Source organism: Planococcus sp. 107-1 (genome assembly GCF_021513255.1).
Classification (GTDB): domain Bacteria; phylum Bacillota; class Bacilli; order Bacillales_A; family Planococcaceae; genus Planococcus.
Window position 1 is genome coordinate 2,130,947 of the sequence record NZ_CP090977.1, and the last position, 115,343, is coordinate 2,246,289.

Sequence of the window (115,343 nt, forward strand, 5' to 3'; positions counted from 1 at the left end):
CATCGTTTCCGCATCTTTCCGGGCTGTTTCAAGCGCCCGGTAATCGTGGATTAAATCGGCCATTTTAAATTCCGGCAATCCGCTTTGCTTACGGCCGAAGAAATCTCCAGGGCCCCGAAGCTGCAAATCTTTTTCAGCGAGCACGAAACCATCATTCGTTTCCGTCATGGAAGTCATCCGCTCTTTCCCGACTTCGGTCTTCGGATCTGCCAATAACACACAGAACGACTGGTCGCTGCCCCGTCCGACCCGTCCACGCAATTGGTGAAGCTGGGACAAGCCAAAACGCTCTGCATCATAGATTAGCATGAACGTAGCATTCGGGACGTTGACCCCGACTTCGACAACCGTGGTAGAAACAAGAACGGCAATTTCGCCTTCTGTAAAAGAGCGCATCGTCTCTTCTTTTTCATCAGCAGGCAAGCGCCCGTGCATCAACCCTACCGTATGCTTGCCATGGAAATAACTTGAGAGCTGCTGGAACAAATCGACCGCATTTTGGAAATCCAGTTTATCGGACTCTTCGATCAACGGACATATGACGTAAGCTTGCCGCCCGGCAGCCAGCTCTTTTTCCATCCGGCCGACAATTTTGCCGAACATATCCTTTTTCATCCAGAAGGTTTGGATTTCTTTTCGGCCGACCGGCATTTCATCAATCACCGACACATCCATTTCCCCGAACGCAGAAATCGCCAACGTTCTCGGAATCGGGGTGGCGGTCATAAACAGCACATCCGGATTATAGCCTTTATCTTTCAGGACTCTCCGTTGGTCAACGCCGAAACGATGCTGTTCATCCGTGATGACAAGACCTAACTTTCTAAAACGCACATCCGGTTGAATCAAAGCATGGGTGCCAATCAAAATATTGATCTCCCCGGAAGCAAGGCTCTCCAAGATCAATTGGCGTTTCTTCCCTTTCACCGATCCTGTCAACAGCGCAATATTCAATCCAAATGGTTCAAACCACTGGGCAAGCGTGTTGGCATGCTGTTCTGCAAGGATTTCAGTCGGCGCCATCAAGGCGCCTTGAAGTCCCGCCGTTACAGCCGCATATAAAGTAATGGCCGCAACGACTGTCTTCCCAGATCCTACATCTCCTTGCAGCAGCCGGTTCATGCGGAAAGGTTCTTTCATGTCTTTGCAGATTTCATTGACCACCCGCTTTTGAGCGTCTGTCAAGTCGAACGGCAACGTTTCAATAAACTGCTTGAGGCGATTTAAATCGTAATCGATAAACGAGCCGCCTTCTTCTTCCCGGTTCTTTTTTCGAAGTGCTTGCATCTTCAATTGGAACATTAATAATTCCTCGTAGACAAAGCGCCGCCTAGCTTGCTTTAATGCTTCGCCATCAACCGGAAAATGGATACATTCCAGCGCTTCGCCTACGGACATGAGGTGATAAGTTTGCCGCAGGCTTTCAGGCAAACAATCTTCCAAATCCGTTTTCGCTATATCCAATGCTTGCCGCATCAATTTCCGGAACGTTTTTTGATAGATGCTGCCTTTCAAGCTATAGACCGGTTCAAAATCCACTCCGTCCGTACGCGGCCCGATGGTATGGCTGGACACCGTGATCACTTGGCGGCCGCGGTCCCATTTGCCGGTTAACGTGATGATTTCCCCAATATGCAATTTTGCTTTGACGTATGGCTGGTTAAAGAAAATCGCCTTGATCAGATGCCTGCCGACCATGACTTGCACTTGCGTCCGGGATTTGTTCTTCCCTAAAAAAAGGACGGAAGGTTCACTTTCGACCCTTCCCTCCACTGTTACCCGTTCATTATGAGGCGTATCAGCCAAATCTTTCAGCTGAAAATCTTCATGGCGGTAAGGAAACGTCATGATGAGATCATGGATCGTTTCAATTTTCATTTCCTGAAGTGTTTCGGCAGCTTGTTTGCCGACCCCTTTTAACGTGGCGACAGAATCTTTACTGCCCACTGCCTACCACTGCTCCACCGAAAATTTTCGACTCCAGCCATTTGCCCGTAGGTGTCGCAGCTAGACCGCCTTTAGCAGTTTCCCCGCAAAGCGCTTGGCATCGATTGGCCAATTTCAAACATCGCGCCGATTACTTCGTCGCAAGGAATGCGGCTCGTCACTCCAGCTAGCGCCATATCGGCCGCTACGACGGAGTTTGCCGCTCCCATCGCATTTCGTTTCACGCATGGCACTTCCACTAATCCCGCCACTGGATCGCAGACAAGGCCTAGCATGTTCTTCATCGTAATGGCAAAAGCTTCGGATGATTGCTGCGGTGTACCGCCAGCCATTTCCACAATTGCAGCCGCAGCCATTGCTGCAGCCGAACCGACTTCTGCCTGGCAGCCTCCTGCCGCACCGGAAATCGAAGCATTGTTCGCTACGACAAAACCGAATGCGCCTGCCGTGAATAGGTAACGGATCATTTGTTCACGCGTCGGATTTAATTTATTCTTCACAGAAAACAATGTACCCGGAACAACGCCCGCTGAACCTGCAGTCGGAGTGGCACAGATAGTGCCCATCGCCGCGTTCACTTCGTTTGTTGCCACTGCTTTACTGACGGCATCTAATAACAAGTCGCCGGAAAGCGCATTTCCTTTTTTCATGTAATCCTGCAATAAGACGGCATCTCCGCCGGTTAATCCTGAAACCGAATGAACGCCGTTCAAACCTTTTTCGATCGCTTCTTCCATGACAGTCAAGTTACGGTCCATCTGTTTCATGATTTCTTCACGGGACCGATCCATCAACAGCATTTCTTGTTCAATCATGATTTCTGAAATCAATTTATTTTCTTGTTCCGCCCGTTCCACTAATTCTCTTACATTGCGAAATAATGCTTCCACAATTGAAACCCCCTTCTTAATCGGCAATTCTTGTGACTTGCATGATGTTCGGCAAGTCTGAAAGCTCGTCAAGTATTTGCCGGTCGACATTCTGGTCGATTTCGATGACCATTAATGCCATATGCCCTTTTTCTTTTCTTGAAACTTCCATATGCCCGATGTTGATATCGTATTTATATAAACAATTCGCTACGTTTGCAATACAGCCGGAACGGTCTTCATGAACCACCAGTATGGCCGGATGGTTGCCGGATAAACGCAAAGGAAACCCGTTCAATTCCGTAATTTCAATTTTTCCTCCGCCGATGGAAATTCCCATTAAAGACATTTCCGACTGCTCGTCGCCAATGACGATGCGCGCAGTATTCGGATGATCCACATGGCCTGTCTCCGGTATGAATTCAAAGCTCATCCCCAGCTTTTCCGCTTCTTCAAAAGAAGTTTTGATACGTTCATCAAACGTATCATAGTCCAATAATCCCCCTACAATTGCCACATCCGTGCTATGGCCTTTATAGGTTTCAGCAAATGAACCGTATAAATGGATTTTAGCCCATTTCGGCTGCCGCCCGAATAAATCTCTCGCCACTCTTCCAATTCGCGCAGCTCCGCTGTATGCGAAGAAGAAGGACCGATCATGACCGGTCCTATAATATCAAAAACAGATTTGAACTTCATTGCCCAAACCCCTTTCTATCGGTTACTTATAGCTTCAGTTTACATGATTTTGCGCTATTTAACAAAAATAAAAGGAATTGCCCCCAAAAGTGATATGGGAGAATTCCTTTTGCGGCAAATCTAGCGCAGTGAGGCAGGAGCCATAGTATTCTGCTGCGCATTATTAGAAATAAAGGGCTGTCCAATAAGTGATTGCTCAACTCATTGGACAGCCCTTCCTCGTTTCTATTCCACAGAAATAATATAGGGATATAACGGCTGTTTCCCATTATGGATTTCTACTTCAACATCTTCGTTAAGTGATTCGATAAAGGCGCCTAAAGATTCAGCTGCCTCTTCAGTTGTATCGTCCCCGTAAAGGATGGTGACGATTTCAGCATCTTCATCAATCAGTTTTTTCACCAATTCTTCAGCAACCTGCTCGAGGCTTGAATCCGAAATGACGATTTTGCCTTCTGATATGCCCATGAAGTCATCTTTTTTGATTTCGATGCCGTCAATCGACGTATCGCGGACCGCGAAAGTCACAGACCCTGACTTTACTTGCTTCGATGCGTTTTCCATCAATTGAAGGTTTTCTTGGACCGATGCCTCTGGATTGAAAGCCAGAAGCGCAGACATTCCTTGCGGCACATCTTTTGTCGGCACGACTGCTGCTTCGATATCAAGCAATTCTGCAGCTTGCTCCGCTGCCATGATAATGTTTTTATTGTTTGGCAAAATCAGTACGCGTTCAGCATTGATCGAACGGATGGCATTAACGATGTCTTCTGTAGAAGGATTCATCGTCTGCCCGCCTTCAATCACATACGAAGCACCGATGCTGCGAAGAAGTTCTGCTATCCCTTCGCCCATCGCTACTGTGACTACCGCATATGGATGCGAGCTCGGGGCAGCCGGCTGTGCTTTTTGGAAGCCTTCTCCGACGATATCGATATGCTGCTGGCGCATATTTTCGATTTTCATGCTGATCAAGCTGCCGTAGTTTTGTCCATATGTAAGAACTTTTCCAGGCTCTTCCGAATGGATATGGATTTTTGCAATTTCATCATCCGAAATGACAAGAAGCGAATCTCCGTATTCACTTAAATCTGTACGGAAAGCAGCTTCGTTGAATTCTTTTTTGCCTTCTTCGAATTTCACCATGAATTCTGTGCAATAACCGAATTTGATATCGGCCGTATCCATAAAGCCTGCAATGTTTTTATGGTGCTCCGCACTTACTAAATCATCCATCGTATTATGGGCATGCTTTTCTGGCAGCTGTTCGCCTTTCAGGCACGCCAAAAATCCTTCGTATACATAAACGAGCCCTTGGCCGCCGCTGTCGACAACGCCAACTTCTTTCAATACTGGAAGCAAGTCGGGTGTACGTTCTAGCGATGCTTTCGCTTCTGTTACTACTGCTTCAAACAAAACGACGATATCTTCTTCTTTGTTCGCGAGTTCCATTCCTTTAGCAGCCGCATCTTTTGCGACGGTTAAAATCGTTCCCTCAACCGGCTTCATCACTGCCTTATAAGCTGTTTCTACTCCATGTTGAAGCGCTTCTGCCAATTTCGCAGCAGAAAGTTCAGATTCATTAGCAATATATTTGCCGAATCCACGGAATAATTGCGAAAGGATAACGCCCGAGTTCCCCCGTGCGCCCATCAACAAGCCTTTTGACAAAGCTCCTGCTGTTTTGCCGATATGCTCTTCGGCATTCGCTTTTGTTTCTTTCGCGCCGGATGTCATCGACAAGTTCATATTTGTTCCGGTATCGCCGTCCGGCACCGGGAATACATTTAATGCATCTACATAGTCCGCATTCTGGAACAGATGGTGAGAACCCATCTGCACCATTTCCGCGAATTGAATTCCATTTAATGACTTCATAGCCGTTTTTTCCTCCTCTTACGGATTCGTGACGCGAACCCCTTGAACATAAATATTAACTGCCTTGACTGGCATGCCAAGCGTTTTTGTTATCGTATATTTGACTTTGGACTGCACTTGATATGCAACTTCGGAAATCTTTGTTCCGTAGCTGATGATGACATACATATCAATTAAGAGATCTCCATCTTCTTGGCGGACAATGACTCCTTTTGCAAAATTTTCTTTTCGCAGAATATCGGTTAATCCGTCGCGGATCTGATGTTTTGTCGCCATCCCTACAATTCCGTAGCATTCAATAGCTGCTCCGCCAGCGATTTGTGCAATCACATCATTGGAAATATCGATTTGTCCGTATTCATTCTTTAATTCAATCGACATGAGAATTCCTCCTTGAGTCCTATTTCACTTCTTCCATTCTACATGAAACCATTATACAAGAAAAGCCGTCGTTTAGGGTGTAAAGGTTTTTTTCTTGAAAGACCTTCAAAATTAGTTGCAAAGCAATAATGTGTGTGGTAAATTATTAAAGTATGTGAAACGAAAAACGAACTGAAATTCTATTATAATTTTCAGCTTCACTTGTGAGGAGGGACTTACATGCCTAAAGTATGTGCAGTTAGTGGACGCAAAGCCCGCGCCGGAAATGCCCGTTCACACGCGTTGAATTCGACAAAACGTACATGGGGAGCAAACCTTCAAAAAGTTCGTATCCTTGTAGACGGTAAACCGAAACGTGTATGGGTTTCTGCGAGAGCATTGAAATCAGGAAAAGTTGAGCGCGTATAATCGCTCATGAATAATGCCAGGTTGACTTTTGTCAGCCTGGCATTTTTTCATGCGTTCATTTCATCGCTTTGTTTCAAACCATTTCCTGCATCTGAACTTTCAATCATGACACAACTGCCTTTTGAAAATTTTATGATGCCTTCTGCATCCAGTTCATTGCTGATGAAGCGGGTCGATCCGAAAGGAATTGTTTCATTGTCCACTTCGTATTTAAAATGGGTCAATGAAAATCCTTCAACGGTTTCCGCAAACGGATAAAAGGAAATATAGCGATATTTTTCATTTGCCCAGATCCGGTGTGAACCGGGTGACAGAAAACGGATGCGGTTCTGCCGATTGACCAGCATAAATTCGGTATCCGGAAATTTCTGCTGAATCTGGTAGATGGCGTGAAGCGAACTCATATAATGGTCCAGCCTTCCGCCTGTCACTCCCGTAACAATCACTTGCACAGGTGAAAACTCCATCGCTTTCACGAGTGCAAGTTCCGTATCCGTCTCGTCTTTCTCAGAAGCTGCTCGGTCAAGAGACGGGAAAAGCGCTTCAATCCGCTTCATCTCAGAACCTGTCACCGAATCAAAATCGCCGACAGCCGCAACCGGGCGTATACCTTGATCCAATAACACAATCGTCCCCGCATCCACTCCAATAAACGCGGCTCCTGCCCATTCCGAGAAATCCGGCAACTCAGACGCTGGCCCTCCTGCTGTCACGACGACAATCACGAAATCGCCTCTTCTCCAGCCTTCTTAATTTTCTGCAATGCGCTAGCACGGTCCGGTTTGCTGTAAATCGCAGATCCAGCCACAAACACATTCGCTCCGGCTTTCGCACATGGAATAATGGTTTCTTCATTGATGCCGCCATCAATTTCGATGTCGATGGACAAGCCTTTATCACGGATAATTTTAGACAGCTGTTCCACTTTCGGCACGACCGATTCAATAAATTTCTGGCCGCCGAAGCCCGGGTTGACCGTCATGAACAACACCAAATCGATATCTTCCAAAATCGGCAAAATCGCTTCAACCGGCGTATGCGGATTTAATACCACTCCCGGTTTGACGCCGAAAGAACGGATTAATTGAATCGTACGGTGCAAATGAGGGCTCGCTTCTACATGGACCGTGATGTAATCGGCTCCAGCTTTTGCAAAATCCTCGATGTAGCGGTCTGCGTTTTCGATCATCAAATGGACGTCGAATGGCAGTTTCGTCAACGGCCGTATCGCATCCATTACAACTGCGCCAAATGAGATATTCGGCACAAAGTGGCCGTCCATCACATCAATGTGGATCCAGTCAGCTCCTGCTGCCTCGACTTCGCGGACTTCTTCGCCCAATTTAGAAAAATCTGCTGCTAGTATAGAAGGTGCAATTTTAATCATTTGAATACCTCGGCTTTCGGCTCATAATTTCTTCTAAAAACTTCAAATAATGCTTGTAGCGGTAATCCTTGATTTCTCCTGTTTCCACTGCTGCTTTTATGGCGCATTTAGGTTCATTCAGGTGAAGGCATTCCCGGAATTTGCAGTCATTCGACTTTTCCGCCATTTCAGGGAAACATGCAGAAAGCTCTTCTTTTTCCATCGTATCGAATTCAAATGAACTGAATCCCGGTGTATCTGCCAGCAAGCCCTTGTTCACTTCGATCAATTCCACATGGCCGGGTCGTGTGTTTCCCCCGGTTCAAGGCTTTTGAAATATCGTCGGTCTTCAGTTCCAGTGAAGGTAAAATCGTATTCAAAAGCGTTGATTTTCCAACGCCGGATTGGCCAGCCAAGACGCTGATTTTCCCTTCTAAAGTAGGCATAAGACGCTCTTGGAGCTCCAAATCGCCTTTATACGTCGGGATGACTTCATATCCGATCTTCTCATAATCCGCAATAAATTCGCTGATTTTTTCTTTTTCATCTTCTTTCAGCAAGTCCATTTTTGTTAAGCAAATGATCGGCTCGATGGAATGGTATTCGATTGCCGTCAAAAACCGATCCAATAGGAGGGGATGAAAATCCGGCTGTTTAGCAGAAAAAACGAGAAGTGCTTGATCCACGTTTGAAATAGGCGGACGGACAAGTTCATTTTTGCGTTCATAAACGTGCAAAATCGTCCCTTCTAAATCGTTGTCCGCTTTGTAATCGACGTAGTCTCCGACAAGCGGTGAAATTTGGCGGTTGCGGAATACTCCGCGGCCTCGGCATTGGATGTATCGTTCTCCATCCTCGTCCAAAACATAGTAAAATCCGCTTAACGCTTTTCTGATTTGACCTTTCGGCATGCTTTCACTCCTTTTGAATTGAAGTAAAGAAATTCCCTCTTTTTAAGAAAGAGGGTATTTCTTTAATTGGTTATTCCACTGAATTATAGGCAATCGTTTCTTCTTCAATGACGCGGTCGTCGCGGACGATTCGATAGACTGCAGTTTTCCCTTCGGCGATCTGCAGTTCGATGCGGCGCGATATGTCTTCTGTAATGGTAAATTCCTCAGCAGGTTCTGCCATGGTCGTATTCTCATCTTGAATATAGATAGCGACCTTTTGTTCGGCGGCCGGTTCCCCTTCAGCTGCAGGTTCAGCCGGCTCATACGGAATCTGGATCGTATGGATATAAGTCTTCATCGGCAAGGCAGCCGGCCCTGATGAAACGGTGACCATAATATCACTTCCTGCCTCAAGTTCTTCTCCTGCCGCAGGCGTTTGCGATAAAACGACTCCTGCAGCCACTGAATCGGAAGATGCTTCATCGACGATCCGGATATTGAATCCGGAAGAGCGGGCGTATTCATTAAGATCCGCTTCCGTATAGCCCGATAGATTTTCGACTTCTCGCATATCTTTGCCTTTGCTGACGGTAAACTCAATATCCGTTTCAGAAATGATGACTTCTGTTCCAGCTTCAGGATCTTGGCTTAAAATGGTTCCAACCGGTTCATCCGAGAATTCCTCTTCCTGGTCCACCGATTTGTAATTCTGCTGATCCAGCAATTCCATGGCTTGGTCAATATTGCGCCCGACATAATCGGCAAGTTCCGCTTTTTCTTTTCCCGTACTGATGAACAGCTGGATTTCAGATTCACGATTGCGCATTTTCCCTGCTTCCGGTATGGTCCTTACCACATTGCCTTCTGCCACTTCTTCAGAGGTCTGCTCTTTTTCTTCACCGATAACAAAACCAAGCGAACGCAATTCTTCAATCGCTTCGTCTCGTTCCATGTCTTTGACATCCGGCACTGCCACTTGGCGCGGTCCGAATAAGTCTGGGAATGCAACCGCGGCAACGAGTCCTGCCACCACTAAAAACAAAGCTATGCCCACAATCCAGGGCCATTTCTTTTTCTTTTTCTTTGCAGGCGGTGCTGCCGGTTTTTTTGCCGGTTCTTTTTTGCTGACAGGTGCCAATGTTTTTGTTTCTTCGACGCTGCCATATACGGCCGGATCTTTAATCGCAGGCATTGCCCGTGTTGCATCTTCATCAATTGGAGCTGAAAACTTCGGTTCATTCAAGCGTTCAGGCAACAAAACTGTTGATAAGTCCTCTTCCATTTCGTTGGCCGATTGATAGCGGTGCTGCGGATTTTTAGCCGTTGCCTTTAAAACAACGTTCTCCAAACTTTGAGGCATGCTTGGAACAATTTCACGCAAAGACGGTGTTTCTGTCTGAAGATGCTTCAACGCAATCGAGACGGCCGACTCTCCTGAAAAAGGCAATTTGCCTGTCAACAATTCAAACATCACAATCCCTAAAGAATAGATATCCGATTTTTTATTGGCGGTTCCGCCCCGCTTGTTCAGGCGATAAGTAATGAACCGTCCCAAGTACTGAATTGGTCTGAGTATAGGATGTGGCGCTCAATGCCATCGCGATTCCGAAATCAGAAATTTTCACATTGCCTTCCGCGTCCATCAATATGTTCTGTGGCTTGATGTCCCGATGTACAATTTGGTTTTGATGGGCATGTGCCAAAGCAGATGCCAGTTGTTTCATAATCTTGACCGCCTGTTCCGGCGCGACGGGGGAATTATCGATTATGTATTCTTTCAAGGTTTTTCCTGGAACATATTCCATCACTAAGTAATGCAAGGAACCTTCTTCGCCGACATCGAAGATGTTGACGATATGCGGATGTGCCAAACTGGTCGTAGACAAAGCTTCCCCGCTGGAAACGCCGGCGCAGCTCTTCTTCATTTGAAAAATCGTAGCGCAGAATTTTAATGGCAATATCGCGGTCTAAGATCATGTCGTGGGCCAAATATACGTTGGACATCCCGCCTCCGCCAATCAATTCTAAAATTTTATAGCGGCCATTTATGCTTCTGCCGATTAACATGGCTACACCTCCTCAACCTTTGAGGACAGAAGAACAAATGAAATATTGTCTTCTCCTCCTAAATCATTGGCGAGCTTCACCATTTCCTGCCCTTTACGTGAAAGCGGCATGGATGAACGGACAATTGATGCGATTTCATCTTTTGTGATTTTATTGCTCAAGCCATCTGAACAAATAAGCAAATATGAGGAGTTTTCCAGCGTGAAATGAAGAATTTCCCCATCAATATCCGGTTCCGTCCCTAGAGCTTTGACGATCCAGTTTTTCTTTGGGTGGTCTTCTGCTTCCTCTTCGCTGATTTCTCCGTTGTCGATTAACACATTTACATAGGAATGGTCTCGGGTGACCTGCTCAACCGATCCGTCGATCACATATGCGCGGCTATCGCCGATATGGCACATCACGCATTCTTCTTTATCCAAAATGGCCGCGATCAATGTGGTCCCCATCCCTTTGCAGTCCGGATGCGTTTCTGCATACTCATAGACAAGCCGGTTGACCGATTGGACATTCAGAGACAGCCAGGATTTCCGTTTTTCAATCGACATCAACGCTTCCGGCTGTTCTTCATTGAACATGCGGCTTAATGTGCTGACGGTCAATTCACTTGCTATATCTCCGGCATTATGGCCGCCCATGCCATCCGCTACCAACGCCAGCATGAGCCCCTCAGGCCTTTTCAAGACCGCTACCCGGTCCTCATTCACTTTTCTTTTCTTTCCAGTATCGCTTTCCATGACGTATTGATACAAATCCCGACACCCCATTTCTCATCAAATCAAATCTTTTCCTGCTTGAATTAACTTGTTTGCGTTTTGCGGAAAGCGGAAATGAAAAATCCATCTCCTCCAAAATCTTGCGGAAACACTTGGACAAATCCCGAATTCTTTAAACCGAGTGTTTCCGGCAAGGAAACTTCGATTTTTTCCATGTAGGGATGTTCTTTCAAGAAACGTTCAGCCGTCCCCCGGTTTTCAGTCGAATCGACTGTACAAGTGCTGTAGACGAGAATGCCGTCTTTCTTCAACAGTTGTGCAGCTTGGTCCAATAAATCAACTTGAATTTCCTGAAGCCGTGAAAAATCATCAGCAGTTTTGGAATATTTAATATCCGGTTTGCGTTTGATGACACCCAGCCCACTGCAAGGAGCATCTACCAATATCCGGTCAAATTGCTCTGTACCAAAACGCTCCACACTCTTTTTGCCGTCTCCGGCAGCCGTTTCAATAATGGAATGGCCGAGGCGTTTTGCCGTTTCATCAATCAACTTCACTTTATGCGGGTGAAGGTCCATGGCAAAAAGTTGTCCTTGATTGCCCATCTTTTCAGCAATATGCGTGGTTTTCCGCCTGGTGCGGCGCACATATCCAGAATTTTCATATTAGGGCCTGCTTGTAAGGCGTATGCCGGCAGCATGGAACTTTCGTCTTGAATCGTGATAAAACCTTTTTCAAAAGTCAAAGTTTTCGCCGGCTGTCCGTTTGATACGACGAGGCATTCCGGAACGAGCGGGCTCTGTACAGCTTCCAATCCTTCCGAAACGAGCATTTCAATCACTTCTTCGGGAGTCGCTTTTACGGTATTGACTCTTACGGTCTGCGGCGGTATTTTATTGTTCTCCAATGCCATTTCACGCGTTTTTTCAAGGCCGAACTGCTCAGCCCATCGTTTGATCATCCACTCAGGATGGCTTGTTTCAATGGAAATCTTTTTAACCGGATCACTGATGGCATTGAACGAACGGACGCCGTCCCGCTGAACAGAACGGAGAACGCCATTCACTAATGAGGCGACTCCACCATGGCCGCGGCGCTTTGCAATTTCCACGGCTTCATGGACGACTGCATGGGACGGGATCCGGTCCAGATAAACGATTTGGTAAAGGGATAGCCTTAACAGGATTTTCACCCAAGGTTCGATCTTCCCTTTCATAAACGGCTCCAAATAATAATCCAAAGTCATTTGATGCTGCAATGTACCGTATGTGATTTCCGTCAACAAGCCCCGATTTTTTGCTGAAATCCCGTAATTTTCAAGGGTTTGATGCAAAAGCAGGTTGCTGTATGCCTGTTTATTCTCGACCGCCCAAAGAATCGAAAAGGCAGCATCCCGGACATTGCCGTGAAGTTTTTTGTTTTTCATTCGAATAAATCTCCTACCTGGATTTTTGGTCCTTTTAAATAATCTTGCGCGGACATCCGCTTTTTGCCAGCTGGCTGGAGTTCCGTAAGGGCAAGAATCCCTTCGCCTGTCTGCACCAAAATCGCTTCATCAGTTAGTTCAACCACTTCGCCAGGTTTGCCTGTTTTCGAAGAATCGGCTTCTTCCGTCCACCAAATTTTCATGTTCGCATCTTTGAATGTCGTATAAGCGACCGGCCAAGGATGCAGTCCGCGGACTTGGTTGTAAATGGCCTGAGCCGATTTTGACCAGTCGATGCGTTCCTGTTCTCTTGAAATATTGCGTGCAAAGGTCACTTTTTCTTCATCTTGCGGAATTCGCTTATTCGTTCCTTCTACAATAGAAGGCAAAGTTTCTTTCAATAATTGTGTGCCGGCTGCACTGAGTTTTTCGAACATCGAACCGGTATGGTCCGTTTTTCCGATCTCTACAGCCGTTTGGGAAATGATATCGCCTGCATCCAGACGATCGACCATATACATGATTGTTACGCCCGTTTCCGTCTGGCCGTCAATGATTGCCTGGTGGATCGGTGCCCCGCCGCGGTATGCCGGAAGCAAAGAAGCATGGACATTGATCGATCCAAGTTTCGGGGCTTCCAAAATCGCCGTCGGCAAAATTTGGCCAAAAGCCGCTGTGACGATCAAATCCGGTTTCAAATCCAATACCACTTGCAATTCATCCGGATTTTTCAATTTTTCAGGCTGATAAACGGGTAAACCTAAGCGCAACGCCTCTTCTTTGACCGGCGTCGGCGTCAATACTTTTTTGCGCCCGACTGGACGGTCAGGCTGTGTCACGACTGAAATGACTTCATAACCTTCTTCTACGAGCATGCGCAGGATCGGGGCAGAGAATGCCGGAGTTCCCATAAAGACGATTTTCGTCAAATCTGCTCCTCCTCTTCAGCTGCCGCTTCTGCGATCATGGCGTCCAATTCTTCTTGAGTGACATATTTGGTGATTTTCGACGTAAACAAGATGCCGTCCAAATGGTCGATTTCATGCTGGATAGCCCGTGCTTCGTAGCCTTCCGCTTCTAATTCATACCATGAACCATCGCGTTCCTGTGCCTTAATCTTAATGTGGTCCGGACGCGATACTTCGCCGAAAACCCCTGGGAAACTAAGGCATCCTTCGACGTCAGTATCTTCCCCTTCAAATAAGACAAGTTTCGGGTTGATCATTTCAATCGGCTCTTGGCCTTCTGCAAAATCGACGATTGCTACGCGCAAATTAACGCCGACTTGTGGGGCTGCAATGCCCACACCATCGTTTTCAACCATCGTTTCATGCATATTGTCCAATAAAACCGCTAACTTCTTATCAAATTTAGTCACCGGCAAACATTTCTGTTCAAGGATTTCGTTCGGGTGCTTCACTATATCTAGGATTGCCATTCTGTTCTCTCCATTTCTTTACATGACGGAAGTCGGATTCATATCGATTGCTAAGGTAGCACCTTTTTTAATCCATTCTGAGCGATAGATTTTAATCAATTGCTGCATGACTTCAGCCAACTTCGGTTCTTTTTTGTATTTTATCAAACATTGATAGCGATATCTATTGTTGACACGGGCGATCAGTGAAGCTGAAGGGCCGATGATCAAAGTATTCGAAGAGAGCTGCTCTTTTAAATAACGGACAGATTGCTCCGCATAAGCAGCAGCTGTCATCAAATCTTCGTGCGTGAATTGGATATTCACGACATAATAATAAGGCGGATAGCCGCTTGCTCTGCGCATCGCCATTTCTCGGTCATAAAACGGTTCATACAATTGGTCTTTCGCCAATGTGATCGCATAATGCTCCGGCGTATAGGATTGCACAATGACCGTTCCCGGCAGGACATCCCGCCCCGCTCTCCCGCTGACTTGCGTCAAAAGCTGGTAAGTCTTCTCGGCGGCACGGAAATCAGGCAAATGAAGCGTCGTATCAGCGGATAACACGCCGACTAGCGTGATATTCGGGAAATCCAGCCCTTTTGCAATCATTTGCGTGCCAAGCAGAATATCCGCTTTCCCTTCACCAAATGCGGAAAGAATTTTTTCATGAGCGCCTTTATTCCGTGTCGTATCGACGTCCATCCGGAGAACCCGGGCTTCCGGCACTAAGCGGGCAAGTTCTTCTTCCACTTTTTGGGTTCCTGTTCCGAAAAATCGGATATGTTCGCTTTCACACTCCGGACAAGTATGCGGCACAGGCTCGTCGTAGCCGCAATAATGGCATTTCATCATTTCAGTCGAGCGGTGGTAAGTCAGCGAAATATCGCAATTCGGACATTGCATGACCGTTCCGCAGTCGCGGCAAAGAACGAATGACGAATAGCCTCTTTTGTTCAAGAATAAGACGATCTGCTCTTTCCGTTCCAGCCGCTCCCGGATCGCTTCTGCGAGCGGTATGGAAAACATTGAACGGTTGCCGCTTCGAAGCTCTTCACGCATATCAACAATTTGGACTTCGGGAAGAGGCTGGTTTTTGGCTCGCTGCTCGAGCACCAAAAGTTCGTAAACCCCTTTTTGCGCCCGTGCATAGGATTCCAAGGAAGGCGTCGCGCTTCCGAGAATCACCGGACAATTATGGTATTGACTCCGCCATATCGCCATATCGCGTGCATGGTACCTCGGCGAATCATCTTGTTTGTAACTGGATTCATGCTCTTCATCCAGAATAATTAATCCGAGGTTGCGGAAAGGCGCAAAGATAGCCGACCTTGCACCGACGACCACTTTCACTTCTCCGCGCTGGATTTTTCGCCATTCATCGTATTTTTCGCCAGCCGATAAGCCACTGTGCAGCACGGCGACCAGGTCTCCGAAACGTTCTTTAAAGCGCAGCGTCATTTGCGGCGTCAACGAAATTTCCGGCACCAGCATAATCGCTTCTTTTCCATCTTTCAGCACTTGATCAATCGTCTGAAGATAAATTTCCGTTTTTCCGCTTCCCGTAATGCCGTGCAGCAAGAACGTCTTAGAGGTATTGAGCGCCTCATCAATTGCATCAAATGCGATCTGCTGCGCTTCCGTCAATTGCAAAGAATGTTTCCGTTCAATTTCCGACTGTAATTTCGGATCCCGGTAAAGTTCTTCATTATCGATGAAGGCCGCCCCTTTTTCGACCAGGCTGTAAATTGTCGGCAAGGTTGTTCCTGCTTCTTTCTGCATCTGGGAGGACTCGATGGATTTTCCTAGATTCTGCTTCATGTATTCCATCAGCTTCAGCTGCTGCTTTGCATTGGGGCGCACTTCAATCGCCTCCAGCACATCCAGCGAATCGGTGATGTGAATCATCCGGACTTTTTTGACAGCGGTTTGCTGCGAAATATCGGTATCTGCAACCACCGTGCCTTTTTCTAATTCTTTTTTCAATAAACCATAGACCTCGACGGCATCTTGGGCACGCACAAAAGGCCGTTTGCCAAAATAGACACGAAGCGGCTCGGCAATTTCTTCAATAGGCGCGTCCAAAACAAAGCGCTTTTCATATTTGGCACGGAGCGCTGATGGAATCATCACTTGAAGGGCATCAATTTCAAAGCATACAGTCTGCTTTTTCATCCATTTTGCCATTTCCAATAATTCCTCATTCAGTACCGGCACAACGTCCATCAATTCATGGATCGGCTTTAGCCGCGCTGGATCGAATTCGGTCGTGTTTTTTATGGCAGTGATGAAGCCTAGGACTTTGCGGTTGCCAAAAGGCACTTTGACCCGCATACCGGGTTCAATCAAAACTTGCAAATGTTCAGGAATTGCATAATCGAAAGGCCGGTCAATGGGATGTGCGGCTACGTCGACAATGACTTCAGCGATCATGGCGCTCTTCCTGTTCATGGATCATTTCTAAAAGTTTGCGTGCCAGTTCCGCTTTCGGCATCATTTCAAAGGACTGTTCAAATCCATCCTTGCCGTAAACGGTCACCCGGTTGGTATCGGATTCAAAGCCCGCTTGCGCTTCACTGACATCGTTCGCAATAATGTAATCCGCATTCTTCCGCTGCAATTTGTCTTTAGCATATTTCGCCACATCGTTCGTTTCAGCCGCAAAACCGATCAATAATTGATGTGTTTTTTGTTCGCCCAAATAATGCAGGATATCGACTGTGCGCTCAAGTTCAATCGTTGAGCCGCCTTCCTGTTTCTTCATTTTTTGTTGATGTACGGTCATCGGGCGGTAGTCAGCGACCGCTGCCGTTTTAATGACCATATCCGAATCGTCGAAATGCCGCTTTACAGATTCCAGCATCTCTTCTGCACTTTCTACGAAAATACGGGTTACACCGCTTGGTACCGGCAGCGACACAGGACCGCTGATCAAAACCGTCTCCGCTCCCATTTCCGCTGCTGCTTGCGCCATGGCATAGCCCATTTTGCCGCTGGAGAAATTGGTTAAGAAGCGCACAGGATCAATCCGTTCTCTTGTCGGCCCTGCTGTCACAACCACTTTTTTGCCTGCCAATGGTTCTGGAGTTGCAAAAAAATCTGACACTAGCGCTGTAATTTTTTCAGGTTCCTCAAGACGCCCTTTTCCAACATAGCCGCATGCTAAAAAACCTTCAGAAGGTTCGATGAATCGCACACCGTCTTCATGAAGCTGTTGGATATTGCGTTTGACTGCCGGATGGTCATACATATGGACATTCATTGCCGGAGCCATCCAGATCGGCGCTGTAGCTGCAAGCAAAGTTGTCGTCACCATATCATCGCCGATTCCATTGGCCAATTTGCCAATGACATTCGCTGTCGCAGGAGCCACAAGAATCAAATCTGCCCAATCCGCTAAATCGATATGGGCGATTACTGATGAATCTTTCTCATCGAACGTATCAAAATAGACATCATTTCTCGACATTACTTGGAAAGACAAAGGCTGGACAAATTGGCGGGCTGATTCCGTCATGATCACTTTCACTGAAGCACCCGCTTGGGATAGCTTGCTGACAAGCGCAACCGCTTTATAAACGGCGATCCCTCCGCTTACACATAATAGAATTTTACGATTTGCCAACAATATAAACACCCTTTCTAAACAACAAACTCCCAAAGAACAAAGTTGCTCTGGGAGTCGTCGGTTACGATTAATCGTTAAATTTCATCTTCATAAATTGCAAATTCATCTTGGTGTTCCGGTTTTAATGCTCCGGCAGCGACTTCTTCAAGCGCTTTGCCGACAGACTTATGGGAAACGTATTTATCGAGCTTTTCGTCGCCGTGTTCGTGCAATTGGCGTGCCCGCTTAGAAGCAAGCGCAACCAGTGAATATTTTGAATCGATTTGAGTTTTAAGTTTATCAACGGATGGGTATAACATCAGGCATTCTCCTTTAGCATATCGAAATATCTTTTTTCTACACGTTCACGTTTGCAATGTTCTGCGATGATGATAGCATTGATGCGGTCACAGGCATGTTCAACTTCGTCATTTTCTACGACATAATCGTATAAGTTCATCATTTCAAGCTCTTGGCGGGCAGCTCCGAGACGGGAAGCGATCACTTCGTCTGTCTCAGTGCCCCGGCCGATCAGCCGCTCTTCCAATTCGGACAAACTTGGAGGCGCCAAGAAAATGAAGAGGCCATCCGGCACTTTCGAACGCACTTGCGCCGCGCCCTGCACTTCAATTTCAAGAAATACATCCCGGCCGGCATCCCGCATTTTATTGACGTATTCAAGCGGCGTGCCGTAGTAATTGCCGACGAACTCAGCCCATTCAAGCAGTTGATCCTGTTCGATCAATTCTTCAAACTCACTGCGGTCTTGAAGAAATAATCGACTTCATCCACTTCGCCTTCACGCGGCGCTCGCGTCGTCATCGAGATGGAGTATTCATAATTTGTATCCGGCTGTGAGAACAGCTCTTTTCTGACGGTGCCTTTGCCGACACCCGAAGGCCCTGATAATACAATCAGAAGTCCGCGTTGTTTTCTCATTTTATCCCTCATTCATCTCGTCATCGTTTTGTTCTGCGCGCTGCATTACGGTTTCTGCAGAGACTGCGGAAATCACCACATGATCGCTGTCCATAATCAATACAGACTTGGTCTTTTTCCGCCAGTGGCATCGACCAGCAACCCTTTGCTGCGCGCTTCTTGGATCAGCCGCTTCGACGGTGCAGAATCCGGCGTGACAATAGAGATTATGCGACTTGCCGAAACGGCGCTGCCGCCGCCTAGAGAAATGAACTTCACCATTTTCTTCACTCCATCACCGCCATTTGCAGCTGATCATTCTTCTTCGTTTTCTATCTAACTGTCTTATTATATCATAATATACCTTGAAAATGATAAGATAGAACAAAACGATTTGAAAGAGGGATTTTTCATGGCATTTGATGGATTATTTACAAAAGCGATGACAACAGAGCTTCAGCAACTGGTGTCGGGCAGGATTTCAAAAGTTCATCAGCCTAATCAGCTAGAACTATTATTGCAGATCCGTTCTCAACGGCAAAACCATAAATTATTAATTTCCATCCACCCTTCCTATTCGCGCATACATATGACGGGCATGGCGAATGTTAATCCGTCAGAGCCGCCGATGTTTTGCATGCTGCTGCGGAAACATATTGAAGGCGGTGTGATTACGGAAGTGGTCCAGCACGAAATGGACCGGCTGATTATTTTAAAGATCAAAGCGAAAAACGAAATCGGCGATGACATTGAACGGGAACTCCATGTGGAAATGATGGGGCGCCATTCAAATGTCATTTTAGTCGATGCCGAGCGCATGATGATTCTCGACAGTTTGAAGCATTTGCCGCCGAGCGTCAATACATTCCGAACCATTTTACCGGGACAGCCATACGTCTTTCCGCCGTCCCAGGAAAAAAAGGATCCATTCGGAGCAGCTGCGCAATTGGCCGCGCTTGACGAAAAAGAAATCGTCAGCCAGTACGCTGGATTTTCTCCATTAAATGCACGTGAACTGCATTACCGGATGGCGCAAGCAGACGATAAACAAAAAGCGGCTGAAGCGTTTTTGGCGGCTTTCTCCGCTGCTGATCCTCGGGGCTATTACGTGGAACATGAAGGGAAAAGTTATTTCTCCGCTTCCTCGCTTACACATATTAATGGAAACGAGCTTGGGTTTGATAATTTGGGTGAACTATTGGACCGGATGTATTTTGCCAAAGCGGAACGCGACCGGGTCAAACAGCAAGCTGGGGATCTGGAACGCTGGCTTCAAAACGAAATCGCCAAATTGAAATTGAAATTGAAGAAATTGAAAAAAGAACAAGACCAAGCGGAGAAACGCGATTTGCTGCAATTAAATGGAGAATTGATCATGGCGAATCTCCACCGGATCACGAAAGGCATGAAAGAAATTGAAGTGGACAATTACTATACGGATGAAAAAGTAATGGTCACTTTAGATCCGCGAAAAACGCCGATTGAAAATTCCCAGAAGTATTATTCGCGCTATCAAAAAGCTAAGACGGCGCTCGTCAAGACGCAAGAGCAGATTGAAAAAACGGTAGATGACATCAATTACTTTGAAACGCTGATGCAGCAAGTCCAACAAGCAGGCATTTCAGACATTGAAGAAATACGGGAAGAATTGGCGGAGCAAGGATTCATGAAGGCCCAGAAATCGAAGAAAAAGAAAAAACCGACCAAACCTTCTGTCGAACCCTATGTGTCTAGTACAGGCGTTCCGATTTCCGTCGGTAAAAATAATAAACAGAATGATTACGTGACATTCAAAGTCGCATCAAAATCCGATACATGGCTCCATACGAAAGACATCCCAGGTTCGCATGTCATTATCCACAGCAGCGATCCGGATGAAACAACGATTCTGGAAGCGGCGGCCATTGCTGCCTATTTCAGCAAAGCCCGTGAATCTTCTTCCGTACCGGTAGACTACACCGAAGTGCGACAAGTGAAGAAACCGAACGGGGCCAAACCTGGATTTGTTATTTATTTTGAACAAAAAACTGTTTTTGTGACACCTGATGAAGATCTGGTCATTAAATTAAAAAAATAAGTTTATGCTCCCGCAGACATTTTTATGTTTGCGGGATTTTTGCGGTTTACTGTGTGGTTTGACCACCGCTATTAATTGGGCAAACAGACAAATTGCCCAAACCCCTTTAACATGCTATCTTTTATAGGAATGAAAATTAGGAGGTATACATAATGTTGAAAGCGTTAACATGGAAGAACGGGATTGCCGCTGTAGGCATCCTCTCTCTTGGATTACTGGCAGGCTGCAGCAACGGGGACCAAGAGGAAGAAACTTCGGAAACGAAAAGTGCTTGGGATGAAATTCAGGAGAAAGGTTCGCTCAAAGTGGCCACTTCCGGGACCTTGCTTGCCACTTCTTTTAGAGATGCAGAATCCGATGAACTGACCGGATTTGAAGTGGAAGTCGTACGTGAACTTGGCGAACGGCTCGATTTGGAAATTGAATTTACAGAGCTTGGATTTGATGAAATGTTGACGAGCGTCAACACCGGGCAAATCGATATCGCAGCCAATGATATTGAAATCACCGAAGACCGCTTGGATAATTTCATTTTCTCCATACCGATTAAATATTCTTACGGCACGGCAGTAGTCCGGAAAGATGATCTTTCAGGCATTAAAACCTTGGAAGATTTAAAAGGAAAGAAAGCTGCGGGTGCTTCCACTTCAATTTATATGGAAATTGCACGTGATTACGGAGCGGAAGAAGTGACTTACGACAATGCAACAAATGAAGTTTATTTGCGCGACGTGTCAATCGGACGGACAGATGTCATCCTTAACGATTATTACCTTTCCACTTTCGGAGTTGCTGCATTCCCAGAACTGAATATCACCATTCACCCGGATATTAAATACAGCCCATCAGAAGTTGGACTGGTGATGAATAAAGACAACGAAGAGTTGGCGGACAATGTCAATCAGGTTCTGGAAGAAATGCTTGAAGACGGCACCATTTCCGAAATCTCCGCTGAATTTTTCGGCGGTGCAGATGTCTCCGTCAAACCCGATATTGAATAGGCACACGAGGAGGATTTTGAATGGCTGACATCGAATGGGGCTTGCTGTTTGACCCGCAGCTTGCAATCGAGTCTCTTCCTTATGTTTTGGAAGGAATCTGGTACACGCTTTTAATTTCACTGGTCAGCATGGGACTCGCCCTCATCATCGGATTTTTCCTGGCGCTTGCAAGAACTTCGAAATTCAAGATTCTTCAATGGCCAGCCCGCCTTTATATCTCTTTTATGCGCGGCGTTCCAATTTTGGTTATTTTGTTTTTGCTCTATTTTGCGTTGCCGGTCATCGGCATTGAATTTTCAGCATTGCAAGCAGCACTTATCGGTTTTACGATCAATTGCGCTGCTTATATCGCAGAAGTTTTCCGCTCTTCCCTCGCTTCAGTGGACAAAGGGCAATGGGAATCTTCCACAGCACTCGGCTTGAGCTATTGGCAAACGATGAGGCGCATCATTTTGCCTCAATCGGTGCGCATCGCGGTTCCACCGCTTTCCAATGTGTTTCTCGACCTCATCAAAGCATCTTCTCTGGCTGCAATGATTACAGTGCCTGAAGTTTTCCAGAAAGCGCGAATTGTCGGCGCACGTGAATACGATCTCCTGACTCTTTTAATCTTAGTTGCGTTAATCTACTGGGCCATCTGTTCAGTGATGACCATCTTCCAGAACTATATGGAAAAACGTTATGCAGACTATTTGTAAGAAATTTAAATGAAAGACAAAAAAATGCCTGAAACACCTGTTGTCCAACAGAATGTTTCGGGCATTTTCATTTTCAGCTTTCCGGCATATACATCACTTCCCAAAGGTGGCCGTCGACGTCCTGGAAACTCCAGCCGTACATATACTCATCGTCCATCTTGTCATTTGACGCTTTGCCGCCTGCTTCAATTGCCGTTTGAACCATCTCATCCACTTCCGCTTTACTGTCTGCCGAAATGGCCACGATGACTTCCGTAGCCGCCTTAGAATCCGTTAACTGTTTATTGGTGAATTTCAGAAAAAATCTTCAACCAAAAGCATTACGTAGATATGGTCCCCGACTATCATACAGGCTCCTTTTTCGTCGGTCATTTCATCATTAAAGCCAAAACCGAGTGCAGTAAAAAAGTCGATTGATTTCTGCAAATCCTTCACCGGCAAATTGACATAAATCTCTTTCGCTTTCCTGGCCATTTTATCCCTCCACTCCCATTTGATCAATTCACTCCTTTTATTCGCCGAAAATCATTCGATTCCTCTATTTTCACATCTGTTCAGGCGCACCAATTCCAAGCAGCCTTAACCCCTCTTTTAGAACGATGGCAGTTGATGAGACCAAGGCCAGTCTGCTTCCCAATTCCGCATCTACCTGCAGAATTTTCACTTGGCTATAATATTTATTGAAATCCTGAGCCAATTCAATCAAATATTTAGCGATTGCTGAAGGTTCGTTGTGATGGAAGCTTTTTTCAATGATGTCCGGGAATTCGAGCAGCTGTTTCACCACTTGCCAGCTAAACGGATCGTCCAGGCCTTCAACCGCTCCATGATCGCCTCCCGCTTTATGCAAGATCGAACAGGCCCGTGCGTACGTATATTGGACATATGGTCCTGTAGCGCCTTCAAAACGAAGCATATCTTGCAGCGAAAATTCCACATTCGTCATCCGTTCGTTGCGGAGATCATGGAAAATCACGGCACCGACGCCAACCATTTCAGCAACTTGCTGCTTGTCTTTCAGCTGGGGATTCTTCTCTTCAATATTTTGTTCAGCCAGTTGGATGGCTTCTTGCAGAACTTTTTCCAGAAGCACAAGGCCGCCTTTTCTGGTCGACATCTTCTTGCCGTTTTTCAAGATAAAGCCGAACGGAATATGCTCCATTTCTTCTGCAAAGGAGAAGCCCATCTTTTTCAAAGTGTAAAAAACTTGCTTGAAATGCAAAGTCTGTTCTTGGCCTACCACATATAAGGCTTTCGCGAATTGGTAGTTCTCTTGGCGGTATATAGCGGCTGTCAAATCCGCGTTGCATATAAAGTAGCGCCGTCTGATTTTCTGATTAACAGCGGAGGCATGCTCTCTTCCGACAAATCCACCACTTCAGCCCCTTCGGAAGCACTCAATAAATTCTTTTCGGCCAATAGCGCAATGGTGTGCTGCATTTTATCGTTGTAAAAAGCTTCACCGTTCAATGAATCAAATGATACGCCAAGCAATTGATAAATCGTATTGAATTCCTGAAGCGATTCGTCTTTGAACCATAGCCAAAGCCGTTTTGCCTCTTCGTCGCCGTCTTCTAATTTCTTAAACCAGCTTCTTGCTTCGTCGTTTAACGCGGATTCTTTTCTGCTTCCTGATGAAATTTCACATAAAGTTCCAGCAATTCCTTGATGGGCTGCTTTTGCACAGCATCTTCGTCGCCCCATTGTTTATAAGCCACGATCAATTTGCCGAATTTTGTGCCCCAGTCTCCCAGATGGTTGATTTTCACCGGTTGATAACCGCATTTTTCCGCTATTTTTGCCAGCGAATTCCCGATGACCGTTGACCGCAAATGCCCCATCGAAAAAGGTTTTGCAATATTGGGGGACGAAAAATCGATGACGATATTTTTCTGTTTGCCGAACTCATGCTGTCCGTAGGCGTTTCTCTTCATCTTAATTTCTTCGATCACGGCTTTACTTTCCACTTTCTTATGGAAAAACGCATTTATGTAGGCACCGTCTGCTACGACTTTTTCAAAGGCTGAATGGCTGATACGCGGTGCTAGCTCTTGTGCGATTTTGGGAGGTGCTTTTCTCATCATTTTTGCTAAAGCAAAACAAGGAAATGCCAAATCGCCTTGCCCTTCGAATTTCGGCTTTTCAATCAGTTGCTGGATTTCGGATAAATCCATTTTCCCTTCGATTTTTTCTTCAATGGCTTGTGCAAACTCTGCTAAATTTTTCATTTTCTCTCTCCTTTTTAAAAACAATAGAAAAATCCCGCCTCTAAATAAATTTAGAGACGGGATTCCCACGGTACCACTCTGATTGCCCTAACAGGCCAGCTTGAAAAAGATAACGGATTCCTCCGACTGCACCCTACTTTCATTTCAGGGAGTTTCTCAGAAGTGCGCTTCATTTTGAATTCAGCTATCAGGCTTCCACCATCCCCGACTCGCTAAAGCTTTCTTCAAAACTACTCTCTTCATCACAGAATTTTTGGTTATTTTTGTTATTCTAAGCGAAAACCGGAAAAGAGTCAAAGCTATTTTGAAATCTTTTCGATTTACGCCTTTAAAGAATCTACGTAATTTTTAGCATCCAACAAAGATAAGCCAAGGGACTCTCGCGCCATTTTGACTGCTTCGATGTTTTTCCCTTGAGCCAACAGCTCGCGAAGTTCTGAATCGACTTTCGGATCTTCAGCAGGCTCGCCTTTGCGTAAAGCATCGATGTTTTTTTGCATTGCGGCCATTCGCTTTTCCATCGCCTTAAACCGTTCATTCACGGAGGAATAAAGTAAAAGCATTGCTGCCAACACAACCCCTATTATCAGTAAGTTCATTTCCTATCCCCTTTCCTTTCTCTATAAGCTTATTTACAATAGTTTTTTGCCTTTTTCATAAAATTCCATCCGTTCATTTTCTGGCACGAGTGAGCCTCCAGTTGCCCAGACGATATGCACAGCTTTCGATTCGTCTATCCCGTGCTTCTGCAAATAATCGGTTTTCATCAATTCCGTTGGTCCCTTTAGCCCTGCAGCTGCTGAAGGTTCGATGAAAATCCCTTCGCTGTCCCATAAAAGAGCCAGCCATTTGAAGAGATCATCATCTTCGATTGTATAGACGCCACTGACGAGATGTTCACTAATGGAAGAAGCGAAACTGGATGGGCGCCCTACTGCTAAACCGTCCCCTTCTGTCCGGTTATCAATGCCGAAATCCTGAACGCTGACCTTTTCTTTTTCACCAGTGCCCAAGCCGATCAAAACTGCCGGCGAATGGGTCGGTTCAACAAAAAAGCAATGGGCTGCATCTCCAAAAACCTGTTTTAAGCCGAACGTAATGCCTCCAGGTGCTCCGCCTACGCCGCAAGGCAAATAGACGATTAAAGGATGCTCTTCGTCAATTTGTACATTCGCTTGTTCCAATTGCTCTTTTAAGCGGAAAGCCGCAACACTGTATCCGAGGAATAAAGGCTTTGACTTTTCATCATCCACAAAATAAGCATAGGGATTTTTTCGCGTCTGTTCCCTGCCTTCCGTAATGGCTTCACTAAAATCACCTAAAAATTCATGGACGATTGCGCCTTTTTGCCGAAGCAATTCTTTTTTCCAAGGCTTCGCATCTGCCGACATATACACAGAAGTCTGGAACCCAAGCTTTGCTCCCATGATGCCGATGCTCAACCCCAAATTTCCTGTTGAGCCGACGCCGATTGAGTACTGGCTAAAAAATTGATTAAACGCGTCACTCAGGAATTTTTCATACGAATCATTTTCAGCTAAAAGCCCGGCATCCATTGCTAAATTTTCTGCATGCTGCAAAACTTCAAAAATGCCGCCACGCGCTTTCACCGACCCGGCAATCGGCAGCTCACTGTCGCATTTCAAATATAAAGCGCCTCGCACTTCTGCTGTACTCCGCCCATTTAAAGCATTTTTCATTTCAGTTATCTCGCGAAGCGGCGATTCGATAATGCCATCTCCTGTTTCAGGAAAAGCTTTTGCAAGAAACGGTGCAAACCGTAGCCATAGTTGAGCAGCTTGCCCCATGTCTTCCTTGGATACAGCGAGTGGAGGAAGCTCCTCCATTTTTTTCAGTTTCGGATTTTGCCAGAAGAGCGGCTCTAATGACATCGCTTGGTCCAATACGGGAAAGCGCCGCTGCCACTCTTTGAGTTGATGCTCGGTAAAAGGCATGGTTTCATTCCTCCTTGTTGTTTAGACCATAACAAAAAACGGCTGAAAAATCATGGAATTCCAAGAATTCCTCTCAAATAAAACTCCGTTTCCCTATTACCGAAAAAAAGCGGGCCGCATGGGCCAGCTTTTAGTATTTCCTGCTTTTACTTTAAGGTGCCTGCCTTTAATCGTTCATGCCAATCGGCAAGCATCGGCAAATCCTTTTCCTGAATGGCGCCGTTTGCTCTCGCTTCCTCAACAAGCGCCGGAAAATCCGTCAGTGTATGGAACGTAAATCCAGCCGCCGTGATGGCTTCAATCGACTGCGGCAAATCGTATGTAAAAATAGCGGCAATCCCGAGCACTTCAAAACCAGCCGCTTTTAATCCTTCAGCTGCTTGAAGAACCGAGCCCCCTTTGGAAATCAAATCCTCGACAACAACCACTTTTTTGCCTGTCTCGATTTTCCCTTCGACCATATTGCCTTGGCCGTGCTCTTTTGGTTTGGAACGAACGTAGACCATCGGCAAATTGAGCCTGTCGCTGACCCAGGCAGCATGCGGAATCCCCGCTGTCGCTGTTCCCGCTACCACTTCACATTCCGGATAGAATTCCTCGATCAATTCGGCCAAGCCTTTGGCGATTTCTTTTCGCACTTCCGGATAAGACATGGTGAGGCGGTTGTCGCAATATATCGGTGATTGGACACCGGATGCCCAAGTGAACGGATTTTCCGGACGCAATTCAACGGCTCCGATAGTAAGTAATTGGCGTGCAATATGCTGTTTCATCATTCACCGCTCCATTCTTTTTTAATCTGGCTATAGGCTGCAGCGGAATTTCCCGCTTTTGTGACCGCTCTACCAACAACGATATGCGTTGATCCTTGTTCTTTCGCTGCTGTCGGCGTCGCCACCCGTTTTTGGTCATCTGCAGCCGACCCGGCTAAGCGGATCCCTGGCGTCACTTTTAAAAACGCATCTCCGCAGTCCCTTGCAATCGCCGATGACTCAAGCACGGAACAGACGACACCGTCTAATCCTGCGCGCTTCGCCTGTTTTGCATAATGCAGGACCGATTCTTCCAGGCTGACATAAATCAGCTGGTCTTCGTGCATCTGCGTTTCATCTGTTGACGTCAATTGCGTCACGGCGATCAATTGAGTGGCTGAACCGGCTAATCCCCGTTTCGCCGCTTTCATCATTTCCAAACCGCCTGCCGCGTGGACATTGGTCAAATCGACGCCCAGTTTTGCGAGTCCGCGCATTGCGGCTTCTACCGTATTTGGAATATCATGCAGTTTTAAATCGAGGAAGATCTGGTGGCCCATCGATTTAATCATTTTAACAAGTTCAGGTCCTTCCTGATAGAAAAGTTCCATGCCGACTTTCACGAAAAGCGGATCATCAAACTGTGCCAAAAATTTTTCGACTTGCTCTTTTGAAGAAAAATCTAACGCAATAATGGGTTTATTCACAAGCGATGGCTCCTTCCGATTAATTCTTCTGCCGAATCAAATCCGAGTTCATGCAGCCTTTCAGGCAGCTTTTCGATGATTTCCGTACAAACGAACGGATTGACGAAATTAGCCGTGCCCACAGCTACTGCGCTTGCACCTGCTGACAGGAAGTCGATGGCATCGTCGACATTCGTTATACCGCCCATGCCGATAATTGGCAGATCCGTATGCTGGCTCACTTCATAGACCATGCGAAGCGCGACCGGCTTGATGGCAGGGCCTGACAATCCCCCTGTGATATTCGCGATGACCGGCCGGCCGGTTTTCGTATCCATGCGCATGCCAAGCAAAGTATTGATCATCGTGATGCCATCCGCACCGCCTGCTTCGACCGCTTTGGCGATTGATACGATATTCGTGACATTCGGAGACAGTTTAATGTATACCGGCACAGAAGAGACAGCTTTTACCGCCTGTGTAAGTTCGCGCGCCACGTCCGGATCTGTGCCGAATGTAATGCCCCCTTGTTTGACGTTCGGACAGGAAATGTTGATTTCGAGCGCGTGAACATTCGGCGCTTTCGAAATTTCCTTTGCCACTTCCACATAGTCTTCCGTCGTCGTTCCGGCAACGTTGGCAATGATCGGCACGTCGAATTGTTCTAGCCATGGAAGTTCAGAACCGAGGACTCCTGCGAGCCCCGGATTTTGCAGCCCGATGGCATTCAGCATGCCGGAAGCAGTTTCTGCAACGCGTGGCGTCGGATTGCCAAGCCGTGTTTCAACTGTCGTCGCTTTGATCATGATCGCGCCAAGTTGGGACAAATCGTAGAGCTGCGCATATTCTTTCCCGAAGCCGAAGCAGCCGGATGCCGGCATGATCGGATTCTTTAACTCGAGTCCTGGAAGCTTTATCGCTAAATTCGTCATGAAATCACTACCCCCGCCTGAAATACCGGTCCATCTGAACAAACCTTGATGTAATCCGTTTCGCTTTTCGTCGTTCGGCAGACGCAGGCGAAGCAAGCGCCGATGCCGCAGCCCATCCGCTGTTCATATGACAAGAACCCTTTTTTCTCCGGATATGCCCATTGCACCGCTTCAAGCATCGCCGTCGGTCCGCAGCTGAAATAGGCATCAAAATCTTTCGGCAGCTCGTTCAAAATATGCGTCACAAAACCTTGGGTTCCGTGCGAGCCGTCGACCGTCGCAATATGGGTGTCGCCGAGACTTTTAAATTCTGCTTCATAAAAAACGGCGTCTTTGCTTTCAAAGCCTAGAATATGCACCGTTTCAATGCCGCGTTCATTGAGCGCTTTCGACAATTCGTATAAAGGCGGCACGCCGATTCCCCCACCGATCAAATAAGCTTTTTTCGCAGCTTCTTCGACCGGAAAGCCGTTGCCAAGCGGACCCAATACATCGAGGCCATCGCCGGGCTTTTTTCAGCCAATAAATTCGTGCCTCTTCCTTCCGCTCGGTAGATCATCGTGAATTGCTGCTTTTCCTTGTCGTAGGATGCGACAGATATCGGACGGCGGAGCAGCGGTTCATAGCTATCCGCTACCCGTATATGGACAAACTGTCCCGGAGCCATCATATCGTTTACGAGATCTCCTTCGACCGTCAGTTCAAAAATGCGCTTGGCGATTTCCTGTTGGCTGACGATCTTCATATGCTGTTGCCGAATCATACGCCTGCCCCCATTTCCTCCGCAGAGAAGGTCATCGATTCGATAACGCGGAGCATCGCTTCCGCTGTATCCAGTGAAGTCAGGCACGGAATGCCGTTTTCCACCGATTCCCGGCGAATCCGGAAGCCGTCGCGTTCCGGCTGCTTGCCTTTCGTCAATGTATTGATGACAAGCTGGGCACGGCCATTTTGGATGACATCGATCAAAGTTTGGCCATCTGAACCGATTTTTCCGACAGTCGACACATTGATTCCTGCGCTTTCCAGCGTGCTCGCTGTGCCTTCGGTCGCCATGATATGGTAGCCGATTGCTGTAAAACGCTTCGCTAAGCCAATTGCTTCCTCTTTATCTTTATCGGAAATGGTCATCAGCACCGTCCCGTGGTCTTTTATTTCCATACCAGCTGCCACTAGGCCTTTATAAAGCGCTTTTTCCAGCGTGGAATCTTTGCCCATGACTTCCCCGGTCGATTTCATCTCTGGCCCGAGTGTGATGTCGACGCGGCGCAGTTTTGCAAAAGAAAACACCGGCACCTTCACGTAGACGCCTTTTGAAAGCGGTGCAAGTCCTGGCGTGAATCCTTGTTCTTTGATGCCATGGCCGAGGATCGCTTTCATCGCAATATTGGCCATCGGAATGGCTGTAATTTTACTCATGAAAGGCACAGTCCGGCTTGAACGCGGATTGACTTCAATGACAAATACTTCGCCTTTCGAGATGACGTATTGGATATTCAGCAAGCCTACAATATTCAAGCCTTTCGCTAAGCGGGTCGTATAATCCACCAAGGTATCCAAAAGCACTTGCGAAATATTCTGCGTCGGGTAGACGGCAATCGAATCGCCCGAATGTACGCCTGCGCGTTCGATATGTTCCATAATGCCTGGGATCAGCACGTCTTCTCCGTCTGAAATGGCATCTACTTCGATTTCGATTCCCGTCAAGTAGCGGTCAACTAGTACAGGGTGTTCCGGGCTTGCTTCGACTGCATGTTCCATATAATGGCTCAAGTCATTTTCGTTGTAGACAATTTCCATCGCCCGTCCGCCGAGCACATAAGATGGCCGTACTAAGACCGGGTAGCCGATTTCATTGGCAATCACAATCGCTTCTTCAGCAGAAATCGCCGTTTTTCCAAGCGGCTGCGGAATGCCGATTTCGTGAAGGGCCGCTTCGAACTTATTGCGGTTTTCTGCACGGTCAAGATCTTCTAGCGAAGTACCCAGAATCTTCACTCCGTTTTGCTCCAGCTTTTCAGCAAGGTTAATTGCCGTCTGGCCACCGAATTGGACCACGACGCCTTTTGGCTGTTCGATTTCAATGATATGCATGACATCTTCAACCGTTAACGGTTCAAAGTATAATTTGTCTGAGATGGAGAAATCCGTCGAAACCGTCTCTGGGTTGTTATTGATGATGATTGCTTCATAGCCTGCTTCTTTGATCGCCCATACCGAGTGCACAGTGGCGTAGTCGAATTCAACTCCTTGGCCGATGCGGATCGGTCCGGATCCAAGGACGATGATGCTTTCTTTTTCCGTACGGATGGACTCATTTTCATCTTCGTATGTTCCGTAGAAATACGGCGTTTCCGATTCAAATTCAGCTGCGCACGTGTCCACCATTTTATAGACGGGCATCAGTTTTTGTTCTTTTCGCCAGTTGTAGACTTGTTGCTCCGGCACTTCCCACAGCTTCGCAATCGTCTTATCCGCAAAGCCCATGCGCTTCGCTTTCTTCGCTATGCCGAAATCAAAACGATTCGCTTGAAGCACATTTTCATACTGCACGATATTCGAGAACTTCTTCAGGAAGAATAAATCAATCTGGCTCCAGTCGTGGATTGTTTCGATTGAAACGCCGCGGCGCAGCGCTTCGCCGATAAAGAACAAACGCTCATCGCCTGCACGGCGGATGCGCTTCTCGATCCATTCGTCGCTCATCGCTTCCGCCTTTTTCAAGTCCAAGTGAAATTGGCCGGTTTCCAGTGAGCGAACCGCCTTTAAGATCGCTTCTTCAAACGAGCGGCCCATCGCCATGACTTCCCCTGTCGCTTTCATCTGAGTCCCTAGATTGCGTTTTGCCGACTCGAATTTATCAAATGGCCAACGTGGAATTTTCGCTACCACGTAGTCAAGCGCCGGTTCAAACGCTGCATAGGTGCGGCCCGTTACCGGGTTCATCATTTCATCAAGCGTCAGTCCGACCGCAATTTTTGCAGCAAGTTTCGCAATCGGGTAGCCGGTCGCTTTTGATGCAAGCGCCGATGAACGGCTGACACGCGGATTGACTTCAATGATGTAGTAATTGAAGCTATACGGGTCAAGCGCTAACTGGACATTGCAGCCGCCTTCTATTTTCAAGGCACGGATGATTTTCAGCGATACATTCCGAAGCATCTGGTATTCCCGGTCAGACAAGGTCTGGCTCGGTGCCACCACAATTGAATCGCCTGTATGGATACCGACCGGGTCGATATTTTCCATGTTGCAGACAACAATCGCTGTGTCATTTGCGTCGCGCATCACTTCGTATTCGATTTCCTTGAAGCCCGCAATCGATTTTTCCAATAGGCACTGGGTAACCGGGCTGTATTTCAACCCGCTCGTCACGATTTCCTGAAGGTCTTCATCGTTGTGGCAAATTCCGCCGCCTGTTCCACCGAGTGTAAATGCCGGGCGGACAATGACTGGATAGCCGATGCGTTCAACAAAGGTTTTTGCTTCCTCTAAGTTGTGGATAATATCGGAATCCGGAACCGGTTCGCCGAGTTCGTTCATCAAAGTACGGAACAAATCACGGTCTTCCGCTTTATGGATCGCTTCCAGCTTCGTCCCTAAAATTTCAATCCCCAGTTCATCAAGAATGCCCGACTCATCAAGTTCAATCGCCATGTTCAATCCTGTTTGGCCGCCCAATGTCGGCAGCAAGGCATCCGGCCGCTCTTTTCGGAGAATCCGGCTGACAAAATCCAATGTGATGGGTTCGATATAAACTTTATCCGCGATTTCCGTATCGGTCATGATGGTTGCCGGATTGGAATTGATCAAAATCACCCGGTATCCTTCTTCTTTCAGCGCGAGGCAGGCTTGCGTCCCTGCATAGTCAAATTCTGCTGCTTGGCCGATGACGATCGGACCCGATCCGATGACGAGTATACTTTGGATATCTTGTCTTTTAGGCATATTGCTGCTCCTTTCGAGTTGCGTTCATGATGTCGATGAAACGGTCGAACAAGTAATTGGAATCTTCCGGTCCAGGCGATGACTCCGGGTGGTACTGCACCGTGAAAGCCGGGTAGTCCATATGGCAAAGCCCTTCATTCGTGCCATCGTTGATGGCTTGGTGCGTCACTTTCAGACGCGTTCCTTGCAGCGTATTTTCATCTACTGCGTAGCCGTGGTTCTGGGAAGTGATTTCGATCCGTCCGGTAGTCAGATCTTTTACCGGGTGGTTGCCTCCCCGGTGGCCGAATTTCAATTTGAAGGTTTCAGCCCCACAAGCGCGGGCAAATAATTGATGCCCCAAACAGATTCCGAAAATCGGAACTTCACCAAGCAATTCGCGGACAACTTCCACGCATTCTTCTACGTTTTTCGGGTCTCCCGGTCCGTTTGACAGCATGACGCCGTCCGGGCCCCAAGCGAGAATTTCCCGAGATGTTGTATTATAAGGAACCACGATCACGTCGCAATCGCGTTTATTGAGTTCCCGCAATATGCCGTGTTTCATGCCGTAGTCGATCAGAACAACCCGTTTTCCGCGACCTGGGCTTGGATACGGCCGCGCTGTTGAAACCTTGGCCACCTGATCAGTCGGCAATTCCGTCTCTTGCAGTTTGGCGACAATTTCTACTGCGTCCACCGTCTCTACGGCTGCTGTCAAAATCCCTTTGATGGAGCCTTTTGAACGGATCAAACGCGTCAATTTCCGCGTATCGATTTCTGCGATCCCCGGAATTCCTTTTATCCGGAATAAGTCATCCAATGTCGTATTGCAGCGGAAGTTCGATGGAAATTCAGCCGCTTCCCGGACGACCATTCCTTTTACAGCCGGTTCGATCGATTCGAAATCATCGCTGTTGATGCCGTAATTGCCGATCAACGGATAGGTCATGGTGACGATTTGCCCGCAGTAAGATGGGTCTGAGAGGATTTCCTGATACCCGGTCATGCTCGTATTGAACACCACTTCGCCGACCGATGCCCCTTCACTGCCGAATGCTGTTCCTTCAAATACCGTTCCGTCTTCCAAGATTAAATAGCGTTTCATTATTTTTCCCCCTCCTGCCAAACGATTTGTCCTCCGAAAATGGTCATTGCCGGCCATCCCTTACAGGTCCATCCGTTAAATGGTGTGTTTTTGCCTTTCGACAGAAATGCCTCCGCGTCGATTTTCTGTTCTTTGTCAAGCTCGAGCAAAACCAGGTCTGCAATTCCGCCTTCTTCCATCGTTCCATACGGCAAGTTGAAAGTCCGGCTTGGCTTCACCGTCAGCCAATCGATCAATTGTGCGAGCGTCCATTTCCCGGTTTCGACAAATTGTGTATAAAGAAGCGGAAACGCTGTTTCAAATCCCACAATGCCGAATGGCGCTTTTTCCATGCCGTTCGATTTCTCTTGGACCGTATGCGGTGCGTGGTCCGTCGCAATAAAATCAATCGTGCCGTCGAGCAACCCTTCATGGAGCGCTTCTAAATCTTCTTTCGCGCGAAGCGGCGGATTCATTTTGTAATTCGCCTCGTTCCCTGGAATATCATCTTCAGTCATCAACAAATGGTGCGGCGTCACTTCAGCCGTCACTCGGATGCCTGCCCTGCTTTGCATCGCGGATCACTCTCACCGATTCTTTCGTCGAAACATGGCAAACATGGTAATGGGCGCCGGCTGCTTCAGCGAGCAGCACGTCCCGTGCAATATGTACAGATTCCGCGATTGAAGGAATGCCTTTTAGCCCTAGCTCTTTGTTTCGCTTCCCTTCATGCATCACCCCGTCGTATATGAGGCTATTGTCTTCGCAATGCGCGACAACCGCCATGTCAATCTTTGCTGCATCCTGCATCGTTTCGTACATCATGCCCGCTTCCTGGATTCCCACTCCGTCATCCGTGAAAGCAAAAGCACCGTGTTCTTTCAATTCTGCGAGATTCGTGCGCTCTTTGCCCGCTTCCCGGATCGTAATCGAAGCATAAGGCAATACCCGGATCACCGCGTTCTTTTCAATCAACCCATTCACATGCTGCAGATTTTCTTTCGTATCCGGCACTGGGCGTGTATTCGGCATCGCACTGATTGTCGTATAGCCGCCTTTTGCCGCTGATTGCGTGCCGCTTGCGATTGTCTCTTTTTGCTCGCCGCCCGGCTCCCGTAAATGCACATGTACATCCACAAATCCCGGAGCGATCAATCGGCCATGGCCGTCGATTTCGGGTTCTCCCTGTGCTGCCAGTTCAGTTCCGATTTCTTCAATCCGTCCATTCCTGATGCGGATAGCTGCAGGTGCCAATTCTCCATCTTTTAGCATGTTTACGTTTTTAATGAATAAGTTCATGGTTACACTCTCCCTTTCATTGCGTATTCAAGTACCGCCATCCGGATAAAGACGCCGTTTTCCATTTGTTTGAAGATCCGTGAACGGCTGCATTCAACAAGACAATCCGAGATTTCAACTCCTCTATTAATTGGAGCTGGGTGCATAATGATCGCCCCGTCTTTCATTTTCCGCTCACGCTCTAAGGTTAGCCCGTATTGCTCGTGGTAATGCTCTTTCGAAAATAAGGCCGATACGGCGTGGCGTTCGTGCTGGACGCGGAGCATCATCACCACATCCGTCGTTTCAATAAAGTCATCCAGCTGTTCAGATGTTTTGTATCCGCCACTCCATTCGTCCGGACAGACAAAGGAAACTCTTGCACCTAATTTTTCTAAAGCTGCTGCATTCGATTTGGCCACTCGACTATGGGCGATATCCCCGACAATCGTCACGTGGATGCCCCCGATTTTGCCGAACTCCTGGTAGATCGTGAAGAGGTCGAGCAAAGACTGCGTCGGGTGCTGGCCGGAGCCGTCTCCGCCGTTGATGACTGGAATCTTGCATCCGGCGAGCTGTTCGTAATACGCTTCTTCTTCGTGGCGGATTATGACTCCATCGACTCCGATCGCTTCAAAAGTTTTGACTGTATCGTAGAGCGTTTCTCCCTTCAACACGCTCGAGAAAGCTGTTTCAAATGGCAGGACCGTCAAACCCATTTTATGCTCCGCCATTTCAAAGCTCATTTTGGTCCGGGTGCTCGGTTCGAAAAACAAGTTCACGACCGTGCCGGTCATCGGCTGGCTTTTGCCGCTTTTGAATTCGCCTGCCCGCTCTAATAAATGCATGATGGTTTCATTGTCTAAGGTGTTCATTGTCAGTACGTCCGGCATGTCCATCCATCCTCTCTTCATTTCAGCTATAAAAAAACACCTTCCTGAGGCAAGGAAGGTGTGAGGAAATAAGGGCATAGCGAGCCCGTGATCCAAACCTTTCCATGCCTCTCTGGACATTCATTAAAAGGTGATTATTCAGTTCCGTCGTCAATTTCTTCTTTATTTCGTCCCGGCAAGATCAAGTTCAGCAAGACCCCGATGATGGCAGCCAATGCCATTCCTTCAACTGAGAACGCTTCGCTAAATTCAATTTTCGCGCCGCCGATCCCAATGACCAGGATGACCGATGAAATCACGAGATTTCGTTTGTCCCCGAAATCGATGCCGTTATCGACCAGCATGCGAAGGCCGGAAGAAGCGATGATCCCGAACAGCAAGATGGAAATGCCGCCAAGCACCGCTGTCGGAATAGTGTCGATCACCGCCATTACTTTCCCGAGGAAGGAAAAGATGATGGCGAAGACAGCAGCTCCTAAAATCACGTAGACGCTGTAGACGCGTGTGATGGCGAGTACGCCGATGTTCTCGCCGTAAGTGGTCTTCGGAGGTCCGCCGACCAGTGAAGAGATAAAAGTTCCAATGCCGTCACCCAGAATCGAGCGATGCAATCCCGGATCTTTTATGTAATTTCGTTTCACGATTTTTCCGAGCACAAGCTGATGCCCGATATGTTCTGATATGGTGACAATCGCAATCGGCACCATGACAAACAGCAAAGTCGGTGTCACTGTGAAGGAATAATCCGCTCCTGGAATCAGGAAGTCCGGCACTGCAAACCAGTTGGCTTCGGTGATTGCCGTGTAGTCGATGATTCCGATAATCGCTGAGTAAATATAGCCGACGATAATTCCGATTAAAATCGGCATCAAGCTGATGATGTTCTTGAAATAGATGTTGCTAATGATGGCAGTAATCAGGGTTACGAGCGCTGCTGAGAAATGCTTGAAGCTATACTGACTGACTTCGTTGACCGTGATGTTCATCGCCATGTCGACTGCTGTTCCAGACAAGGCCAGTCCGATCACGATAATGACCGGTCCGACAACAATCGGCGGAAGGAGTTGCATGAGCCAGTGGTAGCCGGTTTTCCAGATGACTAAGGCGACAATCGCGTAGACGAGTGACACAAACATGGCGCCGATCATCGCCGATCCGATGCCGCCAGTTTCAGTCGCAATCGTTATCGGGACAATAAATGCAAAGGAAGATCCCAGATAAGCGGGTACTTTAAATTGTGTGATGATGATGAAGATGATGGTCGCAATTCCACTTGTTAAGAGAGCAATCGCCGGGCTCAAGCCGACTAATTGCGGTACCAGGATGGTTGCGCCGAACATGGCGAACATATGCTGCAAGCTCAATGAAATCCATTGGCCTGCTTTTGGTTTGTCTTTTACATCTAAAATCGCGTCAGTCACAATCTGTTCTCCCCTATTCTTAAACGTGTATCGCGACGCGGTCATTGCCGTCGCTTTCCATCATTTGGACGACTATCCGTTCTTCACTTGAAGTCGGGATGTTCTTGCCGACAAAGTCTGCCCGGATCGGCAGTTCCCGGTGCCCCCGGTCAATCAAGACCGCGAGTTGAATCTGCGAAGGGCGGCCAAGATCCATTACGGCATCCATGGCCGCTCTCACCGTTCTTCCCGTGTAGAGCACATCGTCCACCAGCACGACTTTCTTACTCGAAATATTGTGTTCGATGTCGACTTGCTGGACGAGCGGTTCCTGATTCTTATGCTTCAGGCTTAAATCATCGCGGTAAAGCGTGATGTCGAGTTCCCCTTTTAAAATCGGCTTGCCTTCAATCTGCTCAATTTTTTCTGCGAGCCGCTGGGCGAGGAATGTTCCCCGTGTTTTGATGCCGACCAATATGCATTCGTCGATTCCTTTATTGCGTTCGATTATTTCATGCGCAATGCGGGTAATCGCTCGGGCAATGGCTTTCTCATCTAAAATTTCTGCTTTTTCAACCATGGTTTTCTCTCCTTTTCCAAATAAGAAAAGCGCAAGCGCCCGTCTAGACACCGGAAGCGCAATTCTAATTTCTATACTTTCTTATTCAACTAAAAAATCCTCTTGCCAGAAAGGCAAGAGGATAGATGCGCAGAAAAATTCAGCACGGAAGACAGTCTTCCGGCTTAGCGTATGTACCTTCTCAGCCTCTCTGGACTGTTATTAAAGGTGTTTCGTATTCGATTGGTTTTTTCAAGTATAAAGAACAACGTGGCGGTTTGTCAATCCTTCTCTCGAAGAGATTCCAAAAGCTCCGCAAATTCTGCCGGGGGTTCCGCCGAGAATTCCATGTATTCTCCAGTCTTCGGATGATTGAATCCGATCACTTCTGCATGAAGCGCCTGGCCTCCGATGTCCATCGTTTTCCGTGGTCCGTACTTCGGATCTCCGACAAGCGGGAAGCCGATATACTTCATATGGACGCGGATTTGATGGGTACGGCCTGTTTCCAGACGACATTCAACAAGCGTGAAATTGCCGAAGCGTTCAAGCACGCGGAAATGCGTGACAGCATGCTTGCCTTTATCGACAACTGACATGTTCTGGCGCTCTTTCGGGTCACGCGCAATCGGTGCGTCAATCGTGCCTTTGTCATGCGGTATATGGCCATGGACAAGCGCCACATATTTGCGCGTCACGGTCTTTTTCACCAATTGATCCACCAACGAGTGGTGGGATGCATCATTTTTAGCGACCATCAATAAGCCCGATGTATCTTTGTCGATGCGGTGGACGATTCCAGGGCGAACGACACCGTTAATGCCTGATAAATCGTTGCAATGATGCATCAATCCGTTAACTAGAGTTCCTTGGGAATGGCCTGGAGCCGGATGGACCACCATTCCTTTTGGTTTATTCACTACTAAAACGTCTGCGTCTTCATAGACAATCTCCAGATTCAAATCTTCCGGGACAACGTCCAGTTCTTCTAGAATCGGCGGAGTCGCTATAATGATATCTTCTAGCCGCACTTTGTAATTTGGTTTGACGATTTCGCCGTTGACTTTGATGGCACCGTCTTTGACCCAGTTCGCAATCTGCGAACGCGACCAGTCTTCATCCATAGCTGAAACCACTTTATCGATGCGTTCTCCAGCCATTTCTTCTGTAATTTCTAACGTTAAATCTTCCATTAAGACACCTTTTTCTTTTCTTGTTTTTCGTCATAAATGACAAATATAATCATCAGCACAACGCCGACGGTCAATGCGGCATCCGCTACATTGAATATCGGAAAATCATAATTGATGATCGGGATTAATACATCTACAAAATCGACAACTTCTCCACGGAGCATCCGGTCGATGAAATTTCCGACCGCTCCGCCAAGGATAATCATTAAACTCAATTGGAATAATGGCTGCCCTTTTGCGTGTTTATGGAAATAATAAAGAATGCCGATAATAACCGCTATCGTAATGATGGCGAAAAGCCACATTTTGCCTTCCAGCATGCCCCAGGCTGCCCCTCGGTTCCGGTGAGATAGCCACGCTAAATAAGGTTCAATTACCGGGATGCGCTCGCCTAACTCCATATGTTTCAATACTAGCCATTTTGTCCACTGATCGGCTGCAACGATCAGCAATGCAATTCCATAATAAATAAACATGTGTTTCCCCCGTCAATTCATCAGTCAGTTTATTTTAACACATCCCCCGATAAAAAAGTATGCGGGCGAAAGCATGCTTATTTTTTCTTACCAGAAGTGCGAGGTGGAAAGATCCTCATATGTTATCTAGTATTTTCATTTACTTCCCTTGAAGGTCGAAATACTTTCCACTCAATAATTTGGAAATAAAAACAGGAAGAACCTGATTCGGTTCTTCCTGCTCTCTACCTATTAAGCGTATTGCGTTTCTACAACGCTTGCGCAGCGTGGGCAAAGCGTCGGATGCGCTTCACTTTGGCCGATTTCTTTTGAAACCGTCCAGCAGCGTTCACATTTTTCGCCTTCCGCTTTTTCAACAACAACTGCCGCGTCGTTTAATTTCAATGCGTTTTCCGGTGCTTCTGCACCGCCAAATTCATACTGGGAAACGATGAACAATTGAGCTACATTGTCGTCTACGGAAGATAACAAGTTTTTCAATTCTTCATTGCCGAAAACGGTAACTTTCGCTTCCAACGACTTACCGATGACTTTCGCAGCACGGGCTTCTTCCAAAGCTTTCAAGACTGCATCGCGGACGTCCATGAACTGGGACCATTTTGCTTCCAAATCAGCGAATGCTGGATTTTCCTGGCTTTCTGGGAAGTCCGTAAGCTGAACGCTTTCTTCTTCCACGAAGCCTAGATAGCCCCACATTTCATCTGTTGTATGCGGAATGATCGGCGTTGCCAATTTCAAGATCGCCATCAACGAATCGAACATGACCGTTTGCATCGCACGGCGATGCGGATGGTCAGCTGCTTCGATATATACGACGTCTTTTGCAACATCCAGATAGAATGAACTCAAATCGTTTTGGCAATAGCCGTTCAATGCGTGGTAGATGGACGAGAACTCGTAAGTTTCATAGCCTTTCTTCACCGCATCAATCATTTTGTTCAGCTTCATGACCATGTATTGATCCATTTCGCGCATATCTTCAAATGCTACGCGATGCTCTTTTTCATTGAAATCCGCCAAGTTCCCGTGAAGGAATTTAAGCGTATTGCGGATTTTGCGGTAAACTTCCGATACTTGCTTGAAGTTTTCATCCGAAACGCGCACGTCCGCTGTGTAGTCGACAGATGCAACCCATAGGCGCAAGATATCGGCACCCATTTGGTTCATCACTTTCGCAGGTACGATGACGTTCCCTAGTGATTTACTCATCTTGCGGCCGTTGCCATCCAACGTGAAGCCATGGCTCAATACGCCTTTATAAGGTGCAATTCCGTTGATCGCGACACTCGTTGATAGAGATGAGTTGAACCAGCCCCGGTATTGGTCAGATCCTTCTAGATACAAATCAGCCGGATATTGAAGATCTTCGCGCTCATCCAATACGCCTTGGTGAGATGATCCAGAATCGAACCAAACATCCATGATGTCCGTTTCTTTTGTGAAAATGCCGTTCGGGCTGCTTGGATGCGTAAATCCAGCTGGCAGAAGTTCTGCTACTGAACGTTCGAACCATACGTTTGACCCGTGTTCACGGAATAAACCGGAAATGTGGGCAATCGTTTCATCTGTGATGATCGGGTCGCCATTTTCAGCGTAAAATACAGGAATCGGCACACCCCATACACGCTGGCGTGAAATATTCCAATCGCCGCGGTCACGCAGCATATTGAATAATCTTGTTTCGCCCCATGCGGGAGTAAACGTTGTTTCATTGATCGCTTTTAAAATCTGGTCACGGAAAGCTTCGATTGAAACGAACCATTGAGCCGTCGCGCGGTAGATAACCGGCTTTTTCGTACGCCAGTCATGCGGATACGAGTGCGTGATGAACGATAGTTTTTCCAGCGCTCCTGCTGCATCCAAAGCTTCTGTGATCGATTTATTGGCTTTGTCATAGAATTCGCCTTCGAATCCAGGAGCTTCAGCCGTCATGACTCCGCGCTCATCCACCGGGCACAGAACATCCAAGCCGTATTTTTTACCGACTAGGAAATCGTCTTCCCCGTGTCCAGGCGCAGTATGAACGCACCCTGTACCGGAATCTGTCGTAACGTGGTCGCCGAGCATCACAAGCGAAGTGCGGTCATACAATGGGTGTTTCGCCAAAATATGCTCCAGTTTTTCGCCTTTCATTTCGCGAACCACTTCATAATCAGTCCAGCCCAGTTCCTGAGCAACGTCTTCTAAAAGAGCACGGGCGATGACGTAAAGAGAGCCGTTCACTGAAACTTCCACATAGTCAAGATCCGCATGAACCGTAATTCCCAAGTTCGCCGGAATCGTCCAAGGAGTTGTTGTCCAGATGACTAATTTCGTGCCTTCTGCCAATACGCCTTTCCCGTCCGTCACGGGGAATGAAACATAAATGGATGGAGATTTTTTATCCTGATATTCGATTTCAGCTTCCGCTAAAGAAGATTCACTTGATGGGGACCAGTAAACCGGCTTCAAGCCTTTGTAGATATAGCCTTTGCTCGCCATTTTACCGAATACTTCGATTTGGCGGGCTTCATAAGCAGGCTTTAGCGTGACATATGGATTTTCCCAATCGCCGCGGACACCGATGCGCTTGAACTGTGAACGCTGGTTGTCGATTTGTTCATACGCATATTCTTCACAAAGCTTGCGGAATTCAGCAAGCGACATTTCTTTGCGGTTAACGCCTTTATTGGTCAATGCCTGTTCAATCGGCAAACCGTGCGTATCCCAGCCTGGAACATACGGCGCATGGAAGCCCATCATCGAACGGGAACGGACGATCATATCTTTTAACACTTTGTTCAACGCATGTCCCATATGAAGATCGCCATTTGCATACGGCGGGCCATCATGAAGGATGAAGAACGGACGCCCTTTGGTGCGCTCCAATGATTTCTGGTAAATGTTCATATCATCCCATTTTTTCTGCATTTCCGGTTCCCGGTTCGGCAAATTGCCACGCATCGGAAAATCGGTTTTCGGCATCAATAACGTATCTTTGTATTCCATCAAAATTCCTCCTATAGACATAATAAAAAGCCCCCCATCCCTGGAAAGGGACGAGGAGCTTAAACTCGCGGTACCACCCTTGTTGCAGCTGAATTTAAGCTGCCACTCGATCGCCGTAACGTGGCGTAGACGGTTTTGGCTACTCCAGTTCACCAAAACGGCTCAAGAGTGATTTCATCAGAACATCCTTCACCAGGCTCCCACTGTCCCTGGATCGCTTTGTCGAATTGAACTGAATACTGTCTCTATCAATGCGTTTGTATATAGTCGTTATAAAAACCATTTCATGTAATTATAAAAGCAAGCTGTGAAAGCGTCAAGTTCAGTATTCTTCTTTTTTCGCTTCAAGCTTATCCAGATTGGTTGTATCGATATCGTATTCCATCAAAGTTTCCCAGTCATCCGTATCAATCAGATCCAGCTGCGCTTCAACAAGCATTCTGAAACGATTGCGGAATACTTTGGATTGCTTTTTCAACTCATCGATTTCCATTGCGATGCGGCGGGCTTTCGTCAGAGACTCATTGACGATGCGGTCAGCGTTTTTCTCCGCTTCGCGGACAATCAACTTCGCTTCTTTCTGTGAATTGCGGCGCACTTCTTCTGCCGCTTCTTGAGCGACGACAATCGATTTCTGCAAAGTGGATTCGATGGTCGTGAAATGGCCGACGCGTTCATCCGTCTGTTTTAAACGCTCTTCCAATTCTTTTTTCTCTTTCAGCAAAAGCTCGTAGTCTTTGATGATCTGATCCAGGAATTCATTGACCTCGTCTTCCTGATATCCTCTGAACCCTCGGCTAAACTCTTTATTATGTATATCCAGCGGGGATAATGGCATTTCGTGCACCTCTCCTTAACATCTCGTCGTAATTTACATTATACAGTCCATTGGCATAAATATCAGTAATATTTCGTAATTTTTCAGAACCGCTTATTTGCTGCTTTCCAAACGGCCAATCTGGAGGCGGATTTTATCTTTTTTTGTACGCCCTTCCACCATCAGCACTTTCACGCGGCCAAGCCCTCTCGATGACAGCATATCAGATTCGTGCAATTCAAATGAAGGCTGTTCCTGAACCGTCCAATTCACTTTCACCTTGCCGCCCGTGATCAACGAAGACGCTTTTTGGCGCGAAATATTGTAGACAGAGCTCATCACGGTATCAAGTCTCATCGAGCTGACCGTGTGGCTTTCCTCAGACCATTCTTCTTTTACGGTGATAAACTCTTCTTCGTTTGTTATTTCCTCCAGATGCACCTTCACTTTTGAAGCAGACGTGAAATTCGCATGCAAATACGCGCTTACTTCATCAGCGACCGCTAACTGGATGGTTTGCCCATCAATTTGGATATCGCCAAATTTATTGCGGTCCAACCCGATAGCCATCATAGAGCCCAGCACTTCCGGGTGCTGCAGCGTTACAAATTTTGTCGGATACTTCAGTTCATAGACCGTAATTCGGAAATCTTCTTGCTGGACTTCATAATAAGACGGATACAAGAGCACGCGCTGCCGCTCAGCGTCTTCAAACAAACCGGAAGCGGCCATTTGAATATCGCTTGAACCAAGCACAGCCTGTACGATAAAGCGCTGGCGCGGATCAAGAAAATCCGTCAACTTGGGTGTATAACGGTCTTCTACATCAATCATCCAACCGGATACTTGTTCGATAAATTGCTGTTCATCTTTACGGAAATGCTGGAATAATGAATCCATGCCAATTGCCCCTTTCGCTTTCGAATGGTCTACCAACTAAAAAACCCCACAACTGTGAGGTAATTAATAAAAGTAATTAAATAAAACGACGATTCCACGGCTTGCCAAATTCAATGCAAAAATCGCAACGATCGGTGAAAAATCAATCATGCCTAGCGGCGGAATAAACCTTCTGAAAATATCCAGATAAGGATCTGTTATACTCGAAAGCATTCTTCCAAAACCAGATTCTTTTGCATTTGGCAGCCAGCTCATTAAGATACTCGCGATCAAAATGAACGAATAGATGTTTATTGCAACTAATAATAAATTTACGATAGCTATCATTGGTCCTTCATGCACCTCTTTTATTGTTGATCATCGTAGTAATAATCCGAAATGGCACCGTCGACTTCAACAGTGTCCGGCACACATAAGAAGATGTCGGTCCCTATGCGTTGGATGTCGCCGCCTAGCGCATAAACCGTTCCACTAAGGAAATCGATGATGCGTAGGCCTTGGTCTTTTTCAATGCGCTGCAGATTGACTACAACTGCTCTTTTGTTTTTCAAATTCTCTGCTATGTCCTGAGCTTCGGCATAGACTCTAGGTTCTGCCAAAATCACTTTCGAGGATTTCACAGCACTTTGCAAACTGACTAGATTAGGCGTTGCGGTTGCATTCTCCACTGCTTTTTGTCTCCGTTCTTTAGAAGGTTTTCTGATTTCCTGTTGGGTTGCAGCCGGCTTCTCATACCGCGGAGCCGGTTGCGGCTTCGGTTCTTGCTGAATCGGCTCATCATCTTCATATTCTTCTAAATAAAAGAAGTTCTTGAATTTGTTTTTAATGCTCATCCCGTTGCCTCACTTTCAGATCCTACCAATGCAGTTCCAATACGGACAAAAGTTGCTCCTTCTTCAGCAGCGATCAAATAGTCATTGGACATGCCCATTGAACATTCGGTACAAGGTGCATGCGCCCATCCTTTTGATGCAATTTCAAGCTGAAGTGATTTCAAGCCCTTAAACACATTGCGGATCACGGATTCATCTTCTGTGTTTGGTGCCATCGTCATTAAGCCCACTACTTCAATTTTCTCAAAAGACTGCAAGGATTCTATGAATGCCAAAGTTTCTTCAGGAAGCAGGCCGCTTTTCGTCTCTTCTTGGGAAACGTTCACTTGCACAAAACATTTGACCCGCTTGCTTGCACGTTTTTCAATTTCCTTTGCTAAGCTCATGCGGTCCAGTGAGTGCAGGTAATCGATCTGGTCAATCACATCGCGAACTTTTCGCGTCTGCAAATTCCCGATAAAATGCCAAGCTGCATCTGAAGTTATAGACTCTTGCTTTGTTTTCAAACCTTCCGGCCGGTTTTCCCCTAAATGCAGAATCCCCCGTCAATTGCTTCAAGCGTTCGCTGAACGCTCACTTGTTTCGTAACAGCGACAATTTCAACGCCTGGCCGGATGCCATTTAATTGGTTTTTTATCTCTTCATATACTGGTTTTATCGATTTCATCATTTCACAACTTTTCTATAGATGTTCAACTTATTGTACCAAGGACAGGCATATTTATCAATTAAGCCCTATTTGAAAAAAAACAGCCGCCCAGTAGGCGGCTGTTTAGGTTTTCAGGATTAACGTCTCTTTTGGCGATTGCGCAGGAACGTTGGAATATCTAGCGCATCATCGTGCTGCTTTTCCTGGCGCTGCGGCTGCGGCTCTTGCTGATATGCTGGAGCCTGTTCTTCGCGGCGCTGTTCTTCACGGCGCTGTTCACGAAGAGATGGCGGCGGAGTCTGCTGTTGGATCGATTGGACTCTGCTTGAATTCAATCCAGATCCTCTTGGCGTTCTCGGCTGCAATTGTTCTTCGTTGAATCCTGTAGCGATAACCGTAACAACAATTTCATCTTTCAAATTGTCATTGATGACAGATCCGAAAATCATATTAACGTCTTCATCAGATGCAGAGGCTACGATGTCTGCAGCTTCCTGCACTTCGTAAAGGCTCAGATTAGAGCCGCCCGTAATATTCATCAAGACTCCTTTAGCGCCATCGACTGATACTTCAAGCAATGGGCTGGAAACCGCTTTTTTCGCCGCTTCAGATGCACGGTTCTCTCCTGAAGAAACACCGATTCCCATTAGAGCGGAGCCTTTGTTCGACATAATTGTTTTAACGTCCGCAAAGTCAAGGTTGATTAGACCTGGTACTGCGATCAAATCCGAGATGCCTTGGACACCTTGGCGAAGGACATTATCAGCTTCGCGGAAAGCTTCAAGCATCGGTGTGCTCTTATCAACGATTTCAAGCAAACGGTCGTTAGGAATAACGATTAGCGTATCTACAGATTCTTTCATCGTGCTGATTCCGCTGATTGCTTGAGTAGAACGTTTACGGCCTTCAAAAGTGAATGGACGTGTAACCACGCCTACAGTCAAAGCGCCAAGTTCTTTAGCGATTCCAGCAATCACCGGGGCTGCACCAGTTCCGGTACCGCCGCCCATTCCTGCTGTTACGAAGACCATATCCGCTCCGCGCAATGCTTCTTCAATCTGCTCTTTGCTTTCTTCTGCAGCTTTTTTCCCGACTTCAGGATTAGCTCCTGCACCCAGTCCACGAGTCAATTTTCCGCCAATTTGAAGGCGAACTTCAGCTTGGGAAAGATTCAATGCCTGAGCATCCGTATTCACGGCGATGAAATCAACACCTTGAACACCGTGTTCGATCATGCGGTTTACCGCGTTGTTTCCGCCGCCGCCGACGCCGATTACTTTAATTACTGCCAATGCATCAACTGATGTATCAAATTCCAACATTCTTTTTCCTCCTAAAATTGCTCTGCCTTTTGAAAAGAGGCATGAACAATATTCATTTTATTCAAAAAATCGATCGAATATCTTTTTGGCTTTTGTGACTACGCCTTCACTTTCCGGTTTAGCCGGTTTTTGCTTTTTAGGCTGATGCTGCTCTTGTTCGATTTTAACGGACTCGGATAACGCGGCTCCACTACCTACGCGTCCATAGAACATATCTTCCATGTAAGCGTATTGGATCAATCCTACAGCAGTCGTGTATTGCGGTTCGCGCACCCCGATAAATTCAGGAACAAACAAACGCACACGAGTTTGAAGAATATGGCGAGCGAGTTCAGATAATCCCTCTAACTTCGCCATTCCGCCGGTTAAGACGATGCCTCCTGGAAGGTCCTGTACGCCAAGCCGGTAAAGCTCATCTAAAATCAGTTCGAAAAGTTCTTCCAGGCGAACTCCGATTATTTCAGATATGTATTTTTGGCTGTATTGCTCTTTTGTATCCGATCCGATAACAGGAACTTCAAAAAGTTCATCTTCCGATGCATCATCATAGAATGCATGGCCGTATTCCAGTTTGATTTTCTCTGCTTGTTCTGTTGGTGTTTTCAACACGATAGATAAATCTTTTGTGACATGGTCGCCTCCGACAGGAATGACCGATGAAGCTGTCAAATGACCGTCTTGGAAAATGGCGATTGAAGTTGAACCTCCGCCGATATCAATGCAGGCGGTGCCATGATTTTTTTCATCCTCAGTCAAAGCATAGTACCCGGCCACTAAAGGCTGGACATAAATGTCTCTGATCTGCAGACCTGCGCGTTCGACGCATCTTAAGACATTATGCAGAATCGTCTTGGAGGTTGTTACCATTGTACCATCCATTTCAAGACGGATCCCGATCATGCCTCTTGGATCTTTAATTTCATCCAGATGATCGACAATATATTGTTTAGGAATGATGTTGACAAGTTCGCGCTCTGGCGGAATTGAAATCACTTGTGCAGCATCCAGCACCCGATCTAAATCGTCATCTGAAATTTCCCGATTTTCACTATTGACCGCTACTACGCCTTTTACAGGCTGAAGCATCGCCTTATTTGCAGGAATTCCGAGTACGACTTCATGAATGGATTTGCCGATCATGCGCTCTGCTTGATCAACTGCTTTTTTTATCGATTGGACTGTAGCATCTATATCAACAATCGCACCTTTTTTTATACCACTGGATTTTACATTTCCTACGCCGATGACATGCAACGACTTATTGGCCATTTCTCCGATTAAAACTTTCACGGATGACGAACCGATATCTAAGCTTACATATAATTCTGATTGACTCAATTCGTGGCACCTCCTTAGTAAACTGCTGTTACCTACATTCTATTGTAAATTGTACGCCTTGTCTAAGTAAAATAGAGCAACTTTGTAAATTTTCCTTCAATTTAACTGTGTGTTTCGCTTACTTGCTTTTTTCAGCCCATTTTGCCAAGATGATTCGGCGAATGACCGCAATATTCTGGAATAATCGGACCCCGAAAGCGAATATAGCTGCCAAATACAAATCGACCCCTAAATGGACGCCTAAGAACGCGAGGCCGGCCGCAAGAATGATATTGAAGAAAAAGCCGGAAACAAAAACTTTATCATCATAGACCTGCTGCAAATGCGCCCGAATCCCACCGAACAAAGTGTCCAATGAAGCTAAAACAGCTATCGACAAATAATTCGCATACTCCGGAGGAATTTGGATATCAGTCAATAGGCCAAGCGAAATGCCCAAGATCAAACCTAAAATGGATAACCACATTGCTATTCCTCCTCCGCTATTTGTAAATGCCGATAATTGAGTTCTTTTGCATAAGGCTCAATCGTCACATGTTCTTGAGGCGCTGAAATTTCAACTGATAAATTATCGATGTAGAAATCGTCAAGGATCCTTGATGACAATAAATGATTATACAACTTTTCGGTGTCTTCCATCGAGTTGGAAGCGATCTTAATTTTAAAAGGGGGCGTTTGTATCGGAATTGCATTGACTGTCGTTAGGCCATTAATATCACGGATGGCAGTAGTATTGACTATCCGGTTTCCATCGACTGAGACATACAATCCATTATTGCGATTTATTTCATTTACCAATCGAATCAATAGATCGGGCGCAATATAATCGATTTCTTCTCCGAAAGCCACCGCTTCAGCCGAAGGTTCAATCGTCATTTCAATTCCTGTAGCGGTCATTTCGGTTAGGCCCGCTAACCCCCTGAGCTCTTCGACCGTGTCTTTCAAAGCTTGCTCTGGACTTTCAGATGATATCTCTTCGTATTTCGATAGTGTCGCATCAAGTAAGCCGACTTCTGATAATAATTCAGAGTGGAGTTGCTTTTCCCTTGAAAGCTCTTGCCTGATTTCCCAGACATCGCGGGTATCCCTGTCATCAGGTTCATTTATCGTATTATATTGAATAGCTGTCATTAACCCTATGACAAACAATATGATTGAAAACCGGGAAAAGATTTTTCTTTTCATGCAACTCCCCCCTCAATTATGATTCTGTTAATAGTGCAGGCATCGTGATTTCTTGCCCTGAATCCAGCGTTACAATAATATTGTCATTGACCAATTGGTCCATGACACCTCCCGCCAATTTCATCGATGATTCCAAAGCATCCGGTTCCCCGATGGCTTCAATCGTGAATGGCGCCGGATATTGAACGCCGTCTACTGTGATTACCGGCCCTGTGCAGACGATATAGGAATTCGCATGGATGCGCTGTCCGTTAATCGCTATCGCTTCGGCGCCGGAAATGTATAGCTCGTTGATGACTTGGAATACATGGCTTTCATGGACGATATAATCATTCGGATTAACCGAATCCGAATCGTATTCCCCATCTTGCAAAGTCACTTTCAGTCCATTTCCTTCAACTGGCAATACACCTAAATACAAACGCAGCGCTTCCGCTTCTTCCGCATAATCGGCAAAATGTTCTTCACCATCCGCAAAAGACTGTTCGAATTGCTGAACGATTTTTTGCTTTTCTTCAATTTCTGAACGAAGCTCTTTATTGCGTTCCTGCTGTTCGATCAACTCTTCTCTAACCCGTTCTTCCTCTTGAGAAAATGCCCCGCCTGTAAATTCCACGGCTTCTTGTTTCGCCTGCGAGAGACTGTAGGAGTAAGCCATAATAAATCCAAGGACAAGAAAAACAAGTGAAAAAACAATCGATTTGCTGAAACGATAGCGCTTATTCTTCTGGTTCTTCTGGTTGCTCTGGTTGTTCAATCTCGTCACCTTCCTTCGGAGGACCATAGACATCATCATAGGACCGGAAAAATATTCCGACTTCCATATCGATGACCCCTTTTTGCCCATCTTCCAGTTGTGCAATGACCGATGGATAATAATTCAACTTATCGGTAAGGCCTTGCAAGATCCCTCTTACTTCATTGCCATCAGACATATACAAGGTAACAAAGGCTGCATCTTTATCGCTCGGATCTAAAATCACTTGGGAGATCAAGTTAAAAACTTCCGAGTCGACTTCAGTAAGCTGAGAAACTAATTCTTCTCTCGTTTCTTGGCTTTCGAAATTCGAGAAAATGGGCCCGTCAACCACCGATATGGCTTTATCTAAAGCAAAACCGTTAGAAAGAAGCATTTGATAGCTATTGCCTTGATCCAAGTAACCAATTTTCTCGTATTCCTTAATTCGGATGGCCACGCCGGTCAGCCATTTTTTCTGAACCTCGGCCTGTTCCACCCATTCAAGTTCTTTCAATTTCTCTTCAGCTTCCTTTTCAGTAAACGACCACATTGAATCGCCTATCGAAAGTTCACTGATTTCCTGGTAATTCTTTTCGCCGTAAATTTCCGCGCCTTCGACCGTGATTGTTTGAATCTCACTATATTTAGTTTGGCTATAAATGAGAATGGCAAGCAATAGAAGAAAAAGTAACAGCAAGGCAACGAACTTGCGATTGGTTCTTTTTTTCCGCCGCTCACGAAGCGTCGGGATGCGTTCTTCGATATCAATCACTTTGTCCATATTTGCTGCTCCTTTCTCTTTAGTCGTTTGCTTCCGTCACTTTACGGACAGCATCGATAAACGCGTCTCCGCGAATTTCAAAACTTTCATATTGATCCCAGCTCGCACAAGCAGGCGACAGCAGAATCGTATCCCCATCTGCGGAGTGATCAACGGCTTCCCCAACTGCTTCATCCATACCCATCACTTTTTTGATTGCCGGCACACCGCAGTCTTTTGCAAACTCGGCAAAACGGTCTGCTGTTTCGCCGAAAGTTATTAACGCTTTTACTCGGCTCATATAAGGGCGCAATTCTTCAAGAGAATGTTTGCGTTCAAGTCCGCCAGCAAGCAAAATCACTTGGCCCGGGAAAGCTTCTAATGCACTTTTTGTTGCCAATGCATTTGTGGCCTTGGAATCATTGTAAAATTTGCGGCCTTTCCACGAAACGATGAATTGGGAACGGTGTTTAACACCTGTAAAGGACGATAGGACACGTATGATGGTTTCCTTCGTTCCTCCCCAAAGCAAAGTAGCAGCAGTTGCCGCTAAGATATTTTCAAGGTTATGTTGTCCGCCAAGCATGATTTTCGAACGTTCCATAATTTTTTCGCCTTGCCAGTAAATAAATTCGCTGTCGGCGCTGATGCTTTTTTCCGTTCTGCCTTTTAATGTGAAAGGCACAAGCTGCGCTTTACTCTTCGCAGCATATGCCGACAACACAGGCTGATCCGCGTTATAAATGAAATAATCATCCGCCGTCTGGTTTTGGGTGATTTTCATTTTGGAAGCATTATAATCTTCAATGGAACCGTGATAATCCAAATGCGCTTCATACAAATTGGTAATGATGGCGATACGCGGCCGGAAGTCTACTGTTCCTTTTAGTTGGAAGGAAGAAAGTTCTGTGACGATGACATTCTTTTCTACCGCTTTTTCAGCGACACCGCTTGCTACTGTCCCAATATTCCCGGCAATCAATGGCTTCTTCTCATCTTGGTTCAACATGTGGAAGAGCAATGTCGTTGTAGTCGTTTTGCCGTTTGATCCGGTAATGCCGATAAACGGCGCTTCACTGATCAAATAGGCCAGCTCTATTTCAGTCCACACCGGAATGCCTTTTTCCATGGCTGAACGGATCAACACGTTTGAATAAGGTATTCCCGGGTTCTTAACGACTAATTCAAATCCTTCATCAAGCAAATCTTCTGGATGCCGGCCGCAGATGACCGTTACGCCTAAATTCAGCAAATCCTGAGCTTCAGGGTTTTCTTCAAAGCGTTTAGAGTCATTGACCGTTACAAAAGCACCCAATCCGTGTAAAATACGAGCGGCAGTAAATCCGCTTTTAGCAAGTCCGAGCACCAATACTTTTTTATGATAAAGTTCCGGAATCTGTTTCATTTACAATACCTCCAAAGCAATTGCAATAACTGCTGCGATAAGCCCTACCAACCAAAAGACCGTAACCACTTTCCATTCCGACCATCCGCTCAATTCAAAATGATGATGAATCGGACTCATTTTGAAAATGCGTTTCTTTCTTAATTTAAAGCTTCCCACCTGCAAAATAACAGACAAGGTTTCAATGACAAACACAAGGCCGATTAGCAATAATAGCAATTCCTGTTTCAAGAGAATGGAAACCATCGCCAAAGCTCCGCCAAGTGCCAATGACCCGGTATCGCCCATGAATACTTTTGCAGGGTACTTGTTGAATACAAGGAATCCCAGTAATGCTCCAGTTACAGAAAAAGTGAAAATGGCAATTCCTGTTTCGTCTTGCATAATAGCAAGAACTCCATAAGCTGCAAAAGCGATCGATGCCGTACCCGCGACTAAACCATCCAAACCGTCTGTCAAGTTGACAGCGTTCGAGAAGCCGACAAGCCAGAAAATCATAAATAATACGTATACCATCGACAATTCAAGTGAAATGGAAGTGAACGGAATTGTCACAGCCGTATCAAATCCTACGCTGTTCAGCAAGAAAAAGGAGATGGCTGCGATGACGATTTGAGCGATCAATTTTTGGAGGGAAGTCAATCCCAAGTTTCTTTTCAAGACCACTTTGATAAAATCATCCAGGAATCCGATCAAACCGAATCCAAATAACACTAACAGTAAGACAAATACTTTAGCGGTCAAAACATCAGCAATCATTGCCACAATCAGTACAGTCGCAATAATGGCAATCAAATATACGAGGCCACCCATGGTAGGTGTCCCCGTTTTCTTCATATGGGATTCAGGTCCTTCTTCGCGGATGCTTTGCCCAAACTTCATACGTTTTAATAGCGGGATAAAGATCGGCATTAACACCACAGTTAAGAGCAACGCTAATCCAAGGCCCAGCAACATGTAAATATCCATTATAGAGCTCCTTTAAATAGTAAATTATTCCCCGGTTTCTTCGGTGATTGGTTCTTCTAAGTTTTCTTCGAGAATGCTGCCTTCTTCTATCACCGGTTCTTCAACCGATTCTTCATCAACGGCAGTTTCATCCATTTCCGCTTCCAGCCCGTCTTGCCCAAGTCCTTCTTCGGAAGAGTTTTCCGCGTCTGTCTCCGGTATTCCTTCAGGCCCGTCTGCCATTAGCTGATTGAACGATTCTTCAGGAGTCAGCAATTGGATGACAATCGGCTCTCTCGGAGCAACTTCTGCACCTTGCGACAAGCTTTGGCTGACTGCGAATCCTTGTCCGGCAATTTCTAATGACAAACCGCTTAGCGATTGGAAAGCAAGCAAATCTCGTTTTGACCAGCCGGTAAAATCAGGAAGCAGCGGTACGCCTTCAGTTTTCAGGATCACTTTCGCACCTTCTGCGACCGTCTCCCCTTTAGCCGGATATTGGACGATCACTTTGTCGCCTTTTCCAGCAGGCACTGCTTCAATGCCTTGTTCTGCAAGCTGCGAAGTAAGGTCTTTTACGGATTTCCCCGTATAATCGTCTACCTCGAAGGTTTTAGCCGTTTCGGAATTTTCAGGTTCAATATTCATATACTTCAATCCATTTTCCATCACTGAAGTGAATATCTTCGAAACTGGAATTGAACCATATTCATCCAAAGGCAGCTGCGGCTGCTGAACGCCAATATAAATCAGCAACTCCGGATTTTCGGCTGGCGCCATACCGAGGAAGGAATACAAGTAATTATTTCTTCCCACCATATAGCGGCCATCTTCTCCAGGAATTTGCGCTGTCCCAGTCTTGCCGGCTACCGTGTAATCCTGCAGAGCGAACGGCCGTCCTGAACCATGTTCTGAAGTGACAGTGGAAGCTAGAACTTCCCGTACTTTTTGGGCAGTCTCCGCAGAAATCGGATTTCCAGCTTTTTCCGGCTCGCTTTTAACGGAAACTTCTCCCGTATCCGGGTTTTTAATCTGATCAATAACGTAAGGCTTCATCATCGTTCCGTCATTCGCGATGGCGGAAGCAGCCTGGATCATTTGAATCGGCGTCACCGTAGATCCTTGCCCAAAGGCAGTAGTCAAACGTTCCATCGGATAATTGTTCAAGACAGTACCTGAAGCTTCATTCGGCAGATCGATTCCGGTTTTTTTGCCAAAGCCGAATGCATCCACGTATTTCATGAAGTTTTCCGGTCCGATCCGTTCAAGCAAATATGCCATTGAAACGTTAGAGGAGCGTTGGAAACCTTCCAAGAACGTTATGCTCCCCCACCCTCTCCTACCGTTATGGTCACCGATCGTCGTTCCAAGCAATGTATAAGAACCTGAATTGTAATAAGCATTCGGATCCCATTTTCCTTCTTGGATTGCCGATGCCAGTGTGAACATTTTCATCGGCGAGCCTGGCTCAATCGTCAATTCAATGCTTTCGTTCAGCCAATTATCCGATAAACCATCGCGCGTATTCGGGTTAAAAGTTGGACGTTGCGTCATGGCCAAGATTTCTCCTGTTTTCGGATCCGCAATTACCGCAATCATCCTTGTAGGCGAATATTCTTGCTGAACATTATTCATCGCATCTTCCAAAAAGTTCTGCAATGTTTTATCCAAAGTCAACTGCAAATTCGAACCGTCCACGGCTGGAGTTACGATCGAGTCGCTATTCGGCAACAAATATCCCCATTTATCCGTATCAAATTCCATTTTGCCGTTCTTTCCAGTTAACACCTCATCATGGATGGCTTCAAGCCCCATTTTCCCTTTTGTTACGATTTGCCCATCTTCCAATTCTTCCTTTAAAGCAAAACCGATTAAATGGGAGGCGAAACTGCCATTTGGATAAAGCCGTTTCAAGTCTCTTACGAATAAGATTCCCGGGAGGTCTTCTTCTTTCATTTCAAGCATTTTTGTATGGCTGATTTCCCGTCCGGCAGAACCGAATTCAACCTGATACCGATCTTTTTCAATCCCAGTCTCTAAAATTTTCAGTATCTCATTTTCTTCCATATCCAGATGTTCCGAGAGAACCTGTGCTGTCATTTCAGGGTCGACCACATGATTCGGGTCTTTGGGATTTTGTGTTGCGGATTCTTCGATCACTGCCACTAATTTGTATGACAATGTATCTTCCGCTATAACTTCTCCATTGCGGTCAAGTATTTTCCGCGTTCTGCGGAAAGTACTTCTTCCTGGCTGTATTTGGCTGCCGCTTTCGCTGCCAATTCCTGGCCTTCAACAGATCCTGTTGCCTGAATAGTGACAATTCTCAGCGCCAAAATGAAAAAGAGCCCTGCAAAAGTCAAAAACAGCAGAAAGGCTCCCCATTGAAATCGAAACTTTTTTTTCATTGTCCAGGCACTACCTTTACATTTTGCTCATTTAATTTAAGGCCAGATTCTTTTGCTTTTGACCAAATGCGCTCATATGTAGAAAGTTCACTGACTTGCACAGACAAATCTGTATTTTGTTTCACTTTTTCATCGATTGATTGTTCAATTGTTTGAATTTCTTGAGTAGATGCCTGAATTTCCGATTGATTTTGCAAAATCATCAATGCACAAAAGACAAAAGCCGCCAAGAAAGACAAATAAAGGACTTTCTCACCTTTTGTGATTAAACTTTTTTCTTGACCGGCTGCCGACTCGGGTTTTGAGGAACGGCCGGCTGTTGTATGTATGCTTCTTTTCTTGCATTCAACGCCATTTGAACACGCCCTTATTCTCTGATTTTTTCTGCTATCCGCAATTTCGCTGATCGCGAACGGTTATTTTGCTCTAATTCTTCTTCTGAAGGCAAGATCGGCTTTCGCGTAATCAGCTTCAGCATCGGTTCCATGCCTTCCGGAATGACCGGTAAATTCGGCGGCAGTTCTGGAAGAGAGGAAGCTTCTTTGAAAATCGTCTTGCATAAACGGTCTTCTAATGAATGGAAAGTGATTACACTAATCCGGCCGCCCACTGCTAACAACTCTAACGCATGCTGTAAGGATATTTCAGCTGCGCCCAATTCATCATTTACGGCAATGCGGATTGCTTGGAATACGCGTTTTGCCGGATGGCCGCCTTTTCGCCTCGCAAATGCCGGGATGCCGTCTTTGATGCATTCCACTAGCTGACCTGTCGTTTCTATCGGTTCAATTTCTCTGGCCGCTTCAATCTTACGGGCAATTTGCTTGGAGAATTTCTCTTCCCCGTATCGGTAGAAGATGCGGACCAAGTCTTCAAACGGCCATTCATTTACTACATGGTAGGCGCTTAATGGAGCTGATTGGTCCATTCGCATATCGAGCGGCGCGTCATTATGGTAACTGAATCCCCTTTCAGGCGTATCCAGTTGGGGGGATGAGACCCCTAAGTCATAAAGAATGCCATCGACTTTGCCGATTCCGCGCATTTCAAGTTCTTCTTTTATCAATTTAAAATTCGCATGGATGAAGGTGATTCGGTGCAGATAATCTGCCAATTTTTCTTTTGCATGCTCAATCGCTGTCGCGTCTTGGTCAAAACAAAACAAATGTCCTTCATCTGATAATTGCTGTACTAAATATTCACTGTGCCCTGCCCCGCCTAGCGTGCAGTCCACATAGATGCCATCAGGACGAATGTTCAGTCCATCGACAGTCTCTTGGAGTAAAACCGTGGTGTGGTTGAACAATCCATTCCCCCCGTTCAATTTTTCAGAAATCAAAGTCCGCTAAATTCTCTGCAATATCATTAAATGAATCTTCTGATGCTGTAAAGTATTCTTCCCATGCATCTTTCGCCCATATTTCAAAGCGGTTCGATACTCCGAGGATTATGCATTCTTTGTCCAGTTTTGCGTATGTTAGCAATGTTGAAGGAATATTGACGCGCCCTTGTTTATCGAGTTCGACTTCAGATGCACCCGAGAAAAAGAATCGTGTAAAAGCACGTGCGTCTTTTTTAGTGACCGGAAGCTCTTTCAGCTTTTCTTCGATCTTTTGCCATTCATCCATTGTGTAACCAAATAAGCATTGATCCAGGCCACGGGTAATCACAAAACTTTCGCCAAGCTGCTCGCGAAATTTTGCAGGCACGATTAAACGTCCCTTTGCATCAACGCTATGTTGATATTCTCCCATGAACATGCCCGTCACCCCACTTATTGATTTTAATGTACCACAATCCCCCACTTCTCACCACTTGTTTTTGAAATATTTCATGTATGTTACGAAAATAAATCTCAGTTCTACTTCTTGAGACAAAAAAAGTCTGCCGAGGCAGACTTTTTGGACTTACATATAGATGATTTTGTGATTTTTGTCATATTTGAAATTCAGCTTCATCATGTCCTGCACAAGCGTCTTCCCATATTCATTCATATAAGGAAAAGGACTATATACTCGCTCTTGCAGACTATTATTTGGAATTAACTCATTCTCTATCATTTCAAAATGATTAAATTGCGTGCTGTTTTGAAGCAATACTTCATCTTCCAATTTGTTTTTCAAAAAATCCAATTGCTTTAAATGGATTTTAAGGTTCTTTTCGACAATCGGAGTCAAGCCTTTGCTAACTGTAGAAAACTTTTCTTGAATAGCTTCATATTCTGCTTGAAGATTCATCTTCAATTCTTCAATAATCGCTTCGGCATCTTTTTCGCGAACCGAATCCATCAACTCGCTCTTTAGCTGGGCCACTTTTTTGTCATTGACGATTCCATTGAAACCCAGTCCGTATTTCTCCATTAAACTCTGCACTTGGCGGTTCACAAGCGTCATGCCAAGGCGCGGTAAAATGACCGGCATTTCCATGCCCATTAGCTTAAATGCCTCTTTTAAAGCAGCCCAATAGGAAATTTCACCAGGCCCCCCTACAAAAGCCAGTACCGGGAACACCATTTCTTGCATTAACGGTCTCGTCACCACATTATTGCTTAACCGTTCTGGATTTTTTGCAGCAATTTCTTTGAGCTCTTCTGCCGAAAAGGAAACGGCTCCGCCGTTACCGATAAACTGGCCTTCGCTTCTTTGCAGCAGAATGCGTTCGCCTTGGACGGTGATAAATAGATTTGCCGCATCAGCCTCCGCTTCAATTGCAGCCGAATAGCCTTGTTTAACCAAAGATTGCTCTGTCCGATAAACCGCTTCTGCAATGGCTGTCGACTTTTCGATCATTTCCAGGAAATAAGAAGATTCATATTGGCGCAATTCCGGAAACGCTGCATCGATGAATACCAAGCCTTCTTCCTGGAAAAAATAATTGATAAAGGCAGCAAAGAAATCCGTGAACGAATCCGATGCTTCTAAAAAGCGGAAAGCCGTTTGATGCAATTCTTTGGAATGGGCCGTCTCCGGCAAGCTCCGGAAATACTCTTCCAAAAACTCCGTGATTTTCTTTTTGTTTAATTTCGCAGCAGAAGCGGAACTTTTTCCGTACTCCACGTGTGGAAAGTTCAATTTATCCACCCGTCCGCTAACTTCCCGGTACAGATGGCTGATTTCAGCTAAATCATGGTCTTCTCCGGCAATCCAGAATACTGGGACCACTTTTCGGTTTAACCGGTCGCTTGCTTCTTTCGCCAAGACGATAACAGAAATCGCTTTATGCACCGTATAAAGCGGACCTGTCAAAAGGCCGGCTTGCTGGCCGGTCACAACGACTGGCGCACCGTCTTCAAACGCCTGCAAATGCTCCAATGCTTTGTCAGAGATGCCCTGGCGGCCCATATAATTCCTTAAAATTGAACTGAGCCGCTGCCGGTCTACCGGATGCTGCTTAAGAACTTCCATTCTTTCAGCGAACTTTTCTAAGGCCGGTTCATAGGAAAAATAGTTATAAATTCCGTTCTCGCCATTTATGTAATCATTCATTAATTTATTTGCCGGTGCGGCATATTGTTCTTCTAGCCTCATGAAAAAAAGTCCCCTTTTCCCTATACATTCAAACTTACTATATCAAAAGGCAGTGAGAAATAAAAAAAATCAGCTTCATATCCCTAAAAAATGCAAAAGGGAAAGAACAATTCCAATTGCCCAGACCAAAGCATAGGCAAGGGCAAGGAGCACGAAATACATGCGCCACGTTTGGCGGATGTATCTCATTATTTCTATTTCTTTTGTCTGCCGCCATTCAATGACAAGCAAGACGATCGCAATCAATATCGCTATCAAATAAATGAGTGCTGATATTTCAATATGCCAGATCGCTTTGATCGAAACGGGCACTGAAAGGAACAGCAGAAACGTAGTCAAATCAGCAGCAAGGCCGATTGATTGGTATTTCATTTTTTTGCGTGCAATCAGCACAACTAAAAGAAAGGCAAGAAATGGCGCAAAGATGAAGATTGCCCCAATCGTATATAGAATATCCATCGCTTATACCTCAGTCGCTTTTAATAGATTATATAAAGTCTTCAATAACGGCAGGTCAACTTTTGAACGCCGCAGCGTATACAGCAAGATCGTATCGAGCTCCATTTTCCTTTTGGCTAATTTATCAGCCAGCATGGAAGATGTGTTCGTTGATGTTGAAGCGCATAAAGCCGTGACTTCCTCGAAAGGAAGGAGCTTCTCGATTTCAGGAAATGCGAGATATAATTCCGTGTAAAGATTTCTCAATAATTCATAGGCATGGTAATTCGTCAACAACTCGCCATTTTGGATTTCCATTAAAGCAGTTAAAGGATTGATCAAGCAATTGAGTAGCACTTTGCGGAATAAAAGCTGATCAGCATCCTCCACCCATCCGCTCGTAAATCCCTGGATGTCAGCCAACGGTTTGAAAATGGAAGCTTCTCCTCTCGCTAGCGCAAATTTTATCGTTCCGAGACCTGTGTGCCTTATTTCTGTCGCACTCACTTTAAGCGCTCCGTGTTCAACGCTGCCTAATGCGATTTGCTGCTGCGGCAGCTCTTCGATCAATTCAAGGTGCAGCATGCCATTTTGAAGGAAAATAAGCGGGTTGTCCGGACATTCACGGCTGAGTTCAGGCAAAAGGCCTTGAAGTGCATCATATTTCACTGCCACTATAATATAGGTGTCCGGTGAAATCAGTTGAAACTTTGTAATGGCAGGTATCTGGTATAGTTTATGGTCTTTTAATATCCCTATTTCTTCGATTTCCTTCGCTTGCTTTTCAGTCTTTGGCATCAACTGAACATCTTCTCCCGCATCTTTTAACAGACAAGCGATCAGCATGCCGATCGCTCCAGCTCCGACCACTGCAAATTTCATCTGGTTCCCTCCCCTATCCAAACCGATTATACTCTCAAAAAAGAAGCCTGCCTTATAAAGGCAGACTTCAGGTTAGTTCTTATTATACAGGATTGATCGCATGTTTTCGATATGGCAACGGCAAATCTTTTGTTTCATAGAAAGAAAGGCGCTGCGATAGAACTTCGCGCAATTGGCTTGGCGCGATAATTTCATCGATGATCATTTCTGAAGCCAGTTTATAAATATCGATTTCTTCTTTATATTCCTGATGCTTCTCTTGAACAAATTTCAAACGTTCTTTCGGATCTTCGATCGCTTCGATTTTGTTTGAGTAAACGGCATTAACTGCTGCTTCCGGTCCCATTACTGCAATTTGGGCAGTCGGGAGCGCAATGCAGACATCCGGCTCAAAAGCAGGACCAGCCATCGCATAAAGTCCAGCACCGTAGGCTTTGCGGACAATGACAGAAATTTTAGGCACCGTCGCTGAACTCATCGCTGCGATAAATTTGGCGCCGTGGCGGATAATGCCAGCCCGCTCAACTTTCGTCCCGATCATAAATCCTGGAACATCCGCAAGGAACAATAACGGAATGGAGAATGCGTCGCAAAGATTGATGAATTTCGCGCCCTTATCCGCTGAATCGCCGAATAAGACCCCGCCTTTAACTTTCGGCTGGTTCGCTAAAATTCCGACTGCTTGTCCATCAATGCGGGCAAGCCCGGTGATCAGTTCACCTGCAAATAGCTTTTTGATATCGAAGAAACTGCCTTCATCCACTAATTGATCAATCAATTCATACATATCAAAAGGTGCATTCTGATTTTCCGGAATAATCGCTTCGAGTGAACGGCCAGCCTTTTGGGCTTTCGATTCAATTCTTTCCGGCTTCAAAGCGAAATTCGCCGGGAAGAATTGCAGGTAGCGGCGAGCTTCTGAAATCGCTTCTTCTTCCGTCGAAACCAATACGTCGCCGACTCCACTGACGGTGCAATGCATGCGGCTCCACCCATTTCTTCGAGCGTCACTTTTTCACCAATTACTTTTTCAGCCATACGCGGCGATCCTAAGTACATGGAAGCATTGCCTTCCACCATGATGACAATGTCACAAAACGCGGGTATGTAAGCGCCGCCTGCTGCAGACGGACCAAACAATAGGCAAATTTGCGGAACCATTCCGGACATTCTCACCTGGTTATGGAAGATCCGCCCTGCACCTCTGCGGTTCGGGAACATCGCGAGTTGGTCGGTAATGCGAGCGCCTGCCGAATCGACTAAATACAGCATCGGCACTTGCATCTTCTCTGCGGTTTCTTGGATGCGGATGATTTTCTCCACGGTTCTGAAGCCCCATGAACCGGCTTTAACAGTCGAGTCATTGGCCATGACACAGACTGTTTCGCCGTTCACTTTACCGATTGCCGTCACTACGCCATCGGCCGGGAGGTCTCCCGCTTCCACATTTGCAAAGCGTCCGTCTTCAGCATAGTTTTCATCGTCAAATAATAGTTTCAGCCGATCACGTACAAATAATTTATTGCTTTCCTTCATTTTTTCATGATATTTCTGCTGCCCCCCAGCAAAAATTGTAGCCAACTTCTGTTCTAAACGTTCGTTATACCCCGTTGTTTCGGTGGTTTTCGTCATTTCTGCATCCCCTTTGCACGGAAATCCGTTGTTATTCGCCGAATGTGATTAACGTATCTTCTTCGTTGACAAAGCCGCCGATTTCAACGTGGATTTTTTCCACTTTGCCGCCTGCTTCCGCTTCAACAGGAATCTCCATTTTCATGGATTCCAAAGTTAAAATTGCTTGGCCAGCAGAGACCGTTTCTCCTTCTGCCACCAAAATATTCAATACTGTACCTGCCATTGATGCTTTTACTTCTTTCATAATCCTGATTCCTCCTTTGATTTTTCCATCCAATTCGACAATGTCGATGTTGCATATTCTCCCGAAACGAATTCCTGGGATTCGATAAATTCATGGAATAGCGGGATGTTGGTTTTTACTCCCGTTATTGTAGCATGATTGAAAAAATTCTGTGATTTGCGAAGCGCATCAATCCGGTCTTCTCCTGTTACAATGATTTTTGAAATCATCGGATCATAGAATGGCGTTACTGCATTGCCTTGTTCATAACCGGATTCAATACGGGCATCCTGCCCCCAAATGATTTTCTCAAGTGTTCCTGGTGAAGGGAAAAAGGTTTTCGGATCTTCTGCATAAATTCGGTATTCGATGGCATGGCCAGTCGATTCGATTTCATTTTGCGCAGGCAAAACTTCTCCGTTGGATACTTTCAACTGCCATTCAACCAAATCGAGCCCTGTTACTTGTTCCGTTACCGGATGCTCTACTTGGAGACGAGTGTTCATTTCCAAAAAGTAGAACTCGTTATTTTCATCAACAATAAATTCCACTGTGCCTGCATTGGTATAGGCAACCGCTTTTGCTGCCTGTACAGCTGCTTCGCAAAGCTTTTGCCTTACGTCCTGCGGCAAGTTCGGCGAAGGCGATTCTTCAATCACTTTCTGGTTGCGGCGCTGAACGGAACAATTCCGCTCGAATAGATGGACGATATTGCCGTGCTGATCCCCAAAAATTTGAACTTCGATGTGGCGAGCATTCGGCAAGAATTTCTCTAAGAAAACGATATCATCGCCGAAGTAAGCTTTAGCACGATTTTTCACCGACAGGAACTGTTGACTGAGCGCTTGCTCACTATCACAGCGCACCATTCCGATGCCCCCGCCTCCGGCACTTGCCTTTAACATAATTGGATAGCCGATTGCTGCCGCTTCTTTTATCGCTTCTTCCAAAGTAGCCACACCGTTTTCAGTTCCTGGTACAACCGGAACATCTGCCTCAATCATCGTTCTGCGCGATTCGATCTTATCGCCCATTTTTTCGATTATATCAGCTGCTGGACCGATGAATGTCAATCCTGCTTTTTCAACTTTGCGCGCGAACTCCGCATTTTCAGACAACAGTCCATATCCGGGATGGATAGCCGATGCGCCGTGCGCTTTCGCTGCTTCAATAATTTTGTCCCCTTGTAAATAAGATTGGACAACTGGATTCGGCCCAATCAATACATGTTCAGTTGCTTCACTTACATAAGGCAGATCCCCATCAGCCTCAGAGTGGATGGCAACTGTTTCAATCCCCAGCTTGTTGCACGTACGTATAATTCGGCGTGCAATTTCACCGCGGTTGGCAATCAGGATTTTATTCATATAAGAAATACCCCCTGTGTTTTTCTCCCTTCTCTAGCATATACGAAATTTGTAAGCGATTTCAACTATTCTTATAAAAATTATCATTTTAGGCTTTTGCCGTAAGTTTGCCGGAAATTAAAAAGCACCTCTGAAGGCAGACTGATATTCCAGTATGTCTTCAAAGGCGCCGTATTAACAATAAAAATTATTATTCTTCAGCTTCAAAATAAACTTTTTCAAGGCCTGTAAAGTTTACTGTCGAATCTCCCAATTTCACTTTAGATAAAATCACCAGCACTTTTTCCTGCTCATTGTAAATCAGATGGTCAATGGCACCATACGATTCAAGCTGGCCAAGTGATTTTAAAGTTTTATAGTCGTAGGCCTGGATGTAATTTTTCTTATTGGACGTATAGACCTCTCCAAATTCCATATCAAATGCAATCGAATTGTAAGGGCGGTCCAATTTCCCATGGTATACCATATCTGCACTGTCGGTTGCAGAAGAACGGAATACATGTCCCGTACTGTTGAAAATGAATTTTCCATCCGGTGAAAGGAGGATATCTTTTTCCATCGGATATGTGCCATGGTAAGGAGAATAGACCTCACCTTTTATCTCCCCATCCGCAATAGCGAATGCCGAAATATTCCGAGGGGAAGTGTCAGTTGTAATGGTATAAATTTTGTTTTCAGCCGGATGCATATCCATAAAAGAAGCAGCCCGAATCTGTTGTGAACTGATGACTTCACCTGTCGCTCCATTATACCCGACCATCGGTGCAAATTGGCCAGACCCAGGTGTAATGTAAACGAATCCGTTGCTATCGGCTTCAATATCATACGGATCAATATCAATATTGATCGTTTTTTCTAAAACCATAGAATCTGCATCGACTATAGCATAAGCACCTTGCTGCTCTTTTTCAAACCAATACGGGCTGTGCTTGCCTTTCGACTGCGTCAAATACAGTTTGCCGCCTGCCATCGCTAAACGTTCAATCGGAAGCGATAATTTTACAGAATCCATTTCATACGTATCGTAATTGAACGAAACCACTTCATTTGTATTCCCGTCGAGCAAATAGAGGATCGGTTCTACAGGATCTGCGACATAATCAAGAACGGTAATTTCCACCAGCGCTTCTAATAGCGTGTCCGCAACAGATGGATTATCCGGTTGGAATGAAGGCTCAATTACGCGTGTCATGAACGCTGCAAATTGGGCACGGTCAATTGTCTGGGACGGACGGAACGTACCGTCTGGATAGCCCACAGTGATATTATTCGCTGCCATTGCCGAAATATGCCAATATGCTTTAGAGGACTGGGATACGTCTTTGAATCCTTTCGGATAGATGCCGCCAAGTTCATATGATCTTGAAAGAATGATAGCCATCTCAGCTCGCGTCAATTTTCCTCGAGGATCAAAAGTCTGGTTGCCCTTTCCGGAAATGATGCCGAGCGCAACTGCTTTCGCTACATCTTCATATCCTCTTTCTCCAGGTTTTATATCTTTGAATCCAGGGTTTGGAATAGCTTCCATCTCTGGTTGAATTTCTCTCATTAACATTTGTACTGCTTGGATACGCAGTATCGGCTCGTTTGGACGGAATGTCCCATCTTGGAAACCAAAGATGATTTCTTTGCCGGTCAAATACTCGATTTCCGATTTGAAACTGGATACGTCTTTAAAAGACGGTGTTGCTGCCAATGAATGTGACGGTAAAATAAAGCCTAATAGTAAGAAGACCATGAACCCTTTTGCAATAATCTTAAACACATCTAACTCCCTTTCTCTATTTCGTGCTTATTTATTATATTCGAAGGTCCTGGTGGCTACTCTAGTCAAATGTATTCATTTTATCTTGTATTTCTAGAACTTCTATTAAATGGCAATAAAATAAAAAAACAGCCTTAAAAAAAGCTGTTTCATTTCTTTATTTCTTCTTATTGAGGAATCTTTCAACCGCCTCGTGATGGGCATCCGCTTCCCACAGTTCTGCACAAATTCGGATTTCTTCATTTACCCGGTCTTTCAAGTTTGAACTTTGCCATTTGCGAATGGCAATTTCTTTGTAAGCCCGATGGACTTCCGGAAGTATTTTTTTCATGGAATGGAAAAATTCGTCCACGTCGGCATCCGAATCCACTACTTTCGTGGCCCAACCGTTCTCAAGCAAGTCATTGGCTGTATAGACTTTCGCTTCACTCAGCATTTTAAGCGCTTCGGCATGCGGCAAGGTTTCCATTGCGTACGTGCCCCCGCCCCAGCCGCTTGTAATGGCGAGCGTTCCTTGGATAAAGCCGCATTTCGCATGGCTGCGGACTAATCGGTAATCGCAGGTAGTCGCGATTTCACAGCCTCCACCGACTGCCATTCCATTGACTAGCGCAATCACCGGAACCGGCAACGTTTTCACTTGGTAGAGGACATCGCCCATTTTTTTTAACATCGGATAAGCTTCATTCCGTTTTCGTAAATTCTGATAAACCGACAAATCGCCTCCAGAACAAAAAGCTTGTTCCCCCGAACCGGTGATGACGACAAATTGCGGATTATCGCTATGTACTTGTGCTACTAATTCTTCAAGGCCTTGGATCACTTCATCGTTGATTGCGTTTCGGATATGGGGACGATCGATTGTAAAAGTCAATATGCCATCGGACAAATCTATTTTATAAGACATCAAACCACTCCTTGCTTAAATTTAGATAGAGAAAAAGGCTATCGAGAGCCATGGCCTCTCAATAGCCTTTTAGCAGCAAATACTGGTTTATTTGCTTGCTACAACTTCTTTCCCTTTGTATGATCCACATGCTTTGCAGACGTGGTGAGCCAATTTCGATTCGCCACAGCTAGGGCAAGTTACCATGCCCGGCACTGACAATTTGAAATGAGTACGGCGTTTTCTTTTAACGGTTTTGGACGTTCTTCTGAACGGTACAGCCATTGGTGACACCTCCTTACAATGATTCTATTCATCTGACTGATCAAAATACTTTGCTAAATCAGCAAGTCTTGGATCCGGTTTTGGTGGTGCTTCTGCTTTCTCGGCTTCCGCTTGCTCATCCGTTGAATACGACCAATCGTTGCCGCCAGTTATAACGGCTTCGTCGGCGTCTTCCTTAAAGACTTGTATCGGTATCTCAAGCAAAATAAGCTCTTCCAGTATCGGCTGAAGATCAATTGTTTCAGCGTCTACAAAATGAACATTATCTTCCCTGCTTTCCCGGTCTTTTTCAGACCAAGAAAAAATTTCAACCGATTCTACGTCAATCGGGAATTCAACGTCTTCCCAAGTTCGTGCACAAGGCAAGATCAACTTGCCTTCGAGATGGAGCTGGCACGTTATTTGTTGCGAACCAACTGTACAATGTCCGGTGACATGCATAGGGGAAACATCACGAATATCACTATTGCGATCTTTCACTGCATCTAAACGGATCGTTTCGTCAATTGGCATTCCGTCTTTGCGAAACTTTTGAAGCTGTTGAATCGCCATTTTCATAAGTATCACCTCTAAGACAACAAAGTTGATTATATAATGCACAGAAAAAGATGTCAAGATAAAATCTTGTCAGGGGTTTCAAAACATCGGTATACTGTAGATTAAGTTTACCAAAGGGGAGAGCCAAATGAAAGCTACAGGTATTATTGTTGAATACAATCCATTTCATAACGGACATCTTTACCATGCCGAGCAAGCAAGAAAAAAATCCGGGGCGGATGTCGTCATCGCTGTCATGAGTGGGCAATTTCTTCAACGCGGCGAACCGGCTTTTGTCGATAAATGGACGCGTTGCGAAATGGCGCTTCAGAACGGCATCGACCTTGTTATCGAACTTCCTTACGTCTACGCTACAGGACAGGCTTCCGATTTTGCAAAAGGCGCCATCCATCTTTTAGAAGCCATCGGCAGCGAATCTTTCTGTTTTGGCAGCGAGCAAGGCACCATCGAGCCATTTTTAAATTCCTATGCCTTATTATCCGCTCACCGCGCTGAATACGACCGTTTGATCCACGAAGCTATCCAAACCGGCATCAGCTACCCAAAAGCCTTAAACAACGCTTACAAAGCGCTTACGGACTCGGATACGGGTTTTGCAGATTTATCCCAACCCAATAACATCCTTGGCTACCATTACATAGAAGCGGCGAAAAATTCCCGATTGGCTATCCAGCCTTTGACCATACAGCGGATTGCTGCCAATTACCACGATCCGGTCAATAAAGATTTAACAATTGCCAGCGCAACAGGCATCCGCAAAGCATTTTTTGAAGAAGGGTCGCTTGAAGAGCTTTCACGGTTTATGCCTGCCGCTTCTATCGATTCCCTTGTTTCGTTTCACAGCCATCATGGCGTGTTTGGCAGCTGGGAATTATTTTACCCAGTGCTTCGCACCATTATCTTGCGGGAGCGGCCGGAAAATCTAAAACGATTTGCCGAAGTGACGGAAGGAATCGAAAATCTCATCTATGAAGCGGCAAAGAATGAACCCGGTTTCGAAGGATTCATTGGGCGGATCAAATCCAAACGTTTTACAAGAACCCGTGTCCAGCGCATGCTCACCCATATTTATACCGGCTTCACGTGGGAACAATTGCGTTCTTTTGAAAAGCCTTCCTATCTACGTTTGCTGGGCATGACAGAAGCCGGCCGGCAATACCTCAATGTACGAAAAAAGAATATCGAACTCCCCCTTATCAGCCGCGCCGCTGACCTTAGCGACCGTATGGGAGGAATCGATATTCATGCAAGCTACATGTATTTATCTGGTATGGGCATCGCCGATCTTCAAAAAGAATATTCCACGCCGCCTTATTATTTGGCTTCTAAATCCGCTAAATAATCAAGGGCATCTGTGACATTTTTAACCGGAACAATTTCCATTTCCGAATTGATTTTTTCAGCTGTTTCCACCGCAATGTCGTAATTGGTTTCATCCACGCCTTCGGCTTCATCATCTGGAGCAAAGAAAATTTCGATTCCTTCATTGTCGGCAGCGATGATTTTCTGGTCGATGCCGCCAATTCTTCCTACACTGCCATCACTGGCCATTGTGCCAGTGCCTGCTACATTATAGCCTTTTGTAATGTCTTCATCCAGCAGCTGATTGATGATTTCCAGTGTGAACATCAAGCCGGCAGAAGGGCCGCCAATCGAATCGGAATCAATCTCCACTTTCGGAGTTGTCATAATATCTTTATTTTCTACAAATGATATTCCGAGTCCGATGCGTTCCTTTTCACTTGGCAATGGAGCCAGTTCGATTTCATTGGTGATTTCCCGGTCGTCGCGTTCATAGGCAACTTCTACAGATTCCCCTTCTTTTTTGCTCGAAATGTAATCGACGAATTCCTGTTGGGCAGAAAATTCATTGCCATCCAATGACAGCACCTGATCCCCTGCCTGCAGCGTTCCATCTGCTGCTCCGCCTTCTAGCACATTCAAAACGAACACTCCGTTATTGGTCACTTCATAAGGTAATTCTGCTTGTTCAAAAGCCACCTGCAAAGCGTTGATCTGGGAATCCGACATCAGCTTTAGTTGGCGGACGTTGTATTCCTCATCGCTTTCATGCGGACTTCGGACTTGTTCCGGCTTTAAAATCTTATAGCCGTCTTTCACTTTTGCATATAGATAAAGGGAAGGCGTCGCATTCAACATCGAAACCGTCATAAGGCTCAATGTCCCTTCGTCGTCTTCATCTCCCCCTTCAACTTTCACTAGAGGGCTCAATTCGTAAGCGCCGCCTGGTCGGGTAATATAAAGGTCTAAGCGGTACGTCGAAACGAAAATAGCCAATGCGGCTACAAGTACCGCGATAATCAGTTTTTTGTTCTTCATACGCTGCTCCTTTCTTTTTAGCAGCTCAATTACAAAAAGCCACGCAAAACGTGACTTAAATGAATTTCTGCTTTAATGCATCTTCTACTGCTGCTGGCACTAATCCGCTGATATTGCCGCCGTATTTCGCTACTTCTTTGACAATGCTCGAACTTAAGAATGAATACTGATTGTTCGAAATCATAAACAAAGTCTCAATGTTTTCATTTAAGAACCGGTTCATGGAAGTAATTTGCATCTCGTATTCGAAATCCGAGACGGCACGCAGCCCTCGGACGATAGCATTCGCTTTTACTTCAATGGAATAATCGATCAACAGACCCGCAAATGAGTCGACTTGAACATTGGGAATCGAACGGGTGACTTCCGCAATCAAGTCCATTCGTTCATCGACATTGAAAAGCGGGTTCTTCGATGAATTGTTCATGACCACTACTTTGACTTCATCAAAGATAGTAGAAGCTCGTTTGATAATGTCTAAATGCCCCATTGTAATCGGATCGAAACTTCCTGGCACAACTGCAATTTTACTCAATCTCTTCTCCCTCTTCCCCTTTAAAACGGTAAATTGAAATGACGGTGCTGCCGTATGGCTCATGCTTGAACCGCTCAAAATACTTTGTCTCTGCTTCGAGCTCCACTTCTTTTGCGTGTTCGCAGACCACAATCGAATCTTCTGTCATGATGCCGATTTCTGCAGCTTTATCCATTAATTCATAGGATTTTTCCAAATGATACGGTGGATCCAAAAACATTAATCTTGCTTGGACACCGTTTTTTTTCATTGCTTTGATGGCTCGTTCCGCTTCCACTTTATAGACTTCCGCCTGCTCTTGCAACTTTGTCTTTTCAAGATTCGCTCGGATTGTCTCAATCGATTTCCGGTCTTTATCCGTAAAAATAACCCGATCAATCCCACGGCTTAATGCTTCAATGCCAAGCCCGCCGCTTCCTGCAAATAAATCGACAGCGGTGCCCCCATCAAAAAATGGGCCGATCATATTGAAGATGGATTCTTTCACTTTATCTGTAGTGGGCCTTGTGGAAGTCCCGGGCACCGCCTTTAATGGCAGCCCTTTTGCTGTTCCTGCTACAACACGCATACTATCGCCTCTTATTTGCTAAATTTCTTCTGGATAAGTTGTTTGGTAATGGTAAAATGGATTTTGGAAAGGACGTGCTATCATGATCCAACGTTTTATCGAACTTGGAGAAGGTTACGGAGATATATACGAGCTCCGGGAACTGATCGCCACAAATTCACACCGTTTTCTTCATGGATTCGTATTTATGTCCAAGGATAAGGACGGAAAAGCTGTTCTATCAATTGCAGCTGCTTTTAAACCTGCAGAAGAAGGCAATTTCATGCCAATCTACCTCTGCCGCGAAGGGATTCCGGAGGACTCCAAGCGCTTGGCTATTTTCGAGCAGGCTGTAACCGAACAAGGACACACGCCAATAAAAATGGAAGTTAAGCATTCTTCTGTCTATGTGGAAAAAACCATGTACTTCAGCCACTTGATTGCCATCTTGCGGTTAAATCACTACATTCCGCCAATGCAATAATCAGAGGCCGATCTTATAGTCGTATTCTTTCGCTTTGTCCGGTTTTGCATTTTCATACTCGGTTTTAATGAATGGCCGGTAGGATTCAAGCACTTGTTTGACATAAGGAAGCTTCGATAATTTCGCTTTCGTGTTTTCAATTGCTTCTTGGTCCATATAAAGTACGACATATTTCAGCTTTCTCGAGATAAAGTGAACATGTCCGAATTTGCGCAATGATTTAGCTTGCTTCAAATGATGTACGTAGACAATGAGGCCTTGACGATCTCGCATAAATTCCCCTCTTTTCTACCGATTCAACGGCATATCAATTCCGCACGCTTTAAAGCCCTGGCGCCTATGGATCTTAAATCCTGGGCTATTCAGCTCTCACTTAAGCGCAGATGAGTTTGCTCGTGTGTAGGTTCAATGTATTTAGTTTAGAATACCATAGGTAAGAAAAATGCCGCAACCACAACAATTCAGGCACTCCAGTTCCCATTTTCCGCGGAAAACCCGACAGCGTAGCCGAACTTTTTTTGTGGGGCGAATGAAATGGAATTTTTGGGGTATAGTGAACAAAACACTATCGGATTAAACTAACACTAAATCGGATAGTTCGCTATAATATCTATAGTTATATTTTTGAGGGGGTATTACATAAGATGGGGAAGAAAACGAAAATCAGCCTTGCTGCAGTAGCGGTTGGAGCAGCGGCATGGGCAGGGACTAAAGCAATAGCTAATCCACAAAAGCGGCCACATAAGGAAGCTTTGGATTATCAACAGCCTATCGTATTAGCTCATCGCGGCGGCTGTGGAATTGCCCCTGAGAATTCAATGGCCGCATTTAGTAAATCTGCGGAATTAGGCGTACAAGGATTTGAAATTGATATCCGATTAACAAAAGATGAAGAGATCCTGGTTTTTCATGACGAATACGTAGACCGGACCACGGATGGAGCTGGCCGCATCGCGGATATGTCTTTAGAAGAGCTGCGTGAGTTTGATCTAGGCTATCACTTTATTGATATAGACGGAAGACATTCCTACCGAGGAAAAGGCGAGAAAGTAGTATTGCTGAAAGAATTGTTCAAGAAATTCCCGCATATGCTCGTCAATATTGATATCAAAGACTCGCCAGAAACATATGAAGGCAGTTTGATCCCTTCTAAGTTATGGCGCTTAATCGAATCAATGGATGTCCAGGACCGCGTTGTCGTCACCAGTTTCTTTGACGAACAAATTGACCGGTTTAATCTTTATGCGCAAAACCGCGTAGCAATCGGCGCTGGTGAAAACGAAGTGCGGAAAGCCTACACGGCCTTCAACAGCCAATTTGGCCATCTTTACCAGCCAAGAGCTGATGTGTTCCAAATTCCAGTACGTTCTTCTATGTTCAGGCTCGATTCACACCGATTTATTTCATTCTTAATGAACTTGAACATTCCGGTGCATTATTGGACAATCGATGACGCTCAAGAAATAAAGGCTTTGGTCGCGGCTGGAGCGAAAGGCATCATTACCCGCCGCCCAGATATCGCGGTTCCTTTAATTGAAGAACTTCAAAACAAACAATAAAAAACTGTGCAGCGAAATGCTGCACAGTTTTTTTATAGATTTATAGCCATTTCCTTGCTGCGGATTAAGCGGAGCAAGAACAGCCGCCGCCAGTCCCGCAGCTTCCTCCGCAAGAAGACCCGGATGAGAAGAAAGGATTGCTCGATGGGATCTTAACCGCCTCTGAAACCGATCTTCCGATGATGAAGCTTACTTGGTCCATCAAGTCCTGAAGATCGTTTTCTGCAAGCCGCAAAGCCGCTATCTGCTCATTCAGATCCAGCCGGCGTTTATCGACACGGATTTGCTTCATCACCCGATGATATTCGGGATGGTATTTGCCAAACCGCTGGACTTCTTCATACTGCTCTTTCAATCTTGCAAAAGCTTGGATTTCCGCTGCAAGATCTTTATCGTTATAGACGGAATTATAAGCATCTCGGTAAATCTCTGCTTGTTCCGACTGCAATATCATTTCGCTCAACTCTTCTGCAGAGTCAGTTATTTCAACCCATTCATAGGTCATAAACATAGTGATCTCCTCCTCTACGCTATCATCATAGCAGAAAATCGGGCATTTTCCTATATTCAGAAATGCATGATTGGAAGTTAAATACACGATGAACGCTTGTTACTGTTTTTCTGCACTCGTCGGTTCTTGGTAAATAAAGTTTTGCGTGTAGTATTTTCCAAATACCCCTACACCGATTTGATTGAATTTATCGGAAAGCAAAGTTTCCCGGTGATCCGATGAATTAATCCACCCATGGACGGCTTCAGCTGCATCAAAATATTGTGTCGCAGTGTTCTCTCCAGCCTCATTAAATAGAATATTTGCTGCGGTTAATCGGTCATTTAAATTTTCCAGCTCGATTTCTTGAGAAGAAAAATCTTTTTTCGCTGTATTTTCACTATGTTCCCTTGCCAATAGATTGATGGAAGGATTTTCGTATAAAGGATTTCGCTGATGGTGCAAACGATAAACATTTGTCAAATCAACAATCTGTTTTGCATTCGCTTCATCAATTGATTGCTGCAAACCTGATGATGGAGTAATTGGCGGCAGCAAATCGCCGACAAACATCATATCGTACGGCTGGTGCCTGATGAGCGTTTCAGCATCCATAAAACGTACAGCTTCCAGCTTATCGTCTTCTACATCAATATAAAGCTGTGCATAGACTTCATCAAAACTCACTAACAATCGCCTGTTTATATCTTCTGCACCTAAATTGAAGGTGTAGATATTCGTTCCATATTTTACGGTTATTTCATTTTCAACAATCGTAAAGCGGTATAGCTCATCCAATGTTTGGCCGATTTCATACGGAGCTGCATTTGTAGCGGTTCCTGCCGTATATACTTGGACAGTCTTACTATTCTTTACACCTACCATCATATAGTTGGAGAAAGAGCTATTATAAATCCACCATTCGTAGCCGAAAGCGGAAGGTTCGATCCGGTCTGGCATGCCGTAGTCGTTCAGCCATTCATCTGTATCTTGGCCAATATAAGTGGAAATCCCTTCTGCCGGGCGTTCAACATCCATGTTTTTTTCGACAATATCTTTCGCTGGCAATGGATCCATTGTCGGTGGTGCTTCCAAAACCTCATTTTCTTCTGTCGGTGAATCAAAATAAAAGAACACGATTAGAATAATCGAGAGAAAAATCATGATCTTCAATAAGTCTTTCAATCGATCAGCTCCTTAACTCCACTAGTTTCATAATTATAACAGTCGTCTGTATTCTGACACAATCTAGCCATTGCAACAAGTTCGAATATGATCTATTATTAAAGAAGCATTTAGTCAGTTTTGATTTAGAGGAGGAGATCCTATGTATTTTGAGAATACAGGACTTGAAGGCATTCAAGTAGATTTCACATTGCTTGATGACATTATGAGAAAACACGGTTTAACTAAAGAAGGTCAATGGGATTACGAACGCGTAACTTTCGACCGCAAATTCAAAGTTCATGAAGGCACTTTTTATCTGCGCGTATTCGCATACGCAATTGATGGAGACATTGATGCTGGAGACGCAGTAGTCCATGTGTTAAAGCCAGTTCTAGGCAAACACTACTACCCGCACGGCGTTGAATACGGCGAAGATGAACACTTCCCCGAACACTTGATCAAATCATGCACAGAAGTGCTGAAATCGATTCAAGCTGATGTTGAATCGTTCAAAATCAAAGCATAATAAAACGGCCGCAGTTCAATGAACTGCGGTTTTTTTTATTTTTCCCCGCTCGTTTTAACTGGTTATTGGTATACTGTTATTAATCAATTATTAGGAGGTTCATCGTGCGGAAATGGCTAAATAAAAGAGTGCTTACAATAGCGCTTGTGCTCTTAGCGTTAATTTTGATATCCATATACATATTGCCGATTTCAATCCCTTTGATTATCGGTCTATTAACCGCTATTTTTTTGGAACCGTTTGTCGGATTTGTCCAAAAGCGGTTTAAATGGCGACGAAAAAATGCCGTATTGACGGTTTTTGTTTTATTTCTTCTTATCGTCTCGGCCGTTCTTTACTGGACAGTCACCCAATTGATCGGCAGGATCATCCAGTTTTCAAAAATGGTTCCAGATTACATCAATTCATTATCCGATATGTGGGAAGAAATTCAATCATTCTTTTTACGTTCTACAGAAGAGATGCCTGTAGAAGTGATTTCCTCATTTGAAACGGAGCTTGCTCAATTTTTGGACGGCATCCGGGACTGGGTGCTCACCATCGTCAATTACGATACGGTCACCAACTTGCTGACAGGCATCCCGTCGTTTTTAGTCAGCTTTATCGTCTTTTTGATTGCGCTGTTCCTGTTCATGCTTGAACTGCTGAATTTAAGAGAAATGCTTTTCAAGCGTCTGAAAGAATCCACCGCGGAAAAAGTACGCTTTATGGCTTCCCGCTTGAACAATGTCATTTTCGGATTTCTAAAAGCACAATTTTTAGTGTCCGTCATTATTTTCATCGTGTCTTTGATTGCTTTATTATTCATCGCGCCAGAATATGCACTGTTGATGTCCTTAGTGATTTGGATCATCGATTTCATCCCGATTCTCGGCTCTATCATCGTTTTGACGCCTTGGTTTATCTACCAATTCATCATTGGGGACGTTTATCAAGGAACCCAGCTCGCGATATTGGCTTTGGTTCTACTAATCATCCGCAGAACCGTCGAACCAAAAGTGATGGGTACCCAAATCGGACTCTCGCCTCTCGCCACGCTGATTGCCATGTATATCGGCCTCCAGCTTTTCGGGGTACTTGGTTTCTTCATCGGGCCTCTCATTGTCATCCTATTTACTTCTGCACGTGAAGCTGGAATGATTAAAATTGATTTTAAAGTATAAAAAGAGGCTTTGGGCTAAGTAGTATTTCACTTAGCCCAAAGCCTCTTCCTTTTCATGATCGATACACAGCAAAAAAGTCGTCCCGCATGACTTCTCGGGACGACTCTTTTTTTATCCGCCTAATATCGCTTTAAAGACTGAAGTCGTGTGTCCGCCTTCATAAATAACGTAAAGCAGTAAGTATACGACTACTCCTGTGATCGCTGTAGAAAACCAAATGATGCTTGTGATAGGACCCAATTTCCGGTGTTTGTCCAAGCGGTTTTTCCAGCCAAGCCAAATGGTGATCAGCCCCATAACTCCACCTGTCGTTGCCAAAGTGATATGGAAAATCAAAAAGATCGTATAGATCAATTTGTATTCATCAGGTCCTCCAAAGGCAGTATTGCCGATGAAAATCGTGCGGGACATGTATATGATGAAGAATGTCAATGCGGATACTCCTGCTGCCCACATGACTTTTTTATGCGCTTCAATTTTGCGGTTGACAACTAAATACCAGCCAATCGCTACCAAAATTGCGCTTAATACAATAAAAAATGTACTGATGGTCGGTAATACCGGCAAATTCATCTAGATTAATCCCCTTTTTAACTCATTAAGCATTGTGCCTGTGATAAGCCATATTTTTTCTGTCTTGAATTGATTTTGCTGTAATTTCATCAGCATTATCATTCTCATTTCTCAACCATTCATAGAATACCAACCATAGGAAAACAGTAAACACTAATTCCTGCAAGACTTTCATGACTATGCCGCCAGTTCGTTGGTCTTCTACAGTAGACATGTTTGTAAATAATTCCGGACCAGATAAGTTCAGCTGCGACAATGTTCCAGCAGGTACACATAGAGCCATCGCTTGAAGCCACGCTTCTCCATCTGAATAAGTGGCATAGAATGGGCTGCTGCTGAAAATAATCAGCGCACAAGCTGGTGTCATCAAGACACTCAAACCAAATAAATAACCCAGCTTTTTCAAACCGTGGAACTTGTAAGAGCCTTCCAAATTATTCACAACCGGCCACCAATAAAAAATTGCTGAGATAAACAAGATGCCGTTTACCGCTGCATGGATGGATGTACTCGTCTTAACAAAATCAAAAACGAGCGGAATGTGGTAAAAAGAAAATACCAGGCCGAATAAGATCAACGCTAGCATCGGCTTTGTGAAGAAATGAAAGAGCGGTTTAACTACTGGGAAGTTGATAAACTTTCTCCATACCCACGAAGGAACCCCCATAATAAGAAGCGGCGGAACCAAAAGCAATAGAAATGCCATCTGAACCATGTGCATCGAGAAGATGATATGGCCAAGAAGATCGGTCGGAGACCCTTTAATGATATAAAGCAACACCATACCTGAAACGAAAAGAATCGCTTCTTTCGTTTTTAGAGGCTCGCTATCTTTAAATTTGTCTTTCCATTTTATCGTAAGCATAAAATACAAAATTGTAATAAGAACGAGAACTGCTAAGTAATACGGACTCCATAACGCAGGAAATCCGAAAATACTAATCGGCATGCTTGCATACCTCCTTTATCATAAGTACCCTCATTATATAGTGTGGTGTGAACTATATCAATGAACGAACTATGACAATTCATGAAAGGAAACCCTCTTGAAAGTTCTTTTCGTCCTTATGGGTTCATGGACGATTCGTGCTTTTAAAGCACCTGTCGCGTCCGCTGCTCTTTTAGAAGATATTAACACTGCACGATTAAACAAAGCCCAAAAAAACCCTCTGTCAGTCGACAGAGGGCTTTCTCTTTCTTACCACCAAACGATTGTAACTAGCGCAAGAATCGTGATGAATGCTACGAACATTCCGCTGAACATAAAGAATGCAACCATGCCATGCCCTTTATTGCTCATATGCATGAAACCATAAAGTTGAAGCACGACTTGAACTGCAGCCAATAAAAGAATGATTGGCGTAATCAAGTATGGAGAAAAGTCAGCAGCTACCGCTGTAAAAGCAATCAATGTCAAGAAAATCATGATTGCGAAAGAGGTTAGCTGACCGCGCATTTCTTTTGATCTTTGACGGCGGATATATTCGTATTCAGTTTGTGATCTCACGTGTGTATGGGTTTCGTGTGCCATATTAACCGATCACTCCCATCAAATATACTACTGTAAAGATAAATACCCAAACTACGTCGATAAAATGCCAGTATAGTGAAACTAAATAGAATTTAGGCGCATTATACATATTCAATCCGCGTTTTGAGTTGCGGACCATCAAGGCGATAAACCAGCATAAACCGAACAATACGTGGGCTCCATGAGTACCAACAAGTGTATAGAAAGCGGCACTGAACGCACTATGCGTATAACCGAATCCTAAATGGACATAATGGTTGAACTCATAAATTTCCAATCCAAGGAAAGTAGCACCAAGCAATACGGTAATTCCAAGCCATGCCTGCATCGCTTTGAAATTATGGTTTTTCATATGATACATCGCATAAACACTTGTTAACGATGAAGTCAAAAGAATCATTGTCATCGCAAATACGAGTGGAAGCTCAAATAAATTAGAAGCGGCAAATTCCATTCCGCTTGGTCCTTTGTCTTTCAATGCAAGATAAGTTGCAAATAAAGAAGCGAAAGTCACAGTTTCCGCTGCTAGAAGCAGCCAGAAACCGATGAATTTATTTTTACCTTCCATAGTAGCCGTTTCAGGATGATCCGGCCATGATTGAGGGGTATATTTTTTATTTAAGTCCATCCGATTTACCCCCTTTAACGTCTCTCATTAACTCTTCTTTTGAGATATGGAATCCTAAATCATCTTTAAGCGAACGGAACAGCATTGAGCCGAAAGTGATCGCTAGTCCAATGATAATGACTGGGATCGTCCATCCTTTATCTCCGTCCATATTGTATAGAGCACCGAATGAAGCGACAAACAAACCAAATGACATTACGACCGGCACGAAAGAACCGTTCGGCATGTGGATTTCTTCTAATGGCTCAGCATAGACCATTCCTTCTTTATTGCCTTCCATCTTCTCGATCCAGAATGTATCAAGACCGCGAACTAGAGGAGTTTGAGCAAAGTTATAGAATGGCGGCGGTGATGCAATCGCCCATTCAAGTGTACGGCCATCTCCCCATGGATCATTGCCGACGCGCTCGTTTTTAATGCTCGTCATAACAACGTTAACCAATAGGATAATTACGCCAGCCGCCATGAACACGGCACCAACAGAACTGATTGCGTTGAACAAGTCCCAGCCCTGGTCTGCGCCGAACGTATAAACGCGGCGCGGCATTCCCATAAGACCAAGGAAATGCTGGATAAAGAATGTTAAATGGAATCCGATAAAGAACAACCAGAAAGTCCATTTCCCTAATTTTTCGCTAAGCATTGTACCGAACATTTTCGGCCAGTATAAATGAGTAGCAGCTAAAATCGCAAGCACTACCCCACCAACAATTACGTAGTGGAAATGGGCAACGATAAAGTAAGAATCGTGAAGCTGGTAATCTAGTGGTGCGATGGCTTGCATAACACCTGTTACCCCACCTGCAACGAATGAAGGAATAAATCCAATCGCATACATCATAGGAGTGGTGAACGAAATGCTTCCTCCCCAAATGGTCAATAGCCAGTTGAAGATTTTAACACCAGTTGGAACCGCGATGATCATTGTTGCTAATGCGAAGACCGCGTTAGCAGTTGGCCCTAAACCTACAGTAAACATGTGGTGAGCCCAAACCATGAATCCGTAGAAACCGATCAGAATTGTTGCGAATACTAATGCAGTGTATCCGAACAAACGCTTGCGAGAGAAAATCGCAAAGATTTCAGAGAAGATACCGAATGCCGGCAAGATTAAGATGTAAACTTCCGGGTGACCGAAGATCCAGAACAAATGCTCCCAGATAATCGTATTTCCTCCCATTGTTACATCGAAGAAATTAGCTCCGAACATACGGTCGAATACCATAAAGAATACTCCAACAGTAAGTGGAGGGAACGCTAATAAGATTAACGCAGAAGCTACGAAAGTCGTCCAAGTGAATAACGGCATTCTCATGTACGTCATCCCTGGCGCTCTCATATTAATGATTGTAACTAAGAAGTTGATACCCGAGATCAACGTACCGAAACCGGAAATCGTTAATCCAAGTGCATAGAAATCAATCCCATGCCCTTCAGATGCAATGGCGAGTGATGCGTAGTTCGTCCATCCGGCATCCGGTGCGCCGCCTAAAAACCATGAAAGGTTTAGGAAAACTCCACCAAAGAAAAACAGCCAAAATCCTAAAGAGTTCAGGAATGGGAATGCTACGTCACGTGCGCCGATCTGCAAAGGCATGATCGCGTTCATAAACGCTAGCAATATTGGCATGGCTGCCAAGAAAATCATGGTCGTTCCGTGCATTGTCAATACTTCGTTATACGTTCCAGCACTAAGGAAATCGTTTCCGGCTTTCATTAACTGGATTCGGATTAACATCGCTTCTATCCCGCCGATTAGGAAGAAAATTCCTCCGGAAGCAAGATATAGATGTGCGATTTTCTTATGGTCTACTGTTGTCAAGTAGTCCCACATGGCAGCACCGAAGCCCTTTTTCTGAGCAATAGAACTCACAATGTAAACCTCCCTTTTTTAAGCTCCGATTCTTCTACTCTTCAACGGATAAAGACATCAAGTAAGCAGCAAGCGCATCAAGCTCTTGCTCAGTGAAATCTTTTCCATCGTTCAAAGATTTAGGATCAGGCATCAAGTTGCCTGGTTTGTATTCTTGTGGATCAGCAATCCATTTTTTAATATTTTCTTCGTTATGTTCTAAGTAACTCCGCTACACGGTTGCGGTCGCCGAATGTTGCTACGTTCGGTCCAACGCCGCCAGACGCTCCAGATCCAGAAACAGCGTGACAAGCGATACAGCCAGCTCCGTCAGCTCCGAAAATCTGTTCCCCTTCTTGTGCTAGTGCACCTTCAGCAGGAGTTGCTTCTTCTTGCATTGCAGCTACCCATTGGTCGAAGCTTTCACGATCCATTGATTTCACTTTGAAATCCATCAATGCATGTGAAGGTCCGCAAAGCTCAGCACATTTTCCGTAGAAAACGCCGTCTTCCAATTCAGCAGACTCTTGATCGAACGTTAAGTAGAAAGTGTTTACGTTTTCAGGGTTAGCATCCAACTTACCACCAATTGATGGAATCCAGAATGAGTGCTTAACATCAGCAGAAATTAAATTGAAGTATACTCGTTCATTAGTTGGTACAACCAATTCTTGAGCAGTTACGATGCCTTGTTCAGGATATTCAAATTCCCACCAGTACAGTTTAGCCGTAACGTTGACTGTTAAGTTGGTCATTGAATCACTATCTTCCGCTTGAACATCCATTGTAGAGACGTCAGCTAAATCGAAAGTGGAATAAACTGTTGGTACAGCAAGGATCAAAATTAGGACAATCGGAATCGCTGTCCATAAGAACTCAAGCTTCGCGCTTCCTTCCACTTGTTCCGGGATTACATCTTCCCCGATTTTTGAACGGCGGAATTTAACGATTGCCAAAACATAAATAATCGTTACGACAATAATTACGAATGCCATAACTATAGTAGACAAAATCAATAAGTTAAATTGATCTTGCGCAACTTCACCTGCCGGCAATAATGTGGAGATTTCTTCTCGTCCACATCCCGCAAGAAAGACCAGCAATGCAGTCATCAATGCGAAAAGGCGCCATTTCTTAAGCCCTTTAATCATAGCTTTTCATACCCCTCTCTCTCATTTGGTTAAAATTTTACTGAAATGCTGGAACTAGACGAAGACGGCAAAAATGATCATCGACACAAATAAGATGGTCATATAATTCAACGAATAGATGAACATTGTCTTCGCCCATTTCAAATCATCTTCCACTTTGAAGCCTTTAATGGCTAATTTTAGCCACCCTACGTTCAAAAGTGTGGCTAAGATGATGAAGCCTATTCCGAGATCCATTAACAGGAATGGCAGAGGAAACAGCAGCAAGACCCAAGCAAGCATCGACTTTTTCGTGCGGTGGAAGCCTTTCACTACAGGCAGCATCGGAATTCCGGCAGCACGGTATTCTTCCGTGCGCTTCATCGCCAATGCGTAAAAATGTGGAGGCTGCCAGACGAACATGATCAAGAACAATGCCCAAGCGCCCATTCCAAGCGCTGGTTCTACTGCAGCCCAACCGATTAGCGGCGGAATCGCTCCAGATATGCTTCCTACTATAGTATTGCTGACATGTCTTCTTTTAGACCACATCGAATAGAGGACGACATACGCTAGTATACCCGCAATTCCGAAAATACCAGCAGAAACTGAAGCAGAAAATAAAAATATTTCGCCTATAACGATGAAAGACAAAGCAAGTGCCAGTACAGCGGACGGCTTAAATCTTCCTGTTACAGTTGGACGCGACTTTTTACTGGCCATTAACGGATCGATATCTGTATCGATATAGTTATTCATTGCTGCAGAACCTGCTATGATCAATGCTGATCCGACCAAGGTGTAGACGAGGATGTCCAACTCTTGCAGGAAGTGCCTGTCGGAAAATTGGAAAGCCAACCACAGACCTGTAAAACACAGTGATCAAATTCGAATTCACAATTCCGATTTTTATCAGCGCCAGAAAATCCTGGGCGAATGTGGTCGTTTCCGGCGCCTGATGCGTTTCCGCAGACAAAGACCGGCCGTTTGACATATTACCCCCTCCTTTCAAAGTTGTAAGCATATTCCGCTAACCATAACTATATCTAAATTCCAGTTCTTTTTCTACATCTAACTGAAATTTCCTGATAAAAGCATGGTTTTCATGTAATTCGACTCAGAAATACGCTCTTCCTATCATACATGAGTCTCTTAATTATTTTAAGATAGAATAATAATTGTTTTTGAACAGTTTGTGAAGCATGACTTAATATGTCCAAATCTTGAAAGTTTCCTCTGTGTCCCATTTTCCATTGTGTTTTCCTGGAACTTTCGCTATTATCGAGTATGTATGTAAGGGACGTTTAAAAGTTTTATCCAAAAAAAGTAGGTGGCATAATTGCAACAAGGCAAATATATAAAATGGTTTGCAGTAGCAGCCACTATCGGGATGCTCTTAATCCTTCTCGGTGGTGCACTCGTCACAAAAACTGACAGTGGAATGGGCTGCGGCCGCAATTGGCCAGATTGCAACGGAAAATTGATTCCAGATGAAATCACAGCTGAAGTACTAATCGAATTTTCTCATCGCCTTGTCACAGGTTCAGTCGGCATTTTGATTGTCATTCTTTCTGTATGGGCTTGGAGAAAATACGGCCATATCCGCGAAACTAAATTCCTAGCTGTGATGGCTGTCTTCTTTTTAGTTCTTCAAGCATTGATCGGAGCTGCCCAAGTTTTATGGGGCCAAGGTGATTTTATCTTAGCGCTTCATTTCGGAATCTCCCTTCTATCATTCGCATCGGTTCTTTTACTAACCTTGCTGATTTTTGAAGTCGACCGGAAATTTGATGCAGACCGTTTAGTCATCGGCAAAAAACTGAAAATCCATACGATCGGCGTGACTTTGTATTCGTATATCGTTGTGTATACGGGCGCGCTGGTCCGCCACACCGAGTCGAGCCTAATCTGTGCAGATTGGCCGATGTGCCGCAATGGCGATTTCTCTATGCCGAATAATATGTACGAATGGGTTCAGATGGGCCATCGCTTTGCAGCAGGGTTGATCATCCTTTGGCTCGGTTACATTGCTTGGCACGCGATTAAGAATTACAAGCAGCAGCGCGTTATCTATTGGGGTTGGATCACCGCTTTCATCATTGTTCTGTTGCAAGCGACAACCGGCATGCTCGTTGTTTTGACTAAATTGAATTTAGCGGTAGCTTTGCTTCATTCATTATTGATTTCATTATTATTCGGATTGCTTTGCTATATGATTTTGCTGGTATCAAGAAGCAGACTCAAAAAATAAGAAAAAGGCAGCGCGCAAAATGCGCGGACTGCCTTTTTCTTATTTTCTTTCCATTTCAATTAGCAGATCGCCTGTCGAGATGCCGTCTCCTGCAACTACATGAATGGCTTTGATCGTGCCATCATAAGGCGCTTGGACCGTCGTCTCCATCTTCATGGCTTCAGTAACCAGCAAATGATCTCCACGGTTTACTTTCGCTCCAGTTTCAGCAACTACTTTCAATACGGTCCCTGGCATTGTAGCCGCTAAATGGGATTCATTCGTCATATCCGCTTTTGGTTTGGCTTTGCTGTCAGTTTCTACGGAAATATCTTGAATGTTCACTTCCGCGGCTGGCCGTTCAACTCAAAGTAAATTGTCCGGTGGCCATCTTTTTGAGGTTCGCCGATTGAAACCAATTTGATCATCAAGGTCTTCCCTTTTTCGATCTCCACTTCGATTTCTTCGCCCAATCGCATGCCGTAAAGGAAAGTAAGCGTATCAAGGACGGATACATTGCCAAATTGCTTGTTCGTCGCCAAGTATTCCTCGATCACTTTTGGATACAATGCATAGGCCAATACTTCCTGCTTCGTCACTGGACGTTCCAGTTTTTCGAAAAGAACTTTTTTGATCTCATCAAAATCTGCAGGTTCCAGCAATTCCCCTGGACGGACTGTAATCGGCTTGCGTTCTTTCAAGATGACTTTCTGCAATTCTTGCGGGGAACCCGCCGTGAGGCTGGCCAATATACCCTTCAAAGAATTCAATCACAGACTCTGGGAAATCGATGGTCTCACCACGCGATAAGACCGTTTGTTCATCCAAATCATTTTGGACCATGAATAATGCCATGTCTCCAACGACTTTAGATGAAGGCGTTACTTTCACGACGTCACCAAATAACAGATTGACTCTGGAATACATCGACTTTACTTCTTCCCAGCGCATGCCCAGTCCAACAGCTTTTGCTTGCTGCTGCAGATTGCTGTACTGGCCGCCTGGCATTTCGTGCACATAGATTTCAGAATGCGGGCTGTTCATGCCGCTTTCGAAATCACTGTAGTATTTCCGGACATCTTCCCAATAATGAGACAATTTTTCGATTGACTCAATTTCCGTTTTCACTTCCCGCCCAGTGCCTTTCATTGCATAATACAAGGAATTCGCACTCGGCTGCGAAGTCAAGCCGGCCATTGTCCCAAGCGCCGTATCGACGATATCCACTCCAGCTTCAATCGCTTTCGCATACATGTAAATGCCGTTTCCGCTCGTATCATGCGTATGGAGATGGATCGGCAACGAAATGGTGTCTTTCAGTTCCGAAATTAAGCGGTATGCGGCTTCCGGCTTTAAGAGTCCAGCCATGTCTTTAATGGCCAGGATATGAGCTCCTGCCGCTTCTAATTCTTTTGCCATTTTCTTGTAATAGTCGACTGTATACTTATCCCTGCTCGGATCCAATATATCGCCCGTATAGCAAATAGCCGCTTCTGCCACTTTGCCGGATAAACGGACTTCATCGATTGCCACTTCCATGCCTTTGATCCAGTTTAAGCTGTCGAAAATCCGGAAGACGTCAATGCCGGCGTCTGCAGAACTGCGGGCAAATTCGCGGATGACATTATCAGGATAGTTTTTATAGCCAACTGCATTTGCACCTCGGAAGAGCATTTGGAACAGGACGTTTGGAACTTGTTTCCGAAGCTTTTCGAGACGCAGCCATGGATCTTCTTTCAAGAATCGGTAAGAAACGTCAAAAGTGGCGCCTCCCCACATCTCCATTGAGAACAAATCGTGCTGCAAGCGAGCTGTTTCGTTAGCGATATTGAACATATCGTGAGAACGCAAGCGTGTAGCCAATAAAGATTGATGGGCATCGCGGAATGTTGTATCGGTTAAGAGCACATCTTTTTGCTCATGAATCCACTGTGTCAGCCCTTCTGCGCCTTGTTCATCCAAAATCTGTTTTGTGCCTGATGGCGGTGCATCCGATAAAATGATCTGTGGCTTTCTTGGAGCCGTATGGATTGGTTTCGCTTTTTTCTCGATTCCCGGGAATCCGTTTATCGTCACATTGCCGATATAACTCAATAATTTCGTTCCACGGTCTAAGCGAACTGGGAATAGGAACAGTTCAGGCGTGGAATCGATGAAACTTGTATCAAACTCCCCTTTGATGAAGTTTTCATGTTTTACCACATTTTCAAGGAACGGAATGTTCGTCTTGATTCCGCGAATTCGGAATTCCTGGAGATTGCGGTCCATTTTCGCTGCTGCTTCTTTGAACGTGACTGCCCATGTAGACAATTTAACCAATAAAGAATCATAGTAAGGCGAAATGACGGCTCCTTGGAAACCATTCCCTGCATCTAAACGAACACCGAAACCGCCACCGGAACGATAAACCATCAGCTTGCCAGCGTCCGGCATGAAATCGTTCAATGGATCTTCTGTCGTCACGCGGGATTGAATTGCAAAACCGAAAAGCGGGATATCTTGCTGCTCCGGTATGCCGATCACTTCGCTGTGCAATTCGTGTCCACGGGCGATATTGATTTGGGCATGGACGATATCAATGCCTGTCACCATTTCAGTGATCGTATGTTCCACTTGAATCCTTGGGTTCACTTCAATGAAATAAAATTCATCATTCGCCACCAGGAATTCAACGGTCCCCGCATTTATGTAATCGATATTTTTCATAAGTTTTACTGCCGCATCGCAAATAAGGTTGCGCAATTCATCGCTTAATGAATTGGAAGGGGCAATTTCAACAACTTTTTGGTGGCGCCGTTGAATCGAACAATCCCGCTCATATAAATGAACAATATTTCCAGCTGTGTCGCCTAAAATTTGAACTTCGATATGCTTTGGTTTGTCGACAAATTTTTCTACATACATTTCGTCGGATCCAAAAGCTGCTTTTGCTTCCGATTTTGCCCGTTCGTATGCAGATGCCAATTCTTCCTCCGATTTGACGATGCGCATGCCGCGTCCGCCTCCACCGAGTGAAGCTTTGATCATCAATGGGAATCCTGCCGTTTTACTGAATTCCATCACTTCATCCAACGATTCCACAGGACCGTCTGTTCCTGGAATAACCGGAATGCCAGCTTGGATCGCTTGTTCGCGCGCTTTTACTTTATCCCCGAACATATCGAGGTGCCGAGAAGTAGGTCCAATAAAGACGATCCCTTCTTCTTCACAACGCCGCGCAAAGTGGACATTCTCGGATAAGAAGCCATAGCCCGGATGCACCGCATCCGCTCCTGAATCTTTGGCAATACGAATGATGTCTTCAATGTCCAGGTAAGCGTCAATCGGTTTTTTCCCTTTGCCGACCAAATAGGATTCGTCAGCCTTATAGCGGTGATAAGAACCGCTATCTTCTTGTGAATAAATCGCAACTGTTGGAATTTTCAGTTCTGTACAAGCGCGGAAAACCCGAATAGCGATTTCTCCGCGGTTTGCTACTAAGATTTTGTTGATTTCTCTCACACCGCAGCAACCCCTTTATTTTTTCGATTTTTCAACTTTGTGGAACATGGAAACATTCATTAATACTCCCATAGCTAAAGATAACAAAATTACGGACGTTCCGCCATAGCTTATAAAAGGAAGCGTAACTCCAGTCAATGGAATAAGGCCTGTCAAGCCGCCTAAATTAACAAATGACTGGATACCGATCATGCTTGCAATGCCGGCAGCAAGCATGCGCGCCAACGGATCTTTCGTCGTCATCGCAATGGAAAGCCCCCGCAAAATGATAAAAGCCAAACCGCCTAAAACAAATAATACACCGAATACGCCTAGTTCTTCTGCAATAATCGACATGATGAAATCAGTATGGGGCTCCGGCACATAACCGAGTTTTTGAATGGATTGGCCAAGCCCTAGACCTTTCAATCCGCCAGAACCGATGGCTAAGTAGCCATTGACGATCTGCAGCCCAAAGCCCAGCTCATCTGTAAACGGATTAAAGAAAGCATCAAGACGCCCCAGGCGCTTTTCAGTAAAAATCGCATCTGATGCAAAAATCATAATCGGAACGATAAAGATGGCTGCTGCTCCAATTACAATAGATGCTAGCTTTGCAAATGATTTAAAACGGATTCCACTTGCAGCCATAACCGACAATCCCACTGCCCCAATGATCATCATGGAACCTAAATCCGGCTCGAAAAACACCAAGATCAATACAAAGGTCAAAATGCTGACCGGCGGAATGATGGAATTGCCCAATTCATTTATGGTGCCATTCTTGTATTTATTTGAAAATACCCCTGCCAAATAGAAGATGATGCCGACTTTCGCCACTTCTGAGGGCTGGATATTCCCGAATCCTAAGTTGATCCAACTTACCGCCCCACCAGCAGCCGAGCCGATAAAATGGACGAGGATCAAGCCGAGAAAGACAACCCCAAGCACCGTCATCATCATCCATTTTTTATTGAAATGCTTATAAGGGAAAAATGCGGCTATTGCGAAAACCGGAAAAGCGACTGCTAAGTTCTGGATTTGCTGTATGTAAAAACGATCAGGTGCGCTGCCGTAACGATTCACCGACCAGGCCATGCTCGAACTGTAAATCATGACAAGACCGAAAAGGGTTAAAGCTATGTAAACAAAAAATAAGGGGTAATCAAAGTTCTTCGCATATCTCTTGATGTACTGTTTCATAATTTCTATACCTCGATTTATTGGATTAGTAAAAAAACTCAAACAGGATTCGTTTGAGTTTTAAGTCATTTATTTGTGTACGCGTCATGGAGGATCGAAAGTTTCTTCTCCAGCGTATCCATTAGATTTTTGCCGGTTTCACGTTCAATAAGACCAAGCTTTACTGCAAAGTCAATTTCGCGCGAGAGGCCGAACATCTGCGTGTCGAGCACTTCTTCGTATAAGGGGCATGAAGGCAAAGTCAAATGGTCCATTTGGACTTTGATCAATTGCTCGATTTTCTCCGCATCCGCTTTGAGGAGCTCCAAAGCCTTTGCCTGATATGTTTGTTCTTCTGTATGTTCCATGAGGACTCCCCCATTAAATGATATTTATGCCTAATAACCTGTTTAAAGTGTATCTTTTAATAGGTGAAAATGCAAGCGTCTATCGGCCATAGAATTAATCCCTTTAGGATTTTGACAGGAAAAGGTATACTTAATGGAGATCGATTATTTGATGGAGGGTTTTAGAATGGAAACTATCGTACCGTTTAAAGGTAAAGTGAAATTTAAGATTACATTGGATCCAACTGTCTGGATTTTTGATGACCGGAAACTTGACCTCACTACGTATTTCAGTGAAGAGCGAATTATAAAAGATGAATTGGAAGAATACAAGCGGGATGGGTGAACATTGGTCGCGTGAAATCATGGAAGGTGCAACTGTGCCGCCTACATTGAATTCCGAAAAGAAATACAAAAGACAAGAAAAGCAGGAAATGATGACAGGAACATTCGGCATGGTCTTTAAGCCATTCCTTGAAACGACAGAACCTGAAAAAGATGCTTCTAAAGTCATCTTCGAAACAGCTGCCGGCGAATACAGCTTTGCTCTTGAAAGTTCCAAAGAACTGATTTTCAAGTTTAGTGAAAAAGGAAAACCACTGACAGAAAATGGGCCAGTCCACATTTTGCTGCCTGATGGATCGAATCAAGATAATCCGATTACGGATGTGTTAGCAATCCGGGTTGAATAGGAGGATGGTATATGCGTGTCCAATGTGTGATTTGCGATAAAATTGAAGAATTGGTTGATGATACGCTAGAGGCAAAACGCCTGCGCAACCGGCCGATCCATACCCATATGTGCAAAGAATGCCATGACCGGATATCCGATAGAACGAAAGAACGGCTCGCAACAGGGACATTCCATTTTTATCGGAGTTCCCGTCAAATCGAGGATGACTTTTGATGAAGGTACTTAAAGGCATATGGATCGGCTTTTGGAGCGGCCTTTTGCTTGGGCTGCTTCTAAAGTGGATTCAAAGAGTAACAGGCGAACAAGTGTATACCTTATTATTAAATGTTGATTTCATTCCATTCGTTGGAAAAATCAACTGGTCTGAACCTGTGGAATTCGCTTTCCACCTGGCCATTTCACTATTGATTTCCATTGCCTATGTCTATTTGGCAAAGCGCCGCAACTACTCGTTCGGCCAACTGACCTTGCTTAGCCTGCTCTTGTGCATACCGACATTTATCCTCTTTTTCCCATTGTCGTCCTTGGCCATCCGCACCGATGTGCCAGCGCTGACAGATGTTGGCGCGTACCTTTACTGGATACTCGCGCATTTAACTTATGCACTTGCCCTACCGATTCTCTATAAAACATTTGAACGCAAAAACGCTGCATCTCAATGAGATGCAGCGTTTTCGCGTTTTTCTCGCCATAGGCGGATTTTGTAGAGAATCAGAATCAATGCCGCAATGACCAATCCTTCAACTACTGGAAGGAAAAAGGCTAAGAACGTTAACCCTAATCCTCCAACAAGAAGAAATAGTCCAATAACCACATTTTTTCCGATAGATAGTTTTTTCGCAAATCCTAGCTTATAAACGAAAGCCGACAGCAAGAAGATGACTGCAAAAAGTGCATATCCCGCAACTGTAAAATTCGGCAGATTCTCATATAAAACTCGGGCTACGGGATACATTCTGTCATAGACAAAAGCTTGCTCGTCCACAGATTATACATCCTTCCTATTTATCAATTATTCTTCGATTGCAACTTTCTTTTTCTTAGCCATGCGCTCACGTTCGTTTTTATCAAGAATTTTTTTGCGCAGACGGATGTTTTGTGGAGTAATTTCGCAATACTCATCATCTGCCAAATATTCAAGTGCTTCTTCAAGACTCATCAAACGAGCTTTTTTCAAAGTAGTTGTCTGGTCTTTGTTTGCTGAACGGATGTTAGTTGCAGCTTTAATTTTGACAATATTCACTGTCAAATCGCTGTCGCGGTTATGTTCGCCGACAATCATGCCTTCGTAGATTTCAGCACCGACTTCAACAAAAGCAGTTCCGCGGTCTTCAATTCCTGTAAGGCCATAAGTTGAAACTTTTCCGCGTTCCATGGAAACCAATACACCTTGACGGCGTCCGCCAACTCGGCCTGAAGCCACTGGCTGATAGCTGTCGAAAGTATGGTTAATGATTCCGTATCCGCGTGTTTGAGTCAAGAACTCAGTTGTGTAGCCGATCAAGCCACGTGCCGGTACGTTGAATACCAAACGGACTTGTCCGCTTCCGTTATTGACCATATCAAGCATTTCACCTTTGCGTTCACCAAGTGATTCGATGATTGCTCCAGTATATTCTTCAGGTACGTCAACTTGAACCCGTTCAACTGGCTCACAGCGAACACCATCTACCATTTTTACGATAACTTCAGGTTTTGATACTTGCAGCTCAAAACCTTCACGGCGCATGTTTTCAATCAAGATTGACAAATGCAGTTCGCCGCGTCCTGAAACCACCCATGCATCCGGTGAATCGGTCGGGTCTACACGTAAAGATACGTCTGTCTGCAATTGTGCATCCAAGCGCTCCTGGATTTTTCTTGAAGTGATCCATTTACCTTCTTTACCAGCAAACGGACTGTTGTTTACTAGGAAAGTCATTTGCAAAGTCGGTTCGTCAATGCGAAGGACTGGCAAGGCTTCCTGATGGTCAGCCGGACAAACCGTCTCACCAACGTTGATATCTTCCATACCAGAAATGGCAATCAAATCGCCAGCTTCTGCTTTTTCGATTTCAACCCGTTTCAGACCCATGAAACCATGGATTTTTGTTACTCGGAAGTTCTTAACAGAACCATCAAGTTTCATCAAAGCAACAGATTGTCCAACTTCGATTGTTCCGCGGAAAACGCGGCCAATTCCGATACGCCCAACGTAGTCATTGTAGTCAAGAAGCGCTACCTGGAATTGAAGTGGCTCATCTCTGTTATCGATTGGCGCTGGTACGTGGTCCAAGATTGCATCATAAATAACCTGCATGTTTTTCTTCCTGATCTGCAGGATCTGATGAAAGACTTGCAGTACCGTTCATACCTGAGGCGAAAACTACTGGGAATTCCAATTGTTCGTCATTAGCTTCAAGTTCGATGAACAATTCGATGACTTCGTCAACCACTTCTTCCGGACGAGCGAAATCGCGGTCAATTTTGTTAACAACGACGATTGGTTTCAAGTTCTGCTCAAGAGCTTTCTTCAAAACAAAACGTGTTTGCGGCATACAGCCTTCATATGCGTCAACGACTAGCAAAACGCCGTCTACCATTTTCATGATACGTTCAACTTCTCCGCCGAAATCAGCATGTCCCGGTGTATCCAGGATATTGATTTTTGCATCTTTATATTGAATCGCCGTGTTTTTAGCAAGAATTGTAATTCCGCGTTCTCTTTCGATATCGCCGGAGTCCATTGCGCGTTCATCAACGTGCTCGTTTGAACGGAAAGTTCCGGATTGTTGAAGCAGCTGATCCACTAATGTCGTTTTACCATGGTCAACGTGGGCAATAATAGCAATGTTTCTTAAATCGTTACGTAAGTTAGTCATACTTTCACTCCAATATTCTTTTTTCATGTCTATAACTGTGTTAGTATAGCACATGTAGGGTAAAAACCCTAAGATTTTATTTCAACTATATGCGGCAGGAGGAAAAAAGTTTGAAAAACATAAAATGGATTTTCGTATTCTATTCGTTTGCAGCACTCGTATGCATGGCTGCAATCGGTGTCGCCGTGGGCTTCCGCAGCATTCCCGGAATCCTTTTTGCTATCATATTGCTTTGTGCAGTCATGGGAATGGGCTTTAAAAAGAAAAAAGAGATGCGGGAAGCCGGATTACTGTAAATCCCCTCCCTATGAACATCAAAGCATAACAAAGGAGTTGGCTCTGGAGAAAATCCAAAGCAACTCCTTTTTTTATTTCCTTAGGCTAGGGTTGCGTCCAACCGGAAATCCGCATAACTTTACTTGAGGCGGATATATTCCGACAATATACGATGGTGGATCGATGGGTTAGCTACGATAAATGTATCTTGCTTCAATAGGTTGGCAGGGTCCCCTGTGAAATTGGAAGTGATGGCCCCGACTTCTTCGGCAATCACTTTTCCGCCTGCTATATCCCAAGGCGATAAGCGCATCGAGATATAAGCATCCATACGGCCGCTCGCCACATAAGCAAGTTCAAGAGCCGCTGAACCGTAAGATCTTGTTCCTCTGACGTGCTGGACTAAACGGATCGTGGCTTCATGGTCGATATAGCGGTTAGGCGTTATCCATGTGGCGTTGATGCCGACAATCGATTCTTCAATGGAAGTGTCGAACAATGGCCGCAGCCGTTCATCGTTGTAAAAAGCACCGCCTCCTTGGATTCCATGGTATAAATCATCATTTACCACATCGTATATGTATCCCAATTTGCCGATTCCATTTTCATATATCCCTAATGAAATGGCGAAATTTCTTTTTTGATGCACGAAATTCATCGTGCCATCAATCGGGTCGAGCATCCAAATAACACCGTCCAGATCTTCGAATGTGTCTCCAAATCCTTCTTCTCCCAAAATGCGGTGGCCAGGAAAATCACGGCGAATCCGGCTAATGAAAAATTGCTCGATTTCTTTATCGATATTTGTTACGAGGTCATTTGCATCTGATTTCGTTTCAATGGTGATGTCCACTAAAAATGAGTTTCTGATGCGATGCCCCGCTTCTTTAATAAGCGATTTTATATAAGTGTCCATACTATGCAAATCCAAGTGATTGCCCCCTCTTTTTCCTTCATTATAACGAAAAAGGCACTTACTGTCTTATCTCAGTAAATGCCTTTATATGATCAGTTTATCAAAGCGCATGAAGTGCCTCCAACTCTACATGTATTTCATGAAGACGCTTTTTGCTTTTATCTTTTTGATGTTCATCTTTTTGCTTCATAGCATCAAACAAAGAAGCAAGTTCGTAATCAAGTTCCAATTTCAAAACATGGATGTATTCTTTCTCTACCTCGGCTTTGCGAATGATTTGAATCATCTGTTTCATATTAAGCACCCCTTTCTCTCCACTTTTCGATAATTCAGTTTAATAATAAGATTATTAGACCAATACCCCTTTAGCAGCTTAGGAAAACTTATTTATATTATTTCTTCCCAAAGTTCGTTAAAATGAAACCTATGATTGCTATTTAAGGAGGAAAAATAATTGGAAACTTTTTGGACCCAACAAGACTTTGAAGTATTTGAAACTCCTGGTTTGGAACAGCGGATGGAGTTGCTGATCAATAGAGTGCGCCCGAAATTCGAACAGCTCGGCACCACCTATTCTGCTTTCTTTTCGGGAAAATCCGGCGAAGAATTTTTCCCGCATGTCGCGAAGCATATGCGCCGTACAGTGAATCCTCCCAATGACAGCTGGGTGGCGTTCGCTCCGCATAAAAGAGGCTACAAAGCTGTGCCTCATTTCCAAATCGGCTTATGGGAAAGCCACATCTTCGTCATCCTTGCCGTGATTTATGAAGCACCGAATAAAAAGGTGATGGCAGAAGAATTATTGAAATCCGATATTCTCGCTTCCCTTCCAAAAGACTTCATGCTTTCTGGCGACCACATGAAACCGGAAGCTGAATCGATTGCAGATTTGGAAGAGGCAGGCATTGAAAAGTTAGTGACTAGGCTTCGTGATGTTAAAAAAGGTGAATTGGTTATCGGACGCCATATTTTAAGAGACGATGCTTCCGCTATGTCTCCAGAAGGTTTTCATGCATTTGTCGAAAAGACGTTCACAGAATTATTGCCGGTCTATGACATCATGCTCCAAAAAGTAAAAATTCCGCAGCGCTGAGCTGCGGAATTTTTTATTTTTTCATTTTGATGATTTCTTCGTCGCTTCGCGCTTTCATTTCTTTTATGACTGGGAAGCTGGCATAACCGCTTTCTTCTTCGAATTCCCGGAAATAGGTTTTCTCTTCTGCCATAGACGGCACAATTTCCTTGAACCGGCGATATTTCGCCATTAAACTTTGACGCTTCACTCCTTTCTCGTAAGCAAGTTCGATTGCTTCAAAAAAGGTGACCACGTCAACAATTTCCTCTGTTGTCCAGTCGATTGAAAAAGGGTATGAATAATCCATGTTATTTCCTCACTTTCGCATCATTGTCATATTGACCATCTTCGCCGAATTTCTTCAGCTTGCATTACCATCCGCTCAATCAATTCCTGCACAGATGGCACATCTTTGATCAGACCGGTGACCTGTCCGGCCCAACCAAAGCCTTCTTCCTGTTTTCCTTCATAGATATATTTTTTATTGGCTTCTCCACTGACATAATTTTTTATCGCTTCATAGCTTGGATGTTCCGCTTCAATTTCAAGAATCTTATCGGTCCAACCGTTCCTAAGCGTTCTCGCCGGGCTGCCGATGCTCTTTTTGATAATGACGGTGTCTTGTTCTGAACTGGCAATTAAAGCATTTTTATAAGCATCTGAAGCATGGATGCATTCTTTAGTTGCGATAAAGCGCGTTCCCATTTCAATGCCTTCCGCCCCAAGTGCATGTGCAGCCATCCAACCACGGCCATCCCCAATGCCTCCTGATGCAATGACAGGGATTGTGACCGCATCCACCACTTGCGGAATAAGCACCATCGTTCCAATATCATCTCTTCCTAAATGGCCGCCGCCTTCATGCCCTACCACCATCACGGCATCGGCTCCGAGTTCCTCCGCTTTTACCGCTTGCCTTCTGGCCGCTACCAACACAAGTTTTTTAATCGGCGTTCCTTCCAGCTGTTCGAAAATCGGCGTCGGATTTCCACCAGTCATCGAAATGACCGGAACGTTTTCGTCAATTGCTACTTGAAGCATATGTGAAAATTCGCGTCCGTGGTCGCCGATTGCAAAATTAACGCCAAATGGCTGATCTGTCAATTCACGGACTTTTCGGATTTCTTCTCTTAATTGCTCCGGTGCAGAAAGGCTCATCGCCGTAATTTGTCCCAGGCCACCAGCATTTGATACGGCTGCAGCAAGCTCGGCATATGCGAGATAAGCGAGCCCCCCTTGGATGATTGGCAAGCGTATACCTAGAAGATCCGTTATTCGTGTATGAAACTGCATGAAATCATTCCTTTCTCTGTCTTTATTTTATTCGGCAGGCAAAAACAATTTCCTTTTATTTTTATAGTATAGCGTTAATCTACATGCTATAATTCTTTTTGTTTTCATTTTTATAAAGCGAGGTGGCCCTAAATGTCTCAATTAGAAACTCCGCTATTCGATGCACTCCTAAAACATCGAAACCGGCACCCCATTCAATTTCATATTCCTGGCCATAAAAAAGGCCAAGGCGTCGACCCGGCTTTCCGGGAATTTGTCGGCGATAATATTTTATCGATAGACTTGATCAATATCGCCCCTTTAGATGATTTGCATTCACCAAAAGGTGCGATTAAAGAAGCGCAGGAATTAGCCGCCAAAGCATTTGGCGCAGACTATACGTTTTTCTCTGTTCAAGGCACGAGCGGTGCGATTATGACCATGATTTTAAGTGTTGTTGGTCCGAACGATAAAATCCTGGTTCCGCGAAATGTCCATAAATCCATCATGTCCGCTATCGTATTCGCTGGCGCTATTCCGATTTTCATCCATCCTGAAGTGGATCCGGAACTTGGGATTTCCCATGGCATTTCTGCAGAAGCGGTAGAAAAAGCATTGATCGAATATCCTGATGCAAAAGCGGTCCTTGTCATCAACCCGACCTATTTTGGCGTCGCAGCTGACTTGAAACGGATTGTCGATATAGCCCACGACCGTCAAGTTCCGGTTTTGGTAGACGAAGCACACGGTGTCCATATTCACTTCCATAAATCATTGCCGATTTCCGCAATGGAGGCAGGTGCAGATATGGCGGCTACATCCGTCCACAAACTTGGCGGTTCTATGACGCAGAGTTCAGTATTAAATGTCCGCGGGCTTGGTTTCTGCTAAGCGCGTTCAATCGACGCTTTCCATGCTGACAACGACTTCAACGTCTTATCCGATTCTTGCATCATTGGACACGGCACGCAGACAGCTGGCGATCCACGGTTATGATTTGATCGATCATGCGATCCGTTTAGCACAGGATGCCCGCAAGCGAATCAATAAAATCGCCCATCTGCATTGTGTAGGCAAAGAGATTTTAAACAGCTCAGCCACTTACGATATGGATCCGACCAAATTATTGATCAGCGTAAAAAATCTTGGCATTACAGGCCATCAGGCTGAAGAATGGCTGCGGGAAAACGCCAATATTGAAATCGAATTGTCCGACCTTTACAATATCCTTTGCTTAGTGACCATCGGCGACAGCCGCAAGGAACTGAATTTGTTAGTGAATGCCCTTCAGCGGATGAGCGAGGCTTTCGAGAGCGACGCTGCAATCGTTGAACCGGTTGTTCTCTTGCCAGACATCCGCGCCTTGCGATGACGCCGAGAGACGCTTTTTACGCAACCACTGAAGTCATCTCGATCGAGGAAGCCGTTGGCAGAATTTCAGCAGAGTTTATCATGGTTTATCCTCCGGGCATCCCGATTTTCATTCCGGGTGAAATCATCACCCAGGAAAACATTGAATACATCGATATGAACATCAAAGCAGGTTTACCGGTACAAGGGCCAGAAGACGATACGCTGCAAATGCTGCGGGTCATTAAAGAACAGCAGGCGATCCGTTAAAAATGCTTCGTGTTGCATCGAAGCTAATTAACTTAATGAAAAAAAGTCCGGAGCTTTCGCTTCCGGACTTTTTTCATTTACTCTTGAAGTTCAATTTCATGCGGATCGACGAACGTATAGCCTTTTGCTTTCAGGCCATCGACGATCCCTGGGAGAGCTGCAGCCGTCCATTCCCGGTCATGCATCAGCAAGTTTGAACCATTGCGTAGAAACTCTGTATTGATCATGATATCCGTTAGAGCCGCTGGGTCCATATACTGTTTTTCCCAATCGTAGCCATAGGACCAATTCATCAACATCATACCTTCTTGTTGCACCAGGGCACGGCTGAAGTCGGTATTGGCTCCATGTGGTGCACGGAAGAATTTCGGCTTTTCGCCGATTACTTGTTCAACTGTTTCATTAACAGCTAAAATCTCTTCTTTTTGCTGTTCATCAGAAATCGTCGTTAAATTCGGATGGGTCTGCGTATGGTTGCCGATCGCAAAGCCCATGTCATGAATTTTTTTCAAATTCTCTTTTTCTTCGTCACTATCCAAAAAATGGCCGTTGACAAAGAAAATAGCCGGTACCCCTAACTCTTTCAATGTAGTCGCCATTTCCACCGCATGCTTGTCGGGGGCATCATCAATGGTCAGCAATACCGCTTCTGCCGGAGCATCTGCAATCGGCTCCACTCCCCAAGTTGCCGGATTCAAGCGATATTGTGGTTCTGCTTCTGCCGCTTCTTCGGCTTTTTCCACTTCCTCTTGTTCAGCCGCTTCTGCTTGTTCGCTATCTGCTTCATTTGCATTTTCAGTTTCTGCCGGCGTTTCTTCTGCCTGCTCTTCCACAGGTGCCTTTTCTTTTTCATCAGCAGTTTCAGCTTGTTCATCGCCGCAAGCTGCAAGCAAGGAAATGCCAACTGCCAGTATTAACCATTTCATATGTACCATATCACTATCACCCTTTCGGTGCCATTCTATCATGAATAAAGGCATAAAAAAAGAAACCCGCATGAAAATGCGGATTTCTTCTTTCATTATTTAATGATATGGATTGGAGTTCCAAGTGCAACTTCTGCAGCTTCCATTGTAATTTCAGCCAATGTTGGGTGAGCGTGGATCGTCATTGCGATGTCTTCGACTGTCATACCCGCTTCAATAGCAAGGCCTAATTCAGCGATCATATCAGACGCACCAGCACCAACGATGTGAGCACCAAGCAATAAACCATCTGATTTGCGTGAAACAAGTTTCACAAAACCTTCAGATGCATTCAATGCAAGTGCACGGCCATTAGCTCCGAATGGGAATTTAGCAGCAGCCGCTTCAAATCCTTGTTCTTTCGCTTGCTCTTCAGTTAAACCGACGCTTGCAAGTTCAGGATCTGTGAAGCAGACAGCAGGGATTGCCAAGTAATCCACTTCTGATTTTTCGCCAGCAATTGCTTCTGCAGCGACTTTACCTTCGTAAGATGCTTTGTGAGCAAGTTGAAGTCCAGGTACTACGTCCCCGATTGCATAGAAGTTAGGAATGTTTGTACGGCATTGTTTGTCGACTTCGATCAAACCGCGTTCAGACATTTTCACTCCGACTTCTTCAAGTCCCATTTCATCCGTGTTTGGACGGCGCCCAACTGTTACTAATACATAATCCGCTTCAACGGTTTTTTCTTCCCCGCCTGCTTCATATTTTACAGTAACGCCGTTTTCAGTTTCTTCTACACCTTTAGCAGATGCTTTTGTGATAACTTCAACGCCTTTTTTCTTCAAGCCTTTTTTGACGATAGCCGTCATTTGCTTTTCGAATCCAGCAAGAATATCAGGTGCACCTTCAAGGATAGTAACTTCTGATCCAAGGTTTGCATATGCAGTTCCAAGTTCAGTTCCGATATAGCCGCCGCCGATGACGACAAGTTTTTTAGGAACTTCTTGAAGTGCTAAAGCACCTGTAGAGTTGATGACGCGTTTAGAGAATTTGAAAGTTGGAATTTCCACCGGGCGAGATCCTGTCGCAATGATTACATTTTTAAATGTATAAGTTTGCGATGATTTTTCGTCCATAACGCGTACTGAATTTTCATCTACGAAATAAGCTTCACCGCGAACGATTTCAACTTTATTTCCTTTTAGAAGCGATTCAACACCGCCAGTCAATTTTTTCACAACGCCGTTTTTGAATGCTTGCGCTTTTTCAAAGTTAATGGATACTTCTTTAGCGACAATACCCATATCATCTGAATGTTGAGCTTCTTCAAAACGGTGGCCCACTGAGATAAGTGCTTTCGAAGGGATACAGCCGACGTTCAAGCATACGCCCCCGATATATTCTTTCTCAACGATTGTTACTTTTTGGCCAGTTTGCGCTGCACGGATAGCTGCTACATATCCTCCAGGGCCTGAGCCGATGACGAGCGTATCTGTTTCGATTGGAAAATCTCCTACTACCATAATTTTTACGCCTCCATTAATAATAATTCAGGTTCGCTTAATAAGCGTTTGATGTGATTTAATGCGTGTTGCGCTGTTGCTCCGTCAATCATGCGATGATCAAAGCTCAATGATAATGCTAACACAGGTGCAGCAACAATTTCACCATTTTTAATTACTGGCTTCTCAGCGATGCGGCCAATTCCAAGAATCGCCACTTCCGGATGGTTGATGACTGGAGTGAACCATTGGCCGCCGGCAGAACCGATATTCGTGATTGAGCACGAAGCGCCTTTCATTTCAGCAGCAGTCAATTTGCCTTCACGCGCTTTTGTTGCAAGTCCATTGATTTCATCAGAAATCGAGAAGACGGATTTACGGTCTGCATTTTTAATAACAGGAACCATAAGGCCTTTCTCAGTATCTGCTGCAATTCCGATATTGAAATAATGTTTTTGGATGATTTCGCTTGTTTCATCATCGAAAGACGTATTCAATGCTGGGAATTCACGCAATGTGCTTACCAAAGCTTTTACTACATATGGCAAATAAGTCAGCTTGATTTCTTTTTCAGCCGCAATATCCTTGAATTTTTTGCGGTGTGCGACAAGTTCTGTAACGTCTACTTCGTCCATTAACGTAACGTGAGGAGCTGTATGTTTTGAATGCACCATCGCTTTTGCAATCGCTTTGCGGATGCCTGACATCTTCTCGCGTGTTTCTGGGAAGTCGCCTTCAGGAACAGCCGGCGCTTTTGAAGCTGCTGGTTCTTTAGCAGATTCTTTTTCAACCGCTTCCGTTTCAGGAGCACTTTCAGCAACTGCTTGCTCTTGTCCACCGCTCAAGAACGTTTCAATATCTTCTTTCAAGATGCGGCCGTTATTGCCTGATCCTGAAACTTGTGTAATATCCACGTCTTTTTCTCTTGCGAACTTGCGGACTGAAGGCATCGCGATTACACGTGCATTCGGGTCAGCTGGCGCTTTAGCTTGAGGCTGTTCGCCGGCTCCCGTTTCAGCATTTTTAGGCGCTTCTTCTTTTACGGGTTCTTTTTCAACATTCTGAGCTGATTCAGCTGTTCCAGCTTGAACTTGCTCTTCTGTTTCTTCTTTGCTTTCAGAAGGGGCTGCATCTCCGCTTCCTTCGTTATCTGAAGCATCGTCGCTTTCGATCCGAACCAGCACGTCACCAACAACTGCTACCGTTCCTTCTTCAACGATGATCTCTTTGATTGTTCCTGATACTGGTGAAGGCATTTCGACAACTGCTTTGTCGTTCTGCACTTCAAACATGATGTCATCTTCTTCGATTCGATCTCCTGCTTTTACGAACCATTTTACGATTTCACCTTCGTGGATACCTTCTCCGATATCCGGTAAACGAAATTCAAAAGCCATTAGTTTCACCCTTTCTTTTCTAAACGAATTAGAACGTTAACACTTTCTTAGCTGTTTCTAGTATATCCTTCGAGTTTGGAAGCCAAACTTGTTCAGCTTGTGAGAATGGGAAAATAGAATCTGGAGCCGTTACACGCAATACAGGAGCTTCTAAACTCAAGATTGCACGGTCCATGATTTCAGCTACAACGTTTGCAGCAATACCCGCTTGTTTTTGCGCTTCTTGGACAACCATTGCGCGCCCAGTTTTTTCTACTGAAGCGACAATTGCTTCAATATCCAAAGGCTGGATTGTACGAAGGTCGATCACTTCTGCAGAGTAGCCTTCTTTTTCAAGTTCTTCGGCCGCTTTCAAACTTTCTTGCACCATTGCACCGTATGCAATAATCGTCAAATCTTTGCCTTCACGTTTAATATCCGCTTTCCCTAAAGGAATTGTGTAAGCTTCTTCCGGAACTTCCTGGCGGCCTGAGCGATATAATTTCAAATGCTCAAGGAAAATAACCGGGTCGTTGTCGCGGATTGCAGAAATCAACAAACCTTTTGCATCATACGGAGTTGACGGCACAACCACTTTTAAACCTGGCTGTGAAGTCATCAGCAATTCTAGAGAGTCTGCGTGCATTTCAGGTGTGTGAACACCGCCGCCGAAAGGTGAGCGCAGTGTGATTGGTGCATTTAAGCTGCCGCCGCTGCGGAAACGCATACGCGCCATTTGGCCGCTGATTGAATCCATAACTTCATAAACAAATCCGAAAAACTGGATTTCGGGAACCGGACGGAAACCTTGCAGCGCAAGACCGATTGCAAGGCCGCCGATTCCTGACTCAGCCAAAGGCGTATCGAATACACGGTCTTCACCGAATTCTTTTTGCAATCCTTCTGTCGCACGGAAAACACCGCCGTTATTTCCTACGTCTTCCCCGAAAACTAGTACATTTTCATCGTTTTGCATCTCTGTTTTCAGAGCGTCGGTAATTGCTTGAACCATAGTCATTTGTGCCATCGCTTACTTCGACTCCTTTGCTTTGTAGATATCAAGTTGCTCTTGAACGTTGAATGGAACCTCTTCGTACATGATTTCCAAAAGGTTAGTAACCGTTTGTTTCGGAGCACTATCGGCTTTTTTGACAGCCGCTTTAATTTCTTCTTTTGCTTTTTCAATTACTTCGTTTTCTTTTTCTTCATTCCAAATGCCTTTCGCTTCTAAATATTTACGGAAGCGGATAAGCGGATCTTTCTTTTCCCATTCGCTGTCTGTGTCAGAAGTACGGTAGCGAGTCGGATCATCACCAGCCATTGTATGCGGGCCGTAGCGGTAGCAAAGTGTTTCGATCAATGTCGGACCTTCGCCACGAATTGCGCGTTCACGTGCATCACGCGTTACTGAATAAACCGCTAATGGATCCATGCCGTCAACTAGAACGCCTGGGATTCCGGCAGCTACTGCTTTTTGTGCAATTGTTTTCGCAGAAGTCTGCAATTCACGCGGTGTAGAAATTGCATATTGGTTATTTTGTACAAAGAAGATGGCAGGTGCACGGAATGAACCGGCAAAGTTAATGCCTTCATAGAAGTCACCTTGTGAAGAACCGCCGTCTCCTGTATAAGTAACAGCAACTGCTTCTTTTTTGCGTTTTTGCATACCTAATGCCACACCAGCAGCTTGGATATATTGTGCGCCGATAATGATTTGCGGCGGCAAGATGTTCAAGCCTTCAGGCATTTGGTTCCCCATGAAATGTCCACGCGAGAACAAGAATGCTTGGTGCAACGGCCAGCCGTGCCAGATTAGTTGCGGAACATCACGATAGCCCGGCAAGATGAAATCTTCTTTTTTAAGCGCAAAATGAGACGCTAATTGAGACGCTTCCTGTCCAGCAGTCGGCGCGTAGAAACCTAGACGACCTTGGCGGTTCAATGAAATTGAACGCTGATCCAAAATACGCGTATAAACCATACGGCTCATTAATTCCTGTAATTCTTCATCGGATAATTTCGGGTCTGCCTGTTCGTTGACGATTTCGCCTTCTTCGTTCAGAACCTGGACCATTTCAAACTTTTCTTCAATTGCATGCAGTGTTTCCACTGGATCAAATTGCTGTGATTTTTTCGCAGCCATAAAAGCAACTCTCCTTTTATCTGTATTAAGATTTCTTTACTGATATAGTAATACAATTGCACATTCTTCTTCAGTATACGTTACTTGATTTGCATGGTCAATCATTGAGAACCGTTAGTTATCAAGCCTCTTTTATGGTAGTGAATAATCCTTTTCCAAAAACTGTACTACTGTTTTCCAAAGTACTGTATTATATGACAGAAAGAGATATCACCCTCTTTTATAGCACAGAAAAAGAGCTGCCTCAGTCTATCGGGCAGCTCTTTTTCATGCTTCTTTTTATTTAGCTGAACGTTTCGCCTTATTTCTCTTCTTTTTCCAGTTCTTCAATGACTTTGTCTTTCATCTCATTAAACTGTTCTGTCCGCTCATTGAAAACTTCGACAGATTCTTGGACAGCTGTATTTTTTTCATTCACTTCCATCGCTTTTTCCTGCAACGATTGAAGTTCCGTTTCTTCGTTTAGGAGCATGTCGTACAATTCCTTTTGAAGGCCGGTCAGTTCTTCATACGCTGCGGCAAAATCCGAGTGCGCTTCAAAACGTTCCTGCATTTTCGTTTTCAGTTCCGTTAAATCGGTCTTCAGTGATTCTTCATCTGTTTCTTCAATCACAGCATCGATCGCTTTAAATTCTTCTTGGGCATTCTTAATCGATTCGTTTTTCAGTTTTCAAAAGTTCTAAGCGCTGGTCAGCCGATTCCATCGCCTCTTCAGCTTGGCCACTCACTTCTTCTTGCTGTTCTTGAGTCAAGCCCATAATGGACTCGAATAATTGTTGTTCGTCTTTTTCCAGTTTTTCCATTTCACTTTGAGTATCCCGGTACTCTTTTTCAGCAGAAAATGTTTCCTGTAAGACATTATCCAATTCTTCACTGGCATTTTGCCCTGAACAAGCACTTAGCAATAAAGCACTCGAGAAAATCGTAGCCATAAAAACCTTTTTCACAAAAAAACCTCCTTATTACATAAATTAACTATAATATTCACCGCACAAAAGCGCAAGCGCCCACCTGTTTCCACTAAACGCTATTTAACAGAAGATGCTTTACGTTAATGAAACGCTCTCAGCTAAAGGAATAAGCATACGAGTGCTTTTTTAGAAATCGCTCCCTATGTTGATAAAGCATGAAAATTAATCTGACTGTTAGAATTGCATTTTTCTTTCCGGGTGTCCCTTTCGTGCGTTATACTAAAGTGTAATGTGTCAGTACGAAAGGATGAATACACTTGATACTCATGAAAGATATAATTCGCGAAGGGCATCCTACACTCCGCCAACGTTCAGAGGAAGTAAGCTTCCCTCTTGCGGAAGAGGACCGCAAACTTGCTGAGGACCTTTTGCAATATGTAATTAACAGCCAAGATGATGAATTGATCGAAAAATACGATTTGCGCCCCGGTGTCGGGATTGCAGCTCCACAAGTCAATAAAGCTAAACGGATTTTTGCACTTCACTTTGATGAAACAAGCGGCGAAAACCTGAGTTTAATTGCCATCAATCCGAAAATCGTCAGCCATTCGGTGGAAAAAGCCTATTTAACCGCTGGCGAAGGCTGCTTGTCGGTAGACCGCGCTATTCCAGGATACGTTCCCCGATATGCACGCATTACCATCAAAGCTTTTAATATAGAAGGCGAAGAATACAAAATGCGTTTAAAAGGTTTGCCGGCTATTGCATTCCAGCATGAGCTCGATCATTTGAACGGAGTTATGTTCTTTGATCACATCAATCCTAAAAATCCATTTGCCGAAATTGAAAACGCCATGCCAATAGGAAGAGACTCGGATGAATAATCCGAGCCTCTTTTTTATTTTGCCGCTATTCTATTTAAATCAGCTTCAAATGTTTGAATGCATTTGCAAGGCCGTCTTCATCTACGTGGTCCGTTACATAAGTCGCGCGTTTTTTCGTTTCTTCATGGCCATTAGCCATCGCCACGCTGACGCCCGCCTTCTCCATCATCTGCAAATCATTCAATCCGTCGCCAAAAGCAATCGTATCTTCGATCGTATGGCCAGTGGCGCGGATTAAATGTTCAATGCCGCTCGCTTTCGTTCCGCCTTTTGGCAAAATATCGCAGGAAACCCGGTGCCAGCGGACAAATTGCATTTCTTTAAATGAATCATGGTATTGCTGCTCTTCATCTTCCTCGCAAAACACCAATGCCTGGTAAATTTCATTGTCTTTATGAAAATCTTCCACCATTTCAGGATGCGGAAATTTTAAGGTTTTGATGCTTTCATCGATATCCGGATGGTAATCAATCGATGAAACCATTTTCTTCTCATTCATGAAAACAATCGGATGCGCACGCTTTTCTGCAAATTCCACAATTGAAGACAAAATGCCCGTGTCCAATGCCTCGCGGTGAATGCACTCATCTTCATGGACAATGTATTGCCCATTGAAAGTAATATATGTACGGATTCCTGTTTCCTGCAAAACTTTTTTAATCATAAAAGGTGCGCGCCCGGTAGCGATAGCTAAATCATGGCCATTTTCCTTCGCCTGAAGAAGCGCTGCTTTTGCACTTTCCGGAATTTCTTTTTTCGAATTCATCAAAGTTCCATCGATATCTAATAATAATAATTTACCCATACATCATTCTCCTATCAAATTTTTATCGTAAAACAGCACTCATTCTTTACATTTGTCTGAAAATACAGTATAATGCACCTAAGGAGTGAGATAGCCATGCTGAAACTGAAACGTATGAAAAGAAGACTTCTCAGACAGCTAAACGGCATTATGAACAAAAAGAAAATTGCATAATCGGTTTAGCCCTTCTTAATAAATAAGGAGGGCTATTCTTTATTTTAAAACACGGTCATGATAATATAAAGAAAGTGAATTTAATTGAACGTGCAAAAGGAGAGCAAATTATGATTTTTAAAGTATTGTATCAAGAAAACCGTGCAGAGGTACCAGTTCGCGAAAACACTAAGAGCCTCTATGTAGAAGCATCATCCGAGCGAGAAGTAAGATTCCACCTGAAAGACCGCAACTACAACATTGAATATATTCAGCTGCTTGAAGGAAGCCATTTGGAATACGAACAAGCCGGCGAAAATTTCGAAGTTGAGAGTTTGGACTAATTATGAAATTTGTTAAGAATGATCAAACAGCTGTATTCGCACTCGGCGGACTAGGCGAAATCGGCAAAAATACGTACGGTGTCCAGTTCCAGGATGAAATCATCCTGATTGACGCGGCATCAAATTTCCGGAAGACGATTTGCTCGGAATCGATTATGTAATTCCGGATTATACTTATCTCGTTAAAAACGCAGATAAAATCAAAGGCTTGTTCGTAACTCACGGACACGAAGACCATATCGGCGGAATCCCTTACCTCTTGAAAAAGATCAACATTCCCGTCTACGGCGGCAAACTTGCTTTAGGCTTGCTGCGCAAGAAGTTAGAAGAACACGGTTTGCTTCGTCAAACTAAAATGATTGAAATCGAAGAGGAAGATGTCATTAAATTCCGTAAAACTTCGGTAAGTTTCTTCCGTACGACCCACAGTATACCAGATGCTTTCGGAGTAGTGGTCAAAACGCCTCCAGGCAATATCGTCCATACTGGGGATTTCAAATTCGACTTTACACCAGTAGGCGAACCCGCCAACTTATTGAAAATGGCTCAAATCGGAAGTGAAGGCGTTTTATGCCTGCTTTCGGATAGTACAAATGCTGAAGTTCCTGACTTTACGATGTCAGAACGCAAAGTCGGCGAATCCATCAAAGACATTATGAGAAAAGTGGATGGCCGCCTAATTTTCGCAACATTCGCATCTAATATTTACCGTCTTCAGCAAGTGACGGATGAAGCAGTGGCTCAAGGCCGTAAAATCGCGGTATTTGGACGCAGCATGGACAATGCAATGACAATTGGACGGGAACTTGGCTATATCAATGCCCCTGAGGATGCTTTCGTAGATACTCAAACATTGAACCGCCTGCCTGCCAATGAAGTACTCATCCTTTGTACAGGATCTCAAGGTGAACCGATGGCAGCCCTTTCGAGAATTGCAAACGGCACACACCGCCAAATTCAAATCCAGCCGAATGACACGGTCGTCTTCTCGTCTTCTCCGATTCCGGGCAATACGAGCAGCGTAAACCGTACAATCAATTTGCTGTTCCGTGCTGGAGCAGATGTTATCCACGGTTCGTTGAACAACGTCCACACTTCTGGACATGGTTCTCAACCAGAAAACAAATTGATGCTTCGTTTGATCAAACCGAAATTCTTTATGCCGATCCACGGTGAATACCGGATGCAGAAAATCCACGCACAATTAGCTGTGGATTGCGATGTACCGGAAGAAAACACATTTATCATGGAAAATGGCGATGTCTTAGCGCTTAGCCAAAACGAGGCTTCTGTTGCAGGACGCATCCCTTCCGGAGATGTCTACATTGACGGCAGCGGCATCGGCGACATCGGCAATATCGTTCTTCGTGACCGCCGTGTGCTGTCTGAAGAAGGATTGGTCATTGTCGTAGTCAGCGTTGATATGAAGAAAAACAAAATGAGTTTCCGGTCCGGACATCATTTCACGCGGATTTGTCTACATGCGTGAATCCGGAACAATGATTTATGAGGCTCAGCAAATGCTGAACCGCCATTTGAACAAAAAGATCCATGGCAAGAACACAGAATGGGCGGAGCTGAAAAGCGATATCTCTGACGTGTTAGGGCCATACCTATACGAAAAAACAAAACGCCGCCCAATGATCTTGCCGATCATCATGGAAGTCTAGAAAGGCGGAAGCACCTGTTCAGCCCCGACAAGCGCTGGAGGTTTTGAAGGCAATGGCGTTCTTTGCCATTATCGGCAAGACCGAAGCGTCTCGAGGAGCTAGGTGCTGCAGACTGGACATCAGAAAAAAATTTCAACTCTCATCAACTAAAAAACCGTTCGTATCAGGAATTTCTGACACGAACGGTTTTTTTCATTATCTTCAGTTTTTTAGTTTAGTACTTTTTTCTCGAACCGGTTAATATCCGCATCGGATCCAATGATGATCAATACGTCGGCCAATTCGATTTCCATATCGGCCTGCGGCGATACTAAGATTTGGCCCTCTCTTTTAATGGCGACGATATTAATGCCGTATTTTGCGCGTATGTCCAAACCGATCAACGTTCGCCCTGCGAGCTTTTCATTGGCTTGGATCTCGGCAATTGAATGCTCATCCGATAACTCTAAGTAATCCAACACATTATTGGATAACATATTATGGGCTATTCGAATCCCCATATCCCGTTCCGGATGAACGACATGATCTGCTCCGATTTTGCTCAATACTTTAGCGTGGTAATCATTTTGGGCTTTAACGGTGATTTTTTTGACCCCAATCTCTTTTAGCATCAAAGTCGTCAGGATGCTCGCTTGAATATTCTCCCCGATGGCCACGATGACATGTTCAAAATTGCGGATGCCTAAGGACTTCAAAACCGCTTCATCTGTTGTATCTGCAACGACCGCTTGAGTAGCAATGGTCGCAAATTCATCGACACGTTCAGTATCTTTATCTATTGCCATTACGTCTGCATCTTGTTCAATCAGCTCACGTACGATGCTTCCACCGAATCGCCCAAGGCCGATGACTACAAATTCTTTCTTCATATACATCCCCCAAATTCTTTTATAGCCATTAGTTTAGCATATTCCAACAAAAAAATAGCCCATAAAAAAAATAAAAAACCCCGCCTTATCAGCGGGGATCTAATGGCCGTTTCGGCCGTTTTTCACAGTATTCACAATGGATATCACTGCATTTTTCTTCACGCCATTCATTGCAGCTTGAGCAATAGCTTGCATCGAATTCATCATCGAAAGTCAATGCTGACAAGCACGTATGGCAATACGTATGGACATCCATCCAATTGATAAATTGCTTATTGGCTACTAAGTAAAGACCTTGCTCGTCCTGTTTATAATTCATAATTGAAGATTTTTGGACAATGCGGTTTTTAGGGTCCAAGAAAAAATTCATTTTGCCGTTCAAATTGATCACTCCCGAAAGATAGGTTAAACATGGTTATCTTTTAACTATCATATCATCATTTTTCTGAGTTAAAAGTGTTTTTTAGGTTTTCAAGTTTTACTCCATTCCTTAATGATAATAAAGTTTTGCGGTAAAAAGCAATGTTTAAGAAAAATTTCTTTAAAGTATTTATTATACTTGAAAAAACGAACTGGTTTTTGTATAATGATAATTGCTGTTAGTAAACTTAAAGTATATTTTTACTAAACTTAATTTATTCAAAGTTTACTATTACTATATAAAACGAGGTGAAGCTGCGTGCAAATCGGAATGAAGATAAAACGGCTGCGGCTAAAAAATGGATTGACGCAGGAAGAACTCGGTGAACGGACAGATTTGAGCAAAGGGTTTATCTCCCAGTTAGAACGTGATATGAATTCACCTTCTATTGAAACCTTATTTTCGCTATTAGAAGTTCTTGGCACGACGCCGAAAGAATTTTTCGATGACTCCGATAAAGAAGTGAAAGTTGTTTTTACACCAAGCGATCATACCATCCATACAGACACGGATTCAGGTTATGAGATTGATTGGCTCATCACTACTTCGAATGAAAAAGAAATGGAACCTGTCTATCTGACTCTGGAAGAAAAAGGTGAATTTAAACATTTTGAACCATCCCTAGCTGAGACGTTTATCTATGTGCTTGAAGGACGTGTTCGCCTGGTCCTTGGAGATAATGAGTATCTTGCAAGCGCTGGGGATTCCCTTTATTATGAAGCTTCTGACCATCATCAGCTTATTAACGCACATTCTGGAAAATCAGAAATGATCATTGTTGCCACACAATCATACTTGTAAATTTGGAGGGATTTCTATTGGATACATCAATTATTCGTTTTGAAAATGTTTCGCAAATATATGACGGGGCCGGCCCCGTTTTGAACGATGTCAGCTTTGAACTCGAAAAAGGAAAATTCTATACACTTCTCGGCCCATCCGGCTGCGGAAAAACAACAATCCTGCGTTTGATTGCCGGGTTCATTACGCCGACTAAAGGCGATGTGTATATTGAAGGGAAGAAGGTTAATAATATTCCCGCCAATGAACGCCAAGTAAATACGGTTTTCCAAGACTATGCCCTCTTCCCTCACCTCAATGTATTTGAGAATGTGGCTTTCGGGCTGCGCATAAAGAAACTAAAAAAAGCGGAAGTTGAACGCCGTGTGAAAGAAGCCTTGGAATTCGTTAACTTAAAAGGATATGAAAACCGGGAAATCAGTGAAATGTCTGGCGGACAGCGCCAACGCGTCGCGATTGCGCGAGCGATCGTCAATGACCCCGAAGTAATTTTGCTGGATGAACCGCTATCTGCACTCGATTTGAAATTGCGGACTGAAATGCAGTATGAACTTCGCGAACTTCAACAGCGCCTTGGCAAAACGTTTATTTTTGTTACACATGACCAGGAGGAAGCCCTCGCTATGTCCGATGAAATTTTCGTTATGAAAGCAGGCGAAATTCAACAAAGCGGCACGCCGATGGATATTTACGACGAACCGATTAACCGCTTTGTTGCAGATTTTATCGGTGAATCCAATATTGTGGCCGGTGAAATGATCGAAGATTACCGTGTCCGCTTTGCCAATAAAGAATTCGAATGCGTCGACCAAGGCTTGAATCCAAACGAACAAGTAGAAATCGTCATCCGTCCGGAAGATCTTGAAATCACAGCTGTAGAAAACGGGAAAATGGCCGTCACAGTCGACACCCAATTATTCCGAGGCGTCCATTTCGAAATTTCCACAATCGATGAAGTTGGCAATGAATGGCTCGTCCATTCCACGAAAAAAGCGGAAGTCGGTTCACTGATCGGCCTGGATTTTGATCCAGAAGCAATCCACGTTATGCGTTTGAACGAATCCGAAGAAGCATTTGATGCACGTCTCGAATCATACGGAGTTGAAGCCGATGAATAGTAAAGGAGCACGCAGTTTTTATCTAATCCCGTATTATATTTGGATTGCGCTGTTTGTTATTGCGCCGATTGCATTGGTCGTCTATTATTCCTTCTTCGACCTGCAAGGGAATTTGACGCTCGAGAACTATCAGAACTTCTTTTCATCCGTGTATTTGCGTTTGACACTGAGCTCATTCTGGTATGCCTTCCTGGTCACGTTCTTTTCGATCCTGATCGCATACCCGACAGCTTATTGGCTGACGAAAACGAAGCATAAACAATTGTGGCTATTGTTGATCATCATCCCTTCTTGGATCAATTTGCTGTTGAAAACTTATGCCTTCATCGGGATATTCGGTTTGTACGGTCCGGCCAATAAATTTTTGGCTGCCATCGGCTTAGGCGAACAGCAAATCCTGTTCACGGATTTCAGTTTTATTTTTGTATCGGTTTATATTTTTATTCCGTTCATGATTTTGCCGATTTTCAATTCCTTGGATAAATTGAATCCGGCTTTGATGGATGCTTCGCGCGACCTTGGCGCCTCTTCATGGATGACATTCAGAAAAGTGATTTTCCCATTGACGATCAACGGGGTTAAATCCGGTGTCCAAGCTGTCTTCATCCCTGCCCTGTCGCTATTCGTCATTACGCGTTTAATCGCCGGAAATAAAGTCATTACACTTGGTACAGCCATTGAACAGCAATTCCTCGTAACGCAAAACTGGGGCATGGGTTCAACGATCGCTGTGTTCTTGATACTCTTCATGATCATCATTATGATGCTGACCGGACAGCGGGAAAAAGGAGGCTCTGCAAATGGGAAAACTAAGTAAAAAAGCAAAAGTCTATTTGGCAGTTGTCTTCTTTATCTTATATGCACCAATTTTTTACTTGATCTTTTACTCATTCAATAGCGGCGGTACGATGTCGAGTTTTGATGGATTTACGCTGGAACATTATGCAGCAGTATTCAACGACACGCGGCTGCTCATCATTTTGATGAATACGGTCATTGTCGCCTTGCTGTCGTCTCTGATTTCCACAGCGATCGGTGTTCTTGGCGCAATCGGGATCGTGTTTTTGCGAAACCGGAAAATGCGCAATGCGGTGCTTTCACTGAACAACATTTTGATTGTCAGCCCGGATGTCATTATCGGTGCATCGTTCTTAATCCTATTTACGATGATCGGAGTTAAGCTCGGTTTCGCTTCCGTACTGATTTCCCATATCGCTTTCAGCATTCCAATCGTCGTCATCATGGTCTTGCCTAAACTGCAGGAAATGAGCAGCACGTTAATTGACGCTGCAGCGGATCTGGGTGCTTCTAAACGCGATATTTTGACACGGGTAATCATCCCTTACATCAAGCCGGGGATTTTCGCCGGATTCTTTTTAGCGTTAACTTATTCATTGGATGACTTTGCGGTTACCTTCTTTGTCACAGGAAACGGATTCTCAACGCTTTCCGTTGAAATCTATTCGATGGCGCGTGCCGGAATCACCTTGACGATCAATGCACTTTCCGCTCTGATATTCATCGTCACCCTCGGCCTTGTGGTCGGCTATTATTTCTTTAACCAACGGGCACGGAATAGCATCGGAACAGGAGGCCATTAAGATGAAAAGCATTATTCAAGCAACTGTTGCAATTCTGGTCGCTTCTGCCTTGCTTCTTTACGGCGTATCCGTCCTCGAAAAAAGTTCTGCGACGACTGGCGGTGGATCGATCACCGTCTACAACTGGGGCGAATACATTGATCCGGAACTCGTCCAGCAATTTGAAGACGAAACCAATATCAATGTCGTGTATGAAACATTCGATTCAAACGAAGCGATGATGACAAAAATCGAACAAGGCGGTACATCTTATGATGTCGCCATGCCTTCAGAATACGCCATCGAAAAAATGAAGGAAAATGATTTATTGATCCCGATCGATTCGGAGAAAATTCCGAACCTCACTAATATCGATCCTTACTTCCTGGACCTCCCTTTCGATCCAGGCAATGAATATTCCATCCCTTATTTCTGGGGAACCGTCGGAATTGCATACAATCCGACTTTACTGGAAGGGCAAACGTTCGAAAGCTGGGACGACCTATGGGATCCCACATTAAAACAGGAAGTCATTCTGGTGGACAGTGCACGTGAAGTCATCGGAATGGGCTTGAACAGCCTGGGCTATTCATTGAACTCTACAGATGTCTCGGAGCTCCGGGAAGCTACCGACAAATTGAAGACGCTCGGCCCGAATACTAAAGCCATTATCGGGGATGAAATCGTCGAAATGATGCGCCGCGAAGAAGCGGCTGTTGCTTTGACGTGGTCCGGACAAGCGGCAGATATGATGTGGATCAATGAAAACATCGATTACTCGGTGCCAGAAGAAGGGTCGAACTTGTGGTTTGACAATATGGTTATTCCGAAAACTTCAAGCAATGTAGAAGGCGCCCATGCGTTCATCAACTTTATGCTCGATGCAGAAGTTGCGGCTCAAAATGCAGATTATGTCGGTTATTCAACGCCAAACCAAGCAGCCATTGAAATTATGGATCCCGAAGTGACTGGAGATGAACGCTTTTATCCTCCTGAAGAACTGCGGGAACGCTTAGAAGTATATGAAAACTTAGGTCTAGAAATGCTCGGCATCTACAATGAATTATTTTTGGAATTCAAAATGGATATGGAAAATTGACAGGCAGCCAGCTGCCTGTTTTTTCTTTGGGCAAAAGGGTATGGTATTGAGTGCCTTTATGATAAAATTTAGGAACACGAAATATAGACAGTGAAAGAAGGATACGCTATGGCCGCAAAATCAAATAATTTCGCGTTGTATGTATTGATGTTCAATATGTTTATCGCAATGAGCGGCATCGGCCTTATCATACCGATTATGCCGGAATACCTGGACACGTTCGGTGTCGCTGGACAAGCACTTGGTACGTTAATCGCCACTTTCGCCCTCGCCCAATTTCTTTTCTCCCCATTATCCGGACAGTTATCCGATAAATACGGACGCAAAAAACTGATCATTATCGGATTAATCATTTTTGGACTTTCGCAACTCGTATTCGGCTTAGCTTCAGATTTATGGATTTTGTACTTGGCACGTTTTTTCAGCGGCCTAGGAGCAGCTTTCCTGATTCCCCCGATGATGGCTTTCGTTGCCGATATCACTACTTTTGAAGAACGCGGAAAAGGCATGGGCCTGCTTGGAGCCTCCATGTCGCTTGGCTTCATGGTCGGTCCCGGTTTTGGCGGATTTTTAGCCGAAGTCAGCTTGCAATTTCCATTTTATGTGGCTACAGCTGTCGCTTTGATTGCGGCTGTAATTTCGTTTTTCGCCTTGCCGAACGTAGCGCCGACCATTCCATCGGTACC

98 protein-coding genes, 21 pseudogenes and 2 other annotated features (2 of these 121 running past the window's edge) are annotated in these 115,343 nt (G+C 44.9%); of the genes and pseudogenes, 25 read left to right on the top strand and 94 right to left on the bottom strand.

What is annotated here, in order from left to right:
• From recG to L0M13_RS11270, 5 genes and pseudogenes are all read right to left on the bottom strand, one after another.
• Nucleotides 1–1,947: the 5' portion of an ATP-dependent DNA helicase RecG gene (gene recG, locus L0M13_RS11250; protein WP_235196593.1), read on the bottom strand. Its footprint begins 96 nt before the window's first position; 1,947 of the gene's 2,043 nt are visible here — the first part of the coding sequence; its start codon is at nucleotides 1,945–1,947; the stop codon falls past the left edge of the window.
• Nucleotides 1,937–2,837 (bottom strand): annotated as a pseudogene (sdaAA, locus tag L0M13_RS11255) (L-serine ammonia-lyase, iron-sulfur-dependent, subunit alpha). The gene recG and the pseudogene sdaAA overlap by 11 nt, the downstream one beginning before the upstream one ends.
• Before the next feature lie 16 nt (nucleotides 2,838–2,853).
• Nucleotides 2,854–3,515: pseudogene (sdaAB, locus tag L0M13_RS11260) on the bottom strand (L-serine ammonia-lyase, iron-sulfur-dependent subunit beta).
• A 225-nt stretch (nucleotides 3,516–3,740) separates the two neighbouring features.
• Nucleotides 3,741–5,393 carry a DAK2 domain-containing protein gene (locus L0M13_RS11265; protein WP_235196594.1) on the bottom strand — a complete coding sequence of 551 codons (1,653 nt, stop codon included), beginning with the start codon at nucleotides 5,391–5,393 and terminating at the stop codon, nucleotides 3,741–3,743.
• Between the two features lie 18 nt (nucleotides 5,394–5,411).
• Nucleotides 5,412–5,774, bottom strand: coding sequence for an Asp23/Gls24 family envelope stress response protein (locus tag L0M13_RS11270; RefSeq protein WP_235196595.1), 363 nt, complete (start codon nucleotides 5,772–5,774; stop codon nucleotides 5,412–5,414).
• Between the two features lie 219 nt (nucleotides 5,775–5,993).
• On the opposite strand from L0M13_RS11270, the gene rpmB reads away from it, so the two are divergent.
• On the top strand, nucleotides 5,994–6,182 hold the full coding sequence (gene rpmB / locus L0M13_RS11275; RefSeq protein ID WP_235196596.1) for a 50S ribosomal protein L28: 189 nt from the start codon (nucleotides 5,994–5,996) through the stop codon (nucleotides 6,180–6,182).
• Nucleotides 6,183–6,229: 47 nt separating this feature from the next.
• Here the strand turns inward: rpmB and L0M13_RS11280 are convergent, their stop codons facing one another.
• From L0M13_RS11280 to L0M13_RS11340, 13 genes and pseudogenes are all read right to left on the bottom strand, one after another.
• Nucleotides 6,230–6,907, bottom strand: a complete 678-nt coding sequence (locus L0M13_RS11280; RefSeq protein ID WP_235196597.1) for a thiamine diphosphokinase — start codon at nucleotides 6,905–6,907, stop codon at nucleotides 6,230–6,232.
• Complete coding sequence (rpe, locus tag L0M13_RS11285; RefSeq protein WP_235196598.1) at nucleotides 6,904–7,569, bottom strand: ribulose-phosphate 3-epimerase; 666 nt, start codon at nucleotides 7,567–7,569, stop codon at nucleotides 6,904–6,906. The genes L0M13_RS11280 and rpe overlap by 4 nt, the downstream gene beginning before the upstream one ends.
• A pseudogene (gene rsgA / locus L0M13_RS11290) lies at nucleotides 7,562–8,459 on the bottom strand (ribosome small subunit-dependent GTPase A). Before rsgA ends, rpe begins: the two are co-directional and overlap by 8 nt.
• 70 nt (nucleotides 8,460–8,529) lie before the next feature.
• Nucleotides 8,530–10,508, bottom strand: a pseudogene (gene pknB / locus L0M13_RS11295) (Stk1 family PASTA domain-containing Ser/Thr kinase).
• Nucleotides 10,509–10,510: 2 nt separating this feature from the next.
• Entirely contained in the window at nucleotides 10,511–11,260 is a 750-nt protein-coding gene (locus tag L0M13_RS11300) for a Stp1/IreP family PP2C-type Ser/Thr phosphatase (protein WP_235196599.1), read from the bottom strand.
• Nucleotides 11,261–11,307: 47 nt separating this feature from the next.
• Nucleotides 11,308–12,650 (bottom strand): annotated as a pseudogene (rsmB, locus tag L0M13_RS11305) (16S rRNA (cytosine(967)-C(5))-methyltransferase RsmB).
• The gene (gene fmt, locus L0M13_RS11310; RefSeq protein WP_235196600.1) at nucleotides 12,647–13,579 is read right to left on the bottom strand and encodes a methionyl-tRNA formyltransferase; all 933 of its coding nucleotides are present in this window, start codon (nucleotides 13,577–13,579) and stop codon (nucleotides 12,647–12,649) included. Before fmt ends, rsmB begins: the two are co-directional and overlap by 4 nt.
• Nucleotides 13,576–14,088, bottom strand: a complete 513-nt coding sequence (gene def, locus L0M13_RS11315; protein ID WP_235196601.1) for a peptide deformylase — start codon at nucleotides 14,086–14,088, stop codon at nucleotides 13,576–13,578. Before def (L0M13_RS11315) ends, fmt begins: the two co-directional genes overlap by 4 nt.
• An 18-nt stretch (nucleotides 14,089–14,106) precedes the next feature.
• Nucleotides 14,107–16,503, bottom strand: coding sequence for a primosomal protein N' (gene priA, locus L0M13_RS11320; RefSeq protein ID WP_235196602.1), 2,397 nt, complete (start codon nucleotides 16,501–16,503; stop codon nucleotides 14,107–14,109).
• Nucleotides 16,493–17,698 carry a bifunctional phosphopantothenoylcysteine decarboxylase/phosphopantothenate--cysteine ligase CoaBC gene (gene coaBC / locus L0M13_RS11325; protein WP_235196603.1) on the bottom strand — a complete coding sequence of 402 codons (1,206 nt, stop codon included), beginning with the start codon at nucleotides 17,696–17,698 and terminating at the stop codon, nucleotides 16,493–16,495. Before coaBC ends, priA begins: the two co-directional genes overlap by 11 nt.
• 74 nt (nucleotides 17,699–17,772) lie before the next feature.
• Entirely contained in the window at nucleotides 17,773–17,997 is a 225-nt protein-coding gene (rpoZ, locus tag L0M13_RS11330; RefSeq protein ID WP_235196604.1) for a DNA-directed RNA polymerase subunit omega, read from the bottom strand.
• Nucleotides 17,997–18,616, bottom strand: a pseudogene (gene gmk / locus L0M13_RS11335) (guanylate kinase). The gene rpoZ and the pseudogene gmk overlap by 1 nt, the downstream one beginning before the upstream one ends.
• A gap of 1 nt (nucleotide 18,617) precedes the next feature.
• Nucleotides 18,618–18,877: pseudogene (locus tag L0M13_RS11340) on the bottom strand (extracellular matrix/biofilm biosynthesis regulator RemA family protein).
• Between the two features lie 130 nt (nucleotides 18,878–19,007).
• Between L0M13_RS11340 and L0M13_RS11345 the strand changes: the two are divergent.
• From L0M13_RS11345 to L0M13_RS11355, 3 genes are all read left to right on the top strand, one after another.
• Nucleotides 19,008–20,672 carry an Rqc2 family fibronectin-binding protein gene (locus tag L0M13_RS11345; RefSeq protein ID WP_235196605.1) on the top strand — a complete coding sequence of 555 codons (1,665 nt, stop codon included), beginning with the start codon at nucleotides 19,008–19,010 and terminating at the stop codon, nucleotides 20,670–20,672.
• A 152-nt stretch (nucleotides 20,673–20,824) separates the two neighbouring features.
• On the top strand, nucleotides 20,825–21,673 hold the full coding sequence (locus tag L0M13_RS11350) for a transporter substrate-binding domain-containing protein (RefSeq protein WP_235196607.1): 849 nt from the start codon (nucleotides 20,825–20,827) through the stop codon (nucleotides 21,671–21,673).
• 20 nt (nucleotides 21,674–21,693) lie between these two features.
• A complete protein-coding gene (locus L0M13_RS11355) occupies nucleotides 21,694–22,371 on the top strand; it encodes an amino acid ABC transporter permease (protein ID WP_235196608.1) in 678 nt (225 codons plus the stop codon).
• Nucleotides 22,372–22,444: 73 nt separating this feature from the next.
• Here L0M13_RS11355 and L0M13_RS11360 read toward each other — a convergent pair.
• The 44 genes and pseudogenes from L0M13_RS11360 to L0M13_RS11575 all read right to left on the bottom strand — a co-directional run bounded on the left by L0M13_RS11360 (nucleotide 22,445) and on the right by L0M13_RS11575 (nucleotide 67,595).
• Nucleotides 22,445–22,845, bottom strand: a pseudogene (locus tag L0M13_RS11360) (VOC family protein).
• Nucleotides 22,846–22,915: 70 nt separating this feature from the next.
• Nucleotides 22,916–24,599, bottom strand: a pseudogene (gene argS, locus L0M13_RS11365) (arginine--tRNA ligase).
• A gap of 49 nt (nucleotides 24,600–24,648) precedes the next feature.
• Nucleotides 24,649–24,854 (bottom strand) — a binding site (T-box leader).
• Nucleotides 24,855–24,919: 65 nt separating this feature from the next.
• Entirely contained in the window at nucleotides 24,920–25,198 is a 279-nt protein-coding gene (locus L0M13_RS11370; protein WP_235196609.1) for a hypothetical protein, read from the bottom strand.
• A gap of 33 nt (nucleotides 25,199–25,231) precedes the next feature.
• Entirely contained in the window at nucleotides 25,232–26,554 is a 1,323-nt protein-coding gene (locus L0M13_RS11375) for a D-serine ammonia-lyase (RefSeq protein ID WP_235196610.1), read from the bottom strand.
• A gap of 146 nt (nucleotides 26,555–26,700) precedes the next feature.
• A complete protein-coding gene (gene pyrE / locus L0M13_RS11380; protein WP_235196611.1) occupies nucleotides 26,701–27,327 on the bottom strand; it encodes an orotate phosphoribosyltransferase in 627 nt (208 codons plus the stop codon).
• The gene (gene pyrF / locus L0M13_RS11385) at nucleotides 27,327–28,013 is read right to left on the bottom strand and encodes an orotidine-5'-phosphate decarboxylase (RefSeq protein ID WP_235196612.1); all 687 of its coding nucleotides are present in this window, start codon (nucleotides 28,011–28,013) and stop codon (nucleotides 27,327–27,329) included. The genes pyrE and pyrF overlap by 1 nt, the downstream gene beginning before the upstream one ends.
• On the bottom strand, nucleotides 28,010–28,924 hold the full coding sequence (locus tag L0M13_RS11390) for a dihydroorotate dehydrogenase (protein WP_235196613.1): 915 nt from the start codon (nucleotides 28,922–28,924) through the stop codon (nucleotides 28,010–28,012). Before L0M13_RS11390 ends, pyrF begins: the two co-directional genes overlap by 4 nt.
• Nucleotides 28,921–29,687 (bottom strand): annotated as a pseudogene (locus L0M13_RS11395) (dihydroorotate dehydrogenase electron transfer subunit). Before L0M13_RS11395 ends, L0M13_RS11390 begins: the two are co-directional and overlap by 4 nt.
• Complete coding sequence (gene carB, locus L0M13_RS11400; protein WP_235196614.1) at nucleotides 29,684–32,872, bottom strand: carbamoyl-phosphate synthase large subunit; 3,189 nt, start codon at nucleotides 32,870–32,872, stop codon at nucleotides 29,684–29,686. The pseudogene L0M13_RS11395 and the gene carB overlap by 4 nt, the downstream one beginning before the upstream one ends.
• On the bottom strand, nucleotides 32,865–33,962 hold the full coding sequence (locus L0M13_RS11405) for a carbamoyl phosphate synthase small subunit (protein ID WP_235199316.1): 1,098 nt from the start codon (nucleotides 33,960–33,962) through the stop codon (nucleotides 32,865–32,867). The genes carB and L0M13_RS11405 overlap by 8 nt, the downstream gene beginning before the upstream one ends.
• Nucleotides 33,959–35,237 (bottom strand): annotated as a pseudogene (locus L0M13_RS11410) (dihydroorotase). Before L0M13_RS11410 ends, L0M13_RS11405 begins: the two are co-directional and overlap by 4 nt.
• 2 nt (nucleotides 35,238–35,239) lie before the next feature.
• Nucleotides 35,240–36,109: an aspartate carbamoyltransferase catalytic subunit gene (locus L0M13_RS11415; protein WP_235199317.1), complete on the bottom strand. Its 870-nt coding sequence runs from the start codon at nucleotides 36,107–36,109 to the stop codon at nucleotides 35,240–35,242.
• Between the two features lie 134 nt (nucleotides 36,110–36,243).
• Nucleotides 36,244–37,530: a solute carrier family 23 protein gene (locus L0M13_RS11420; RefSeq protein WP_235196615.1), complete on the bottom strand. Its 1,287-nt coding sequence runs from the start codon at nucleotides 37,528–37,530 to the stop codon at nucleotides 36,244–36,246.
• A 19-nt stretch (nucleotides 37,531–37,549) separates the two neighbouring features.
• Complete coding sequence (gene pyrR, locus L0M13_RS11425; RefSeq protein WP_235196616.1) at nucleotides 37,550–38,089, bottom strand: bifunctional pyr operon transcriptional regulator/uracil phosphoribosyltransferase PyrR; 540 nt, start codon at nucleotides 38,087–38,089, stop codon at nucleotides 37,550–37,552.
• Between the two features lie 260 nt (nucleotides 38,090–38,349).
• Entirely contained in the window at nucleotides 38,350–39,261 is a 912-nt protein-coding gene (locus tag L0M13_RS11430; RefSeq protein ID WP_235196617.1) for an RluA family pseudouridine synthase, read from the bottom strand.
• Nucleotides 39,261–39,737 (bottom strand): signal peptidase II, encoded by a 477-nt coding sequence (gene lspA, locus L0M13_RS11435; RefSeq protein ID WP_235196618.1) that lies wholly within the window; start codon nucleotides 39,735–39,737, stop codon nucleotides 39,261–39,263. Before lspA ends, L0M13_RS11430 begins: the two co-directional genes overlap by 1 nt.
• A gap of 231 nt (nucleotides 39,738–39,968) precedes the next feature.
• Nucleotides 39,969–42,725 (bottom strand): isoleucine--tRNA ligase, encoded by a 2,757-nt coding sequence (gene ileS / locus L0M13_RS11440; RefSeq protein ID WP_235196619.1) that lies wholly within the window; start codon nucleotides 42,723–42,725, stop codon nucleotides 39,969–39,971.
• 43 nt (nucleotides 42,726–42,768) lie between these two features.
• Nucleotides 42,769–42,986: a binding site (T-box leader), on the bottom strand.
• A gap of 61 nt (nucleotides 42,987–43,047) precedes the next feature.
• Nucleotides 43,048–43,563 (bottom strand): DivIVA domain-containing protein, encoded by a 516-nt coding sequence (locus L0M13_RS11445; RefSeq protein ID WP_052651120.1) that lies wholly within the window; start codon nucleotides 43,561–43,563, stop codon nucleotides 43,048–43,050.
• Between the two features lie 93 nt (nucleotides 43,564–43,656).
• Nucleotides 43,657–44,442 carry a YlmH family RNA-binding protein gene (locus L0M13_RS11450; protein WP_235199318.1) on the bottom strand — a complete coding sequence of 262 codons (786 nt, stop codon included), beginning with the start codon at nucleotides 44,440–44,442 and terminating at the stop codon, nucleotides 43,657–43,659.
• Nucleotides 44,443–44,505: 63 nt separating this feature from the next.
• A complete protein-coding gene (locus L0M13_RS11455) occupies nucleotides 44,506–44,769 on the bottom strand; it encodes a YggT family protein (RefSeq protein ID WP_052651118.1) in 264 nt (87 codons plus the stop codon).
• Nucleotides 44,770–44,789: 20 nt separating this feature from the next.
• Nucleotides 44,790–45,275: a cell division protein SepF gene (locus L0M13_RS11460; RefSeq protein ID WP_235196620.1), complete on the bottom strand. Its 486-nt coding sequence runs from the start codon at nucleotides 45,273–45,275 to the stop codon at nucleotides 44,790–44,792.
• Nucleotides 45,272–45,942: pseudogene (locus L0M13_RS11465) on the bottom strand (YggS family pyridoxal phosphate-dependent enzyme). The gene L0M13_RS11460 and the pseudogene L0M13_RS11465 overlap by 4 nt, the downstream one beginning before the upstream one ends.
• Nucleotides 45,943–46,061: 119 nt before the next feature.
• The gene (gene ftsZ / locus L0M13_RS11470; protein ID WP_235196621.1) at nucleotides 46,062–47,246 is read right to left on the bottom strand and encodes a cell division protein FtsZ; all 1,185 of its coding nucleotides are present in this window, start codon (nucleotides 47,244–47,246) and stop codon (nucleotides 46,062–46,064) included.
• Nucleotides 47,247–47,303: 57 nt separating this feature from the next.
• Nucleotides 47,304–48,584, bottom strand: a complete 1,281-nt coding sequence (gene ftsA / locus L0M13_RS11475) for a cell division protein FtsA (protein WP_235196622.1) — start codon at nucleotides 48,582–48,584, stop codon at nucleotides 47,304–47,306.
• Between the two features lie 118 nt (nucleotides 48,585–48,702).
• Nucleotides 48,703–49,050 carry a small basic family protein gene (locus tag L0M13_RS11480; protein WP_235196623.1) on the bottom strand — a complete coding sequence of 116 codons (348 nt, stop codon included), beginning with the start codon at nucleotides 49,048–49,050 and terminating at the stop codon, nucleotides 48,703–48,705.
• 2 nt (nucleotides 49,051–49,052) lie between these two features.
• Complete coding sequence (locus L0M13_RS11485; protein WP_235196624.1) at nucleotides 49,053–49,769, bottom strand: DUF881 domain-containing protein; 717 nt, start codon at nucleotides 49,767–49,769, stop codon at nucleotides 49,053–49,055.
• Between the two features lie 16 nt (nucleotides 49,770–49,785).
• A complete protein-coding gene (locus L0M13_RS11490; RefSeq protein WP_397443539.1) occupies nucleotides 49,786–50,427 on the bottom strand; it encodes a DUF881 domain-containing protein in 642 nt (213 codons plus the stop codon).
• A 61-nt stretch (nucleotides 50,428–50,488) separates the two neighbouring features.
• Complete coding sequence (locus tag L0M13_RS11495) at nucleotides 50,489–51,289, bottom strand: cell division protein FtsQ/DivIB (RefSeq protein ID WP_235196627.1); 801 nt, start codon at nucleotides 51,287–51,289, stop codon at nucleotides 50,489–50,491.
• Between the two features lie 19 nt (nucleotides 51,290–51,308).
• Nucleotides 51,309–52,673, bottom strand: coding sequence for a UDP-N-acetylmuramoyl-L-alanine--D-glutamate ligase (murD, locus tag L0M13_RS11500; RefSeq protein ID WP_235196628.1), 1,365 nt, complete (start codon nucleotides 52,671–52,673; stop codon nucleotides 51,309–51,311).
• On the bottom strand, nucleotides 52,674–53,642 hold the full coding sequence (gene mraY / locus L0M13_RS11505; protein WP_235196630.1) for a phospho-N-acetylmuramoyl-pentapeptide-transferase: 969 nt from the start codon (nucleotides 53,640–53,642) through the stop codon (nucleotides 52,674–52,676).
• 24 nt (nucleotides 53,643–53,666) lie between these two features.
• A pseudogene (locus tag L0M13_RS11510) lies at nucleotides 53,667–56,029 on the bottom strand (penicillin-binding protein).
• Nucleotides 56,026–56,268 (bottom strand): cell division protein FtsL, encoded by a 243-nt coding sequence (ftsL, locus tag L0M13_RS11515; RefSeq protein WP_311195560.1) that lies wholly within the window; start codon nucleotides 56,266–56,268, stop codon nucleotides 56,026–56,028. Before ftsL ends, L0M13_RS11510 begins: the two are co-directional and overlap by 4 nt.
• A gap of 128 nt (nucleotides 56,269–56,396) precedes the next feature.
• Nucleotides 56,397–57,335 carry a 16S rRNA (cytosine(1402)-N(4))-methyltransferase RsmH gene (gene rsmH / locus L0M13_RS11520; RefSeq protein WP_235196632.1) on the bottom strand — a complete coding sequence of 313 codons (939 nt, stop codon included), beginning with the start codon at nucleotides 57,333–57,335 and terminating at the stop codon, nucleotides 56,397–56,399.
• Nucleotides 57,336–57,357: 22 nt separating this feature from the next.
• Nucleotides 57,358–57,789, bottom strand: a complete 432-nt coding sequence (gene mraZ / locus L0M13_RS11525; RefSeq protein WP_052651091.1) for a division/cell wall cluster transcriptional repressor MraZ — start codon at nucleotides 57,787–57,789, stop codon at nucleotides 57,358–57,360.
• A 147-nt stretch (nucleotides 57,790–57,936) separates the two neighbouring features.
• Complete coding sequence (gene bshC, locus L0M13_RS11530) at nucleotides 57,937–59,556, bottom strand: bacillithiol biosynthesis cysteine-adding enzyme BshC (protein WP_235196633.1); 1,620 nt, start codon at nucleotides 59,554–59,556, stop codon at nucleotides 57,937–57,939.
• A gap of 75 nt (nucleotides 59,557–59,631) precedes the next feature.
• On the bottom strand, nucleotides 59,632–60,015 hold the full coding sequence (locus L0M13_RS11535; RefSeq protein WP_235196634.1) for a DUF3397 family protein: 384 nt from the start codon (nucleotides 60,013–60,015) through the stop codon (nucleotides 59,632–59,634).
• Between the two features lie 3 nt (nucleotides 60,016–60,018).
• A complete protein-coding gene (locus L0M13_RS11540) occupies nucleotides 60,019–60,876 on the bottom strand; it encodes a ketopantoate reductase family protein (protein ID WP_235196635.1) in 858 nt (285 codons plus the stop codon).
• An 82-nt stretch (nucleotides 60,877–60,958) separates the two neighbouring features.
• Nucleotides 60,959–62,508, bottom strand: a pseudogene (locus L0M13_RS11545) (acyl-CoA carboxylase subunit beta).
• A 31-nt stretch (nucleotides 62,509–62,539) separates the two neighbouring features.
• Nucleotides 62,540–62,755 carry an acyl-CoA carboxylase biotin carboxyl carrier protein subunit gene (locus L0M13_RS11550; protein ID WP_235196636.1) on the bottom strand — a complete coding sequence of 72 codons (216 nt, stop codon included), beginning with the start codon at nucleotides 62,753–62,755 and terminating at the stop codon, nucleotides 62,540–62,542.
• A complete protein-coding gene (locus tag L0M13_RS11555; protein WP_235196637.1) occupies nucleotides 62,752–64,101 on the bottom strand; it encodes an acetyl-CoA carboxylase biotin carboxylase subunit in 1,350 nt (449 codons plus the stop codon). The genes L0M13_RS11550 and L0M13_RS11555 overlap by 4 nt, the downstream gene beginning before the upstream one ends.
• A 190-nt stretch (nucleotides 64,102–64,291) precedes the next feature.
• Nucleotides 64,292–65,866, bottom strand: coding sequence for an S-layer homology domain-containing protein (locus L0M13_RS11560; protein WP_235196639.1), 1,575 nt, complete (start codon nucleotides 65,864–65,866; stop codon nucleotides 64,292–64,294).
• A gap of 157 nt (nucleotides 65,867–66,023) precedes the next feature.
• Nucleotides 66,024–66,773, bottom strand: a complete 750-nt coding sequence (locus L0M13_RS11565) for an enoyl-CoA hydratase/isomerase family protein (RefSeq protein ID WP_235196640.1) — start codon at nucleotides 66,771–66,773, stop codon at nucleotides 66,024–66,026.
• Nucleotides 66,774–66,860: 87 nt separating this feature from the next.
• Nucleotides 66,861–67,037, bottom strand: a complete 177-nt coding sequence (gene rpmF, locus L0M13_RS11570) for a 50S ribosomal protein L32 (RefSeq protein WP_033541041.1) — start codon at nucleotides 67,035–67,037, stop codon at nucleotides 66,861–66,863.
• A gap of 24 nt (nucleotides 67,038–67,061) precedes the next feature.
• Entirely contained in the window at nucleotides 67,062–67,595 is a 534-nt protein-coding gene (locus tag L0M13_RS11575) for a YceD family protein (RefSeq protein ID WP_235196641.1), read from the bottom strand.
• A gap of 127 nt (nucleotides 67,596–67,722) precedes the next feature.
• Here L0M13_RS11575 and L0M13_RS11580 point away from each other — a divergent pair, with 127 nt between their 5' ends.
• Nucleotides 67,723–68,937 (top strand): nucleotidyltransferase, encoded by a 1,215-nt coding sequence (locus L0M13_RS11580; RefSeq protein ID WP_235196642.1) that lies wholly within the window; start codon nucleotides 67,723–67,725, stop codon nucleotides 68,935–68,937.
• Here L0M13_RS11580 and L0M13_RS11585 read toward each other — a convergent pair.
• From L0M13_RS11585 to rsmD, 3 genes are read right to left on the bottom strand one after another with little or no spacing between them, the layout of a single operon-like run.
• Nucleotides 68,910–69,935, bottom strand: coding sequence for a SepM family pheromone-processing serine protease (locus L0M13_RS11585; protein ID WP_235196643.1), 1,026 nt, complete (start codon nucleotides 69,933–69,935; stop codon nucleotides 68,910–68,912). The genes L0M13_RS11580 and L0M13_RS11585 overlap by 28 nt on opposite strands.
• Nucleotides 69,936–69,990: 55 nt before the next feature.
• Nucleotides 69,991–70,470, bottom strand: a complete 480-nt coding sequence (gene coaD, locus L0M13_RS11590) for a pantetheine-phosphate adenylyltransferase (protein ID WP_235196644.1) — start codon at nucleotides 70,468–70,470, stop codon at nucleotides 69,991–69,993.
• Complete coding sequence (gene rsmD / locus L0M13_RS11595) at nucleotides 70,463–71,038, bottom strand: 16S rRNA (guanine(966)-N(2))-methyltransferase RsmD (RefSeq protein ID WP_235196645.1); 576 nt, start codon at nucleotides 71,036–71,038, stop codon at nucleotides 70,463–70,465. Before rsmD ends, coaD begins: the two co-directional genes overlap by 8 nt.
• An 82-nt stretch (nucleotides 71,039–71,120) precedes the next feature.
• On the opposite strand from rsmD, the gene L0M13_RS11600 reads away from it, so the two are divergent.
• The gene (locus L0M13_RS11600; protein ID WP_235196646.1) at nucleotides 71,121–71,501 is read left to right on the top strand and encodes a DUF7147 family protein; all 381 of its coding nucleotides are present in this window, start codon (nucleotides 71,121–71,123) and stop codon (nucleotides 71,499–71,501) included.
• Here the strand turns inward: L0M13_RS11600 and L0M13_RS11605 are convergent, their stop codons facing one another.
• Complete coding sequence (locus L0M13_RS11605; RefSeq protein WP_235196647.1) at nucleotides 71,502–71,774, bottom strand: YlbG family protein; 273 nt, start codon at nucleotides 71,772–71,774, stop codon at nucleotides 71,502–71,504.
• A 371-nt stretch (nucleotides 71,775–72,145) separates the two neighbouring features.
• Here L0M13_RS11605 and L0M13_RS11610 point away from each other — a divergent pair, with 371 nt between their 5' ends.
• Nucleotides 72,146–73,060 carry a glycerophosphodiester phosphodiesterase family protein gene (locus L0M13_RS11610; protein WP_235196648.1) on the top strand — a complete coding sequence of 305 codons (915 nt, stop codon included), beginning with the start codon at nucleotides 72,146–72,148 and terminating at the stop codon, nucleotides 73,058–73,060.
• A gap of 64 nt (nucleotides 73,061–73,124) precedes the next feature.
• Here the strand turns inward: L0M13_RS11610 and L0M13_RS11615 are convergent, their stop codons facing one another.
• Nucleotides 73,125–73,571: a YlbF/YmcA family competence regulator gene (locus L0M13_RS11615; protein WP_235196649.1), complete on the bottom strand. Its 447-nt coding sequence runs from the start codon at nucleotides 73,569–73,571 to the stop codon at nucleotides 73,125–73,127.
• Nucleotides 73,572–73,670: 99 nt separating this feature from the next.
• A complete protein-coding gene (locus L0M13_RS11620; RefSeq protein ID WP_235196650.1) occupies nucleotides 73,671–74,735 on the bottom strand; it encodes a CAP domain-containing protein in 1,065 nt (354 codons plus the stop codon).
• 142 nt (nucleotides 74,736–74,877) lie between these two features.
• On the opposite strand from L0M13_RS11620, the gene L0M13_RS11625 reads away from it, so the two are divergent.
• Together L0M13_RS11625 and ytvI are read left to right on the top strand one after the other, a co-directional pair.
• On the top strand, nucleotides 74,878–75,243 hold the full coding sequence (locus tag L0M13_RS11625; RefSeq protein ID WP_235196651.1) for a YugN family protein: 366 nt from the start codon (nucleotides 74,878–74,880) through the stop codon (nucleotides 75,241–75,243).
• A gap of 104 nt (nucleotides 75,244–75,347) precedes the next feature.
• Nucleotides 75,348–76,406 carry a sporulation integral membrane protein YtvI gene (gene ytvI, locus L0M13_RS11630; protein ID WP_235196652.1) on the top strand — a complete coding sequence of 353 codons (1,059 nt, stop codon included), beginning with the start codon at nucleotides 75,348–75,350 and terminating at the stop codon, nucleotides 76,404–76,406.
• A gap of 111 nt (nucleotides 76,407–76,517) precedes the next feature.
• Here ytvI and L0M13_RS11635 read toward each other — a convergent pair whose 3' ends face one another.
• The 7 genes and pseudogenes from L0M13_RS11635 to cyoE all read right to left on the bottom strand — a co-directional run bounded on the left by L0M13_RS11635 (nucleotide 76,518) and on the right by cyoE (nucleotide 83,114).
• Nucleotides 76,518–76,979, bottom strand: coding sequence for a DUF420 domain-containing protein (locus L0M13_RS11635; protein ID WP_235196653.1), 462 nt, complete (start codon nucleotides 76,977–76,979; stop codon nucleotides 76,518–76,520).
• 25 nt (nucleotides 76,980–77,004) lie between these two features.
• Nucleotides 77,005–77,928, bottom strand: a complete 924-nt coding sequence (ctaG, locus tag L0M13_RS11640) for a cytochrome c oxidase assembly factor CtaG (RefSeq protein WP_235196654.1) — start codon at nucleotides 77,926–77,928, stop codon at nucleotides 77,005–77,007.
• A gap of 249 nt (nucleotides 77,929–78,177) precedes the next feature.
• Nucleotides 78,178–78,510, bottom strand: a complete 333-nt coding sequence (gene ctaF / locus L0M13_RS11645; protein ID WP_052651070.1) for a cytochrome c oxidase subunit IVB — start codon at nucleotides 78,508–78,510, stop codon at nucleotides 78,178–78,180.
• A gap of 1 nt (nucleotide 78,511) precedes the next feature.
• Complete coding sequence (locus tag L0M13_RS11650; protein ID WP_235196655.1) at nucleotides 78,512–79,138, bottom strand: cytochrome (ubi)quinol oxidase subunit III; 627 nt, start codon at nucleotides 79,136–79,138, stop codon at nucleotides 78,512–78,514.
• On the bottom strand, nucleotides 79,125–81,011 hold the full coding sequence (gene ctaD / locus L0M13_RS11655; protein WP_235196656.1) for a cytochrome c oxidase subunit I: 1,887 nt from the start codon (nucleotides 81,009–81,011) through the stop codon (nucleotides 79,125–79,127). The genes L0M13_RS11650 and ctaD overlap by 14 nt, the downstream gene beginning before the upstream one ends.
• Nucleotides 81,012–81,045: 34 nt before the next feature.
• Nucleotides 81,046–82,141 (bottom strand): annotated as a pseudogene (coxB, locus tag L0M13_RS11660) (cytochrome c oxidase subunit II).
• A 54-nt stretch (nucleotides 82,142–82,195) separates the two neighbouring features.
• A pseudogene (gene cyoE / locus L0M13_RS11665) lies at nucleotides 82,196–83,114 on the bottom strand (heme o synthase).
• 396 nt (nucleotides 83,115–83,510) lie between these two features.
• On the opposite strand from cyoE, the gene L0M13_RS11670 reads away from it, so the two are divergent.
• The gene (locus tag L0M13_RS11670; RefSeq protein WP_235199319.1) at nucleotides 83,511–84,371 is read left to right on the top strand and encodes a COX15/CtaA family protein; all 861 of its coding nucleotides are present in this window, start codon (nucleotides 83,511–83,513) and stop codon (nucleotides 84,369–84,371) included.
• Between the two features lie 39 nt (nucleotides 84,372–84,410).
• On the opposite strand, the pseudogene pyc reads toward L0M13_RS11670, so the two are convergent.
• The 3 genes and pseudogenes from pyc to L0M13_RS11685 all read right to left on the bottom strand — a co-directional run bounded on the left by pyc (nucleotide 84,411) and on the right by L0M13_RS11685 (nucleotide 89,380).
• Nucleotides 84,411–87,851 (bottom strand): annotated as a pseudogene (gene pyc, locus L0M13_RS11675) (pyruvate carboxylase).
• Between the two features lie 15 nt (nucleotides 87,852–87,866).
• Nucleotides 87,867–89,033: an FtsW/RodA/SpoVE family cell cycle protein gene (locus tag L0M13_RS11680; RefSeq protein ID WP_235196657.1), complete on the bottom strand. Its 1,167-nt coding sequence runs from the start codon at nucleotides 89,031–89,033 to the stop codon at nucleotides 87,867–87,869.
• A 65-nt stretch (nucleotides 89,034–89,098) separates the two neighbouring features.
• Nucleotides 89,099–89,380 (bottom strand): Fpa/YlaN family protein, encoded by a 282-nt coding sequence (locus tag L0M13_RS11685; protein ID WP_235196659.1) that lies wholly within the window; start codon nucleotides 89,378–89,380, stop codon nucleotides 89,099–89,101.
• Nucleotides 89,381–89,546: 166 nt separating this feature from the next.
• Here L0M13_RS11685 and L0M13_RS11690 point away from each other — a divergent pair.
• From L0M13_RS11690 to L0M13_RS11700, 3 genes and pseudogenes are all read left to right on the top strand, one after another.
• A pseudogene (locus L0M13_RS11690) lies at nucleotides 89,547–90,051 on the top strand (peptidyl-prolyl cis-trans isomerase).
• A gap of 11 nt (nucleotides 90,052–90,062) precedes the next feature.
• Nucleotides 90,063–90,266 carry a YlaI family protein gene (locus L0M13_RS11695; protein ID WP_235196661.1) on the top strand — a complete coding sequence of 68 codons (204 nt, stop codon included), beginning with the start codon at nucleotides 90,063–90,065 and terminating at the stop codon, nucleotides 90,264–90,266.
• Nucleotides 90,266–90,715, top strand: a complete 450-nt coding sequence (locus L0M13_RS11700; protein ID WP_235196662.1) for a hypothetical protein — start codon at nucleotides 90,266–90,268, stop codon at nucleotides 90,713–90,715. The genes L0M13_RS11695 and L0M13_RS11700 overlap by 1 nt, the downstream gene beginning before the upstream one ends.
• Here L0M13_RS11700 and L0M13_RS11705 read toward each other — a convergent pair.
• The gene (locus L0M13_RS11705) at nucleotides 90,709–91,038 is read right to left on the bottom strand and encodes a YlaH-like family protein (protein WP_235196664.1); all 330 of its coding nucleotides are present in this window, start codon (nucleotides 91,036–91,038) and stop codon (nucleotides 90,709–90,711) included. The genes L0M13_RS11700 and L0M13_RS11705 overlap by 7 nt on opposite strands.
• A gap of 27 nt (nucleotides 91,039–91,065) precedes the next feature.
• Nucleotides 91,066–92,914, bottom strand: a pseudogene (typA, locus tag L0M13_RS11710) (translational GTPase TypA).
• Between the two features lie 110 nt (nucleotides 92,915–93,024).
• Here typA and L0M13_RS11715 point away from each other — a divergent pair.
• Nucleotides 93,025–93,210, top strand: coding sequence for a YlaF family protein (locus L0M13_RS11715; protein ID WP_052651056.1), 186 nt, complete (start codon nucleotides 93,025–93,027; stop codon nucleotides 93,208–93,210).
• Nucleotides 93,211–93,329: 119 nt separating this feature from the next.
• Here the strand turns inward: L0M13_RS11715 and L0M13_RS11720 are convergent, their stop codons facing one another.
• Both L0M13_RS11720 and L0M13_RS11725 read right to left on the bottom strand, forming a co-directional pair.
• Nucleotides 93,330–94,121, bottom strand: coding sequence for an inositol monophosphatase family protein (locus tag L0M13_RS11720; RefSeq protein ID WP_311195562.1), 792 nt, complete (start codon nucleotides 94,119–94,121; stop codon nucleotides 93,330–93,332).
• Between the two features lie 85 nt (nucleotides 94,122–94,206).
• Nucleotides 94,207–94,401 carry a hypothetical protein gene (locus tag L0M13_RS11725; protein ID WP_235196665.1) on the bottom strand — a complete coding sequence of 65 codons (195 nt, stop codon included), beginning with the start codon at nucleotides 94,399–94,401 and terminating at the stop codon, nucleotides 94,207–94,209.
• A gap of 159 nt (nucleotides 94,402–94,560) precedes the next feature.
• Here L0M13_RS11725 and L0M13_RS11730 point away from each other — a divergent pair, with 159 nt between their 5' ends.
• Nucleotides 94,561–95,199 (top strand): YktB family protein, encoded by a 639-nt coding sequence (locus tag L0M13_RS11730; RefSeq protein WP_235196666.1) that lies wholly within the window; start codon nucleotides 94,561–94,563, stop codon nucleotides 95,197–95,199.
• Nucleotides 95,200–95,212: 13 nt separating this feature from the next.
• Here L0M13_RS11730 and L0M13_RS11735 read toward each other — a convergent pair whose 3' ends face one another.
• Together L0M13_RS11735 and L0M13_RS11740 are read right to left on the bottom strand one after the other, a co-directional pair.
• On the bottom strand, nucleotides 95,213–95,488 hold the full coding sequence (locus L0M13_RS11735; protein WP_235196667.1) for a UPF0223 family protein: 276 nt from the start codon (nucleotides 95,486–95,488) through the stop codon (nucleotides 95,213–95,215).
• A 26-nt stretch (nucleotides 95,489–95,514) separates the two neighbouring features.
• Complete coding sequence (locus tag L0M13_RS11740; RefSeq protein WP_235196668.1) at nucleotides 95,515–96,474, bottom strand: NAD(P)H-dependent flavin oxidoreductase; 960 nt, start codon at nucleotides 96,472–96,474, stop codon at nucleotides 95,515–95,517.
• 132 nt (nucleotides 96,475–96,606) lie between these two features.
• On the opposite strand from L0M13_RS11740, the pseudogene L0M13_RS11745 reads away from it, so the two are divergent.
• Nucleotides 96,607–98,073: pseudogene (locus L0M13_RS11745) on the top strand (aminotransferase class I/II-fold pyridoxal phosphate-dependent enzyme).
• Between the two features lie 77 nt (nucleotides 98,074–98,150).
• Here the strand turns inward: L0M13_RS11745 and L0M13_RS11750 are convergent.
• The 7 genes from L0M13_RS11750 to L0M13_RS11780 all read right to left on the bottom strand — a co-directional run bounded on the left by L0M13_RS11750 (nucleotide 98,151) and on the right by L0M13_RS11780 (nucleotide 104,949).
• Nucleotides 98,151–99,008: a polysaccharide deacetylase family protein gene (locus L0M13_RS11750; RefSeq protein WP_235196669.1), complete on the bottom strand. Its 858-nt coding sequence runs from the start codon at nucleotides 99,006–99,008 to the stop codon at nucleotides 98,151–98,153.
• Nucleotides 99,009–99,094: 86 nt separating this feature from the next.
• Nucleotides 99,095–100,504, bottom strand: coding sequence for a dihydrolipoyl dehydrogenase (lpdA, locus tag L0M13_RS11755; protein ID WP_052651049.1), 1,410 nt, complete (start codon nucleotides 100,502–100,504; stop codon nucleotides 99,095–99,097).
• Between the two features lie 5 nt (nucleotides 100,505–100,509).
• Nucleotides 100,510–101,880, bottom strand: coding sequence for a dihydrolipoamide acetyltransferase family protein (locus L0M13_RS11760; RefSeq protein WP_235196671.1), 1,371 nt, complete (start codon nucleotides 101,878–101,880; stop codon nucleotides 100,510–100,512).
• Between the two features lie 28 nt (nucleotides 101,881–101,908).
• A complete protein-coding gene (locus tag L0M13_RS11765; protein WP_235196672.1) occupies nucleotides 101,909–102,886 on the bottom strand; it encodes an alpha-ketoacid dehydrogenase subunit beta in 978 nt (325 codons plus the stop codon).
• Nucleotides 102,887–102,889: 3 nt separating this feature from the next.
• A complete protein-coding gene (gene pdhA / locus L0M13_RS11770) occupies nucleotides 102,890–104,002 on the bottom strand; it encodes a pyruvate dehydrogenase (acetyl-transferring) E1 component subunit alpha (protein WP_052651046.1) in 1,113 nt (370 codons plus the stop codon).
• A 301-nt stretch (nucleotides 104,003–104,303) separates the two neighbouring features.
• Nucleotides 104,304–104,615 (bottom strand): YkyA family protein, encoded by a 312-nt coding sequence (locus L0M13_RS11775; protein ID WP_235196673.1) that lies wholly within the window; start codon nucleotides 104,613–104,615, stop codon nucleotides 104,304–104,306.
• Nucleotides 104,616–104,649: 34 nt separating this feature from the next.
• Nucleotides 104,650–104,949: a YkyA family protein gene (locus L0M13_RS11780; protein WP_235196674.1), complete on the bottom strand. Its 300-nt coding sequence runs from the start codon at nucleotides 104,947–104,949 to the stop codon at nucleotides 104,650–104,652.
• 281 nt (nucleotides 104,950–105,230) lie between these two features.
• On the opposite strand from L0M13_RS11780, the gene def (L0M13_RS11785) reads away from it, so the two are divergent.
• On the top strand, nucleotides 105,231–105,797 hold the full coding sequence (gene def, locus L0M13_RS11785) for a peptide deformylase (protein ID WP_235196675.1): 567 nt from the start codon (nucleotides 105,231–105,233) through the stop codon (nucleotides 105,795–105,797).
• 34 nt (nucleotides 105,798–105,831) lie between these two features.
• On the opposite strand, the gene L0M13_RS11790 is transcribed toward def (L0M13_RS11785), so the two are convergent.
• Nucleotides 105,832–106,602 (bottom strand): Cof-type HAD-IIB family hydrolase, encoded by a 771-nt coding sequence (locus tag L0M13_RS11790; protein ID WP_235196676.1) that lies wholly within the window; start codon nucleotides 106,600–106,602, stop codon nucleotides 105,832–105,834.
• Nucleotides 106,603–106,886: 284 nt separating this feature from the next.
• Between L0M13_RS11790 and L0M13_RS11795 the strand changes: the two genes are divergently transcribed.
• Both L0M13_RS11795 and rnjA read left to right on the top strand, forming a co-directional pair.
• A complete protein-coding gene (locus tag L0M13_RS11795; protein WP_235196677.1) occupies nucleotides 106,887–107,099 on the top strand; it encodes a DNA-dependent RNA polymerase subunit epsilon in 213 nt (70 codons plus the stop codon).
• A gap of 2 nt (nucleotides 107,100–107,101) precedes the next feature.
• Nucleotides 107,102–108,769 (top strand): annotated as a pseudogene (rnjA, locus tag L0M13_RS11800) (ribonuclease J1).
• 209 nt (nucleotides 108,770–108,978) lie between these two features.
• Here the strand turns inward: rnjA and L0M13_RS11805 are convergent.
• On the bottom strand, nucleotides 108,979–109,638 hold the full coding sequence (locus L0M13_RS11805; RefSeq protein ID WP_235196678.1) for a potassium channel family protein: 660 nt from the start codon (nucleotides 109,636–109,638) through the stop codon (nucleotides 108,979–108,981).
• A gap of 88 nt (nucleotides 109,639–109,726) precedes the next feature.
• On the bottom strand, nucleotides 109,727–110,029 hold the full coding sequence (locus L0M13_RS11810; protein WP_235196679.1) for a hypothetical protein: 303 nt from the start codon (nucleotides 110,027–110,029) through the stop codon (nucleotides 109,727–109,729).
• Nucleotides 110,030–110,317: 288 nt separating this feature from the next.
• On the opposite strand from L0M13_RS11810, the gene L0M13_RS11815 reads away from it, so the two are divergent.
• The 6 genes from L0M13_RS11815 to L0M13_RS11840 form a co-directional block, all read left to right on the top strand.
• The gene (locus L0M13_RS11815; RefSeq protein ID WP_235196680.1) at nucleotides 110,318–110,860 is read left to right on the top strand and encodes a helix-turn-helix domain-containing protein; all 543 of its coding nucleotides are present in this window, start codon (nucleotides 110,318–110,320) and stop codon (nucleotides 110,858–110,860) included.
• Between the two features lie 17 nt (nucleotides 110,861–110,877).
• Nucleotides 110,878–111,978: an ABC transporter ATP-binding protein gene (locus L0M13_RS11820; RefSeq protein WP_235196682.1), complete on the top strand. Its 1,101-nt coding sequence runs from the start codon at nucleotides 110,878–110,880 to the stop codon at nucleotides 111,976–111,978.
• On the top strand, nucleotides 111,971–112,795 hold the full coding sequence (locus L0M13_RS11825; RefSeq protein WP_235196683.1) for an ABC transporter permease: 825 nt from the start codon (nucleotides 111,971–111,973) through the stop codon (nucleotides 112,793–112,795). The genes L0M13_RS11820 and L0M13_RS11825 overlap by 8 nt, the downstream gene beginning before the upstream one ends.
• Nucleotides 112,779–113,579: an ABC transporter permease gene (locus L0M13_RS11830; protein WP_235196684.1), complete on the top strand. Its 801-nt coding sequence runs from the start codon at nucleotides 112,779–112,781 to the stop codon at nucleotides 113,577–113,579. The genes L0M13_RS11825 and L0M13_RS11830 overlap by 17 nt, the downstream gene beginning before the upstream one ends.
• Nucleotide 113,580: 1 nt before the next feature.
• A complete protein-coding gene (locus L0M13_RS11835) occupies nucleotides 113,581–114,657 on the top strand; it encodes an ABC transporter substrate-binding protein (RefSeq protein ID WP_235196685.1) in 1,077 nt (358 codons plus the stop codon).
• 108 nt (nucleotides 114,658–114,765) lie between these two features.
• Nucleotides 114,766–115,343: the 5' end (the start) of an MFS transporter gene (locus tag L0M13_RS11840; protein WP_235196686.1), read on the top strand. The gene runs 613 nt beyond the window's last position; only the first 578 of its 1,191 coding nucleotides appear in the window; its start codon is at nucleotides 114,766–114,768; its stop codon lies beyond the right edge, outside the window.

Excerpts from the sequence above, each read along its gene's own strand:
- L0M13_RS11265 (WP_235196594.1), bottom strand. The coding sequence starts at position 5,393 with ATGAAGTCATTAAATGGAATTCAATTCGCGGAAATGGTGCAGATGGGT.
- L0M13_RS11270 (WP_235196595.1), bottom strand. The coding sequence starts at position 5,774 with ATGTCGATTGAATTAAAGAATGAATACGGACAAATCGATATTTCCAAT.
- rpmB (WP_235196596.1), top strand. The coding sequence starts at position 5,994 with ATGCCTAAAGTATGTGCAGTTAGTGGACGCAAAGCCCGCGCCGGAAAT.
- rpe (WP_235196598.1), bottom strand. The coding sequence starts at position 7,569 with ATGATTAAAATTGCACCTTCTATACTAGCAGCAGATTTTTCTAAATTG.
- def (WP_235196601.1), bottom strand. The coding sequence starts at position 14,088 with ATGGCAATCCTAGATATAGTGAAGCACCCGAACGAAATCCTTGAACAG.
- priA (WP_235196602.1), bottom strand. The coding sequence starts at position 16,503 with ATGATCGCTGAAGTCATTGTCGACGTAGCCGCACATCCCATTGACCGG.
- rpoZ (WP_235196604.1), bottom strand. The coding sequence starts at position 17,997 with ATGTTATACCCATCCGTTGATAAACTTAAAACTCAAATCGATTCAAAA.
- L0M13_RS11345 (WP_235196605.1), top strand. The coding sequence starts at position 19,008 with ATGGCATTTGATGGATTATTTACAAAAGCGATGACAACAGAGCTTCAG.
- L0M13_RS11350 (WP_235196607.1), top strand. The coding sequence starts at position 20,825 with ATGTTGAAAGCGTTAACATGGAAGAACGGGATTGCCGCTGTAGGCATC.
- L0M13_RS11355 (WP_235196608.1), top strand. The coding sequence starts at position 21,694 with ATGGCTGACATCGAATGGGGCTTGCTGTTTGACCCGCAGCTTGCAATC.
- L0M13_RS11370 (WP_235196609.1), bottom strand. The coding sequence starts at position 25,198 with ATGAACTTACTGATAATAGGGGTTGTGTTGGCAGCAATGCTTTTACTT.
- L0M13_RS11375 (WP_235196610.1), bottom strand. The coding sequence starts at position 26,554 with ATGCCTTTTACCGAGCATCAACTCAAAGAGTGGCAGCGGCGCTTTCCC.
- pyrE (WP_235196611.1), bottom strand. The coding sequence starts at position 27,327 with ATGAAACAGCATATTGCACGCCAATTACTTACTATCGGAGCCGTTGAA.
- L0M13_RS11390 (WP_235196613.1), bottom strand. The coding sequence starts at position 28,924 with ATGACGAATTTAGCGATAAAGCTTCCAGGACTCGAGTTAAAGAATCCG.
- carB (WP_235196614.1), bottom strand. The coding sequence starts at position 32,872 with ATGCCTAAAAGACAAGATATCCAAAGTATACTCGTCATCGGATCGGGT.
- L0M13_RS11415 (WP_235199317.1), bottom strand. The coding sequence starts at position 36,109 with ATGCCGGACGTACTGACAATGAACACCTTAGACAATGAAACCATCATG.
- pyrR (WP_235196616.1), bottom strand. The coding sequence starts at position 38,089 with ATGGTTGAAAAAGCAGAAATTTTAGATGAGAAAGCCATTGCCCGAGCG.
- L0M13_RS11430 (WP_235196617.1), bottom strand. The coding sequence starts at position 39,261 with ATGGAAGATTTAACGTTAGAAATTACAGAAGAAATGGCTGGAGAACGC.
- lspA (WP_235196618.1), bottom strand. The coding sequence starts at position 39,737 with ATGTTTATTTATTATGGAATTGCATTGCTGATCGTTGCAGCCGATCAG.
- ileS (WP_235196619.1), bottom strand. The coding sequence starts at position 42,725 with ATGGAATACAAAGATACGTTATTGATGCCGAAAACCGATTTTCCGATG.
- L0M13_RS11445 (WP_052651120.1), bottom strand. The coding sequence starts at position 43,563 with ATGCCATTATCCCCGCTGGATATACATAATAAAGAGTTTAGCCGAGGG.
- L0M13_RS11450 (WP_235199318.1), bottom strand. The coding sequence starts at position 44,442 with ATGGATTCATTATTCCAGCATTTCCGTAAAGATGAACAGCAATTTATC.
- L0M13_RS11455 (WP_052651118.1), bottom strand. The coding sequence starts at position 44,769 with ATGATAGCTATCGTAAATTTATTATTAGTTGCAATAAACATCTATTCG.
- L0M13_RS11460 (WP_235196620.1), bottom strand. The coding sequence starts at position 45,275 with ATGAGCATTAAAAACAAATTCAAGAACTTCTTTTATTTAGAAGAATAT.
- ftsZ (WP_235196621.1), bottom strand. The coding sequence starts at position 47,246 with ATGTTGGAATTTGATACATCAGTTGATGCATTGGCAGTAATTAAAGTA.
- L0M13_RS11480 (WP_235196623.1), bottom strand. The coding sequence starts at position 49,050 with ATGTGGTTATCCATTTTAGGTTTGATCTTGGGCATTTCGCTTGGCCTA.
- L0M13_RS11485 (WP_235196624.1), bottom strand. The coding sequence starts at position 49,769 with ATGAAAAGAAAAATCTTTTCCCGGTTTTCAATCATATTGTTTGTCATA.
- L0M13_RS11490 (WP_397443539.1), bottom strand. The coding sequence starts at position 50,427 with ATGGCTTACTCCTACAGTCTCTCGCAGGCGAAACAAGAAGCCGTGGAA.
- L0M13_RS11495 (WP_235196627.1), bottom strand. The coding sequence starts at position 51,289 with ATGGACAAAGTGATTGATATCGAAGAACGCATCCCGACGCTTCGTGAG.
- murD (WP_235196628.1), bottom strand. The coding sequence starts at position 52,673 with ATGAAACAGATTCCGGAACTTTATCATAAAAAAGTATTGGTGCTCGGA.
- mraY (WP_235196630.1), bottom strand. The coding sequence starts at position 53,642 with ATGGATATTTACATGTTGCTGGGCCTTGGATTAGCGTTGCTCTTAACT.
- mraZ (WP_052651091.1), bottom strand. The coding sequence starts at position 57,789 with ATGTTCATGGGAGAATATCAACATAGCGTTGATGCAAAGGGACGTTTA.
- bshC (WP_235196633.1), bottom strand. The coding sequence starts at position 59,556 with ATGAGGCTAGAAGAACAATATGCCGCACCGGCAAATAAATTAATGAAT.
- L0M13_RS11535 (WP_235196634.1), bottom strand. The coding sequence starts at position 60,015 with ATGGATATTCTATATACGATTGGGGCAATCTTCATCTTTGCGCCATTT.
- L0M13_RS11540 (WP_235196635.1), bottom strand. The coding sequence starts at position 60,876 with ATGAAATTTGCAGTGGTCGGAGCTGGAGCGATCGGCATGCTGATCGCT.
- L0M13_RS11550 (WP_235196636.1), bottom strand. The coding sequence starts at position 62,755 with ATGAAAGAAGTAAAAGCATCAATGGCAGGTACAGTATTGAATATTTTG.
- L0M13_RS11555 (WP_235196637.1), bottom strand. The coding sequence starts at position 64,101 with ATGAATAAAATCCTGATTGCCAACCGCGGTGAAATTGCACGCCGAATT.
- L0M13_RS11565 (WP_235196640.1), bottom strand. The coding sequence starts at position 66,773 with ATGTCTTATAAAATAGATTTGTCCGATGGCATATTGACTTTTACAATC.
- rpmF (WP_033541041.1), bottom strand. The coding sequence starts at position 67,037 with ATGGCTGTACCGTTCAGAAGAACGTCCAAAACCGTTAAAAGAAAACGC.
- L0M13_RS11575 (WP_235196641.1), bottom strand. The coding sequence starts at position 67,595 with ATGAAAATGGCGATTCAACAGCTTCAAAAGTTTCGCAAAGACGGAATG.
- L0M13_RS11580 (WP_235196642.1), top strand. The coding sequence starts at position 67,723 with ATGAAAGCTACAGGTATTATTGTTGAATACAATCCATTTCATAACGGA.
- L0M13_RS11585 (WP_235196643.1), bottom strand. The coding sequence starts at position 69,935 with ATGAAGAACAAAAAACTGATTATCGCGGTACTTGTAGCCGCATTGGCT.
- rsmD (WP_235196645.1), bottom strand. The coding sequence starts at position 71,038 with ATGCGTGTTGTAGCAGGAACAGCAAAAGGGCTGCCATTAAAGGCGGTG.
- L0M13_RS11600 (WP_235196646.1), top strand. The coding sequence starts at position 71,121 with ATGATCCAACGTTTTATCGAACTTGGAGAAGGTTACGGAGATATATAC.
- L0M13_RS11605 (WP_235196647.1), bottom strand. The coding sequence starts at position 71,774 with ATGCGAGATCGTCAAGGCCTCATTGTCTACGTACATCATTTGAAGCAA.
- L0M13_RS11610 (WP_235196648.1), top strand. The coding sequence starts at position 72,146 with ATGGGGAAGAAAACGAAAATCAGCCTTGCTGCAGTAGCGGTTGGAGCA.
- L0M13_RS11615 (WP_235196649.1), bottom strand. The coding sequence starts at position 73,571 with ATGTTTATGACCTATGAATGGGTTGAAATAACTGACTCTGCAGAAGAG.
- L0M13_RS11625 (WP_235196651.1), top strand. The coding sequence starts at position 74,878 with ATGTATTTTGAGAATACAGGACTTGAAGGCATTCAAGTAGATTTCACA.
- L0M13_RS11635 (WP_235196653.1), bottom strand. The coding sequence starts at position 76,979 with ATGAATTTGCCGGTATTACCGACCATCAGTACATTTTTTATTGTATTA.
- ctaG (WP_235196654.1), bottom strand. The coding sequence starts at position 77,928 with ATGCCGATTAGTATTTTCGGATTTCCTGCGTTATGGAGTCCGTATTAC.
- ctaF (WP_052651070.1), bottom strand. The coding sequence starts at position 78,510 with ATGGCACACGAAACCCATACACACGTGAGATCACAAACTGAATACGAA.
- L0M13_RS11650 (WP_235196655.1), bottom strand. The coding sequence starts at position 79,138 with ATGGACTTAAATAAAAAATATACCCCTCAATCATGGCCGGATCATCCT.
- L0M13_RS11670 (WP_235199319.1), top strand. The coding sequence starts at position 83,511 with ATGCTCTTAATCCTTCTCGGTGGTGCACTCGTCACAAAAACTGACAGT.
- L0M13_RS11680 (WP_235196657.1), bottom strand. The coding sequence starts at position 89,033 with ATGAAACAGTACATCAAGAGATATGCGAAGAACTTTGATTACCCCTTA.
- L0M13_RS11685 (WP_235196659.1), bottom strand. The coding sequence starts at position 89,380 with ATGGAACATACAGAAGAACAAACATATCAGGCAAAGGCTTTGGAGCTC.
- L0M13_RS11695 (WP_235196661.1), top strand. The coding sequence starts at position 90,063 with ATGCGTGTCCAATGTGTGATTTGCGATAAAATTGAAGAATTGGTTGAT.
- L0M13_RS11700 (WP_235196662.1), top strand. The coding sequence starts at position 90,266 with ATGAAGGTACTTAAAGGCATATGGATCGGCTTTTGGAGCGGCCTTTTG.
- L0M13_RS11725 (WP_235196665.1), bottom strand. The coding sequence starts at position 94,401 with ATGAAACAGATGATTCAAATCATTCGCAAAGCCGAGGTAGAGAAAGAA.
- L0M13_RS11735 (WP_235196667.1), bottom strand. The coding sequence starts at position 95,488 with ATGGATTATTCATACCCTTTTTCAATCGACTGGACAACAGAGGAAATT.
- L0M13_RS11740 (WP_235196668.1), bottom strand. The coding sequence starts at position 96,474 with ATGCAGTTTCATACACGAATAACGGATCTTCTAGGTATACGCTTGCCA.
- L0M13_RS11750 (WP_235196669.1), bottom strand. The coding sequence starts at position 99,008 with ATGGTACATATGAAATGGTTAATACTGGCAGTTGGCATTTCCTTGCTT.
- lpdA (WP_052651049.1), bottom strand. The coding sequence starts at position 100,504 with ATGGTAGTAGGAGATTTTCCAATCGAAACAGATACGCTCGTCATCGGC.
- L0M13_RS11760 (WP_235196671.1), bottom strand. The coding sequence starts at position 101,880 with ATGGCTTTTGAATTTCGTTTACCGGATATCGGAGAAGGTATCCACGAA.
- L0M13_RS11765 (WP_235196672.1), bottom strand. The coding sequence starts at position 102,886 with ATGGCACAAATGACTATGGTTCAAGCAATTACCGACGCTCTGAAAACA.
- pdhA (WP_052651046.1), bottom strand. The coding sequence starts at position 104,002 with ATGGCTGCGAAAAAATCACAGCAATTTGATCCAGTGGAAACACTGCAT.
- L0M13_RS11790 (WP_235196676.1), bottom strand. The coding sequence starts at position 106,602 with ATGGGTAAATTATTATTATTAGATATCGATGGAACTTTGATGAATTCG.
- L0M13_RS11795 (WP_235196677.1), top strand. The coding sequence starts at position 106,887 with ATGATTTTTAAAGTATTGTATCAAGAAAACCGTGCAGAGGTACCAGTT.
- L0M13_RS11805 (WP_235196678.1), bottom strand. The coding sequence starts at position 109,638 with ATGAAGAAAGAATTTGTAGTCATCGGCCTTGGGCGATTCGGTGGAAGC.
- L0M13_RS11825 (WP_235196683.1), top strand. The coding sequence starts at position 111,971 with ATGAATAGTAAAGGAGCACGCAGTTTTTATCTAATCCCGTATTATATT.
- L0M13_RS11830 (WP_235196684.1), top strand. The coding sequence starts at position 112,779 with ATGGGAAAACTAAGTAAAAAAGCAAAAGTCTATTTGGCAGTTGTCTTC.
- L0M13_RS11835 (WP_235196685.1), top strand. The coding sequence starts at position 113,581 with ATGAAAAGCATTATTCAAGCAACTGTTGCAATTCTGGTCGCTTCTGCC.